The organism is Nonomuraea sp. NPDC050786, from assembly GCF_040654115.1.
Classification (GTDB): domain Bacteria; phylum Actinomycetota; class Actinomycetes; order Streptosporangiales; family Streptosporangiaceae; genus Nonomuraea.
In genome coordinates this window covers 1-111,836 of sequence record NZ_JBFAHJ010000019.1, presented here as the reverse complement: position 1 = coordinate 111,836, position 111,836 = coordinate 1, and the positions used below count along the sequence as shown (strand labels likewise).

General features: G+C 71.7%; 99 protein-coding genes and 2 pseudogenes (1 of these 101 running past the window's edge). 44 read left to right on the top strand and 57 right to left on the bottom strand.

Annotated elements, in window-relative coordinates; genetic code table 11:
* Window positions 1–461, top strand: partial view of a GNAT family N-acetyltransferase gene (locus AB0H84_RS30390; RefSeq protein WP_357611537.1) — the 3' portion only. 55 nt of this gene lie to the left of the window's left edge; 461 of the gene's 516 nt are visible here — the last part of the coding sequence; its start codon lies beyond the left edge, outside the window; it ends in the stop codon at window positions 459–461.
* A complete protein-coding gene (locus AB0H84_RS30385; protein ID WP_357611534.1) occupies window positions 458–1,048 on the top strand; it encodes a TetR/AcrR family transcriptional regulator in 591 nt (196 codons plus the stop codon). Before AB0H84_RS30390 ends, AB0H84_RS30385 begins: the two co-directional genes overlap by 4 nt.
* Here the strand turns inward: AB0H84_RS30385 and AB0H84_RS30380 are convergent.
* On the bottom strand, window positions 1,002–1,361 hold the full coding sequence (locus AB0H84_RS30380; protein ID WP_357611531.1) for a hypothetical protein: 360 nt from the start codon (window positions 1,359–1,361) through the stop codon (window positions 1,002–1,004). The two genes, AB0H84_RS30385 and AB0H84_RS30380, sit on opposite strands and share 47 nt — an antisense overlap.
* Before the next feature lie 151 nt (window positions 1,362–1,512).
* Between AB0H84_RS30380 and AB0H84_RS30375 the strand changes: the two genes are divergently transcribed.
* Window positions 1,513–2,904: a methyltransferase gene (locus AB0H84_RS30375; RefSeq protein WP_357611528.1), complete on the top strand. Its 1,392-nt coding sequence runs from the start codon at window positions 1,513–1,515 to the stop codon at window positions 2,902–2,904.
* 258 nt (window positions 2,905–3,162) lie between these two features.
* Here AB0H84_RS30375 and AB0H84_RS30370 read toward each other — a convergent pair whose 3' ends face one another.
* The 3 genes from AB0H84_RS30370 to AB0H84_RS30360 form a co-directional block, all read right to left on the bottom strand.
* Entirely contained in the window at window positions 3,163–6,192 is a 3,030-nt protein-coding gene (locus tag AB0H84_RS30370) for a BTAD domain-containing putative transcriptional regulator (RefSeq protein ID WP_357611526.1), read from the bottom strand.
* 254 nt (window positions 6,193–6,446) lie between these two features.
* A complete protein-coding gene (locus AB0H84_RS30365; RefSeq protein WP_357611524.1) occupies window positions 6,447–7,091 on the bottom strand; it encodes a GNAT family protein in 645 nt (214 codons plus the stop codon).
* A 141-nt stretch (window positions 7,092–7,232) separates the two neighbouring features.
* Window positions 7,233–8,519, bottom strand: a complete 1,287-nt coding sequence (locus AB0H84_RS30360) for a pyridoxal phosphate-dependent aminotransferase (protein WP_357611521.1) — start codon at window positions 8,517–8,519, stop codon at window positions 7,233–7,235.
* 79 nt (window positions 8,520–8,598) lie between these two features.
* On the opposite strand from AB0H84_RS30360, the gene AB0H84_RS30355 reads away from it, so the two are divergent.
* Genes AB0H84_RS30355 through AB0H84_RS30345 form a run of 3 tightly spaced genes read left to right on the top strand, consistent with a single transcriptional unit; the run spans window position 8,599 to window position 11,226 of the window.
* Window positions 8,599–9,558: a LysR family transcriptional regulator gene (locus AB0H84_RS30355; RefSeq protein WP_357611518.1), complete on the top strand. Its 960-nt coding sequence runs from the start codon at window positions 8,599–8,601 to the stop codon at window positions 9,556–9,558.
* Between the two features lie 14 nt (window positions 9,559–9,572).
* Window positions 9,573–10,244, top strand: a complete 672-nt coding sequence (locus tag AB0H84_RS30350) for a ribonuclease HII (protein ID WP_357611515.1) — start codon at window positions 9,573–9,575, stop codon at window positions 10,242–10,244.
* Between the two features lies 1 nt (window position 10,245).
* On the top strand, window positions 10,246–11,226 hold the full coding sequence (locus tag AB0H84_RS30345) for an LLM class flavin-dependent oxidoreductase (protein WP_357611512.1): 981 nt from the start codon (window positions 10,246–10,248) through the stop codon (window positions 11,224–11,226).
* Between the two features lie 33 nt (window positions 11,227–11,259).
* Here the strand turns inward: AB0H84_RS30345 and AB0H84_RS30340 are convergent, their stop codons facing one another.
* Both AB0H84_RS30340 and AB0H84_RS30335 read right to left on the bottom strand, forming a co-directional pair.
* The gene (locus tag AB0H84_RS30340) at window positions 11,260–11,646 is read right to left on the bottom strand and encodes an SCO5389 family protein (RefSeq protein WP_357611509.1); all 387 of its coding nucleotides are present in this window, start codon (window positions 11,644–11,646) and stop codon (window positions 11,260–11,262) included.
* A 78-nt stretch (window positions 11,647–11,724) separates the two neighbouring features.
* Entirely contained in the window at window positions 11,725–12,654 is a 930-nt protein-coding gene (locus AB0H84_RS30335; RefSeq protein WP_357611506.1) for an ATP-binding protein, read from the bottom strand.
* A 67-nt stretch (window positions 12,655–12,721) separates the two neighbouring features.
* On the opposite strand from AB0H84_RS30335, the gene AB0H84_RS30330 reads away from it, so the two are divergent.
* Window positions 12,722–13,195, top strand: coding sequence for a tetratricopeptide repeat protein (locus AB0H84_RS30330; RefSeq protein WP_357611503.1), 474 nt, complete (start codon window positions 12,722–12,724; stop codon window positions 13,193–13,195).
* Here the strand turns inward: AB0H84_RS30330 and AB0H84_RS30325 are convergent.
* On the bottom strand, window positions 13,192–14,550 hold the full coding sequence (locus tag AB0H84_RS30325) for an LCP family protein (protein WP_357611501.1): 1,359 nt from the start codon (window positions 14,548–14,550) through the stop codon (window positions 13,192–13,194). The two genes, AB0H84_RS30330 and AB0H84_RS30325, sit on opposite strands and share 4 nt — an antisense overlap.
* 127 nt (window positions 14,551–14,677) lie before the next feature.
* Here AB0H84_RS30325 and AB0H84_RS30320 point away from each other — a divergent pair, with 127 nt between their 5' ends.
* From AB0H84_RS30320 to AB0H84_RS30310, 3 genes are all read left to right on the top strand, one after another.
* Window positions 14,678–15,409, top strand: coding sequence for a class I SAM-dependent methyltransferase (locus AB0H84_RS30320; protein WP_357611498.1), 732 nt, complete (start codon window positions 14,678–14,680; stop codon window positions 15,407–15,409).
* Between the two features lie 102 nt (window positions 15,410–15,511).
* Entirely contained in the window at window positions 15,512–16,855 is a 1,344-nt protein-coding gene (locus AB0H84_RS30315; RefSeq protein ID WP_357611495.1) for an MFS transporter, read from the top strand.
* Between the two features lie 125 nt (window positions 16,856–16,980).
* Window positions 16,981–17,925: a serine hydrolase domain-containing protein gene (locus tag AB0H84_RS30310; protein WP_357611492.1), complete on the top strand. Its 945-nt coding sequence runs from the start codon at window positions 16,981–16,983 to the stop codon at window positions 17,923–17,925.
* Between the two features lie 3 nt (window positions 17,926–17,928).
* On the opposite strand, the gene AB0H84_RS30305 is transcribed toward AB0H84_RS30310, so the two are convergent.
* Window positions 17,929–18,882, bottom strand: a complete 954-nt coding sequence (locus tag AB0H84_RS30305) for a zinc-binding dehydrogenase (protein ID WP_357611489.1) — start codon at window positions 18,880–18,882, stop codon at window positions 17,929–17,931.
* 81 nt (window positions 18,883–18,963) lie between these two features.
* On the opposite strand from AB0H84_RS30305, the gene AB0H84_RS30300 reads away from it, so the two are divergent.
* A complete protein-coding gene (locus AB0H84_RS30300; protein WP_357611486.1) occupies window positions 18,964–19,560 on the top strand; it encodes a TetR/AcrR family transcriptional regulator in 597 nt (198 codons plus the stop codon).
* Here AB0H84_RS30300 and AB0H84_RS30295 read toward each other — a convergent pair.
* Complete coding sequence (locus AB0H84_RS30295) at window positions 19,541–20,410, bottom strand: LysR family transcriptional regulator (RefSeq protein WP_357611483.1); 870 nt, start codon at window positions 20,408–20,410, stop codon at window positions 19,541–19,543. The two genes, AB0H84_RS30300 and AB0H84_RS30295, sit on opposite strands and share 20 nt — an antisense overlap.
* Window positions 20,411–20,481: 71 nt before the next feature.
* Here AB0H84_RS30295 and AB0H84_RS30290 point away from each other — a divergent pair, with 71 nt between their 5' ends.
* Window positions 20,482–21,360 (top strand): 4-hydroxy-tetrahydrodipicolinate synthase, encoded by an 879-nt coding sequence (locus AB0H84_RS30290; RefSeq protein WP_357611480.1) that lies wholly within the window; start codon window positions 20,482–20,484, stop codon window positions 21,358–21,360.
* On the opposite strand, the gene AB0H84_RS30285 is transcribed toward AB0H84_RS30290, so the two are convergent.
* A complete protein-coding gene (locus AB0H84_RS30285; RefSeq protein ID WP_357611477.1) occupies window positions 21,322–22,467 on the bottom strand; it encodes an NAD(P)/FAD-dependent oxidoreductase in 1,146 nt (381 codons plus the stop codon). The genes AB0H84_RS30290 and AB0H84_RS30285 overlap by 39 nt on opposite strands.
* 50 nt (window positions 22,468–22,517) lie before the next feature.
* Between AB0H84_RS30285 and AB0H84_RS30280 the strand changes: the two genes are divergently transcribed.
* Entirely contained in the window at window positions 22,518–22,988 is a 471-nt protein-coding gene (locus AB0H84_RS30280) for a MarR family transcriptional regulator (protein ID WP_357611474.1), read from the top strand.
* Between the two features lie 47 nt (window positions 22,989–23,035).
* Here the strand turns inward: AB0H84_RS30280 and AB0H84_RS30275 are convergent, their stop codons facing one another.
* Genes AB0H84_RS30275 through AB0H84_RS30265 form a run of 3 tightly spaced genes read right to left on the bottom strand, consistent with a single transcriptional unit; the run spans window position 23,036 to window position 30,493 of the window.
* A complete protein-coding gene (locus tag AB0H84_RS30275; protein WP_357611471.1) occupies window positions 23,036–27,904 on the bottom strand; it encodes a DNA repair ATPase in 4,869 nt (1,622 codons plus the stop codon).
* Between the two features lies 1 nt (window position 27,905).
* Window positions 27,906–30,002, bottom strand: a complete 2,097-nt coding sequence (locus AB0H84_RS30270) for a flotillin family protein (protein ID WP_357611468.1) — start codon at window positions 30,000–30,002, stop codon at window positions 27,906–27,908.
* Window positions 30,002–30,493, bottom strand: coding sequence for a hypothetical protein (locus AB0H84_RS30265; protein ID WP_357611465.1), 492 nt, complete (start codon window positions 30,491–30,493; stop codon window positions 30,002–30,004). Before AB0H84_RS30265 ends, AB0H84_RS30270 begins: the two co-directional genes overlap by 1 nt.
* Before the next feature lie 195 nt (window positions 30,494–30,688).
* Between AB0H84_RS30265 and AB0H84_RS30260 the strand changes: the two genes are divergently transcribed.
* Complete coding sequence (locus tag AB0H84_RS30260; RefSeq protein ID WP_357611462.1) at window positions 30,689–31,612, top strand: NADP-dependent oxidoreductase; 924 nt, start codon at window positions 30,689–30,691, stop codon at window positions 31,610–31,612.
* Here the strand turns inward: AB0H84_RS30260 and AB0H84_RS30255 are convergent.
* Genes AB0H84_RS30255 through AB0H84_RS30245 form a run of 3 tightly spaced genes read right to left on the bottom strand, consistent with a single transcriptional unit; the run spans window position 31,602 to window position 33,969 of the window.
* Window positions 31,602–32,516, bottom strand: coding sequence for an aminoglycoside phosphotransferase family protein (locus AB0H84_RS30255; protein ID WP_357611459.1), 915 nt, complete (start codon window positions 32,514–32,516; stop codon window positions 31,602–31,604). The two genes, AB0H84_RS30260 and AB0H84_RS30255, sit on opposite strands and share 11 nt — an antisense overlap.
* Window positions 32,517–32,567: 51 nt before the next feature.
* Window positions 32,568–33,446: a 1,4-dihydroxy-2-naphthoyl-CoA synthase gene (locus AB0H84_RS30250; RefSeq protein WP_345000212.1), complete on the bottom strand. Its 879-nt coding sequence runs from the start codon at window positions 33,444–33,446 to the stop codon at window positions 32,568–32,570.
* 10 nt (window positions 33,447–33,456) lie between these two features.
* Window positions 33,457–33,969, bottom strand: coding sequence for a PadR family transcriptional regulator (locus AB0H84_RS30245; RefSeq protein WP_357611456.1), 513 nt, complete (start codon window positions 33,967–33,969; stop codon window positions 33,457–33,459).
* Window positions 33,970–34,045: 76 nt separating this feature from the next.
* Between AB0H84_RS30245 and AB0H84_RS30240 the strand changes: the two genes are divergently transcribed.
* Window positions 34,046–34,600: a hypothetical protein gene (locus AB0H84_RS30240; protein WP_357611453.1), complete on the top strand. Its 555-nt coding sequence runs from the start codon at window positions 34,046–34,048 to the stop codon at window positions 34,598–34,600.
* On the opposite strand, the gene AB0H84_RS30235 is transcribed toward AB0H84_RS30240, so the two are convergent.
* Window positions 34,593–34,925: a metalloregulator ArsR/SmtB family transcription factor gene (locus AB0H84_RS30235; RefSeq protein ID WP_090938046.1), complete on the bottom strand. Its 333-nt coding sequence runs from the start codon at window positions 34,923–34,925 to the stop codon at window positions 34,593–34,595. The two genes, AB0H84_RS30240 and AB0H84_RS30235, sit on opposite strands and share 8 nt — an antisense overlap.
* Before the next feature lie 87 nt (window positions 34,926–35,012).
* Here AB0H84_RS30235 and AB0H84_RS30230 point away from each other — a divergent pair.
* A pseudogene (locus tag AB0H84_RS30230) lies at window positions 35,013–35,114 on the top strand (DUF3073 family protein); the annotation flags it as partial.
* A 34-nt stretch (window positions 35,115–35,148) separates the two neighbouring features.
* Here the strand turns inward: AB0H84_RS30230 and AB0H84_RS30225 are convergent.
* The gene (locus tag AB0H84_RS30225; protein WP_357611450.1) at window positions 35,149–36,429 is read right to left on the bottom strand and encodes a cytochrome P450; all 1,281 of its coding nucleotides are present in this window, start codon (window positions 36,427–36,429) and stop codon (window positions 35,149–35,151) included.
* Between the two features lie 65 nt (window positions 36,430–36,494).
* Here AB0H84_RS30225 and AB0H84_RS30220 point away from each other — a divergent pair, with 65 nt between their 5' ends.
* Window positions 36,495–37,091 (top strand): TetR family transcriptional regulator C-terminal domain-containing protein, encoded by a 597-nt coding sequence (locus AB0H84_RS30220; RefSeq protein WP_357611447.1) that lies wholly within the window; start codon window positions 36,495–36,497, stop codon window positions 37,089–37,091.
* Between the two features lie 6 nt (window positions 37,092–37,097).
* Here the strand turns inward: AB0H84_RS30220 and AB0H84_RS30215 are convergent, their stop codons facing one another.
* The 6 genes from AB0H84_RS30215 to AB0H84_RS30190 form a co-directional block, all read right to left on the bottom strand.
* Window positions 37,098–38,504 (bottom strand): LCP family protein, encoded by a 1,407-nt coding sequence (locus AB0H84_RS30215; protein WP_357611444.1) that lies wholly within the window; start codon window positions 38,502–38,504, stop codon window positions 37,098–37,100.
* A 124-nt stretch (window positions 38,505–38,628) separates the two neighbouring features.
* On the bottom strand, window positions 38,629–38,895 hold the full coding sequence (locus AB0H84_RS30210; RefSeq protein ID WP_345000230.1) for a DUF6510 family protein: 267 nt from the start codon (window positions 38,893–38,895) through the stop codon (window positions 38,629–38,631).
* A gap of 16 nt (window positions 38,896–38,911) precedes the next feature.
* Window positions 38,912–39,643: a ferredoxin reductase gene (locus tag AB0H84_RS30205; protein ID WP_357611443.1), complete on the bottom strand. Its 732-nt coding sequence runs from the start codon at window positions 39,641–39,643 to the stop codon at window positions 38,912–38,914.
* A 1-nt stretch (window position 39,644) separates the two neighbouring features.
* A complete protein-coding gene (locus AB0H84_RS30200; protein ID WP_357611440.1) occupies window positions 39,645–40,244 on the bottom strand; it encodes a sulfite oxidase-like oxidoreductase in 600 nt (199 codons plus the stop codon).
* 26 nt (window positions 40,245–40,270) lie between these two features.
* A complete protein-coding gene (locus AB0H84_RS30195; protein ID WP_357611437.1) occupies window positions 40,271–40,930 on the bottom strand; it encodes a response regulator transcription factor in 660 nt (219 codons plus the stop codon).
* Window positions 40,927–42,102 (bottom strand): sensor histidine kinase, encoded by a 1,176-nt coding sequence (locus tag AB0H84_RS30190; protein ID WP_357611434.1) that lies wholly within the window; start codon window positions 42,100–42,102, stop codon window positions 40,927–40,929. The genes AB0H84_RS30195 and AB0H84_RS30190 overlap by 4 nt, the downstream gene beginning before the upstream one ends.
* Before the next feature lie 195 nt (window positions 42,103–42,297).
* Here AB0H84_RS30190 and AB0H84_RS30185 point away from each other — a divergent pair, with 195 nt between their 5' ends.
* From AB0H84_RS30185 to AB0H84_RS30170, 4 genes are read left to right on the top strand one after another with little or no spacing between them, the layout of a single operon-like run.
* Window positions 42,298–43,293, top strand: coding sequence for a carboxymuconolactone decarboxylase family protein (locus AB0H84_RS30185; protein WP_357611432.1), 996 nt, complete (start codon window positions 42,298–42,300; stop codon window positions 43,291–43,293).
* Entirely contained in the window at window positions 43,290–43,679 is a 390-nt protein-coding gene (locus AB0H84_RS30180) for a hypothetical protein (protein ID WP_357611429.1), read from the top strand. The genes AB0H84_RS30185 and AB0H84_RS30180 overlap by 4 nt, the downstream gene beginning before the upstream one ends.
* Window positions 43,676–45,124: a multicopper oxidase family protein gene (locus AB0H84_RS30175; protein WP_357611426.1), complete on the top strand. Its 1,449-nt coding sequence runs from the start codon at window positions 43,676–43,678 to the stop codon at window positions 45,122–45,124. The genes AB0H84_RS30180 and AB0H84_RS30175 overlap by 4 nt, the downstream gene beginning before the upstream one ends.
* 56 nt (window positions 45,125–45,180) lie before the next feature.
* Window positions 45,181–47,481, top strand: a complete 2,301-nt coding sequence (locus AB0H84_RS30170; RefSeq protein ID WP_357611423.1) for a xanthine dehydrogenase family protein molybdopterin-binding subunit — start codon at window positions 45,181–45,183, stop codon at window positions 47,479–47,481.
* A gap of 10 nt (window positions 47,482–47,491) precedes the next feature.
* Here the strand turns inward: AB0H84_RS30170 and AB0H84_RS30165 are convergent, their stop codons facing one another.
* Window positions 47,492–47,677 (bottom strand): hypothetical protein, encoded by a 186-nt coding sequence (locus tag AB0H84_RS30165; protein WP_357611421.1) that lies wholly within the window; start codon window positions 47,675–47,677, stop codon window positions 47,492–47,494.
* 203 nt (window positions 47,678–47,880) lie between these two features.
* Here AB0H84_RS30165 and AB0H84_RS30160 point away from each other — a divergent pair, with 203 nt between their 5' ends.
* The 3 genes from AB0H84_RS30160 (at window position 47,881) to AB0H84_RS30150 (ending at window position 51,360) form a co-directional block, all read left to right on the top strand.
* Window positions 47,881–48,348 (top strand): ATP-binding protein, encoded by a 468-nt coding sequence (locus AB0H84_RS30160; RefSeq protein ID WP_357611419.1) that lies wholly within the window; start codon window positions 47,881–47,883, stop codon window positions 48,346–48,348.
* Between the two features lie 121 nt (window positions 48,349–48,469).
* Window positions 48,470–49,804 (top strand): choice-of-anchor Q domain-containing protein, encoded by a 1,335-nt coding sequence (locus AB0H84_RS30155; RefSeq protein ID WP_357611416.1) that lies wholly within the window; start codon window positions 48,470–48,472, stop codon window positions 49,802–49,804.
* Window positions 49,805–49,872: 68 nt separating this feature from the next.
* A complete protein-coding gene (locus AB0H84_RS30150; protein WP_357611413.1) occupies window positions 49,873–51,360 on the top strand; it encodes a WGR domain-containing protein in 1,488 nt (495 codons plus the stop codon).
* A gap of 4 nt (window positions 51,361–51,364) precedes the next feature.
* Here AB0H84_RS30150 and AB0H84_RS30145 read toward each other — a convergent pair whose 3' ends face one another.
* Window positions 51,365–52,732 carry an MFS transporter gene (locus tag AB0H84_RS30145; RefSeq protein WP_357611410.1) on the bottom strand — a complete coding sequence of 456 codons (1,368 nt, stop codon included), beginning with the start codon at window positions 52,730–52,732 and terminating at the stop codon, window positions 51,365–51,367.
* An 85-nt stretch (window positions 52,733–52,817) separates the two neighbouring features.
* Between AB0H84_RS30145 and AB0H84_RS30140 the strand changes: the two genes are divergently transcribed.
* The 4 genes from AB0H84_RS30140 to AB0H84_RS30125 all read left to right on the top strand — a co-directional run bounded on the left by AB0H84_RS30140 (window position 52,818) and on the right by AB0H84_RS30125 (window position 57,324).
* Entirely contained in the window at window positions 52,818–53,798 is a 981-nt protein-coding gene (locus AB0H84_RS30140; protein WP_357611407.1) for an AsnC family transcriptional regulator, read from the top strand.
* 77 nt (window positions 53,799–53,875) lie between these two features.
* Window positions 53,876–54,877, top strand: a complete 1,002-nt coding sequence (locus AB0H84_RS30135; protein WP_357611404.1) for a hypothetical protein — start codon at window positions 53,876–53,878, stop codon at window positions 54,875–54,877.
* Window positions 54,864–55,106, top strand: a complete 243-nt coding sequence (locus AB0H84_RS30130) for a hypothetical protein (RefSeq protein ID WP_357611402.1) — start codon at window positions 54,864–54,866, stop codon at window positions 55,104–55,106. The genes AB0H84_RS30135 and AB0H84_RS30130 overlap by 14 nt, the downstream gene beginning before the upstream one ends.
* Before the next feature lie 7 nt (window positions 55,107–55,113).
* A complete protein-coding gene (locus tag AB0H84_RS30125) occupies window positions 55,114–57,324 on the top strand; it encodes a polysaccharide lyase 8 family protein (protein ID WP_357611399.1) in 2,211 nt (736 codons plus the stop codon).
* 3 nt (window positions 57,325–57,327) lie between these two features.
* On the opposite strand, the gene AB0H84_RS30120 is transcribed toward AB0H84_RS30125, so the two are convergent.
* From AB0H84_RS30120 to AB0H84_RS30090, 7 genes are all read right to left on the bottom strand, one after another.
* Window positions 57,328–58,482 carry a CU044_5270 family protein gene (locus AB0H84_RS30120; protein ID WP_357611397.1) on the bottom strand — a complete coding sequence of 385 codons (1,155 nt, stop codon included), beginning with the start codon at window positions 58,480–58,482 and terminating at the stop codon, window positions 57,328–57,330.
* 1 nt (window position 58,483) lies between these two features.
* The gene (locus AB0H84_RS30115) at window positions 58,484–58,996 is read right to left on the bottom strand and encodes a sigma-70 family RNA polymerase sigma factor (protein ID WP_357611395.1); all 513 of its coding nucleotides are present in this window, start codon (window positions 58,994–58,996) and stop codon (window positions 58,484–58,486) included.
* A gap of 139 nt (window positions 58,997–59,135) precedes the next feature.
* On the bottom strand, window positions 59,136–59,954 hold the full coding sequence (locus tag AB0H84_RS30110; protein ID WP_357611392.1) for a patatin-like phospholipase family protein: 819 nt from the start codon (window positions 59,952–59,954) through the stop codon (window positions 59,136–59,138).
* A gap of 63 nt (window positions 59,955–60,017) precedes the next feature.
* A complete protein-coding gene (locus tag AB0H84_RS30105) occupies window positions 60,018–60,818 on the bottom strand; it encodes an alpha/beta hydrolase (protein ID WP_357611389.1) in 801 nt (266 codons plus the stop codon).
* A gap of 63 nt (window positions 60,819–60,881) precedes the next feature.
* Window positions 60,882–61,586, bottom strand: coding sequence for a DUF4097 family beta strand repeat-containing protein (locus tag AB0H84_RS30100; protein WP_357611387.1), 705 nt, complete (start codon window positions 61,584–61,586; stop codon window positions 60,882–60,884).
* Between the two features lie 96 nt (window positions 61,587–61,682).
* On the bottom strand, window positions 61,683–62,096 hold the full coding sequence (locus AB0H84_RS30095; RefSeq protein WP_357611385.1) for a metalloregulator ArsR/SmtB family transcription factor: 414 nt from the start codon (window positions 62,094–62,096) through the stop codon (window positions 61,683–61,685).
* A gap of 28 nt (window positions 62,097–62,124) precedes the next feature.
* Entirely contained in the window at window positions 62,125–62,793 is a 669-nt protein-coding gene (locus tag AB0H84_RS30090) for a hypothetical protein (RefSeq protein WP_357611382.1), read from the bottom strand.
* Window positions 62,794–62,812: 19 nt separating this feature from the next.
* Here AB0H84_RS30090 and AB0H84_RS30085 point away from each other — a divergent pair, with 19 nt between their 5' ends.
* Window positions 62,813–63,442 (top strand): GNAT family N-acetyltransferase, encoded by a 630-nt coding sequence (locus AB0H84_RS30085; protein ID WP_357611380.1) that lies wholly within the window; start codon window positions 62,813–62,815, stop codon window positions 63,440–63,442.
* A 13-nt stretch (window positions 63,443–63,455) separates the two neighbouring features.
* Here AB0H84_RS30085 and AB0H84_RS30080 read toward each other — a convergent pair whose 3' ends face one another.
* Window positions 63,456–64,151: a transcriptional regulator gene (locus AB0H84_RS30080; RefSeq protein WP_357611378.1), complete on the bottom strand. Its 696-nt coding sequence runs from the start codon at window positions 64,149–64,151 to the stop codon at window positions 63,456–63,458.
* A 109-nt stretch (window positions 64,152–64,260) separates the two neighbouring features.
* Between AB0H84_RS30080 and AB0H84_RS30075 the strand changes: the two genes are divergently transcribed.
* Genes AB0H84_RS30075 through AB0H84_RS30065 form a run of 3 tightly spaced genes read left to right on the top strand, consistent with a single transcriptional unit; the run spans window position 64,261 to window position 65,538 of the window.
* Window positions 64,261–64,752, top strand: coding sequence for a DUF2231 domain-containing protein (locus AB0H84_RS30075; RefSeq protein WP_357611375.1), 492 nt, complete (start codon window positions 64,261–64,263; stop codon window positions 64,750–64,752).
* A 10-nt stretch (window positions 64,753–64,762) separates the two neighbouring features.
* On the top strand, window positions 64,763–65,179 hold the full coding sequence (locus AB0H84_RS30070; protein ID WP_357611372.1) for a hypothetical protein: 417 nt from the start codon (window positions 64,763–64,765) through the stop codon (window positions 65,177–65,179).
* 5 nt (window positions 65,180–65,184) lie between these two features.
* A complete protein-coding gene (locus AB0H84_RS30065; RefSeq protein WP_357611369.1) occupies window positions 65,185–65,538 on the top strand; it encodes an ArsC/Spx/MgsR family protein in 354 nt (117 codons plus the stop codon).
* A 28-nt stretch (window positions 65,539–65,566) separates the two neighbouring features.
* Here the strand turns inward: AB0H84_RS30065 and AB0H84_RS30060 are convergent, their stop codons facing one another.
* From AB0H84_RS30060 to AB0H84_RS30050, 3 genes are read right to left on the bottom strand one after another with little or no spacing between them, the layout of a single operon-like run.
* The gene (locus AB0H84_RS30060; RefSeq protein WP_357611367.1) at window positions 65,567–68,326 is read right to left on the bottom strand and encodes an AAA family ATPase; all 2,760 of its coding nucleotides are present in this window, start codon (window positions 68,324–68,326) and stop codon (window positions 65,567–65,569) included.
* Window positions 68,280–69,023, bottom strand: coding sequence for a cytochrome b/b6 domain-containing protein (locus AB0H84_RS30055; protein WP_357611364.1), 744 nt, complete (start codon window positions 69,021–69,023; stop codon window positions 68,280–68,282). Before AB0H84_RS30055 ends, AB0H84_RS30060 begins: the two co-directional genes overlap by 47 nt.
* Window positions 68,989–69,693 (bottom strand): molybdopterin-dependent oxidoreductase, encoded by a 705-nt coding sequence (locus AB0H84_RS30050; protein WP_357611361.1) that lies wholly within the window; start codon window positions 69,691–69,693, stop codon window positions 68,989–68,991. The genes AB0H84_RS30055 and AB0H84_RS30050 overlap by 35 nt, the downstream gene beginning before the upstream one ends.
* 150 nt (window positions 69,694–69,843) lie before the next feature.
* Between AB0H84_RS30050 and AB0H84_RS30045 the strand changes: the two genes are divergently transcribed.
* On the top strand, window positions 69,844–70,401 hold the full coding sequence (locus AB0H84_RS30045) for a CGNR zinc finger domain-containing protein (RefSeq protein WP_357611358.1): 558 nt from the start codon (window positions 69,844–69,846) through the stop codon (window positions 70,399–70,401).
* Complete coding sequence (locus AB0H84_RS30040; RefSeq protein WP_357611355.1) at window positions 70,329–71,120, top strand: helix-turn-helix transcriptional regulator; 792 nt, start codon at window positions 70,329–70,331, stop codon at window positions 71,118–71,120. Before AB0H84_RS30045 ends, AB0H84_RS30040 begins: the two co-directional genes overlap by 73 nt.
* On the opposite strand, the gene AB0H84_RS30035 is transcribed toward AB0H84_RS30040, so the two are convergent.
* Both AB0H84_RS30035 and AB0H84_RS30030 read right to left on the bottom strand, forming a co-directional pair.
* Complete coding sequence (locus AB0H84_RS30035; protein WP_357611353.1) at window positions 71,088–71,750, bottom strand: class I SAM-dependent methyltransferase; 663 nt, start codon at window positions 71,748–71,750, stop codon at window positions 71,088–71,090. The two genes, AB0H84_RS30040 and AB0H84_RS30035, sit on opposite strands and share 33 nt — an antisense overlap.
* Window positions 71,751–71,912: 162 nt before the next feature.
* Window positions 71,913–74,669, bottom strand: a complete 2,757-nt coding sequence (locus AB0H84_RS30030) for a LuxR C-terminal-related transcriptional regulator (protein WP_357611350.1) — start codon at window positions 74,667–74,669, stop codon at window positions 71,913–71,915.
* A 217-nt stretch (window positions 74,670–74,886) separates the two neighbouring features.
* On the opposite strand from AB0H84_RS30030, the gene AB0H84_RS30025 reads away from it, so the two are divergent.
* Entirely contained in the window at window positions 74,887–77,598 is a 2,712-nt protein-coding gene (locus AB0H84_RS30025) for an AAA family ATPase (protein WP_357611347.1), read from the top strand.
* A 29-nt stretch (window positions 77,599–77,627) separates the two neighbouring features.
* Here the strand turns inward: AB0H84_RS30025 and AB0H84_RS30020 are convergent, their stop codons facing one another.
* The 4 genes from AB0H84_RS30020 to AB0H84_RS30005 form a co-directional block, all read right to left on the bottom strand.
* Entirely contained in the window at window positions 77,628–78,104 is a 477-nt protein-coding gene (locus AB0H84_RS30020; protein ID WP_357611345.1) for a hypothetical protein, read from the bottom strand.
* Window positions 78,105–78,261: 157 nt separating this feature from the next.
* Window positions 78,262–79,536: a HAMP domain-containing sensor histidine kinase gene (locus AB0H84_RS30015; protein WP_357611343.1), complete on the bottom strand. Its 1,275-nt coding sequence runs from the start codon at window positions 79,534–79,536 to the stop codon at window positions 78,262–78,264.
* 1 nt (window position 79,537) lies between these two features.
* Window positions 79,538–80,251, bottom strand: coding sequence for a two-component system response regulator CseB (gene cseB, locus AB0H84_RS30010; protein ID WP_357611340.1), 714 nt, complete (start codon window positions 80,249–80,251; stop codon window positions 79,538–79,540).
* Between the two features lie 82 nt (window positions 80,252–80,333).
* On the bottom strand, window positions 80,334–81,029 hold the full coding sequence (locus AB0H84_RS30005; protein ID WP_357611337.1) for a BTAD domain-containing putative transcriptional regulator: 696 nt from the start codon (window positions 81,027–81,029) through the stop codon (window positions 80,334–80,336).
* Window positions 81,030–81,323: 294 nt separating this feature from the next.
* On the opposite strand from AB0H84_RS30005, the gene AB0H84_RS30000 reads away from it, so the two are divergent.
* Complete coding sequence (locus AB0H84_RS30000; RefSeq protein WP_357611334.1) at window positions 81,324–83,786, top strand: BTAD domain-containing putative transcriptional regulator; 2,463 nt, start codon at window positions 81,324–81,326, stop codon at window positions 83,784–83,786.
* Between the two features lie 10 nt (window positions 83,787–83,796).
* On the opposite strand, the gene AB0H84_RS29995 is transcribed toward AB0H84_RS30000, so the two are convergent.
* From AB0H84_RS29995 to AB0H84_RS29985, 3 genes are read right to left on the bottom strand one after another with little or no spacing between them, the layout of a single operon-like run.
* The gene (locus AB0H84_RS29995) at window positions 83,797–84,765 is read right to left on the bottom strand and encodes a lysylphosphatidylglycerol synthase domain-containing protein (RefSeq protein ID WP_357611331.1); all 969 of its coding nucleotides are present in this window, start codon (window positions 84,763–84,765) and stop codon (window positions 83,797–83,799) included.
* Window positions 84,762–85,844, bottom strand: a complete 1,083-nt coding sequence (locus AB0H84_RS29990; RefSeq protein ID WP_357611328.1) for a glycosyltransferase family A protein — start codon at window positions 85,842–85,844, stop codon at window positions 84,762–84,764. The genes AB0H84_RS29995 and AB0H84_RS29990 overlap by 4 nt, the downstream gene beginning before the upstream one ends.
* A 38-nt stretch (window positions 85,845–85,882) precedes the next feature.
* Window positions 85,883–87,106 carry an endonuclease/exonuclease/phosphatase family protein gene (locus tag AB0H84_RS29985; RefSeq protein ID WP_357611326.1) on the bottom strand — a complete coding sequence of 408 codons (1,224 nt, stop codon included), beginning with the start codon at window positions 87,104–87,106 and terminating at the stop codon, window positions 85,883–85,885.
* Window positions 87,107–87,271: 165 nt separating this feature from the next.
* On the opposite strand from AB0H84_RS29985, the gene AB0H84_RS29980 reads away from it, so the two are divergent.
* From AB0H84_RS29980 to AB0H84_RS29965, 4 genes are read left to right on the top strand one after another with little or no spacing between them, the layout of a single operon-like run.
* The gene (locus AB0H84_RS29980; protein WP_357611323.1) at window positions 87,272–88,279 is read left to right on the top strand and encodes a glycosyltransferase; all 1,008 of its coding nucleotides are present in this window, start codon (window positions 87,272–87,274) and stop codon (window positions 88,277–88,279) included.
* Window positions 88,280–88,303: 24 nt separating this feature from the next.
* On the top strand, window positions 88,304–89,323 hold the full coding sequence (locus AB0H84_RS29975; protein ID WP_357611321.1) for a glycosyltransferase family 2 protein: 1,020 nt from the start codon (window positions 88,304–88,306) through the stop codon (window positions 89,321–89,323).
* A 3-nt stretch (window positions 89,324–89,326) separates the two neighbouring features.
* Complete coding sequence (locus AB0H84_RS29970) at window positions 89,327–90,370, top strand: glycosyltransferase family 2 protein (RefSeq protein ID WP_357611318.1); 1,044 nt, start codon at window positions 89,327–89,329, stop codon at window positions 90,368–90,370.
* Window positions 90,367–91,557: an endonuclease/exonuclease/phosphatase family protein gene (locus AB0H84_RS29965; RefSeq protein WP_357611315.1), complete on the top strand. Its 1,191-nt coding sequence runs from the start codon at window positions 90,367–90,369 to the stop codon at window positions 91,555–91,557. The genes AB0H84_RS29970 and AB0H84_RS29965 overlap by 4 nt, the downstream gene beginning before the upstream one ends.
* Here the strand turns inward: AB0H84_RS29965 and AB0H84_RS29960 are convergent.
* From AB0H84_RS29960 to AB0H84_RS29935, 6 genes are all read right to left on the bottom strand, one after another.
* Complete coding sequence (locus AB0H84_RS29960; protein WP_357611312.1) at window positions 91,538–92,326, bottom strand: BTAD domain-containing putative transcriptional regulator; 789 nt, start codon at window positions 92,324–92,326, stop codon at window positions 91,538–91,540. The genes AB0H84_RS29965 and AB0H84_RS29960 overlap by 20 nt on opposite strands.
* A gap of 21 nt (window positions 92,327–92,347) precedes the next feature.
* Window positions 92,348–93,262 (bottom strand): UbiA prenyltransferase family protein, encoded by a 915-nt coding sequence (locus AB0H84_RS29955; RefSeq protein ID WP_357611309.1) that lies wholly within the window; start codon window positions 93,260–93,262, stop codon window positions 92,348–92,350.
* Window positions 93,263–93,356: 94 nt separating this feature from the next.
* Complete coding sequence (locus AB0H84_RS29950; protein ID WP_357611306.1) at window positions 93,357–94,397, bottom strand: NAD-dependent epimerase/dehydratase family protein; 1,041 nt, start codon at window positions 94,395–94,397, stop codon at window positions 93,357–93,359.
* Window positions 94,379–95,713 (bottom strand): aminotransferase class III-fold pyridoxal phosphate-dependent enzyme, encoded by a 1,335-nt coding sequence (locus AB0H84_RS29945; RefSeq protein ID WP_357611303.1) that lies wholly within the window; start codon window positions 95,711–95,713, stop codon window positions 94,379–94,381. The genes AB0H84_RS29950 and AB0H84_RS29945 overlap by 19 nt, the downstream gene beginning before the upstream one ends.
* Before the next feature lie 302 nt (window positions 95,714–96,015).
* Window positions 96,016–97,914, bottom strand: a complete 1,899-nt coding sequence (locus AB0H84_RS29940) for a transcriptional regulator (RefSeq protein ID WP_357611300.1) — start codon at window positions 97,912–97,914, stop codon at window positions 96,016–96,018.
* A gap of 493 nt (window positions 97,915–98,407) precedes the next feature.
* Window positions 98,408–99,856, bottom strand: a complete 1,449-nt coding sequence (locus AB0H84_RS29935; RefSeq protein WP_357611297.1) for a serine hydrolase domain-containing protein — start codon at window positions 99,854–99,856, stop codon at window positions 98,408–98,410.
* 181 nt (window positions 99,857–100,037) lie between these two features.
* On the opposite strand from AB0H84_RS29935, the gene AB0H84_RS29930 reads away from it, so the two are divergent.
* Window positions 100,038–100,940: a TAXI family TRAP transporter solute-binding subunit gene (locus tag AB0H84_RS29930; RefSeq protein ID WP_357611294.1), complete on the top strand. Its 903-nt coding sequence runs from the start codon at window positions 100,038–100,040 to the stop codon at window positions 100,938–100,940.
* Between the two features lie 17 nt (window positions 100,941–100,957).
* Here the strand turns inward: AB0H84_RS29930 and AB0H84_RS29925 are convergent, their stop codons facing one another.
* From AB0H84_RS29925 to AB0H84_RS29910, 4 genes are all read right to left on the bottom strand, one after another.
* Window positions 100,958–102,283, bottom strand: coding sequence for a HAMP domain-containing sensor histidine kinase (locus tag AB0H84_RS29925; RefSeq protein WP_357611291.1), 1,326 nt, complete (start codon window positions 102,281–102,283; stop codon window positions 100,958–100,960).
* On the bottom strand, window positions 102,280–102,942 hold the full coding sequence (locus AB0H84_RS29920) for a response regulator transcription factor (RefSeq protein WP_357611288.1): 663 nt from the start codon (window positions 102,940–102,942) through the stop codon (window positions 102,280–102,282). Before AB0H84_RS29920 ends, AB0H84_RS29925 begins: the two co-directional genes overlap by 4 nt.
* 8 nt (window positions 102,943–102,950) lie before the next feature.
* A complete protein-coding gene (locus tag AB0H84_RS29915; protein ID WP_357611789.1) occupies window positions 102,951–104,258 on the bottom strand; it encodes an MFS transporter in 1,308 nt (435 codons plus the stop codon).
* 191 nt (window positions 104,259–104,449) lie between these two features.
* Window positions 104,450–105,064 carry a TetR/AcrR family transcriptional regulator gene (locus AB0H84_RS29910; RefSeq protein ID WP_357611285.1) on the bottom strand — a complete coding sequence of 205 codons (615 nt, stop codon included), beginning with the start codon at window positions 105,062–105,064 and terminating at the stop codon, window positions 104,450–104,452.
* Window positions 105,065–105,169: 105 nt separating this feature from the next.
* Here AB0H84_RS29910 and AB0H84_RS29905 point away from each other — a divergent pair, with 105 nt between their 5' ends.
* Window positions 105,170–106,150, top strand: a complete 981-nt coding sequence (locus tag AB0H84_RS29905; protein WP_357611283.1) for an ATP-binding cassette domain-containing protein — start codon at window positions 105,170–105,172, stop codon at window positions 106,148–106,150.
* An 11-nt stretch (window positions 106,151–106,161) separates the two neighbouring features.
* Window positions 106,162–106,974: an ABC transporter permease gene (locus AB0H84_RS29900; RefSeq protein WP_357611280.1), complete on the top strand. Its 813-nt coding sequence runs from the start codon at window positions 106,162–106,164 to the stop codon at window positions 106,972–106,974.
* Window positions 106,975–107,024: 50 nt separating this feature from the next.
* Here the strand turns inward: AB0H84_RS29900 and AB0H84_RS29895 are convergent.
* Window positions 107,025–107,990: pseudogene (locus AB0H84_RS29895) on the bottom strand (cation:proton antiporter); the annotation flags it as partial.
* A 375-nt stretch (window positions 107,991–108,365) separates the two neighbouring features.
* Between AB0H84_RS29895 and AB0H84_RS29890 the strand changes: the two are divergent.
* Window positions 108,366–111,836: AMP-binding protein (locus AB0H84_RS29890; protein ID WP_357611277.1), on the top strand; the 3,471-nt coding region annotated here is incomplete at its 3' end.

The window sequence follows — 111,836 nt, the reverse complement described above, 5'->3', positions numbered from 1 at the left end:
GCTTCCTGGCCGGGCTGTCGCTGCACACGCAGACGCTCCGGTTCTTCACGGGCATCAGCACTCCGGCCCCCGCACTGGTGCGCGCGCTCCTCGCGATGGACGAGCGCCGCGACGCGCTCGTCGCCACCAGGGAAGACGGCGAGATCGTCGGCCACGCGATGAGCTTCAAGGGTGGCTACGCCGACGTCGAGATCGCTGTGGTCGTGGCCGACCGGTGGCAGGGGCAGGGGATCGGGCCCCGGCTGATCGACACGCTGCTGCTGCGGGCCTCCGTGCGGGGCGCGCGGACCGTGGGCATGGACGTGCTGGGCGAGAACCGGCGCGTGCTCAGGCTGGTCCGCAGGCTCTGGCCCGACGCCCGGATGACGGTCTGCTCCGGAACGGTGGAGGTGACCGCTATGATCGATACAGCCGGTCTATTTGCGGAACAAGGTTCTGTTGGCACACCATTGACAGCGTGAAGAGTGCCAAGAACGGACGCGACGGCCGGACCCGCATCATCGAGGGTGCCCTCCGCCGCTTCAGCCAGGACGGGGTGTCGGCCACCACGCTGGCCAGCCTCCGCGAGGAGAGCGGCGTCAGCGTCGGCAGCTTCTACCACCACTTCGCCAGCAAGGAGCACGTCTTCGGCGTGCTGTACGCCGAGATCCTCACCACGTACCAGGACGCCTTCCTCGCCGAGCTCGTCGGCCACCAGGAGGCCCGCGACGGCATCGAGGCCGTCGTGGCCTTCCACATGCGCTGGGCCGGCGAGCACCCGGAGAAGGCCCGGCTGCTGGTCAGCGAGCGGCCCCCGCGCAAGCACGAGCCGGGCGGCGCGGAGGTGGCCGAGGCCAGGCGCGCGTTCTTCCGCCAGGTGTCCGACTGGTGGCGGCCGCACATGAAGAACGGCCTGCTCCAGCCCGTCCATCCGACCATGTGCTACGTGCTGTGGCTGGGTCCGGCGCAGGAGATGTGCCGCCTGTGGTTCGCGGGCGCGCACACGCCCACGGAAGAGGAGATCAAAGGGCTGGGCGCCGCCGCCTGGCAGAGCCTCCGCCAGCAGTGAGGCGCACCGGCACGCCGACCGGCCGGAGCGGGGTGGAGACGTGCCAGCTCGCCCGGTCGAGCGAGATGTCCAGCCGCAGGTCGCCGCGGTGCCGGCGCAGGCCGGGCACGCGCACCCGGGCATGCACGTCGAACCGCCCTCGATGCGGATAGCCGAATCCCAGCTCGTCCGGAAGCACGCGGAGGTCGTCGCGGTTGCCGCAGTGCGGGCACGTCCAGGACACGAGGTCCAGGCCGCGGTTGTAGTCGGAGCAGGCGCTGAAGTATTCGTCGGGCCCGAACCGGGACTCGCAAGCCAAGCAGGGGATCAGCATGGTCCGCTCCTCGGGACGACGTGGTTACTTCCCTAGAGATACCGCTATCCGCTTGTCCGCCGCTTGCAGAACGCTTGGCCATTTGCGTAACAGTATGGGCACGTGGAGTGACAAGATCGGGCTCAGGCGTCCGCAGTGAAAAGATGGACCTGTGGAACGACTACGCCATCACCTCTTGGAGACCGGTTACACCATCGACGGCGTACGCGATCGGCTGGGCGGCGTGGCCGCCTCGGCGCTGGCCCGGGAGGAGCTGGTCCCGGCCCTGCGGGCGACCGCTGACGGCGATCCCCTGGCCACCTTGATCAGGTTGTGGTGGCTCGGCGTTCCGGTCCCGGCCGGCTCCGTCCCGCCGGAGGTCCTCGACTCCGGGCTGGTCAGCGCCGACGGCGACCAGGTGAGGGCGACCGTGCACCTCCAGCCCTGGGAGACCGGCGGCTACGTGGTCTCCGACCGCAAGGTGCGGCCCGGCGACCCGGCGCTCCGGCCCGACCACGTCGTCGGCACGGGCGGCGCCTCGGCCAACCTGGCCCAGCTCGTCACCCGCCGCCCGGTGGGCCGCGCGCTCGACCTGGGCACCGGGTGCGGGGTGCAGGTGCTGCACCTGGCGGGGCGGGCCGAGCAGATCGTGGCCACCGACGTCAACCCGCGGGCCGTGAAGCTGGCCAGGCTGAGCTGGGAGCTGTCCGGCGTCTCCGGCGTGGACGCGCGTACGGGGTCCATGTTCGAGCCGGTCGAGGACGAGCTCTTCGACCTGGTCGTGAGCAACCCGCCGTTCGTCATCGGGCCCACGGGCGAGCTGACCTATCGCGAGGCGGGCGGCGACGGCTTCTGCCGCGACCTCGTCCGCCGCACGCCCCGCCATCTCAACCCCGGCGGACAGGCCCACTTTCTGGCCAACTGGCTGCACGTCGAGGGCGAGGACTGGCGCGAGCGCGTGGGCGGCTGGCTGCGCGAGACCGGCTGCGACGCGTGGGTGGTCCAGCGTGACGTGCAGGACCCGGCCGAGTACGTCGAGCTCTGGCTCAGGGACGCCGCCGAGCAGGGCACCAAGGGCTACACCGAGCACTATGACCGCTGGCTGGCCTGGTTCGAGGAGCGCAAGGTCGAAGGCGTCGGGTTCGGCTGGATCACCATGCGCAACTCCGGCACGCTCGACCCGGTCGTACGCGTCGAGCACCTGGACCACCAGGTCGCGCTCCCGGTCGGCGACTACGTGGACTCCGTGATCGACGCCATCGCCGCCGCCCACCGGGCCAAGGAGCTGGGGAAGGCCCACCTGCGCACTGCCGACGGCCTGCTGGACGAGCGCATCGGACTGCCTGGCGCGGAGGACCCCATCCGCATCGTGCTGCGCCAGACGCAGGGTTTGCGCCGCAGCCGGGAGGTCGGCACGGTGGAGGCCGCGCTGGCCGGCGTGTGCGACGGCGAGCTGGCGCTCGGCCCGCTGCTCAACGTGATCGCCGAGCTGGTCGGCGACGGCGAGATCCCCGACGCCGACGCGGTCCGGCCCCTCATAGCCGAGGGTTATTTCCTGCTTTAATCCGCCGTTGATTCGACGTTGACGCCCAGCGTGGAGGCTCAGGACCAGGACACGGACCCCGGGGGGTTCGAGGGCCGTGTCCGGTCCGGCCGGTCGTCTGGTGTGAGGCGGCTGACCGCTACACGGAGCATCCGGATGACCGGGCCCCCTAGCGACGGGTGGCGGTCGAAGATGACCGGCCGGGCTGCATCACACTCGTGACGAAGGACAGCCTTGATCAACCATGTGTGGATGACACGACTGGACGACGAGCTGTACTCAGGACTCGACGACGGCGGGCTCGGTGACGGCGTCGGCCACGGGGATGGCGTCGATCAGGACCTTGAGGTCCCCGGCTTCGGGAGCGCCGAGCCGGGAGAAGATGTCGTAGGCCTGCCGTAGGCAGTCCAGGCTCCTCGTGGCGCTGCCCAGACCGTGCAGGGCCTTGCCGAGCACGGTGAGCGACAGCGCCTCGCCGTAGGGGTGGCCGATCTCGCGGGAGACCACCAGGGCCTGCTCGGCGTGGCGCACGGCGTCGGGGTAGCGCTCGGCGGCGATGAACGTCTCCGCCAGCCTGGAGCAGACCCGCTGCTCCCAGACCCGCTGCTTGCCGGCCCGGAAGAAGGCCAGGCACTCGGCGTGGTGGTGGACGGCCTCGGTGAGCCGGCCCACCCGGGACAGCACGATGCCGAGGTGGTAGCGGGCGCGGGCAGTGCCGGCGCCGCTGCCGATCTCGGTGAAGATGGCCAGGCCCCTCTCGGCCGCGGCGATCGCGTCCTCGGGACGGCCCAGGCCCAGATGGTCGCGGGCGGAGTAGCTGAGCACGAGCGCTTCGCCGGCCGGCACGGCGTTCTCCCGGTAGAACCGCTTCGCGGACTCGAACAGCTCGAGCGCCTCCGTGTGGCGGCGCTGCCTGCCGACGACGACGGCCAGGGCGTTGAGCACCTCGCCGGTGACGATCTGCTCGCCGCGGGCCGCGGAGAGCTCGTACACGATCCTGAAGTGCTCCTCGGCCTCCTTCAGCCGGTTGCCGGCGAACAGGACCCGGCCCAGCACGTACCGGACGCGCAGCTCGCTCGCCGCGTCGCCGAGCTCCCGCGCGGCGGCCAGCACGGCACGGGTGGCGTGGCCGAACTCGCGCGTGTGCGTGCCCGACTCCAGCAGCGGCTCCATCGCCAGCAGGAGGTCGGCGGCGGGCAGGAGCTGCTCGGCGGTGCGGGCCGCGGCGGCGGCCTGGTTGATGGTGGCGAAGAGCGAGTCGCCCTCGGAGATCAGCCAGGCCACGGCCTCTTCGGCGGTGCCGAAGGCGCGCCCGCTGCCGATCACCACGAGATTGCCGGGGATCATGCTGCCCTCGTAGGCCAGCCGATGCGCGGACCTGGCCGAGGCCAGGTAGAAGCCGAGCAGCCGGCGCAGCGCCAGCGTCTTGGCCTGGGGCCGCTCGCTCTTGTTCAGCTCGCGCCTGGCGAACAGCCTGAGCAGGTCGTGGAAGCGGTAGCGGCCCGGCGCGGGGGCCTCCAGGAGGCTCGCGTCCACCAGGGACTCCAGTACGGACTCCGCCTCGAACTCGCTCACCGCCAGCACGGCGGCCGCCGCGCCCGTGGAGACGTCGGGCCCGTTGAGCAGCGAGAGCAGGCGGAACGCGCGTGCCTGCGCCGGAGCCAGATGCCCGTAACCGAGCGCGAAAGTGGCCTCGACGGCCAGGTGGCCCACGCGGAGCTCGTCGAGGCGGCGCTGCTCGTCGGCCAGCCTGGGCGCCAGCGAGGAGATCGTCCAGGAGGGGCGCGCGGCCAGCCTGGAGGCCACGATCCGCACCGCCAGTGGGAGGAACCCGCAGGCCGCCACCACGTCCATGGCCGCGCCGTGCTCGGCCGACACGCGCTCCGCCCCGGCGACCGACGCGAACAGCGCCAGCGCCTCGCCCGGCTCCATCACGTCGAGATCGATCAGCCGGGCGGAGGGCAGATCGGCCAGCTTGCCGCGGCTCGTCACGATCGTCGCGCACCCGGCCGAGCCCGGCAGCAGCGGGCTGACCTGCTCGGCGTCGCGGGCGTTGTCCAGCAGGACGAGGATGCGGCGCTCGGCCAGGATCGACCGGTAGAGGGCGGAACGCTCCTGCAGCCCCGCGGGGATGACGTCCGGCGGGATGCCGAGTGCGCGCAGGAAGCCGCCGAGCGCCGACTCGGGCGCGGTCGGCTCGTCGGTGTAGCCGCGCAGGTCGGCGTAGAGCTGCCCGTCGGGATAGAGGTCACCGGCCAGGTGGGCGACGTGCACGGCGAGCGCGGTCTTGCCGACGCCGCCGATGCCGGAGATCGACACCAGCGGCACGCCCTCGGGTGACGACTGCGACGCGGACTGCCCGGACAGCAGCCTGCGCAGCCGTACGGCGAGCTCCTGGCGGCCGGTGAAGTCGCTGACCGCGGCGGGCAGCTGTGCGGGGCGCGGCAGCTGGGGCGCCGGCCGCGGCTCCTCGGCATCGGCGGGCTCCTCCTCGGCGGCGGCGGAGTCGGCCGGCGCGGGCGCGGCCAGCGTGGGGTCGGCGGCCAGGATGCGCTGGTGCAGCGCGGCCAGCTCGGGGCCCGGCTCGATGCCCAGCTCGTCGATCAGCGCCTCGCGCGTCTCCGTGAAGACGTGGAGGGCGTCGCCCTGCCGCCCGCACCGGTAGTAGGCCAGCATGAGCTGGGCGCGCAGCTTCTCGCGCAGCGGGTGGTCCGCGGTCAGCGCGATCAGCTCCGACACGATCTTGGCATGGTTGCCCAGCTCGAGGTCCACGTCCATGAGCGTCTCGACGACGCTGATGCGGCGCTCGATCAGCCGGTCGCGCTGGTGCTCGGCGTACGGGCCGACGGTGCCGGCCAGCGGCTCACCCTCGAACAGCGACAGCGCGGCCCGCAGGGCCTTGGCGGCCTCGGAGAGCCGGCCGGCCTTGCGCGCGCTCTCGGCCTCCCGGACCCCGCGTTCGAAGCGGACCAGGTCGAGCGAGCCGTCGGGCAGTCGCAGCGCGTAGCCCCTGCCGATGGACGTGAGCAGCTCCGGGCGGGACCGGGCGGGCCTGTCGGGCTCGAGCACCGTGCGGAGCCTGGAGACGTAGGTGCGCAGCGCGCCGAGGGCCCGCGGCGGCGCCTCCTCGCCCCACACCGCGTCGATCATCTCGTTGGGGGTGACCGCATGGCCCTCGCGCAGGAGCAGCATGCCGAGAATGGAACGCTGCAGGGGAGTGCCCAGATCGAGCTCCTGGCCGTCACGCCACGCGCGGACAGGACCGAGCACGGCGAACCTCAGCCCGCCCTCAACGCTCTGACCAGCCATGCCGTCTGTCTCCCCGCCAATGGATCGTTTTGTGACCAAATGATAGATCCAACTCGTTTGCCCACCTATATTCCGAACTGACCGGAAATGTGCTGTTGATCCGTCTTTGATCTGGTGTTGAACGCGCCCCTGGATGCTGAGGATCGGCCAGGCATGACTCACACCGCGGGGGCGTGTCATGTAGAGCAGCCGCAGGCAGGAAAAAATACGGCCCCGCCCAAAGTTTCTGGGGCGGGGCCGTGGTGGACGGGTTCTCAGGCTGCCTCGACCAGTCCGAGGCGCAGGGCCAGCCGCTCGCGCACGAGCGGCCATTCGGAGCTCAGGATCGAGTAGAACGCGGTATCTCGGACCGTGTTGTCGGCGCCTCGGCTATCCGCTCGCCGCACCCCGTCGAAGTGTGCGCCGAGGGCCTCGATGGCGGCCCGGGATCTGGTGTTGCGTACGTCTGCCTTGAGAGTGATGCGGTGGACGTTCCATGTCTCGAAGGCGTGCGAGAGCATCAGGAACTTGCTCTCGCGGTTGACACCCGTGCCCTGGGCGCTCGCGCCCAGCCAGGTGTAACCGATGTCCGCCACGGACGGGATCTCGCCCACCGCACCACGCGTACCCGGTGGCCAGGGCATGGGGCCCTGCCAGTACTCCAGGTGCATGAGACGGGTGGCACCGACCACGCGGTCGGTGTTCAGCCACCGGATGGCGAAGGGCAAACAGCGGCCCTCCGCCTGCTCAGCCATGGCGGCCTCCACATAGGAGACCATCTCGTCCCGGCCATCCGGGACACGAGTGAAGGCGTAAGTGGAGCGGTCTTCACTCGCCGCGGCGACGAGGTCGTCGATCACCGCGAGGCTGAGAGGTTCCAGGCGCACGGAGCGCCCGGACAAGGTGACAAGAGCGGGCATGTGCACATGATGAGGGGAACGAGGCGTGCACGTAACCATGCTCTCAGGAAGATCTTTTGCAGGTTTCTGCAGATAGGGTGTTTCTGCAGGTCAGGCGCCCCTTTTGGGGGACGGTAAACCGGCGCTTGGGGAAAGATTCGCCTAACTGTGACATGGCGTCGGCACGAACGCGGGATGCCGTTCACGCACGGCGCCGTGCCGCATGAGGGCCAGCCCCTTCAGGCCCGTCGACAGATGGTCCAGATTGTCGGCGATCCAGGGGAGTTGGAGGGGATCTTCGCTGTTCAGGGCGGTCAGTCGATCTTCGGGGGTGTCGCCGTAGAGCAGGCTCACCGCGACCCGTACCCTGGCCGCCGCCGGGTCGTCGCCGAAGGCGTGTCCCGGCAGGACGCCGATGCCGTGCTCCTCCAGCAGGATCTTGGTGATCTCGGCGGAGCCGCCGAGCCGCAGATGGCTCAGGTCGGGGTAGAGGTAGAAGCCGCCCTGAGGCGGGGCCGCGACGGCGCCGATCTCGGCGAACCTCTCGTGCACGGCCCTCGCGACCGCGCCGTGCAGCCTGCGACTGCGCGCGATGCGGTCGGTCAGCTCCGGGGGCTCGCCGAAGGCGTACGCCGCCGCCTCCTGCACGGGGGCCGCCGGGGCGGACCAGATCTCGCTGGCCACCGCGAGCAGGCTCCTGCGCAGCGCGTGGGCGCCCGCGGGCAGCCTGGCCACGCCGATCCGCCAGCCGCCCAGCGCCAGGCTCTTGCTCAGCCCGGTGGTGATGACCGTGCGCTCGGGCGCGAGGTCGGCAGGTGAGGTGTACGGCACGTCAGGGTCGTGGATGATGTCCCGGTAGATCTCGTCCGAGATGATCATCAGATCGAGCTCGCGGGCGATCTCCGCCAGGCGGCCGATGGTCTCCCGCCCGGCCAGGCGGCCCGTCGGGTTGTCGGGCAGCGTGACCAGCAGCGAGCTCACGGTCCTGCCCTGGGCCCTGGCGCGGCGCACCTCGGCGGCCACGAGGTCGGGGTCGGGCGCTCCGCCCTCTCCTGGTGGTGCGGGCACCAGGATGGGGCGCGAGCCCACCAGATCGGCCTGCGCGGCGTAGCTGACCCAGCTGGGCATGGGCAGGACGATGTCCCCGCCGATCGCCAGGAGCAGGCCGTACAGCAGCGACTTGCTGCCCGGCCCGCAGACGACCAGTTCGGGGTCGGTGATGAGCCCCCGTCGTGTCCAGTAGCCCGCCGCCGCCGTCCTGAGCTCGGACGCCCCCGCCACCGGCCCGTAGCCGTTGCGTTCTGATGCGGCGGCCAGCCTGTCGCGCAGCGCCGGGTGGACGGGCAGCCCTGCCTCGCCGAAGGCGAGGTGGAGCACGCGTTCCCCGGCGCGCCGTCTTCGGTCGATGTCTTCGTTTGCCGCCAAGGTGGCGGAGAGGGTAACGCTCATGTTTGTCACGTTCCCAGGGTGGTTGGATGAAGGCATCACGACAAGCGAGGCTTTTCGTGGGTAGGCATAAGGAAGACTGATGCTCGAATTGCGGCGTTTGGTGCTGATCTGCGAGTTTGCTCGCCGTGGCAGCATCGCTGCGGCTGCGGCCTCGCTCGGCTACAGTCCGTCAGCGGTTTCGCAGCAGCTCGTGGCGCTCGAACGCGAGACCGGCACGGCCCTCATCGACAGGACCGCGCGCAGCGCCGAGCTCACCGACGCGGGGCGGCGGCTGGTCGCGCACGCGGAGCGCATCCTGTCCATGGTCGAGGAGGCGGAGTCGGACCTGTCCGCCCACGCGGGGACGCCCGCGGGGCGGGTGGTGGTCACCGCCTTCCCGACCGCGGCGGTGGCGTTCGCGCCGGCGCTCGCGCGCTCGCTGCGCCGCCACACGGAGCTGACGCTCCGGCTGGGGCAGAGCAGGTCGGGGCGGGGCATGCGCGAGGTGCAGTCGGGGGAGGTGGACATCGCGCTCGTGGACGACTGGTACGGGCACGTGCGCGACAGCGAGAGCCTGCGGGTGTTCCCGCTGCTGCGCGACCCGATGGTGCTCGTGGTGCCGCGCAAGCACCGCCTCGCCGACCCCGGCGTGCCGCTGGACCTGCGGGAGCTGCGGGACGAGCCGTGGATGGCGACGCCCGACGGCGAGCCGTCGCGGCTGGCGGTGGACCGGCTCTTCGTGGACGTGGGCGGGGCCCGCCGCCCGCCGTGGGAGTTCGAGGGCCTGGGGACGATCCTCTCGCTCGTGGCCAAGGGGATCGGCATCGCGGCCGTGCCCGCGCTCGCGCTGGCGGCTGGGGTGCGGGGCCTGGCCGTACGCCAGTTCCCCGGCAACCCGGTGGGACGCGACGTGCACGCGGTCGCCCGCCGGTCCAGCGTCCACCGGCCCTCGGTGTCGGTGACGCTCCGAGCCATCCACGTGGCCGCCCGCTACCTCGCGGCCGACCTCGAACCGGTACGCGCCGCGGAACGCCGCCCACCGGAGGATGCCCTCGACTAGTACCGTTCAGGCTCATGGCGCCGACGTACGACATCGAGCACCTCCTGCTCTCCCAGCCGAGCATCCGGACGGTCGCGGGCATCGACGAGGTGGGCCGCGGCGCCTGGGCGGGGCCCGTCACGGTGTGCGCGGTCGTCACCGACCTGTCGGAGCCGCCGCCGGGGCTGACGGACTCCAAGCAGCTCTCGGCCGCCAGGCGCGGGCCGCTCGCGGGCGAGCTGGCGGCCTGGGCGATCGGCATCGGCTACGGCGAGGCCACCCACACGGAGATCGACGCGCTGGGCATGACGGAGGCCCTGCGCAGGGCGGCCCGCAGGGCGCTGGAGGCGCTGCCGGTACGCCCGGACGCGGTGATCCTCGACGGCAAGCACGACTACATCGGCCCGCCCTGGCCGGTGCGCCTGGAGGTCAAGGGGGACGCCGCGAGCATCTCGGTCGCGGCCGCGTCCGTCCTGGCGAAGGTCCGCCGCGACACGTACATGGGGACGATCGGCTGCGACGAGTACGGCTTCGCCGAGAACGCCGGCTACCCGTCGCCGCTGCACCAGGAGGCCCTCGCCCGGCTGGGGCCGACCGCCCATCACCGGCTCTCGTGGTCATACCTGGACGATCTGCCCCAGTGGCGGCACCTCAAGCACCATCGGGATCCGCTGGTGTGCGAGGGCCAGGAAACGCTGTTCGGCTGACATGCGGATCGGCGTCTTCGTCGTGGCGGCGGGATTTCCCGGCCGGGAGCCCGGCCACGTGCTGGCGGACTCCGTCGAGCTGATCGCGGCGGCGGAAGCGGCGGGGTTCGACGACGCGTGGATCGCCGAGCACCATTTCATGTCGTACGGCGTGTGTCCCTCCGCCGCCACCCTGGCGGCGGTCGCGCTCGGCCGGACCTCGCGGATCGGGCTCGGCACGGCCGTCAGCGTGCTGTCCACGCAGCATCCCGTGGCGCTGGCCGAGCAGGCGGCCATGCTGCATCACCTGTCCGGCGGGCGGTTCACGCTGGGCGTCGGCAGGGGCGGGCCGTGGGTGGACCTGGAGGTGTTCGGGACCGGGCTGGAGCGGTTCGAGCGGGGGTTCGGGGAGTCGCTCGACCTGCTGCTCGGCGCGCTCTCGGGCGGTCCCGTGGCCGCCGATGGGGAGTTCTTCCGCTTCAGGGAGGTCCAGGTGGTGCCCGGCGCGCGGATGCGGCCCGTGGTCGCGTGCACCTCCGAGGCGACCGTGCGGATCGCGGCGGAGCGGGGGCTGCCGATGCTGCTGGGGATGCACATCGGGGACGCGGAGAAGGCCGCGCTGGTCGCGGAGTACGGGGCGCGCGGCGGTACGGCCCGCGACCACCTCGCCGCCGGGGTCGCGTATGTCGCCGACTCCACGGCGGAGGCGGTACGCGAGATCAAGGAGTCATTGCCTCGGTGGCTGGAACCGGGGCTGGCCGGGTACGTGCCGGTGGACGGCCGGCCCAGACCTTCACGCCATATCCCGGAATATGTGGACTTGCTGAGCAGGATTCATCCCGTCGGGTCGGCCGAGCACTGCGCCGAGACGATCCTGCGTACCGCGGAGGTCACCGGGATCGAGCGGTTCATCCTGCTGGTGGAGGGGCTGGGGGAGCAGCGGCGGACGTTGGAGAACGTGCGGCGGTTCGGGGCCGAGGTGCTGCCGATGCTGCGCCGGTGACCCCCGACCGGAAGGTCACCGGCGCGCGGCGGGTCAGCAGTCCACCAGCTCCGGCTGCTGGTTGAGGATCTGAGCCCTCGCGGTGACGAAGTCGCTCAGGGCCTTGGTGGCCGCCGGGTCGAAGACGGCGACCCGGTGGCAGTTCTGGAAGGCCAGCCGGACCCCGTAGTGGCGCTCCAGCGCGCCGCGCATCGCGTCGCTGGCCAGGCAGCGCAGGAGCTGGCCGCGGGCCTCCTCGGACGGCGGTGGCACCTGGTTGTCGGCGAACTCTGCTCCCGTCTGCTCGCGCTGCTCGACCAGCTCGCTGATCAGCGACCACGCGTACGGGAGCGAGTCGCGGACGCACGCGAGGAATGCCGCGTCGTCCACGTCACCGGCTCTGGCCTGGTCGAGCAGATCGTTCGGAACGGTCAGCGACATGCTGTCTCCTCTCGAAAGGGATCAAATGTGACGCTATGCGGGGACACGTTCTTGCTCCAGATGGCTTGAGGGGGTCACTCAGGGGCCGTACACGAAATCCGGGTCTATCTGTGAGGCCAGGTCGAGGCCGGTCCGCTCGTTGCCCCACGCGCGGGCGTTGCGCAGGTGGAACTCCACGGTCTGCCGGCCGAAGCGCTCCCAGTCCTTCTCCTGCTCGTCGAGGGCCTTGTGCAGCACGGCCAGCGCGTCGACGTTGACCGGCTCCAGGTCGTCGAGGGTGAAGTGGCGGCCCTGCTCCATGGCGCGCACGGCGGCCGAGTGCTCCATCCAGGTGAGCAGGTCGTCACCTGTGTGCTCGCGCAGGAAGTCGACGTCGGACTGGCCGTGGACCTTGTTGCCGACCACGGCGAGCGCGACGCCGTACGAGGCGGCGTGGTCGCGGTACTGCCGGTAGACGCCCACGCCCTGCCTGGTCGGCTCGGCGACGAGGAACGTCAGGTCGAACCGGGTGAAGAGCCCGGAGGCGAAGGAGTCGGCGCCCGCGGTCATGTCGACGACGACGTACTCCCCCGGACCGTCGACCAGGTGGTTGAGCAGCAGCTCCACCGCGCCCACCTTCGAGTGGTAGCAGGCCACGCCCAGGTCGTCTTCGCTGAACGGGCCCGTGGCCAGCAGGCGCAGGCCCTCGGGGGTGGTCAGCGCGTACGGGTCGGCGGCCAGGTCGTCGAAGCTCAGCAGCCGGGAGCCGCGGCCGGGCGGGGTCGTCTTGAGCATGGCGTCGGCGGAGGGGATGAGCGGGTTGTCGCCGCGCAGCCGCTCCTTGATCTCGGTGAGGTGGGCCCCGAGCGGCTCCGGCTGCCGGTCGAGGCCGAGCACCATGGCCAGGTGCTGGTTGATGTCGGCGTCGATGGCCACCACCGGCCCGCCCTGCCTCGCCACGTGCCGGGCGAACAGCGCGGACATCGTCGTCTTGCCGCTGCCGCCCTTTCCGACGAACGCCACCCTCACGGCCCCTCCATGTGAGTATGAAAACCGTTTCCGTTTCAGGTCGGCACCATCATGCCACACTGCGTGCATGAGAGATGACGAATTGGCCAGGGGAGTGCGCCTCCGGGAGGAGGGCAAGCCGGAGGAGGCCAGGCAGGTGCTGGTCGAGCTGGCGCGCCGGCATCCGGACGACGCCGAGGTGGCCTACCAGACGGCCTGGGTGCACGACGTGCTCGGCCTGGAGGCCGAGGCGGTGCCGTACTACGAGAGGGCCCTGGCGGGCAAGGAGCTGAGTGATCGGCTGGGGGCCTACACCGGCTACGGCAGCACGTTGCGCGGGCTCGGGCGGTATGACCAGGCGTTGGAGACGTTCGTCAAGGCCCTGGAGGAGTTCCCCGGCGACGCGGCGTTGCGCACGTTCATGGCGATGACGCTCTACAACCTCGGCCGCTCCCGCGACGCGGTCTCGACGTTGCTCAAGGTGGTCGCCGAGTCGGGCCAGGTCGGCGGTTACCGGCGGGCCGTCGAGTACTACGCGGACAACCTGGATGAGACGTTCTAGGCGCAGGTCGCGTCGAGGTTGACCGGGCTGTCCAGGTCTGGGGTCCGTGCCGGGTGACCGGCCGCGGGGTGCTCCTCCAGGGCGTCGGCGACCTTGCGGCGGATCAGGGACCAGTCGGGATAGGCGGTGTTGATCAGCGGCGGCACGAAGCTGAGGCTGCGGACCTTCGCGGTCTTCACCTTCTGCGACAGGTCCACGACGGCCGGCAGCAGCTCCTGCGGGAGGTCGGTGGAGATGGCCCGCTTGGTGGCCGCGGCCAGCCGCTCGAAGCTGTTGAGCACGGTCATCGGCTGGGTCTGCTTGGCGACCGCGTTGAGCAGGCACTTCTGGCGGCCCATGCGGACATAGTCGTCGCTGTCGGTGCGCGAGCGGCCGTACCAGAGGGCCTCCTCGCCCGAGAGCCTGCGGGTGCCGGCCGGCAGCAGGCCCTCGCGGTACTTGCCGTACACGATGGGCTCCTTGACGGTGATCTTCACGCCTCCCATGGCGTCGATGATCTCCGCGAACCCCTTCATGTCCACGAGGGCGTAGTAGCCCACGTCGATGCCGAGGATGTTGCCGATCGTCTGCTTGAGCAGGGTCGAGCCGCGCTTGCCCTTGGGCACGCCCGGCACCATGTCCGGATTGTCCTCGGCGAACTGGTAGACCTCGTTGAGCAGGCCGGGGGTCTCCGGGCCGCTGCCGGTGAAGCCGAAGGGGAAGCGCGCCCTGGCCGGCCCGTCGGGGAACTCGATGCGCTGGAGGTTGCGCGGCAGCCCGAACAGGACGGTGGCGCCGGTCTCGGTGTCCACGCTGGCCACGGTCATGCTGTCGGTACGCACGCCGGGCCGGCTCGGCGCCGCGTCCCCGCCCAGGAGCAGGAAGTTGACCCGGCGGGCGCCGTTCCACGGGTCGTGTGCCATGACCGGAGTGCTGGCGGCGGGGGCGAACAGGGTGTTCACCACGTCTCGCGACACGTACGTGAGCCGGGCGGCGTACACGGTCGGGGCCAGGACCAGCGCGCACAGGGCGGCGGTCAGCGTCGTGGTCAGGAAGCGGCCCACGGTGTCCGCGCTCGGCGGGCGTACCAGGAGGAAGGACCAGACGATCACGCCGGTCCAGGCGAGCGCGACCACCACCAGCGCCACGGTGAGCCCGACGAGCCAGCGGGGCTGCACCGCGAGCGACAGCAGGTTGGCGCTGTACGCGGTGACCATGGTGAGGATGCCGGCGAGCATCACCACATAGCCGAACATGAGCGCCAGGCCCGTCTTGAGGCGTTCGGCGGCGAGGTGCGCCACACCCCACAGCAGAGCCGAGGCGAGCGTGAGTGCCATGCTCGCCCCCAGGCCGAATCCCCGCCGGTTCTCTGTCATGCCTGGTCAAACCCCCATCGTGCGCTTATCCAGGTCACCGTAGTAATGCGCTGTGCGGGAAAGACGGTAGGAAGGCGACGGGTTCGGTCAATTCCCCGTCAAGACCACCTTGAGATATAACGTGTTTATGCGCAAGCGACACGGTAGTTACGGATTTGACGCGCCCTGGCCGCTGGTCGGTCTGCTCTCAGGCGCGATCGTGCTGCTGGCCCTCGCGGTGATCTCCTTCTTGCTCGACATCCCCGTGGCCGGGATCGCGTTCCTGCTCGGCGGGCTCTACACGCTGGCCAGCGCGGCCAGCTACCTCTACACGACGCGCCGCGGGAAGTTCGTGGTCTGGGCCGAGGAGCTCAAGCTGCTGAAGGGTGACGAGCGGCTGCTCGACCTGGGTTGCGGCCGTGGCGCGGTGCTGCTGATGGCGGCGCAGCGGCTCGAGCGCGGCAGGGCGACCGGCATCGACCTCTGGCGCTCCAAGGACCAGTCAGGCAACGCCGAGTCGACGACCAGGACGAACGCTGAGGCCGAGGGCGTCTCCGACCGGGTCGAGCTGGTGACGGGCGACATGCGCGACCTGCCGTTCGGCGACGACACGTTCGACGTGATCGTCTCGAGCCTGGCCATCCACAACATCCCCGACGCCGAGGGGCGCGCCCAGGCCGTGCGCGAGGCGCACCGGGTGCTGCGGCCCGGCGGGCTGATGCTGATCGCCGACTTCCAGCACACGGACGCGTACGAGGACACGCTGCGCTCGCTCGACGTGGTTGACGTGCGGCGACGCGACGCGGGCTGGCGGTTCTGGTACGGCGGGCCGTGGTTCGGCACGTGCATCGTGGAAGCCAGGAAGCCTATCGAGCGATGAGCCGGGTAGCCACAGGAGCTTATGAGCGACGTGGAAACCGGTACCATAACCACAAAAGTGCCAGCGCGTCTCGATCGGCTTCCCTGGTCCCGCTGGCACTGGATGATCGTCGTAGGACTCGGCACCGTCTGGATACTCGACGGGCTCGAGGTCACCATCGTCGGCAACCTCTCCGCCCAGCTCGCCAAGCCGGGCAGCGGCATTGAGATCACCCAGGCGCAGGTCGCGGGCCTGGCCGCCGCGCTCTACGTCGCGGGGGCCTGCGTGGGGGCGCTGTTCTTCGGCTGGCTGACCGACAGGTTCGGCAGGAAGAAGCTCTTCCTCATCACGTTGATCGTCTACCTGGCGGCGACCCTGATGACCGCCTTCTCCTTTCACGCGTGGTGGTTCTTCCTGTTCAGGTTCATGACGGGGTTCGGGATCGGCGGCGAGTACGCGGCCATCAACTCCGCCATCGACGAGCTCATCCCTAGCCGCCATCGGGGGCGCATCGACATCATCATCAACGGCAGCTACTGGCTCGGCGCCGCCGGCGGGGCGCTGCTGACCGTGCCGCTGCTGAACGACCTGCCGGTGAACATCGGCTGGCGTATCGCGTTCGGCCTGGGCGTGGTGCTGGGCCTGGCGATCCTGCTGGTACGGCGGAACGTGCCGGAGAGCCCGCGCTGGCTGTTCATCCACGGCAAGGAGGAGAAGGCCGAGGAGATCGTCGGCGACATCGAGCGGCAGATCGGCGTGGACATGCCGGAGCCGCGGGAGTCGATCACCGTGCACCAGCGCAAGTCCATCGGGTTCGTCCGGATCGCGCACACCATGGTCGCGCTCTACCCCAAGCGCACGGTCCTGGGCCTGTCGCTCTTCATCGGTCAGGCGTTCCTCTACAACGCGATCACCTTCGGGTACGCGCAGATCCTGACCACCTTCTACAAGATCGACACGCACACCGGCTACTACTTCGCCGTGATCGCGGTCGGCAACTTCCTCGGCCCGCTGCTGCTCGGCCACCTCTTCGACACCGTGGGCCGGGTCCCGATGATCTCGGCCACGTACATCGGGTCCGGGCTGCTCCTGCTGGGCACCGCCTGGATGTTCAACCAGGGCATGCTGACCGCCGTCACGCTGACCGCGTGCTGGTCCGTGGTGCTCTTCGTGGCCTCGGCCGGGGCCAGTTCGGCGTACCTGACCGTCAGCGAGATCTTCCCGATGGAGACCAGGGCCCTCGCCATCGCGTTCTTCTTCGCGATCGGCACGGCCGCCGGCGGCATCGCCGGGCCGCTCGTCTTCGCCTCGCTGGTGGAGAGCGGGGTGCCCGGGGACACGGCGCTCGCGTTCTCCATCGGCGGCTTCGTGATGATCGCGGGAGGGCTGGTCGAGCTGCTGTTCGGGGTCAAGGCCGAACGCAAGAGTCTGGAGTCCATCGCGACGCCGCTCACCGCGGCGACATGAGGTCCGCCCTGTCGACGCCGACCGCTCCCCGTGGGAGCGTGCGCCGGCGGAGCTCGGTGGTTGAGCCTGACGCCGTGTGAGGCTGTATGCCTGGATGCGACTACTTCGGGAGGAACATCGTGGCAATGGCGGAACAGGTGGACGAGATCCTGCGTGCGGGCAAGGCTCCGTACTTCCACGGCCTCGTGGTGATGCGGGGCGGGGAGGTCGTCCTCGAGCGGTACGGCTCCGGGCCGGACTACCGGCTGAACGAGCCGCTGGGGCACGTCGAGTTCGGCCGGGACACGCTGCACGACCTCAGGTCCGTGTCCAAGAGCGTGGTGGCGCTGCTGTACGGCATCGCGCTCGGCGAGGGCCTGGTGCCGGAGCCGGGGGCGGGGCTGGTGGCCCAGTTCCCGGAATATCGGGACCTGGTGGCGGATCCCGCGCGGGCGCATCTCACCATCGAGCACGCGCTGACCATGACGCTCGGTCTCGAATGGAACGAGGACGCCCCTTACACCAGCCCCGACAACAGCGAGATCGCGATGGAGCTGGCGCCCGACAGGTACCGCTACGTGCTGGAGCGTCCGGTCATCGAGGAGGCGGGGAAGCGCTGGCTCTACTGCGGCGGGGCGAGCGCGGTGCTCGGCGGGATCATCGCGCGCGGGGCGGGCAGGCCGCTGGAGGAGTACGCCAGGACCGTGCTCTTCGAGCCCCTCGGGATCAGCACGTACGAGTGGTCCAAGGGCACGGACGGGACGGCGAGCGCGGCGGCCGGGCTGCGGCTGCGGCCGGTGGACCTGGCCGCCATCGGGCAGCTGGTGCTCGACGGCGGCCGGGACATCGTTCCCGGTGAGTGGCTCCAGGAGGCGCTGAGGCCGCGGGTGGTGATCGCCCAGGATTTCGAGTACGGCTACCAGTGGTACGTGGGCACCGGGGAGCGCCGCTGGGTCGAAGGCATCGGGAACGGCGGGCAGCGCCTGCTCGTCCGCTCAGAAGACGAGCTGGTCGTGGCGGTGACGGGCGGCGAGTACAACCAGGCTCAGGCGAGCGCGGAGGCCGTGCTCGAAGCGGTTTTGGACGCCTGACACTCAGGGGACCAGCAGGATCCGGCCCGTGACCGCGCGGCTCTCCAGGAGGCGGTGGGCCTCCGCCGCCTCCTCCAGTGGCAGCGTACGGTCGACGTAGGCCCGGCTCGTTCCGGCGGCGAGCCGGTCGAGGAGCGCCGGGAGGTGCGTGGCGAACACCTCCCCGGCCCATCCGGGGCCGCTGCAGGCGGTGACCGTCACCCCGCGCTCCATCAGGTCGGCGGCTGAGATGGCGGCGGGTTCCCCGCTCAGCAGCCCGTAGTAGAGCATCCGGCCGGTGCCTGGCGTGAGGTGGTCGAGCACCCGCCTGGCCACCGTGCCGCCGACGGACTCGAAGACCACGTCCACGTCCGGCAGCTCGCCGGGCCAGTCGGGCGAGCTGTGGTCGATGACCAGGTCCGCGCCCATGCGGGCGGCCCGGTCCCGCTTGGCGGCCGAGCCGGCGGTGGCGATCACCCGGCCGGCCCTGAACTCCTTGGCGTGCTCCACGAGGTAGGTGCCCACCGAGCCGGCGCCCGCCTCCACCAGTACGGTCTCTCCGCCCTCGAGGCCCGCCTTGTGCAGCAGGGCGAGCGCTATCGCGCCGGGCGCCGCCGCGGCCAGCGCGTCCACCGGGCTCAGGCCGTCCGGCACCGCGGCCGTCATGGCGGCCGGGAGCAGGGCGTACTCGGCGTACGACCCGAGCCCGCCGGTCACCCCCACGACCGTGCTGCCGAGCAGCTTGGTGTCCACTCCCTCTCCCACCTCGACCACCTCGCCGGCCGCCTCCGCGCCGATCACGGCGGGCAGCGGCAGCGGGAACGGCAGCGTGCCCGCCCGGATCTGCGTCTCGGCGTAGCTGACGCCGACGGCCTGCGTACGGACGAGGACCTGGCCCTCGCCCGGCGTCGGACGCGGCAGGTCGGCCACTTCGAGCCGCTCCGGGCCGCCCTTCTCGGACAGGACGATCGCGCGCATGCTTCTCTCCTTAATCTGAACCGATGGTCCAGTTAATATATGGACCGCTGGTCAACTTTGTCCATGGGGAAGAATGCCCGGATGGAACGTCGAGAGCGGGCCGACGCCGCGCGCAACAGGCAGGCCATCCTGCGGGCGGCCGAGGAGCTGCTGCGGCGGCACCCGCCCGAGCAGGTCTCCGTCGAGCGGGTCGCGGCCGCCGCCGGCGTGGGCAAGGGGACGGTCTTCCACCGGTTCGGGAGCCGTACGGGGCTCATGCTCGAGCTGATGAGCGAGCGGGCGCGGGAGTTGGAGCAGGACTTCACCGAAGGGCCGCCGCCGCTGGGGCCGGGCGCCGATCCCGCCGAGCGGCTGGTGGCGTTCTTCGCGGCGGTGGCGGAGCTGGCGGCACGCAACGGCAACCTCATGAGCGCCGTCGAGCACGCCATGGTCACCAGCAGGAGCCACGACGAGCAGTCCCGGATGGCCAACCCGATCTACCTGGCCTGGCACCGGCACGTGGCCGGGCTGATCGCCGAAGGGCGGCCCGACGTGGACGCCGAGCAGATCGCCCACATGCTGCTCGGCACGTTGCACATGGAGCCGATCGCGAGCCGGCTGCGGGCGGGGGAGCACGAGCGGCTGGCCGCCGCCTTCGCCGACCTGGTCGACGGGCTGCTCAGAGGGGGAGGTGGGTGATCGCCGCGTGGAAGGCGGCGATGGCCGCCCTGATCGCCGGGTGCTCGCCGTTCCCCCGCCTGAACGCCGCCAGCGTGCGGCGGCTCAACGGCAGGCGCGTGAGCGTGACTCCCTCGGGTGGGGCGATCGCCGCCAGACGGGGGACGAGCGCGACCCCCTGACCGGCGGCGACGAAGGCGAGCACGGTGTCGAAGTCGTCGATGTGGTGCCGTACGAGCGGCTCGAACCCGGCCGCCTGGCACGCCCTGATCGCCATGGTGTGGCAGAGGGTGCCCGGTCTGTCGGTGATCCACGCGTCGGCGCGGGCGTCGGCGATCGAGGCGCGGTCGGTGAGGTACATCGGCTCGCTGAACAGCGGCTCGGTCTCGATCGACGCGTCGGTCACCGGCGGCACGAAGTCGTACTCGTGCACGAGTGCCACGTCCAGCTCTCCCGCCCGCAGCGCCGCCGAGACGTCGGCGGGGTCGATCTCGGAGACCATCGGCACCAGGCCGGGATGCGCCCCGGTCAGGCCGACGAGGGCCGGGGGCAGGAGCACGCGGGTCGCCGTGGGGAACGCGCCGATCCGCAGCGGTCCCGAGGGTCCGCCGCGGGCGGCGGCGAGCGCCGCCGACGCGCGTTCGAGCTGCTCCAGCACGGCGTGCGCGTGCTCGACCAGGAGGTGGCCCGCGGGCGTCAACGTCACCGTGCGGCCCGTGCGCTCGAGCAGCGGCACGCCCGCCTCCCGCTCCAGGGCGCTGAGCTGCTGCGAGACCGCCGAAGGCGTGAACGTGACCGCCTCGGCGACGGCGGCGATGGTGCCACGCCTGGCGAGCTCGCGGAGCAGGTGGAGCTTTCGCGGGTCGAGCATAAGTTCAGCTTAATCTGAAGCCAAGAAATCCGCGCTGGACCTAATGTATCGATCCAGGGCAGGCTCGAAGCATGCTGAGAGGAATCCACGTACCGCTGGTCACCCCGTTCACCTCGTCGGGAGAGGTGGCCGTGGACGCGATCGAGAAGCTCGCCTTCCACATGCTCGACCAGGGCGCCGCCGGGCTGGTCGCGCTGGGGACGACGGGCGAGGTGGCCGCGCTCGACCCGGACGAGCGGGCGCGGGTGATCGAGACGTGCGCGCGGGTCTGCGCGGAGCGGCAGGCGCTGCTCACGGTGGGGGTGACGGGGAACGACACGCGCTCGACGGCCCGTGCCCTGAAGAGTCTCCCCGAGGGGGTCGGCGCCGCGCTGGTCACGGTGCCGTATTTCCTGCGGCCCGGGGAGCGCGGCGTGATCGCGCACTTCGAGGCGCTGGCGGAGGAGACGCCGGTGCCGCTGGTGATCTACCACATCCCGTACCGGACGGGGCAGGCGGTCAGCGGCGCGACGCTCCGGCGCCTCGGCGCCCACCCGATGATCGCGGGCACGAAGTACGCGGCGGGCGGGATCGACCAGGACGCGGTGGACCTGCTGGGCGACCTGCCCGAGGGGTTCGAGGTGGTGGGCGGCGACGACGCGTACATCTCGCCGCTGCTCGCGCTGGGGGCCGCGGGCGGGATCCTCGCCTCCGCGCATCTGGAGACCCGGAGCTTCGTCGAGCTGGTGGACGCCTGGCACGCGGGCGACGTGACCCGTGCGCGGGCGCTCGGGCACCGGCTGGCCCGGCTCTCCGCGGCGCTCTTCGCCGAGCCCAACCCCACCGTGATCAAGGGCGTGCTGCACGCCGAGGGCCTGATCCCGACCCCGGACGTACGGCTGCCGCTGGTTCCGGCCGGCGAGGAGGCGGTTTCACAGGCTCACCTGATAGCGGTACATCCAGGCGAGTGACTCCTGGCTCGCGCTCTTCTTCAGGAAGAGCGGCAGCATCAGGTCGCGGAAGACCCGGGTGACCGGGCCCGCGGCCTTGCTGTTGCTGATCGTCCTCGAGTACGCCACCACCCGCTCCGCCCTGGGTCGCCGCTCGGCCTCGAACCGCTCGAACGCCTCCGTGTGGCTCCCGCTGTCACGTAGGCACCTGGCCAGGACGACCGCGTCCTCGATGGCCAGCGAGGCGCCCTGGCCGGCGCTGGGGGAGGTGGCGTGCGCGGCGTCCCCGGTCAGCAGGACCCGGCCGCGGTGCCACACGGGCACGGTCGGCAGGTCGTGGATCGGCAGGGGCGGGTGGACGTCGCTGCGCCGGATGAGCTCGGCGGAGAAGTTCGCGTCGTCCTCGAACGCTCTGACCAGCACCGGCTTCCAGTCCTCCGGGACGTCCCCGAGCCGCCTGGGCACGTTCGCGAACCACCAGGTCTCGCCCGTCTCGGCCACTGTGTAACCGAAGAACGCGCGCTTGCCGAAGACCATGTTGTACACGCCCGGCTCGCCGGTGAAGCCGGCGTCCTCGACGATCCCGCCGCAGCTGTAGAGGCCGCTGTAGCTGGCGGCGGGGGCCTGTGGGTCGAGGATCGTGCGGGTGCGCGAGTGCACGCCGTCGCAGGCGATCAGCAGGTCGCCCGTCGCCTCCGTGCCGTCCTCGAACCTGGCCGTCACCCGGTCCGCGCTTTCGTCGTACGAAACCAGGCGCTTGCCGTACGTGACCTGGATGCCGCGCCGGGCGGCCTCGTCGCGCATGGCCCCGTAGAGGTCGGACCGCAGGACGGTGTGGCTTACCGTGCCGTCGTCGAGCCGCAGCCCGTTGGCCACGTCGCCCAGCCGCTTGCCAGAGCCGCTCCACATGACCATGCGCGGGGTGGGGATGGCGTGTGACAGGACCTTGTGGTGCGCGCCCAGCACACGGAGCGCGGCCAGGCCGTTGGAGGCGACGTTCAGGAACGAGCCCACGTCCTCCGCGCCCTGCCCGTACGCCTCGAAGATCTCGGCGTCCACACCCACCTCGCGCAGAGCCATCGCCGTGACGGGTCCAGCGATGCCGCAGCCTATGATAAGAGCCTTCATGGTGATAACCTTTCGTTCGGCCGAACGAAATATATGCGGAGGCTTTACTTATGTCCAGAGATATTTCGGAGCGTCGAAATAATTTGCTGGAAGCGCTCGCCATGGCGGGGCGCGACAGCAGCAACGCCGCCGTGATGTACCACACCGCCATGGGCGAGCGGCTGGGGCTCGGCATGACGGAGGAGAAGACGCTCGACCTGCTCCAACGCATGGGGCCGCTGACAGCGGGGGAGATCGGCCAGCATGCGGGGCTGGCGCCGGCCACCGTCAGCGGGCTGATCGACCGGCTGGAGTCGAAGTGGCTGGTGCGGCGGGTGCGGGACACGCGGGACCGGCGGCGGGTCATTGTGGAGATCAACCACGAGCGGCTGGCCGGGTTCGGCGAGCTGTTCGAACCGTTCGTGGCGGCGTTGGGGGAGCTGTACGAGCAGTACACGGACGAGGAGCTGGAGCTGATCCTCGACTACCTCACCCGCGCCACGGCCCTCCAACGCGCGGCCACCCGTGACCTGACGGCGTAGACCGGCACGGCACGGCCCGATGCGCGCGGCGCACCGGGTCGGTGGCCCTAGTGGTCGGTTTCGCGGATGGCCGTGCCGACCTCGCCCACGCGGTCGGCCAGCAGGCCGAGGGCGCCCACGGCCCGGGCCATCGGGTCGTCGTCGGCGCCGCCCAGGGCCTTGGCCTTGAGGTAGGCGGTCTTGATCTCCGCCCAGCGCTCGGCCTGGGCCGGGGTGAGCCGGCCGCGGAGCTCGGCCAGCTTGAGCAGGTTGGCCTCGGCGTCCGTGGTCAGGGTCTGGGCCTCGCCGAGGTAGTGGTCGTCGATCACCGCCTCCAGCTCGGCGTCGTTCATGGCGGGGACGATGTGCTCAGCCAGCTTGTTCATGTTCCGGTACGACCCCTGCAGCCGGTACGGAGGCTCGGTGCGGGCGGCGTCGGACTGCGCGGCCGAGGAGATGTAGGCCCGGTTGTTGGCCAGCACGACCTCCTGGACGCGCACCAGCTTGGCCAGCACGCTGAGGATCTGGTCCAGCTCCGGCTTGGTGTACGGGTGCCGGAGCCGGTCCGGCCTGACGGTGGTGTCGCCCTTGGCGAGGCGTACGAGGAGCTCGACGTCTTCGCGGTCGCGGCCGGAGAGCGGCGCGAGCACGGGGTTCGAGGTGAGGGCGTTGTCGATGTAGCTCAGCGCGAACAGCTCGTCCTTGCCCGAGAGGACGTCGCCCAGGTTCCACACGTCGGCGCGGTTGGCCAGCATGTCGGGGATGCGGAAGCGCCGCCCCGACTCGGTGTACGGGTTGCCCGCCATGCACACGGCGAACCGCTTGCCGCGCAGGTCATAGGTGCGGGTGCGGCCGTTCCAGACGCCTTCGATGCGGCGCTGGGCGTCGCACAGGGAGATGAACTTCTGCAGCAGCTCCGGTGAGGTGTGCTGGATGTCGTCGAGGTAGAGCAGCGTGTTGTTGCCCGCCTCCAGCGCGAACGAGATCTTCTCCACCTCCTGCCTCGCCGTCGCGTCGGGCGCGTCCGCCGGGTCCAGCGAGGTCACCTCGTGGCCCAGGGCGGGCCCGTTCACCTTGACGAACATCAGGCCGAGGCGGCTGGCGACGTACTCCATGAGGGTGGTCTTGCCGTAGCCGGGCGGCGAGATGAGCAGGAGGAGCCCCATCTGGTCGGTACGCTTGCCCGCGCCCGCCGCGCCGAGCTGCTTGGCCAGGTTGTCGCCGATCAGCGGCAGGTACACCTCGTCGAGGAGGCGGTTGCGGACGAACGCGCTCATGACCTTGGGCCGGTACTCGTCCAGGCGCAGGCGGCGCCGCTCGGCCTCGACCAGCTCGCTCCTGCGCCGCTGGTAGGCCCGGTACGCGGGGACCCGCTCCTGCCTGAACCGGCGCGTCCTGGGGAGGATCTCGTCCAGCCTGATGTCCAGCCGCCGGTCCTTGATGCGGGGATGCGCGCCCAGGAGCCCTTCCACGCTCTCCTGGACGGCGGCGCTGGAGTCCTGCCGGGGGAGGTCGCAGAGCTGCACGGCGATGGCCTCCGCCACCTCGGGGCCCTGGTGGTAGGCGGCCATCCAGGCGTGGGCCAGCTGCAGCCGCTCGGGGAGCGGCACGCTCTTCAGCTCCTCCTCGAACTCCCGCACCTTCGCCGGGCCCAGGGTGTGCCGGAACCCGTCGAGGAGCTCGCGCGCCGCCTTGCTCGTCACGAACCCGGACGGGGTGCCGCCGAGCTCCTCGACGAGATACTCACCCGCGAGCTCCGCTTCCGCGCCCTCTGCCGCCGACCCCGTTGCGCCGGGTGCCGCCGTACCCCATCCCGCCGACCCGGCAGCGCGGTCCGGCGTGCTCGTACGGAGGCCGGCCATGAAGCGCGCGATCAGCGCCCCCAGCTCGGCGGCCAGCGAGTCCAACGCGGGCGTGGGCCCGAAGACGGCGCGGGCGCGGGCCAGCGACACGGCCCGGGTGGTGAATGTTTTACGTGAAACCTCGTCCAACCCGAAGGTCCAGAACAGCTGGGCCGCCGCCCGTACCTCGGCCGGATACCGCAGCAGCCCCGCCCCCGACCGCAGCCGCACCAGCACGTCCAGGATGGCCACGGCGTCATGGTCGTGGACGCCCCGCTCGTACCCCTCGTCGTAGCGGGACTCCATGGCCTGCCGCACCACGTCCGGCAGGGCGGCCCCGGCCGGCAGGGAGTCCAGGAGCGAGGCCGCCAGGTGCTCGGCCCGGTAGACCTCAGGAGTCTCCGACACCAGCAGTTGGTCCCAGAAGGGCCGGGTGTCGGCGAAGGCGGCGGGCACGGGGGATCGGTAGTCGGTCCCCGTGATCGCGAAGGACATGGACCGGTCGTGCGGCACCAGCGTCAGGTCGATGGGCTGGGTGTTGACGGCGAAGCGGTGGCGGCCGAGCCGCAGCGTCTCCCCGCCGTCGGAGAAGAGGTCGAGCCGGTCCCGGAGGGCCCGCAGAGCCTCCTGCTGGGCGGACTTGACGCGCCCGTCCAGCTCCTCGGCCCGTACGGCGTCCCCGAGCGAACGGAGCTCCGCGGCGGCCGAGCGGGCCTTGGCCACCATCGGGTCCGTCGCGAAGTACGTGTTGACCTCGTCCAGCGAGCCGAGGGAGCCGAGGCGGCGCGTGATGCCGCCCAGAATGCGCTCGGCCGAGGCGAACACCCGGTCGGCACGCCGGGCCAGGTCGTCGAGCTGGGACTGCTTGCGGGCCGAGAACGCCTCGTAGACGTCGTCCCGCTTGGCCGACAGCTGCGCCGCGAAGTCGTCGAACTCGCCGAAGCGCGACTCCAGGGTCTCCAGCTGCAGCATCAGCCGCCCGAGCTGATCGTCGCAGGCGGCCGGGGTGTCCGCCATGGCCAGCGCGCCGGTGACGGCCTGCCCGAGCAGCGCGAACTCGGCGGCGAACGCGGCCCGCCCCTCCGCCCCGAGCAGCTCACGCCGGCGTCCGTCCAGGAGGGCGCGCGCCCGGTTCACCCCGCCGAGGACCTCGGCGATCCGGCCCAGGATGGACGTGCGTACGGTGGCGTCGGCGATCTCCAGGGAGCCGACGACCTCCGTCACCACCTCCAGCCCCTCCGCCTGCGCGGCCAGCCGGTCCGCGACGGGGGCGGCCTCCGCGACCGTCGCGATCGCGGAGGCGGAGGCGGCGAGCTCCTCGACGGCCGCGTGATAGGCGGTGAACGCCTCCGCGCCCTGCAGGAACGCGACCGCCCGCTTCCCGGCCGACGCGAGCTCCTCCGTCACGGACGAGGACAGCGCGTCCATGGCGGCCAGGTCGATGTATCGGGTCTCGCGCAAGGTCACCAGGCGGCCCTGGGCCCGGCGGAGCGTGGCCAGCATGGTGACCCAGGCGTCCGCGGTGACCGGATTGTCGGCGCGCGCCTGGCGTACCAGATGGGTGGTCTCCTCCGAGGCCGCGGCGAGCGCGCCGGCGGCCTGGCGGGTGAGCTGCTCGACGTTCTCGTACTCGTCCAGCACCTGCTCGGCCGTGGCCCGCACGTCGGCGAGCGGCTCGCGCAGGCCCTGCTCACCGAGCCAGTGGTAGGAGTCGAACGCCCGCGTGCAGGCCGCGATCAGTCCTTCGAACGTCCCCGTCGAGGGCGCCATCTCCTCGATCATCCGGGACACGGACAGGCAGTCGGAGATGCCGCGCACCAGCTCGGCGTTGCCGATGCGCTCCAGCGGGCCGGTCCCGGCGGGCTGGGCGGCGGCGTAGGTGTCGGAGACGTACGGCGTTTGCCAGACCTGCATAGGGTGGACCCGGGTGGGCTCGTCGGAGGTCGCGCGGAACACCACCATCGTGCCGTCGTCGAAGAGCGAGTAGCCGTGGCAGACGATGGGGTTGGCGACCTCCTTCCTGATCACGTTGTACGGCAGCAGCAGGGAGCGCCCGTCGCCCCTGGCGTGGAAGACGTACAGGACGTCCTCGCCGTTGGGCGAGCGGACCACCCGCTCGAACTCCAGGTCCGTCACGTCGGTGTCGAACGTCTTGCTGACCCCGGTCGCCAGGTAGTAGCCGCCGGGGAAGATCAGCCCCTGGTCCTCGGGCAGCCGCTGGCACGCCTGCCCGATGCCGTCGAGCCTGATCACGGCCTTGGTGCGGAGGTTGAAGACCAGGTGGCGCCGGTCGGTCTCCTTGTACGGCCTGATCCGCATGAGGATGAGCGGCCCGACCCTGGCGTACTCGACGTCGGCGTCCGCCAGGCTCTGCAGCGGCTCGGCGACCGGTTCGGCGTAGATGCCGGCGCCGGTCTCCGTGTTGTTCTCGATCTTGATGGTGAGGTCGCCGCCGACCGTCTCGACGAACACCTCGTCCTCGATCGAGATGTGCGGGTGCCGGCCGAGGACGTGGTCGTCGCGCGTGGTCGGCGTCCACTCGAAGTCGTGGGACGGGGGGAAGACGTGGTCCCGCTCCCCCCGGTTGTCCAAATATTTCGGGACCCCGCCGTTGCCGACCGCCCACCGCAGCACCCGCAGGTCCGCCGGACCCGTCTGGAACACCGCCAGCAGCTTGCCCTCGACCCGCCTGAGCTGCTGCAGCCGGGTCTCCTTGTAGTACCGGTACAGCTCGGCGAAGTCCTTCCTGAACGCCGGATCGTCCAGCGTCTCCAGCCTGCCGGCGTCGAACCTGAACGCGTCGCCGTCCCTGGAGAACCGGTGCACGGCGAACACGTCCGCCACCGCCGTCTCCGGCTTGAGCCCGATGAACACGTTGTAGCCGAAGAGCATCACGTCGCCCAGGGAGACGATGTCCCTGGGGACGCAGTTGTTCTCCGTACGGATCCGCTCGGTGCCCAGCAGGCGCAGCTCCGCGCCGCCGAAGACCTCCAGCCGCTCGCCGTTGAGCCGCTCGGCCGCCGCCGTCAGGGCCTTGGCCTGGGCCTGGAGCCGGTTCCTGAGGACCTCGTACGTCCCCGCCTCCAGCTCGCCCACGTCAGCCCTTCACCCCGGCCAGCGCGGCCACCGGGGAGTCGGCCACGCCCAGCCTGCGGGCCGTCTCCAGCAGCTCGCCGAGCGCCGTCGCCTGCGGGCCGCCGTCCTGGATGAGCCGCAGGAGCAGGGCGGAGACGGTCAGGTTCTTGATGTCCTCGGTGCGCACGCCGCCGATCACGTTCGCCAGGTCGGCCGCCAGGCTCGCCGAGCCGTTGACGTACGGCGAGACGAGCGCCCCGGCGACCTGGGAGTGGTCCACGAAGCCGTCGACCACCTTGCCCGCGGTGATGGACCCGACCACCTTGTCGAAGAACATCGTGTCGCCGCCGACGATGTCGATGTTCGCCTTGGCCAGCCCCGCGGCCAGCACGCTCGCCTGCGACTCGGCCACCTGCCGCGAGACGTCGATGTGCTTGAGCCTGATCTCCTTGTCGGCCTCCAGACGCAGGCGGTACTCCTCGTGCTCCCTGCTGGCCTCGTCCAGCGCCGCCATCGCGGCCGCCTTCGCCGTGAGGCCCTCGGCCTCGGCCTTCAGCTTCTCGCCCACCGCGGCCGCGCCGGCCAGCGCCATGGCCTGCTCGCCCTCGGCCTGTGCCTTGATCCGGTCGCCCTCGACCAGGGCCATGGCCTTGGCGCCCTCGGCCTCGGCGGCCAGCTTCTCCTTCAGCACCAGCGCCTCCGCGCGGCCCACCTTCTCGATGGCCTCGGCGTCGCGCTCCTTGACCTGCACCTGCGCCAGCCCCGCCGCGGCCGACTCGGCCTGGACGCCCTCGGCCAGCCGGATCTTGGCCCGGGCCTCCAGCTCGGCGGCCTGCTGCCTGGCCTCGGCGAGCACCAGCTCCTCGCGCGCCCTGAACTTGGACGCGGCCTCGGCGGCCTCGGCCGCCTTGATGTCCTTGACCAGGTTCTCCTGGGCCTCGGCCTCGGCGGCGATGATCACGGTCTGGCGGGTGCGCTCGGCCTCCTCGACCACGCGCAGCCGCTTGATGCTCTCCTCCTGCTCGGCCACGGTCTTGTCGACCGCGATGCGCTCGCGGATGACCTCGGCGATCGAGCGCTTCTCGGTCTCGACCTCCTTGTCCTTGGCGATGCGCGACAGCTCGGTCTCCCGCTCGCGGGCGATGACCTCCAGCAGGCGGTCCTTCTCGATCCGCTCGGACTCGATCGCGATCACGCGCTCGCGGTTCTTCTCGGCGACCGCCACCTCGCGGGCGCGGTTCTCGTTCTGCACGCCGAGCTGCTCGTCCGCCTTGATGTTCGCGCTCTGGGCGCGCAGCCGCTCCTCGGCCTGCACGCGGGCGATCTCGGCCTCCTCGCGGGCCTTGACGGTCTCGATCTCCCGCCGCTGCTTGAGCTCGGCGTCGGCCTGGCGGCGCTGCAGCTCCAGGATGGCCTCGCGGGCGTCGACGTTCTGGCGGGTGATCTCCTTCTCCTCGTTGCGCTGGAACTCGTTCGTCCGCACGTGCTCGATCGCCGTCAGCTCAGTGATCTTGCGGATGCCCTGGGCGTCGAGGATGTTGCTCTTGTCGAGCTGCAGCAGCGAGGTCTGCTCGAGGTAGTCGATGGCGGCGTCCTCGAGGCTGTAGCCGTTCAGGTCGGTGCCGATGAGCCGGACGATCTCGTCCCTGAACTCGTCGCGCTTGGTGTAGAGGTCCACGAAGTCGAGCTGCTTGCCGGCGGTCTTGAGCGCCTCGGAGAACTTCGCGTTGAACAGCTCCTGCAGCGTCGTCTCGTCGCTGGCCCTGGCGGTGCCGATGGCCTGGGCGACCTTGATGACGTCCTCGGCGGTCTTGTTCACGCGGACGAAGAACGTGATCTTGATGTCGGCCCGGATGTTGTCCCGGCAGATCAGGCCCTCCCGGCCGGTCCGCTCGATCTCGATGGTCTTGACCGAGATGTCCATGATCTCGGCCTTGTGGACGACGGGCAGGACCACGGCGCCGGTGAACGTCACGTCCACCTTGTTGACTTTGGAGACGATCAGCGCCTTGCCCTGCTCCACCTTGCGGAAAAGGCGGCCGATGACGGCGAGCAGGCCAATCACGATGACCAGGATGACGGCAAGAAATACGCCGAATCCTGTGGAGATGACGTCCATCAGTGCTCACTTTCGTAGGGCATGACCCAGAAGAATTCGCCGTCTTTGTCGTATTCGAAGATGAGGGCGCTGTCGCCGCGGGCCAGCCGGTCCCGGCCGGTCGTACGTACCTGCACGACCGCCGAGGAGCCGTCGGCGGCGGTGACCTCGGCCTGGCCGAAGTCGGGCGTGGCCGCGCCGGTGCGGATCACGCACATCTGCCCGACGAAGTCGCCGCGTGAGTGCCGATCCCCGTCAGGGAACAGCCGGCGCAGCGGAACCAGCAGGCCACGGGTGGCGAACCAGGCCCCGGCCAGTGCGGCGAAAGGGACGGCGAACAGCAGGCCGCCACTCGCCACCACCACGCTGCCGATCAGGCAGAGCAGCCAGGCCAGTGCGATCAACAGCGAGAGCGCGATCCCGGCGGGGACTCCCCCGAGGCCCAGCCAGGCGGCGTCGTCCTCCAGCTCGAACAGCCCGGTGATCACGGTCAGCCAATAACCGACGACCACCACGAGAAGGAAAGTGAAAATGACAGTCGGAAAGCTCAGTACGGTCGCTAAGAACTCGGTCATCCCGCCTCGGTTTGCGATCCCCCGTTGACGTCCTGACGGACTCTATACAGATAAAGCGCGACTAAAGAGGAAAGTTCCCGGTAAGTCTGGCGAGTTGACCTCAACTTCGGTTGAGGTTGCATGCTGGCGCTCATGACGGAAGTGATGAGAGCGGCCGCCTTCGCCGAGCCGGGCGGCCCGGAGGTGCTGAAGGTGATGGAGCTGCCCGCGCCGCAGGCGGGCCTGGGAGAGGTGCGCGTGCGGGTGCGGGCGGCCGGCGTGCAGCCGTTCGACACGGCCGTACGGGCGGGGTGGCTGCCGCCGTACATACCCTCGATGCCCTACCCGCGCATTCCCGGCAACGAGTTCGCGGGCGTGGTGGACCAGGTGGGCGAGGGGGTCGCCGGGGTGTCGGTGGGCGACGAGGTGCTCGGCTTCTCGGCCCTGCGCTCCTACGCCGAGTACGTCGTGGTCCCAGGGGCGAACGTGGCGCCCAAGCCGGCCGAGGTGCCCTGGGCGGTGGCCGGCGGGCTGACCTCGGGCGTGCAGACCGCCGAGCTGGCGATCAACGGGCTCGGCCTGGCGGAGGGCGAGACGCTGCTCGTGCACGGCGCGGCCGGGTCCGTGGGCACGGCCGCGGTGCAGATCGCCCGGCGGCGCGGGGCCACCGTGATCGGCACGGCCCGCGAGGTCAACCACGACTACCTGCGCGACCTCGGCGCCGTGCCGGTGGCCTACGGCGAAGGGCTGGCGGACCGGGTGCGCGCGCTCGCCCCCGGCGGCGTGGACGCGGTGCTGGACGGGGCCGGAGGCCACGCGCTGGAGGTCTCGCTGGAGCTGGTCGAGGAGCGCGACCGGATCGTCACCCTGGTCGAGCACGGGAAGGCGGCCGAGCTGGGCGTCCGGGTCGTCCAGGGCGAGCGCTCCGCCGAGCGGCTCGGGCGCTACGCCGCCCTGATCGCGGAGGGGGCCTTCAGGTTCGCGGTGCGGAGGACGTACCGGCTGGAGGAGGCCGCGGAGGCGCACAGGGAGATCGAGACCGGCCACGGCCGGGGGAAGATCGTCCTCACGATCTGACGTTCACGGCCTCGGCGATGGCGAGGTCGATCTCCTTGAGCTCGCTCTCGCCGTCCTCCACGTCCCACAGGGCGTTCTGCAGGATGCGGCCGAGCGTCCATCCGGCGGCCCGCTGGGGATCGAGGCCGAGCCGGTCCACCATGAAGTCGAAGCGCCGCAGCACCCCGCGCGTCACGTCGCCGGTCGCGAGAACGGCCTCCCAGCGGTTGTGCAGGGCCGGCCAGAGGTCGAAGCACGGGTCGCCCGCCAGCGGCTTGGGGTCGATGCTCAGCCACGGCTCGCGGTCGGCGGCCAGCACGTTGTCGTAGTGCAGGTCCCAGTGGAGCAGCCGGTCGCCGGGCTCGGAGACGAGCTCTGCGACCGCCGAGGCGCACCGCCTCATCCAGTGGCGGTCCCGCTCTCGGGGCAGGCTCTTCAGGGCCTGCTCCACGTCGTCCAGCATGGCCTGCGCGATGTCGCCCAACCGGCGCAGCCCCTCCGGGGCCGGATAGGCGACCAGGCGGGCCAGCAGCTCGGTCAGGATGCCCAGCGCCTCCATGTCGTCCGGCACGCTCGACAGCGACCGGTCCGCCTCCAGCCGCTCGAGCAGCAGGGTGCCGGTGCCGGGGTCGGAGTCGAGCAGGAGCACCGAGCCGTCGCCCGCCCAGGCACGCAGCCCGTGGACCTCGGTGGCGTTCTCGTCATTGACGGGCTGGAGCTTGAGCGCGGCCTTCGTCCCGTCCTCGCGTACGACGGGCAGCACCAGGGAGACCACGCCGTGCCTGGGCTCCCCGTCGAGCCGCAGCCCCCACTCCTCCAGGTAACGCTCGCCCAGCGCGGGCAGCCCGGCGGACCACTCGCGCCCGGCCTCCCCGTCGTACTTCACATGCGACTCGGTCAACGCCGCCGGCACCTTGATCCTCATGCCCCCAGTCTGCCCGGAGCCGTGGGCCAGGCGCCGCCCGTTATCCGGCCGTCAGAAGTGCCAGGGGAACGGCGACCAGTCGGGCTCGCGCTTCTCCAGGAACGAGTCGCGCCCCTCGGCCGCCTCCTCCGTCATGTAGGCCAGCCGCGTCGCCTCTCCCGCGAACACCTGCTGCCCGACCAGCCCGTCGTCGATCGCGTTGAAGGCGAACTTGAGCATCCGCTGCGCCGTCGGCGACTTGCCGTTGATCTTGCGGGCCCACTCCAGGGCGGTCCGCTCCAGCTCCTCGTGCGGGACCACGGCGTTGACCATGCCCATGCGGTGGGCGTCGGCCGCCGTGTAAGTGTCGCCGAGGAAGAAGATCTCGCGGGCGAACTTCTGCCCGACCTGCCGCGCCAGATAGGCCGAGCCGAAGCCGCCGTCGAAGCTGGCCACGTCGGCGTCGGTCTGCTTGAAGCGGGCGTGCTCGGCGCTGGCCAGTGTGAGATCCGCCACGACGTGCAGGCTGTGGCCGCCGCCCGCGGCCCAGCCGGGCACCACGCAGATCACGATCTTGGGCATGAACCGGATGAGCCGCTGCACCTCCAGGATGTGCAGGCGGCCGGTCGCGGCCGTGCCGTCGGCGTACTGGTAGCCGTCCTTGCCCCTGATGCGCTGGTCGCCGCCCGAGCAGAAGGCCCAGCCGCCGTCCTTGGGCGAGGGGCCGTTGCCGGTGAGCAGCACGCAGCCCACGTCCGTCGTCTGCCGGGCGTGGTCGAGCGCCCGGTAGAGCTCGTCGACGGTCTGCGGGCGGAACGCGTTGCGTACCTCCGGCCGGTTGAACGCGATCCGCACCGTGCCCTGGTCGACCGCCCGGTGGTAGGTGATGTCGGTGAAGTCGAATCCCTCGACCGCCTGCCACGCCTTGGGATCGAACAGCTCGGAGACCATGGGCCAGAGCCTAACGGATCTGGCCTTCGGCCCATTCGGCCCACTCCACTTGGGCTCTGCCCAGGCGGAGGCCGTACTCGAGGGTCATCCGCCCGTACTGCGAGAGGTTGTCGTGGCGGTTCTCGAGGAACTCGCGGATGCCCTCCAGGTGCTCCAGCTGCTTGCGGACCCGGTCGGCCTGGTGGCCGAGGTACGCGCGAGCCTGCTCGGGCGAGACCTGGGCCAGGAAGAACACGCGGAGCAGCATGTCGCTGCGCAGGACCCTGGTCGGCTCGACCTCGGTGATCCAGCGGCGGAGCTCGGCCAGGCCCTCCTCGGTGATCGCGTACTCCTTGCGGCCGCGCGGCCCCTCGGCCGACACGTCCACGAGGCCCGCGTCGGCCAGTTTGCCCAGCTCCGCATAGAGCTGGCTCTGCGTGGCGGGCCACACGTTCGACAGGGAGATGTCGAACATCTTCAGCAGGTCGTATCCGCTCGCGGGTCCCTCGGAGAGCAGTCCCAGTACGGCATGTCGAAGGCTCATATTCCTATGTTGACATATCGCCGGAGGAAGTTCTACCTTCGACATGTCACAAATGGAACGTGAAGGGACACCCGCCATGCCCGGTCTGATTGGCTTCCTCCCCTGGATCGTCTACGCGGTCATCGCCACCAGCGACGAGTGGCGCTCGGGCGCCATCACCGGCCTGGTCATCGCCCTCGTCCTGGTCGTCCGCGACCGCTGGGCGGGCAAGGCCTGGGACGAGATGGTGATCGAGAGCAGCGCGGCGGTCTTCTTCGCCTGCCTCACGGTGCTCTCGCTGGTGGACCCGCACTCACCGCTCACGCCGTACGGGCCCGCGCTGGTCAACGTCTGGCTGGCCGGCACCGCCTGGGGCTCGCTGGCCCTCCGCAAGCCGTTCACGCTGGGCATCGCGCGCACGATGACGTCGCAGGAGGTCTGGGAGACCCCGCAGTTCTACCGCGCGAACGCGATCATCACCACGGTCTGGGCGGCAGCCTTCACCGTCGCCGCGGTCTCCCTGACGCTCGTGCTCAACGCCGCACCTCACGCGACGACGCTGGTCATCGCCATCAAGGTGCTCACGTTCGCCGTGCCCGCCGTCTTCACCGCCTGGTACCCCAAGCACGTGCGGCGGGCGCTCGCTAAGTGACCTCCGCTCGCAGCTCGGCGAGCAGCTCACCCTGATCGGCGAGCATGTCGGTGAGGATGCGACGGGCAGCCCCGAGCAGATCGGCCAGCTCGGGGGTGGCCAGCGTGTAGACGACGGTGCTGCCCTCGCGGATCGCGCTCACGATCCCGGCCCTGCGCAGGACCGCGAGCTGCTGGGAGAGGCTCGAGGCCTCGATGTCGATCTGGGCCAGCAGATCCCTGACGGGGAGCGGCCCTTCCTGGAGTAGCTCCAACACTCGGATGCGAGCGGGGTGGCCGAGCGTTCGGAAGAAGTCGGCCTTGGCCTGGTGGACCTCCACGTGCATATAGCCCAGACTAATCCAGCGCAGTTGCATAATTCTTCAAGTCGTAACGTTGTTGGATAGCATGACAGCGGGGACTAGGGAGTAGCCATGGGCCGAGGAAGAGCCAAGGCGAAGCAGACGAAGGTCGCTCGCCAGCTGAAGTACACCAACCACCACATCGACTACGACCGGCTTCGCGAGGAGCTCGGCGCCGACACGCGGGGGGCTGAGGAGATCTACCCGGCTAGCTCGTCCGAGCAGGAGTCCGAGCGCGCGCAGTGACGCGGGTCAGCTTCGCGGGTGCGAGAGTGACATTCTTCAGCCGCCTGGCCTCCGGTGCCTGATCGGGCGCCGTGAGCTCCAGGCGGTGCAGCACCTCGCGGATGATGACGCGCATCTCCAGCAGCGCCAGTTGGGCGCCGACGCAGAAGCGCCGGCCGCCGCCGAACGGCATCCAGGCCCGGTTCTGAGCCCGGTTCTGGGGACCGTCCAGGAAGCGCTCCGGGCGGAACTCGTCGGGCTCGGGGAAGGCGGCCGGGTCGCGGTGCACGAGCGGGATGTACGGTCCGGCGTACCATCCCGCCGGGATCTCGTACCCGCCCAGTTCGAGCGGGGCGTCGAGCAGTCTCGGCGCCTCATAGACGACGGGCCTGACCCGCAGCACCTCCTTGACCACCGCGTCGAGGTAGGCCTCGTCGTCCGGCAGCCGTTCGAGGACCTCCGGCATGCGCAGGAGGCGCTCGAACGCCCAGGCCAGGCCGGTGGCGGTGGTCTCGTGCCCGGCGACGAGCATGGTGATCAGCTCGTCGCGGATCTCCTGGTCGCCCAGGTCGGTGTCCAGCAGGCGGCCGAGCACGTCGGCGCCTCCCGGCGCGGCCCGGCGGCGGCGGATCTCGTCGAACAGGATCGCGTCCACCTCGGCCCGCAGCCGCGCGAACCGGGCGTGGGGCCAGTACGGCAGTCCGCGGAACCTGTCCGGGAGCATGACGACCGGCATGGAGCCGCCGGTCTCGATCAGGTCTGGAAGCAGCGCGCGTAGCCGGCCGATGCGCCCGGTGTCCTGAATGCCGAAGATGAGCCGGATGATGATCTCCAGCGTGATGTCCTGCATGCGTTCCCGCAGCGCGAACGGCCTGTCCAGGGGCCAGGTCGCGATCTTCTCGGCGGCGATGGCCGCGATGTCGTCACGGTAGCCCGCGACCTGCTTGGCGCGGAGCGGCGGGTTGAGCAGCTTGCGGTGCCGCCACCACGGGTCGCCGTCCAGGGTGAGCACGGAGTGCGCGCCCACCATGTGCTCCAGGAAGTCGCGCCGCGCCTCACCCGCGCGCCCGCCGCCCTGGTCGGTCCGGTAGACCTGCTCGGCGAGCTCCCCGGTGGTCACGTAGACCTCCGGCGCGAAGCCGGTGTAGCGCACGGTGAAGATCGGGCCGTACTTGCGCTGAAAGCTCTCCAGCATGCCGGGCGCGTCGCGCATGAACCACGCGGTCTGCACCACTGAGGGGAGTCTCGGTCCTGGAGGGATCATCTTCGCGCCTCCTCGTAGATGTACGTACGTCATAGACATTTGTATACATCAGTAGCATGGATCGCGTGGCACGAACAGAGGCCGGTGGATACCGGGAGAGATTGCTGGCGGGAGCGGTGGCCTGCCTGCAGGAGAAGGGCTACGCCCGCACGACGGCCCGCGACCTGGTCGCCGCCTCAGGCACCAACCTGGCCTCCATCGGCTACCACTTCGGCAGCAAGGACGCGCTGCTCCACGAGGCCATCGCCGGCTTCTTCGACCAGTGGATCGCCCGGGTGGAGCGGTCGATGTTCGCCACGGAGGCGACCAGCCCCAGGGAGATGCTGGAGCGGGCCATGACGGAGCTGGTCGACGCCTTCGAGGAGCTGCGGCCGCAGCTCACGGTCTTCGTCGAGTCCTATCCGGCGGCGCTCCGCGAGGCCGCGCTGCGGGAGAAACTGGCCGACTCGTACGCGCGCTGCCGCGAAGTGGGCGCCGACATGGTGCGCCGGGCGGTCGCGCAGCTGGGCGTCGAGCTGCCGATGGCGCCTGAGGTCATCGTGTCGGTGCTGGTGGCCATCACGGACGGGCTGCTGCTGCAGTGGCTGCTCGACCCGGCCGCCACGCCGGACGCCCACCAGGTCGTGGACGCCCTCGCCGCGCTCTCGATGCTCTTCGCGTAGCCGTGATCAGGTGGCGCAGGTGTCGTGGGTGGCGTCGAAGCCCTTGAGGGCTTCCGTGTCGTCGGCGCGCAGGGGCTTCAGGCCCTTCCAGTCGTCGCCGATCACCAGCACCAGCCGGTTGGTCCGCGCCCCCTCGACCTTGCGGGTGACCGCCGAGAGCAGGTCGCCGGTGAGCGTGGGCACGCGGGTCTCGCCGTTGGGCCCGTACAGGACGGTGGTCTTGGGCTGCGGCTTGCGGGCCGAGTCGCCGATCTTGGAGATGTGGTAGCCGCGCTGCTCCAGAAAGGCCGCCACCTGGGTGCCGAGGCCGCTGCGCCAGGTGCCGTTGCGGAGCTCGATCTGGATCTTCGTACGGCCCACCTTGGCCTGCCCGCCCTTGACGCCCTGGACGCTCTCGTCCTTGGCCACGATCTGGAAGAGCCGGCCCGCCTGCGGCTGCACCCACTCGACCCGCCCCGGCTGGGTGAGCGAGTAGTGCCACGGCGTGGTGATGAAGCGGATGTGGCCGGCGTCGAGGCCCTGGAGGCTGGTCGCGAGGTCCTTCATGACGCCGAAGGTCAGGCCGCGATCGGTGGTCACCGCCTTGGTGCCCGCGTCCAGGATGCCGAGCAGCTTGGCCGGGTCGGTGAGCGTCTCGCCGCTCATCGCCTTCTTGACCATCGACGCGATGAACATCTGCTGCCGCTGGATGCGCCCGATGTCGGAGCCGTCGCCCATGCTGTAGCGGGCGCGTACGTAGCCGAGCGCCTGCTCGCCGTTGAGCGTCTGCCGCCCGGCGGGCAGGTGCAGCAGGGCCTTCTTGTCGTTCACCGGCTCGGGCAGGCAGACCTCGACGCCGCCGACGGCGTTCACCATGCTCTTGAAGCCGGTGAAGTCGACCTTCACGAAGTGGTCGATGCGGATGTGGGTGAGCGACTCGATCGTCTTCCAGGTGCAGGCGATGCCGCCGGAGTTGAACGACTCGTTGATCATGCCGAGGTGCGGCCGCTGGCCCGGCAGGGTGCCGGTGGCGCGGCAGGCGGGCAGCTGGACGAGCGAGTCGCGCGGGAAGCTGACGACCATCGCGCCGTCGCGCTTGGACGACACGTGGACCAGCATGATCGTGTCGGTGCGCTCGCCCGCGATGTGGTGGCCGTACTTGGCGTTCTTGCCGTCGCGCTGGTCGGAGCCGACGACCAGGACGTTCATGGCGGTGCCCGCGACCTTGGGCGGCCGGGTCGCGCCGAGGTCGTCGTCGGTGACGTCGATGTGCTTGACGTTGCCGTTCAGCTTCGCCAGGACGCCCACGGCGACGCCCGCGACCAGGAGGACGACGGTCACGGTGACCGCGATCGCCCAGCGCAGCCAGCGGCGGCGACGCCGGGGTGGCGCACTCGGCTCGGAAGGGGGCGCGTCGACAAGCCCGCTGCTCACGTGACTCCAGAGGGACGGAGGCCGAGGGCCGCCGCCCATGGCCAAGAGCCTCGCCGTACAGATCTCGGCCGGTTGAACGTGCCCGAGTGTACCCACCTGGGCACACCCGTACGGAGAAACGTCGTCAGTCGGGCAGGTTAACGCGGAGCGACACCGTGCCGCGCAGGTCGAGCCAGGCCGTGCCGGGGCCGCGTACCAGCCTCAGGATCACCTCGTCGCAGCCGGGGCAGCGGGCCACCAGGCCGGGGTCCGGGCCGTACACGCGGAGCGAGGCGACCGGGCCCGTCAGGCCGCAGCCGGCGCAGCGGCCGGTGGCGGCGGTGACGTCCACGGCGAAGATCTCGCCGAGCGGGCCGGCCAGCGCGTTGCCGTCGAGGTGCTCTGCGGTCATGTCAGTCCCCACAATGTCAGCCGCCCCCGGTGGGGCCGAAACGTTCAGTTCGGATGCGCTCGGGGGCGTGGCCCAGCGCGACCAGCAGGTCGGCCGCCGCCTCCACGAACCCGGTCGGCCCGCACACGTAGCAGTCGGGCTCGAAGGTCGCGGGCCAGCCGCCTTCGGCCAGGTCGTCCAGCAGGAGCCGCCCCGCCGGGCGGGTCGCGCCGGCAGGCGCGGACCTCGTGTAGAGGTAGGTGACGTCGAGCCCGGGGTCGGGGCGGCGCAGCTCCTCGGCGTAGAAGCGGCGGTCCTGGTCGCGCAGCGAGTAGATCAGCCGGAACGGCACCCGGCTGCCCGCCTGCCTGCGTGCCCTGATCATCGCCATCAGCGGCACGATGCCGGACCCGCCGGCCACCAGCAGCACCGGCGCCTTGCTCTCCGGCCGCCAGACGAACCAGCCGCCCACCGGGCCGCGGATCTCGACCTGGTCGCCGACCTCGATCACCTCGGTCAGGTACGGCGACACCTCGCCGTCGGGGAAGTTCTCCACGGTCAGCTCGACGAGGTCGCCGTCGGCGGGCGCGGCCAGCGAGTAGCTGCGCTGCGCGGTGTAGCCATCGTCGGCCGTCAGCCGCACGTCCACGTGCTGCCCGGGCAGGTGTCCCGGCCAGCCGGGCACCCGGAAGCGCAGCGTGCGCGCGGTCCCGCTCTCGTCGGCGATCGCGGCGAGCTCGGCCGGCCGCCAGGCCAGGCGCGGCGGCACGTCAGTCGCCCTCGTAGCGCTGCTCGCGCCACGGGTCGCCGTAGTTGTGGTAGCCCGCCGTCTCCCAGAAGCCGGGCCACTCCTCGTTGAGCAGGCGGATGCCGCGTACCCACTTGGCCGACTTCCAGAAGTACAGGTGCGGCACGATCAGCCGGGCCGGGCCGCCGTGCCGGGGCTCCAGGTCCTCGCCGTCGAAGCGGTGGACGAGCCACGCCTTGCCGTCGAGCAGGTCCTCCAGCGGCAGGTTGGTGGTGTAGCCGCCGTACGAGTGGACCAGCGCGTACTCGGCGGCGGTCTCGACGTCCTCGAAGAGCACGTCCAGCGAGACACCCTCCCAGGTGGTGTCCAGCTTGGACCACTTGGTCACGCAGTGGATGTCGACCGTGGGCGTCTCCATGGGCAGCGCCTGGAACTCCTCCCACGACCACCGGTGCGTCTGCTCCGCCTCCGTGTCGACGGTGAACTCCCACCGGTCGAGCGGCACCCGCGGCGTCGGCCCCGCGGACAGCACGGGGAAGTCGTCCACCAGGTATTGTCCGGGCGGCAGCCGGTCGCTGTCGGGTCTGCGCCGCCCGTGGAAGCCGCGCGAAATGATGCTCACGCGCTCATTCCACCACACGCCTCCCGTCAGCCCCTACGCGGAGTGACCAGGCCCGATTCGTACGCGAAGACCACCAGCTGCGCGCGGTCGCGTGCCCCCAGCTTGGTCATCGCCCTGCTGACGTGTGTCTTCGCGGTGGTCGGGCTGATCACCATGTGGGCGGCGATCTCGTCGTTGGACATGCCGCGGGCGACCAGGGCGGTCACCTCGCGTTCGCGGTTGGTGAGCACGTCGAGGCCCTGCGGTTCCGGTGACGGGCGGCGGGCCACGTACTCGCCGATCAGGCGGCGGGTGATGGCGGGCGAGAGCAGCGCGTCGCCGCGGGCCGCGACTCTGACGCCCTGCAGCAGGTCGGCGGGCTCGGTGTCCTTGACCAGGAACCCGCCCGCGCCCGCCCTGAGCGCGTCGAAGACGTACTCGTCGAGGCCGTAGTTGGTGAGGATCACGACGTGGACCTCGCTCAGCCGCTCGTCGGCCGCGATGCGCCTGGTCGCCTCGATGCCGTCCATCACCGGCATCTGCACGTCGATGAGCGCCACGTCCGGCAGGTGCTCGAGGGCGAGCGCGACGGCCTGCTCGCCGTTGGCGGCCTCGGCCACGACCTCGATGTCCTCCTCGGCCTCCAGCAGCGCGCGGAAGCCGCCGCGGATGAGTGCCTGGTCGTCCACGAGCAGTACGCGGATCACGCCGGTTCCTCCAAGGGCAGCTCCGCGCGTACGGTGAAGCCGCCCTCGGGGCGGGGCTCGGCCCGCAGCCGCCCGCCGAGCGCGGTGACGCGCTCGCGCATGCCGAGCAGGCCCACGCCGGGCACGGGCGGCGCGTCCCCGCACGCCAGGCCGTCGTCGTCCACCTGCACGACCAGCTCCTCACCGCCGTAGTCGATGCGCACCGAGGCCGCCGCGCCGCCCGCGTGCCTGGAGACGTTGGTGAGGGCCTCCTGCACGATCCGGTACGCGGCCCGGTCCACCTCGGGCGGCAGCTCCCGGCGTACCCCCGAGATCGTCACCGTGGCGGGCAGCCCGGTCGAACGGGCCCGCTCCACCAGGTCGTCGAGCCGGTCGAGGCCGCTGGCCCGCCACTCGTCGCCCCCGCCCTCGTGAGAGCCCTCGCCCTCTTGAGGGCCGGCGTCGCGCAGCACCTCCAGCGTGGCGCGTAGCTCACGCATGGCGTCGCCGCTGGCCTCCTGGATGGCCAGCAGCGCGCCGGGCACCTCCTCGCCGCGCTTGCGCGCCAGGTGGACGGCCACGCCCGCCTGCACCTTGATGATCGAGATGCTGTGGGTCAGCGAGTCGTGCAGCTCCCTGGCGATCCTGAGCCGCTCCTCGCCCGCGCGGCGGCGCGCGACCTCCTCGCGGGTGCGCTCGGCCTCGACGGCCCGCTGCTCGGCCTGCTCCACGTACGCCTGCCGGTGCCGCGCGACCGTCGCCGTCACGCCCGCGGTCAGGAACCAGCCGACGAGCAGCACCGTCTGCTGGACGACGTCCTTGAGGTCCTGCCCCTCGGCGTTGGCCAGGTTCGCCGTCAGGCCGGAGCCCAGGAACGCCGCTGCCGCCAGCGCCGGCGCGAGCCGGTGGCCGGCCCGTACCGACCCGAAGATCGCCACCAGAACGGGGAACATGGCGGGCGGCCCCGGCTGGGCGTGCACCGAGTAGACGAGCATGCAGACGGTGCTGACCAGCAGCGCCACCAGGGGCGCCCGCCGCCAGGCGACCACGGCGAGCGAGCCGGCGAGTACGGCGGCGAGGTCGAGGGCGCCCGCCTTCGGGGTGACCAGCACGGTAACCGAGAGCATGACGGCCACGACGGCGGCGAGCGCGCCGTCCAGGGCGAGCGGCCGCCATTCGCTCCGAAAGGTCATTCCTGCACATTAGAGCCTCTACCCGGACACGGTCCTCGGCGGCCGGGCGTAATTCGGCACTACTCCCGGCGAAGTAGGCCGCATGACTCTGCGCCCGGGGCGGTAGGCGGAGGAGCCTCCTCGGGGCCGACGACCTGGCGCCGGGAGAAGACCACGATGTCCGGCTATGGAGACGATTCACGAGAAGGGCCGGTAATGGCCGGCCAGTTCCGCTACGTCACCCCGGTCGAGCCGCAGGCCGCGACCGGACGGGTGGCCCAGGTCTACACGCAGCTCGCCGACGACTTCCGCATGGCACGCATGCCTGTCTTCCTGACCCTGTCGCCCGCCGCGGAGGTGCTCGCCGTGACGTGGGCCATGCTGCGCGAGTCGCTGCTGGCCGGGGGCGAGTCCAGAACCGCCAGGGAGGTCGTGGCGCTGGGCGTGTCGATGGCAAACCGCTGCCCGTTCTGCGTGGCCGCGCACACGACCCTGCTGCACGCGACCGGCGACCACCGGCTGGCCGAGACCATCGCCGCCGGCGGCACGCCCGACGATCCCCGGCACGCCGAACTGCTGGCCTGGGCCGGGTCGCGGCGGCCGACGCCGGAGATCGGGCCGCAGCTCATCGGCACGGCGCTCACCTTCCACTTCGTCAACCGCATCGCCTCGGCGCTGCTCACCGAGAACCTGCTCCCGGGCAACCTCCAGAAGTCGCGCCTGGTCAGGAGCGTGGGCGGCCGGGCGATGGCGCGCGCCGTGCGCACGCGGCTGCCGTCGGGCGCGAGCCTGCCGCTGGTCGCGGACCTGCCCGCGCTGCCGGAGCCCGCCTGGGGCGCGGGCACGTCCGTGGGCGCCGCCTACGCCGCGCTCGGGGCCGTGGCGGGGAGCGGCGGCGAACTGCTCGGGGAGTCCGCGCGGGCCGCCGTGAGCGACACGGTCGCGGCCTGGGACGGGGAGCACCCGCCGATGGGCGGCGCCTGGCTGGACGGGCCGCTCGCGGACGTGCCCGCCGGGGAGCGGCCCGGTGCCCGGCTGGCCCTGCTCGTCGCGCTCGCGCCGTACCGGGTGACCGACGCCGACGTGGCCGCCTGGCGCGGCTCCAGGACGGACGAGGAGCTGGTACGGCTCTGCGCCTTCGGCGCCGCCTCGGCCATGGCACGCATGGAGACCCTCATCACCGCCTCAGCACTCACAGGAGATCGATCATGACCGCGCAAGACACTCTTGCCGTCCGGCCCGTGACCTGGCCCATGTGGGCGCTCAAGGTCGTGGCGCCCCTGCACGCCGTCGCGCTGCTGTTCCAGGCGGTGGCGGCGGGCCTGCTGCTCTCCACGCCCGGCGGCCGGTCGCTGCACGCGGCCACGGCCGTCGCCCTGCTCGTCATAGGGGTCGTCCATGTCGTCGCGGCGGTCCTGGTCCGCTGGCCCGGCGGCGGGAAGAGCAAGTTCATCCTTCCGGCGGTGATCCTCCTGGTGGCCACGGTGGTGCAGGCGATTCTCGGCGTCGCCGGGCTGAAGGTCCTGCACGTGCCGTTGGGGGTGCTGATGTTCCACGGGGGCGTCGAGCAGTTCAACCGGGTCATGTCGCGGTCATGACCCCCACACGACGTGACGTGCTGCGGCTGCTGGGACTGGGCGCGGTGGCGGTGGCCGGGGCGCCCGGCTGCTCGCTGCTCGCCGGAACCCCGCAGCCGCAACTCCTGACCAGCCGGGCGCCGCTGCCCAAGCCGTACGCGGTGCCGCTGCCGGTCCCGGAGGTGGCCAGGCCGGTGCGCAGCGCGGGCGGGGCCGACTTCTACGAGCTGACCGAGCGGGCGGCCGAGGTGGAGGTGCTGCCCGGCCTGCGTACCCGCGTATGGGGGTACGGGGGCACGTTCCCCGGCCCGACCATCGAGGCACGCAGCGGGCGGCGAACCGTCGTCAAGCTCGTCAACCAGCTCAGCGAGCCGACCGTCCTGCACCTGCACGGCGGGCACACCCCGCCGGAGTCCGACGGCTTCCCCACCGACCTGGTGGCGCCGGGGGCCTCCCGCGAGTACGTCTTCCCGCTGGAGCAGCGGGCCGCCACGCTCTGGTACCACGACCATCGCATGGACTACACGGGCCCGCAGGTCTGGCGCGGCCTGGCCGGGATGTTCCTGGTCCGGGACGCCGAGGAGGAGGCGCTGCCGCTGCCCGCCGGTGAGCGCGACCTGCCGCTGCTGATCTGCGACCGGTCGTTCGAGGCCGACGGGACGATGCTGTATCCGGGGCTGGAGGGGCGGCCCGGGGTCCGGGAGGCGTACATGGGGGGCGTGCTCGGGGACGTGATCCTGGTCAACGGGGCGCCCTGGCCGGAGCTGCGGGTCTCCAGGGCGCGGTACCGGCTGCGGCTGTGCAACGCCTCCAACGCCCGGGCGTACGAGCTGGCGACGGGCGGGCCGATGATCCAGATCGGCACCGACGGCGGGCTGCTGGCCCAGCCGCGCACGGTGCGGCAGCTCCGGCTGGCACCCGGCGAGCGGGCCGACGTGGTGATCGACTTCTCCGCGTACCGGCTGGGTCAGTACGTCGAGCTGCGGAACCTGGCGGGGGAGGGCGCGCAGGGCAAGGTCATGCGGTTCGCCGTGGACCGGGACGAGACCGACGAGTCATCGGTGCCGGCGTGGCTGTCCACGGTCGAGCCGCTCGACCCCGGCAGGGCGAAGGTGACGCGGGACTTCGAGTTCAGCAACGGGGGCATGGGCTGGCTGATCAACGGCAAGCCGTTCGACCCGAAGCGGATGGAGGCCAGGCCCCGGCTGGGCGACATCGAGGTCTGGCGGCTGACCAGCGACGTCGCCCACCCGGTCCACCTGCACCTCGACCACTTCCAGGTGCTGTCGGTCAACGGCGAGCGCCCGAAGGGGCCGCCCGAGTGGAAGGACACCGTCGAGCTGCGCGACGCGCAGACCGTCGAGATCGTCACGCGGTTCACCGACTATCGCGGGCGGTACGTCCTGCACTGCCACAACCTGGAGCACGAGGACATGGCGATGATGGCGGCCTTCGAGGTCGTCTGAGGGCGGTGTCGTGATGGTCCTCGACAGGTCGGCGGGGGGCGCTCAGTATCGGGACCATGGGTGAGCCTTATGTCGGCGCCAGGACGCCGCGACGTGAAGACGCCAGGCTGTTGACCGGAAAAGGCAGGTACGTCGGTGCGGTCCGGCTGCCCGGCACGGTCCACGCGTACGTGGTGCGCAGCCCCATCGCCCACGGGCGGCTGGCCGGCTGCGACGCCAAGGCGGCCTGGGCGGTCGAGGGCGTGCTCGACGTCATCACCCCGGCGGACGCCGCCGGCCTGAGCCTGCCCTGCGTGAGCCTGGCCCCCGGCCAGCGCATGACGTCGTTCCCGGTGCTGGACGACGCCATCAGGTACGTGGGCCAGCCCCTCGCCGTCGTCGTCGCCCGCACGCCGGAGGCGGCCAGGGACGCCGCCGAGCTCGTCGATCTCTCGCTGGACGAGCTGCCCGCGGCGGTCGGGACGGAACGGGCGATGGAGGAGGGGGCGCCGCTGCTGTACCCCGAGTGGGGCACGAACGTGCTCACCGACTTCACGATGGGCGACGAGGACTGGGCCTCCTACGCCGAGCAGGCCGCGCACGTGGTGGAGATGACCTTCACGATGGGGCGGGTCTCGCCGTACCCCTTGGAGCCGCGCGGCGTGGTGGCCTCGTACGCCGACGGGGAGCTGACCGTGCACATCTCCTCGCAGGCGCCGCACCACGTGCGCGAGCACCTGGCGGACGCGCTGGGGCTCTCCCACGACCGGGTACGCGTGATCAGCGGCGACACGGGCGGCGGGTTCGGCGCCAAGGAGCACGTCTATCCCGACGAGGCCCTCATCTGCCTGGCCGCGATGCGCCTGGGCCGGCCGGTGAGCTGGTCGGAGTCGCCGGGCGACCGGCTGTTCGCCACGCTGCCGGCGCGGGCGGCCGCGCACCGGGCACGGCTGGCGCTCGCCGAGGACGGGCGCTTCCTGGCGCTGTACGCCGACGTGGTCGGTGACGTGGGCGCCCATCCCTCCAACGTCGGAATCTCGACCTTCGCGGTGACGGCCACGCTGCTGCCCGGACCGTACCGGTTCGACCGGGTGGCGGTACGCGTGCGCGGCGTCGTCACGAACACCACGCCGACCGGCTCCTACCGGGGCTTCGGCCAGCCGGAGGCGACTCTGACCAGGGAGCGGCTGATCGACGAGGCGGCACGCAGGCTGGGGATCGACCGGATCGAGCTGCGGCTGCGCAACATGCTGCGGCCCGACGAGCTGCCGTACACCACGCGCGTCTACCAGCGCTACGACTCCGGCGACTACCCGCTTGCCCTGCGGACCCTCCGCGACCTGGCCACGCCCGTCGAGAAGGCCGACGGCCGCAGGCGCGGCATCGGCTACTCCTGCCATGTGGAGAGCACCGGCATGGGCCCCTCGATGGACCTCAAGGCCACCGCGATCCAGGCGGGCGGCTACGAGACGGTGGTCCTGCGGATGGAGCAGGACGCGTCCGTGGTCGTGTCGTCCGGGGTGGTCTCGATCGGGCAGGGCATCGAGACGGCGCTGGCCCAGCTGGCGGCCGACCGGGTGGGGGTGCCGATCGAGCGGGTCCGGGTGGTGCTGGGGGACACGGCGACCACGCCGTACTCGTCGGTCGGGGCGATCGCGAGCCGCTCGCTGGCGGTCGGGGGCGGGGCGCTCACCCGGGCCGCCGACCGGCTCCGCGGCAAGCTCGTGGCCCTGGCCGCACACCGGCTGGAGGCCTCGCCCGACGACCTGGAGATCGCCGACGGGTCCGTACGGGTGAAGGGCGACCCTGCGGCGTCGGTCACCCTGCGGGAGCTCGCCACGTCGGCGTGGCGTGGCTGGGACCTCCCGGACGGTGCCGCGCCCGGCCTGGAGGAACGGGTCAGCTACGACCCGGCCGGCTACACGTTCGCCTACGGCGCGCATGCGGCCGCCGTGGCCGTGGACCCGGAGACCGGGGCCGTCGAGGTGGAGCGCTACTGGGTCGTCAACGACGCGGGCGTGCTGGTCAACCCGGCCGTGGTGGAGGGCCAGCTCCGCGGCGGAGTGGCACAGAGCATCGGCATGGCGCTGACCGAGGAGATCGTCTACACCCCCGAGGGCCAGCCCATCACCGACTACCTGCTGCCGACGACCCGCGAGGTGCCGGAGATCGAGGTCGTGATGCTGGAGACCCCCTCGCCGATCACCCCCGGCGGCATGAAGGGCGTCGGGGAGGCAGGCACGATCGGCCCACCGGCCGCCATCGCCAACGCGGTCGCCGCCGCCCTCCCGGAGATCGCCGACCGGATCACCGGTGTCCCGCTGACCCCGTCCCGCCTCTGGTCCCTGCTCGCGGACGCGCCCGCACCGCCCCGCTGAGGGCGCCTGCTCAGGTGAGGTCCTTCAACTCCTTGCCCGCCTCCGCCAGCGCCTGCTCCAGCGCCTTCATCCCGGCGGGCTTGGGCTTCGGAGGCGGCTCCCCACGCCGGCCTCGCCGGCGGGCCGCGTCGGGGGCCGGCTGGTCGGGGGCCGGCTGGGTGTCGTCCTTGCGCGTGTTCTCTTCAGCACTGCTCATGGCACTGCCCATACCCGTCGTTTCGGGCGGCGGATAAAAAGAATTGCGATTTCTCGCCGAAGATTCGACCCGAAAGCCTTCTTCGTGCGTACACGTTTCGACAGCCGTGTACGTCAACCCATAGGCAGGTCCTCTTGTTGAGCGAAACGCGTATTCGCTGCCCCTCGGTCCTGGAAGCCCGGCAAGGACAGGAAAGAGATGCCATGACCATGCTGCGATCAGCTCGTCGGAGCCGGCTGCAGTACGCCTGGCCGCTGCGCGACGACGCCCGGACGGTAGGTCAGGCAAGAGCGATCATCCGCGATGAATTATCGGAACTCTCCCTTTGCCCGGATCTCGTTGACGACGCCGTCCTCATGGTGAGCGAGCTGATCACCAATGCCTTCCTGTACGGCGACGGCCCGTACGAACTGGCCCTGCACATCGACGCCAGGGAGATCATGTGCGTGGTCGTGGACAGCGGTCCGCTGCTGCCGCAGCAGTCGCCGCCGGACGTGGGGGCCGAGCACGGGCGGGGGCTGCGGATCGTCGCCAGGCTCTCCGAAGGCTTCTACGGCTGCCACCCTCAGCGCTACGTCACGCACCCTGACCTGGTCGGCAAGGCGACCTGGTTCGCGCTGCCGCGGAGCGGGGCGGCCGGGAACGTGGTGCCGCTGAGGGCGGGGACGTAAAGGGGCGGGAATAAATGTCAGGAAAAATCGGGACTTTCGGACAAGAGCCGGTTAAGGTGTCAGCCGCAGGCTGGGGATGATCTTCGTCGAGGACGGAGCCCCGGCCAGTTCTGGAGGCTGAATGTCAGGCTGGAACCTGCGGACCGGCGCGACGGCGGCGGCGCTCACGCTCGCCGCCACCACCCTCGCCACGACAGTGGCCACGGGCACCGCATCGGCGGCCGTCGCCGCCCACTACGTGGACTCCGTCAACGGCAACGACTCCGCCGACGGCACCACGGAGGCCACCGCGTGGAGGACTCTCACCAAGGCGTCGACGGCGAACCTGGCCCCCGGCTCCAAACTGCTGCTGAAGCGCGGCAGCATGTGGAAGGGGCAGCAGCTCAGTATCACCGAATCGGGCATCACGGTCGACGCGTACGGCACGAGCACCGCCAGGCCGATCGTCGCCGGGCACTCCGAGGCCTGCGTGGACCTGGGGGGCTCCGAGAACCAGGTCTACAACCTGCAGATCGGCCTGCCCCAGGACGACGGCCGCTGCCAGTGGGCCGGCGTCAAGGTGAGGGGCAACGACAACGTCGTCGAGCGCAACTACATCACCGGCGCCGCGGCCGGCGTCTACATCGCGCCCAAGGCCCTCAACACCGCGGTGACGGCCAACGACTTCGTGGACAACAACTACATGAGCAAGAACACCGAGGAGCCGGGCAACGACGACTCGGGCGCGTTCGCGATCCTCGTTCAGGGCGACAGCTCCAACATCGGCTGGAACGAGATCCGCGGCTCGATCGCGCCCAGCTACGACTACGGGCTGGACGGCGCGGCCGTGGAGATCTTCCTCGGCTCCGACAACTACATCCACCACAACATCGCGGTCGACAACGAGACCTTCACCGAGCTCGGCACCAGCAGGGAGGTCAACCCGGACGGCAGCCCCGCCGACCCGGACGGCACCTCGGGCAACGTCTTCGAGTACAACGTGATCACCGGCCCCAAGACCGGCGCGGCCCTGGTGACCCGCGGCCCGCAGGAGCCCGGCCAGAACCCCGACCCGAACGGGCCGGTGTTCGGCACCGTCTTCCGCAACAACACCGTGTACCTGACCCAAGCCGAGTCCCAGGGCGTGGTCTGCGACGCCGGCTGCACCAACGCCCACCTGTCGATGTCGCAGAACATCATCCAGGCCGTGTGGAAGACCGCCTACGGCCCGAACGTGACCGACAGTCACCACAACGTGTTCTTCGGCGCCCGCCAGCACCAGATGGGCGGCACGAACAACGTCACGGCCGACCCGCGGTTCAACCTCACCAACACCCAGCACCCGCTGAGCCTGCGTGCCGGCAGCCCGGCCATCGACCTCGGCATCAAGAAGTTCAATGACATGGACGTGACCGGCCGGGCGATCGACGGCAGCGACGGCGCCGTCGACGCCGGGGCGTACGAGTACGACAAGTAGAACCTGCGATTTGTCGCCGCCGTCCTCTACTCTCCCGATCAGTTGATCAAGACGGGAGAAGTACGGACATGACCTACCTGGAGTTGTCAGAGGACGGCGGCGGATCGCACAAGTTCTACGAGGTGACCGTGGCGGGCACCAGCGTCACCATCACCTACGGGCGCATCGGCGAGACCGGACAGACCAAGGTCACCAACTTCCCCACCGAGGCCAAGGCGCAGGCCGCGGCGGCCAAGAAGATCAGTGAGAAGACCCGCAAGGGGTACGCGCCGGCGGTGCGCGGAGTGCGCGGGGCGCGCGGGCGCCGCGCCGTCACCCGCAGGACCATCCGCCCCACGGCCCATCCCACGCCCGTCCATCCCACGGGCGCCCATCCCCGTACCGTCCCCACCGCCCGCCCGACCGTCCAGCGGGCCCCGGTCCTGTGGCGCTTCGACAGCGGGGCGTCGGCGTTCGGCATCTTCGTGGACGGCGAGCGCTGCTGGGTCGGCAACCAGCGCGGCGACGTCTACACCGTCACCCACTCCGGCACCGTGACCGGCCGCTTCCGGCTCCCGGACGGCGTCAAGTGCATCGTGGCCGACGACTTCTGGATCTACGCGGGCTGCGACGACGGCTGTGTGTACGACCTGACCGGCAAGGCCCCGAGGGCCGCGTACGAGATCGCCGAGGACGTGGACATCTACTGGCTCGACATCCACGACGGCATGCTCGGCGTCTCGGACCGGGCCGGCGGGGTCACCATGATCGACTACGAGGACGAGTTCCAGTGGTCGCGCACGGGCAGCGCCGACTCCGCCTGGATGGTCAGGTGCGACGACGACTCCGTCTACCACGGGCACTCGAAGGGTGTCGCCCGCTACGACGCGGAGGACGGCACGCCCATCTGGCAGACGTCCCTCAGCGAGCAGGTGCTGTTCGGCTGGCAGGAGGCGCACTCCGTCTACGCGGGCACCGCCCGCGGCTCCGTGGGCAGCGTGATCCGCCTGGCCAAGGGCGACGGCCGGATCGAGGCCGTCTACCGGTGCGACGGCTCCGTCTACTCCTGCGCCACCTCGCCGGGCGGCCGCCACGTCTTCGCGGGCGACAACGACTCGTCGGTCTACTGCTTCGACGCCTCGGGCGAGCGGCTGTGGAAGCTCGACACCGGTTGCGGCTCCGCGTTCTCCATGCAGTTCCTGGACGACCGCCTCTACATCGTCACCACCGAGGGCACGCTGGCCTGCATCGACGCGAGCGAGGCGGCCATCGCCGCGGCCCGCTCGGGCAGCGTGCCGCAGCCGCTGGACGTCAAGGCGGCGGCCTCGCTGCAGGCGGTCGAGCCGTCGGTCACGCTGGAGACCACCACCGACGCGGGCGACGGCGTGGTGGTGGAGTGCTTCCAGGAGGGCCAGCGGCTGCGGATCCGCGTGATCAGCCCCGGCTACGAGTCCTGGAACGTGCAGTTCCCCAAGGACATCCGCGAGCCGGGAGCCCGCTACCTCGTCGAAGGCCTGCGCTCGGCCGGGCGCGGCGGGTTCTACCGCGCGTACGGGGAGATCCGGCGGCTGGTCTGAGACCTCAGCCGCGTCTGCCCGGCCGGACCACCACCAGCACCAGCAGGCCCGCGACCAGTCCCGTGGCGGCGCTCGCCCGGTAGACGTCGTTCAGCGCCGCGTACGGGGCCGGGCCGCCCTGGTACAGGATGCCGAGCACGGCGATGCCGAGCGCGTAGCCGAGCTGCCTGACCGTGTTGACCGTGCCCGCGGCCATCCCCGCGCGCTGCGGCGGCACGTACAGCATGACAGCGGAGTTGAGCGGCGGGAGGGCCAGCCCCACGCCGAGGCCCGTCACGACCAGTCCCGGCGCCAGAGCGGTCCAGGTCGAGTGCTGGTCGAGCAGGCCCTGGAGAAACGCGCCCGCGCCGATCAGCAGCAGCCCGCAGCCGATCGCGGCGCGGGCGGGCAGCCGGGGGAACAGGCGCGAGACGGCCACCGAGACCACGAGGGAGGTGGCGGCCATCGGCGTCAGCGCCAGCCCCGCGTCCACCGGGCCGAGCCGGAGGACCCCCTGCAGCCAGATCGAGGTGAAGGCCAGGCAGGCGAACGCGGCCGGCATCAGCAGCATGGCCCCCGCCATGATCCCGCTGTACGACTGGTCGGCGAAGAGTCGCAGGTCCAGCATGGGGTGGGCGCTGCGCGTCTCGATGACGACGAAGGCCGCGAGCGCCAGTGCCGCCCCGATCAGCGGCACGAGCGTCTGCGCCGCCGTCCAGCCGTGCTGCCCGGCCTCGATGAGCCCGTACGTGAGGGCGCCCGCGGCGACCGTGAACGTGACCATGCCCGGCCAGTCCAGCCGGCCCTTGCCGGGCAGGCGCGACTCCTCGACCGTGCGCAGGGTGAGCCAGCCGGCGACCAGGCTGATGGGCAGGTTCACCAGGAAGATGGCCCGCCAGTGCAGGTGCTCGGTGAGCAGGCCGCCGAGCACGGGGGCGACGGCCGCGGCGGCGCCGTTGACGCCGCCCCACACGCCGAACGCGATGCCGCGCTGCCTGCCGCTGTAGGTGGCGCTGAGGACCGCGAGGGTCGTGGCCATCATGGCGGCCCCGCCCGCGCCCTGGACCACGCGCGCCGCCAGCAGCACGCCGCCGCTGGGGGCCAGGCCGCAGGCCAGGGAGGCCAGCGCGAACACGGCCAGCGACCCCAGGAAGACCCTGCGCCGCCCGGCGTGGTCGGCGAAGGAGCCGGCGGCGAGCAGCAGGGCGGCCAGGGCCAGCGCGTAGCCGTCCAGTAACCACTGGATGCCGGTGAACGTCATGCCGAGATCGGCGGTGATGTGGGGCAGGGCGACCATGACGATGGTCACGTCGACGAGAAGCATGAAGGCGCCGAGACAGGCGGCCACCAGGGGCCACCAACTGGTCGTCGTCGCCTCGGAGGTCTGGGTCATGGCGTCTACGTTCGGGCCTGCCCGCAGATATTCGCCAGTGAATGCAGGGATCTTGGCACTTTTCCGTGCGGGATAGCCTGTGGTGGTGGAAATCATCGAGCTGGACGAGGTCGACCGGGGGCTGCTGCTCGCGTTGCGGGTGGACGGGCGGGCCTCGTTCAGTCACATCGGAGAGGTGCTCGGCGTGTCCGACCAGCGGGTGGCGCGCCGCTACCGCAGGCTGCGCGCCAGCGGCATGGTCCGGGTGGTCGGCGTCGTGGACGGGCGGCGGGTCGGATACGAGTCATGGGCGATCAGGCTGCGGTGCACGCCTGACGCGGCGGTCTCGATCGCCGAGGCGCTGGGACGGCGCCCTGACACGTTCTGGGTGCACCTGCTGTCCGGCGGCACCGAGATCTCCTGCACCACGATCCAGCGCACGGCGAAGGAGCGCCAGTCGCTGCTGCTGGGCAGGCTGGCGCGGACGGATCGCGTGCTGTCGGTCGCGGCGCACCGGAGCATCCACATGTTCGCCGGAGGCTGGGCCGGCTGGATGGGGATGGCCGGGCTGTCGCCCGAGCAGGAGGCCGCGCTGAAGGCGGGACGCGGGTCCGCCCGTCATGGCGAGGAGGAGCCGATCACTCCTGGGCCCGACGACGACGCGCTGCTGGAGGCGCTGTCGCGGGACGGCCGGGCGGGCTACGCGGAGCTGGCGGCGGCGACAGGCTGGTCGGAGTCGACGGTCAGGCGCCGCCTGGAGCAGCTCTGCGCGGCGGGCTCGATCTTCTTCCACCTCGACGTGCTCCCCGCGCTGCTGGGCAAGCGGGTGGAGGCACAGCTGTGGATGTCGGTGCCGCCGGCCGAGCTGGACGCGACCGGCCGGGCGCTGGCCGGGCATCCGGAGGTGGCGTTCGTGGGCGCGACGACGGGTCCCGCCAACCTCATCGCCAACGTCATATGCGACGACGACGCGGCGTTCTACCGCTACCTGACCGAGAGCCTGGGCGCGCTGCCCGCGATCGGGCACATCGAGACCGCGCCGATCATCAGGACCATCAAGCGGTTCGGGGCCGTGCACCCCCTCTGACGGTGAGGCAGGCCCTACCGCGAGGTGGGAGGCGCGCAGGCTGGGGAGCGACCGCGCAGATCCGTAAATTTCACCGCATGAGTACTCCCATGAGGACGAAGCTGCCGGCCCTCGCCTGCGCCGGGCTCGTCCTGGCCACCGCGATCTCCCCGGCCGCGCTGGCGGCGACGGGAGCGGCACCTCGGTCCCAGGCCGTGACGATCGACGACAGGGGCTCGATCGTCTCCGCCGACCTGCTGGCGCGCTTATCGGCCGAGCAGGTCGCCGCCTATCTGACCAGGGCCAAGTCCCCGGTGCCCGCCCGGCCGCAGGGCGCCGACCTGTACGCCGTCGTCTACCGCACCACCGCCGTGGACGGGGCCCCCACCACGGCGAGCGGCATCGTCGCGCTGCCCGCCCGGTCCAGGAAGAACCTGTGGACGGTCAGCTACGAGCACGGCACCCTGGCCACCAAGGCCGACGCCGGATCGGTCTCCGACGGCGACGGGCGGGCGGTGCCGCTGCTGTTCGCCGCCGCGGGATTCGCCGGAGTGGCACCCGACTACCTGGGGCTCGGCAAGGGGCCCGGCTTCCACCCGTACATGGACTCGGCCACTGAGGTCTCGGCCACGGCGGACCTGCTGCGGGCCGCCGGGGAACTGGCGGGCAGGAAGGGACGGACGCTGAGCGGTGATCTGCTGGTCACCGGCTTCTCACAGGGCGGCCAGGCCGCCATGGCGCTCGGAAAGTCGCTGCGTGACGACTCGACGTTCAGGCTGCGCGCGGTCGCGGCGACCTCGGGGCCGTACGACGCGCGGAACGCGGAGATGCCCGCGCTGCTCGACGGCCGGCTCGAGCCGCACATCGCCGCCTACTACCTGGCCTACTGGACCGTCTCGATGAACCGCCTGCACCACCTCTACGACGCGCCGTCGGAGGTGTTCCGCGACCCCCGTGTCGAGAAGCTGTTCGACGGGCGACACAGCTTCGACGAGATCGTGGCCGGGCTGCCCGCCTCGCCGCGCAAGCTGGCCACCGCCGCCTACCTGGAGCGTCTCGCACCCCTCCGGCGCGCTGGTGAAGGCGATGGAGTCCAGTGACGGCACCTGCTCGGGCTGGCGCCCCGGCGTGCCGGTCCGGCTGTTCGCCAGCCGCGTCGATCGGGAGGTGGCCGTCGCCAACTCCCGCCACTGCCTGCGCGACCTGCGGGCGAGCGGCGTCGGGGCGTCGCTGACCTACCTCGGCGACGTGGACCACATGACCTCACCGCGCCGCTCGCTGCCGAAGGTGTTCGACTGGTTCACGAGCCTGCGCGGAGCAGGCCGATAATCGAGGCGTGCACCGGCCAACCAGGCGCTCGTTCCTGCGGCTCGGCGGGGTGACCGCGGCAGGGGCGCTCGGCGCGCTGCTGCCTGCCGAGGCGGCCCACACGCCCGACGACTCGTTCATCCGATTACGCCGCCGCTGGCGGGAGGTCACGGCAGGGGCAGGCTACGACGCGGCCGTGGAGCCGTACCGGACCTGGCTGGCCCAGCTGGGCAGGAGGGCCGCCCGCTGTCGCGACACCATGGCCCCCGGCCGCGCCTCGCTCTGGCCGGACCAGGCGTTCCCGTCCTTCGTGGCGACGCCGCGGCGGCTGCGTGACATGGCGCACGCGTACGTGCTGGAGGGCACCGGCCTGGCCGGCGAGCCGGGCCTGGCGGCGGCCGTCGTGGCAGGCGTGGACCACTACCGGCGGCACGTGTACGCGGCGGGCGCCGACCCGGTGGGCAACTGGTGGCACTGGCAGATCGGCGTGCCGAAGGCGCTGCTCGACACGGCCGTGCTGGTCGATCTGCCCGAACCGCAGAGCGCGGCGCTGCGGGAGGCGGTCGACCACTTCGTCCCGGAGCGCCGGCTCGACGGCTACAGCGGCACCAGCACCGGGGCCAACCGCGTGGACCTGTGCGTGGTGATGCTGCTGCGGGCCATGCTCGGATCCGACCACGACAGGGCCGCGCTGGCGGTCTCCGCGCTCGCGCCGGTGTTCCGGCTCGTCCGGGAGGGCGACGGGTTTTACCGGGACGGGTCGTTCATCCAGCACACGTACGTGCCTTACCAGGGGGCCTACGGGGTGACGCTGCTGTCGGGGCTGGCCACGCTCTTCGCGGTGCTCAGGGACTCGCCCTGGGAGGTCGCCGATCAGAACGTCTTCGACATGGTCGAGCGGTCGTTCGCCCCCTTCGTCCTGGACGGCGCCTGCATGGACCTGGTCCGCGGCAGGGGCGTCGGCAGGAGGCCGTTCGGCGACCACGAGAAGGGGCGGGAGATCGCCGCGGCGATCCTGCTGCTGGGGGAGGGCGCCTCGGCCGCCGAGCGGGCCCGCTGGCACGCCATGGTCAAGGGCTGGGCGGCGCGCGACACGTACCGGCCGATGCTGGAGCATCCCGAGCCCGCGTTCCACGCCCGGCTGGCCGCGATCATGAACGACGACACCGTCCCCGCGGCGCCGGAGCCCGCCGGGCACCGGCTGCTGCCGATGAGCGCCAGGGCCGTGCACCGCCGGCCGGGCTGGTGCGCGGCGCTCAGCATGGCCTCGGCCAGGATCGGCCACTACGAGCACGGCAACGGCGAGAACCCGCGCGGCTGGCACACCGGCTCGGGAATGCTCTACTGGTGGGCCGGGGGCCATGGCGACCAGTACTCCGACTCCTTCTGGCCCACGGTGGACCCCTACCGGCTGCCCGGCACGACCGTCTCCACGCGCAGGCTGCCCGACGGCGCGGGTGCGGCCTGGGGCGACACGTGCCCGCCGGGGCGCTGGGTCGGCGGGGCGACCGACGGCACGTACGCGACCGTCGGCCAGCATCTGAACGGGCTGGAGAGCACGCTGGAGGCGTTCAAGTCCTGGTTCTTCCTCGACGACGCGATCGTGTGCCTGGGGGCGGGCATCACCGCGGCGGACGGCGTGCCCGTCGAGACGGTCGTGGACAACCGCAGGACCGGCGCTGCTCTGACGGTCGAGGAGGGCTGGGCCCACCTGGACGGCCACGGCGGCTACGTCGTCCGCCGGCCGTTCCGCACGCTGCGCGAGCGGCGCACCGGCGGCGGCGTGACCCGCGACTACGTGACGCTCTGGCTCGACCACGGCGTGGACCCCCGCTCGGCCGGATACGTCTACCTGCTCCTGCCCGGCGCGAGCCGGGAGGAGACCCGCCGCAGGGCCGCCGGCACCGGGAGGGTGCGCGTCCTCGCCAACACCGCCCGCGTCCAGGCCGTCCACGTGCCCGCGCTGGGGATCACCGCGGCCAACTTCTGGCAGGCCGGGAGCGCCGGCGGGCTGACGGCCTCCGCCCCCTGCGCGGTGCTGGTGCGCGAAGGCGGAGGCACGGCCACGGTGAGCGTGTCGGATCCCCGGTGCGACCTCGACGAGCTGGCCGTGACGTGGGCGCGGCCGGTCGCCGGGCTGATCGGCGGCGACGCCCGCCTGACCGGCTCCACGCTCACGTTCGGCGGGCTGACCGGTCAGGAGGGCGCCTCGAGGACCGTCACCGTGCGGCTCGGCTGAGCCTCACCCCTTCGGCCGCTGGTCGGACGAGTCGCTCCAGCCGAGCTGCTCCAGCGCCACCCGCAGCAGCGGCTGCCCCTTCTCCACGACCTCGTACTGCAGCAGCTCGGCCGTGTCGCCGTCGATGATCAGCCGGAAGTCGATGCCGTCGGCCGAGGGCGCGGACAGGGCGACCCCTGTGCGCCCCAGCGCGTCCGAGGACTCTCCCTGCGACGTGATGCCCGGCTGGTCGGCCAGGATCTTGAAGAGCGCGGACCGGGTGCCCGGCCTGATCGGCGCGGTCATCAGGTCCACTCCGGTCTGCCACAGGTAGGCGGGCTTGCCGACCTGTGCCGTGTTCGGGCTGCGCTTCCAGAGCGCGTCCAGCTCCCGGCGCAGCCCGGCTTCGCCGGTGGGCAGGTCGCGGACGTTCTGCAGGGTCAGGCTGGGGTTGTCGATGGACAGGATCCGGTCGGTGCTGTCGGCCGTCGCCCGGGTCTTGGGATCCCCCAGCTCGGGCGAGCCCGCCGCCCGCCAGGCCGCCTCGTCCTGGGGCGAGCCGAACGTGACCCGCGCGTCCTGGTTGCTCACCGAGCGACCTTGCCCGCCCTTCTCCATGGCCCGCCACGTCTCGCGGGTGTCGGCCGCGTACGCCGTGTACGAGAGCTCGGACGTCTTCAGCTCCTTGATCTTCCGTTCGAACTCCTTCTTGGCCGCGGCGAGCCGTTCGGGATCGCCCTTGAGGTCCCGCTCGGCCTTCGCCTGCTCCGCGGTCAGGGCCTTGATCTGGGCCAGGTACTCGCCCGGCACGTTGTGCACCTTCTGGAAGGTGCGCTCGCGGACGTACCAGTAGCGGCCGGACCCGACCGGCTCCCGCATCGCGGTCGTGGCCGCCGCCAGCAGGAACGAGCGGGCGTTGACCGGCTGGGCGACGACCCGCTGCTGGGGGGCCTTCGGAGGTGCGGCGCTCTCGCCGGAGACGGCCACCACGGTGGCGGCCGCGGCGAGCCCCGCCGCCAGGGTCCCCGCCACCAGCAGGAACGGCCGCCGCAAGCGACGCGATGGCCGGGGCGTGGCGAAGGCGCGGGCCAGGTCGGCCGAGCGGCGCCGCCGGTAGGCGTCCTCGGTGAGCTCGTCGAGCTTCGCCGGCCTGAGCTCGGCGAACATGCGGTCGGTCATCTCATCCTCCCCATCGGGTGCTGCGGACCTCGAGGCGAAGCGCCTGGTTCAGGCGTTTGCGGGCGCGGTGCAGCCTGACGTTGTACGTGCGGACCGAACACCCCATGACGGCGGCCGCCTGCTCGGGCGGCAGGCCGTACCAGGTGGCGAACACCATCGCCTCCACGTCCTGCTCCGGCAGGCCCGACAGCGCGGCCAGGGCCGTCTCCCTGTCGATGACGTGCTCGGCGACGTCCCCGCCCACCTGATCCCCGCTGAGCGCGGCTATCCGATCGACCAGCGCCTGGCGCCGGTGGTGCGAGTCGCGCTGCTTGGCCAGCAGGTTCCTGGCCACGCCGAGCAGCCAGGGCAGCGGCGGCTCGGGCAGCTGGTCGAGCCGCCGCCAGGCCACGAGGAACGTCTCGCTGGAGACGTCCTCGGCCGTGTCGCGCTCGGCCCGCAGCAGGGCATAGCCCAGCACGCTCCGGTAATGCCGGTCGTAGAGCTCGGTGAATCGTTCTTCGGGATCGTCCACATCCAGTAGTCCCTCCGAACGCCCCCGGATTACCGCGTCACGCCGGATTTCCTCCCGTGGCCTTGGCCGGCTCTCCGATGGTTCATCGACGCCTGTCTGCGGTCACGCGCCGACCGTAGGACCTCCCGCCACGGGAGGTTCAAGCCCAGAGGGCCGCGATGCGGGAGGCGACGGCTCGGCCCTGGGCGTAACCCGCCTTGCCGCCGGGCGTGCGGACCTCCGGGTCGAGCGGGTCGGTGCCGAACGCGGCCAGCGAGTCCGCGTCCGGCTCGATCACCTCGACCCTGCCGTCCAGCTCGGCCCAGGCCGGCTCGCCGACGTCGGCCATCGGCGCCAGCACCAGCACCCGGTCGAACCCGGCCGCGAGGTCGGCGTTGGTGCTCGAACGCACGCCGCCGTCCATGTACCGGACCCCGTCGATGGTCACGCACGGCCATACGCCGGGCACCGCGCAGCTGGCCGCCACCGCGTCGACCAGCCCCACCCCGGACCCGGGAGCGAACAGCGTGGGCTCGCCGCTGACCGCCTCCACCGCCACGATCACCAGGTCCCGCTCCGGCCACTCGTGCACCGGGAGCCGGCCCTCGATCACCTCTCGCCGCCTGGCCTCGCTGATCGTGTCGGCGGCGAGCGCCAGCGCGCCGATCTTCCGTCGTACCTCGGCCGGGTCGGGCGTGCTCTCGTAGATCTCCTGGAGCTTCACCCACAGCTCGTCGATCCGTACCCCGCTGGGCAGCTCGAGCGTCAGCCGCGCGGGGTCGATCTGCCGCTCGAGCAGGGTGGGGAGCGGCACGCCGCTGGTGATCTGGGCGGCCACCGCCGAGCCCGCCGACGTGCCGACGACGCGATCGGCGCCCGTCACGTCCACGCCGCCGTCGGCGAGCGCCGCGAGCACGCCCGTCATCCACGCGATCCCGGCGACCCCGCCGCCACCCAGCACCAGTGCCCGCTTGCTCATCAGCCCTCCCAGGAGATCCATCTTTCCCAACTCCCGGGTCACGGGCTCTCTTCCCGAGAGGGCTCAGCCGCTCAGCACCTTCCGCAGGACCTCCGCGAACTCCTCCGGGTGGCCGATGAAGCCGCCGTGGTCGCCGGGGAAAACCGCAGGGGTGGTGCCGAGCAGCCCGGCCAGCGCCTCGGAGGTCCGGTACGGGCTCGTCCCGCCCGATTCGGCGCCGACGCCCACCACGATGCGGCCAGGGGCGGCCTTCAGCGCGGCGATGTCGGGCACGTAGCGGGTCGTGCCGCGGATCTCGTGGGCGAAGAAGCGCCTGCTGTCGGCCGCCATCTGCTCCGACGGCTCCACGGGAGGCCCCTGGGTGGCGCCGGTGAACCCGGCCTGGGCCATGAACGTGGCGAAGGCGGCGTCCATGCCCTCCCGGTGGAAGGTCTCGACGATGTCGTCGACCGCGGCGCGCTGCTCGGCCGCGTCGGGAAGGAGCTCAAGGAGGGGCGCCTCGTGGGCGACGAGCGTACGGACCCGCTGAGGGTGGCGGGCCACGAGAGCCAGCCCGGTCACCGCGCCGCCGCTGCTGCCGAAGACGTCCGCGGAGTCGGCGCCCAGGGCGTCCATGAGCGCGGCCACGTCGTCGGCGCGCAGCTCGGGGGTGGAGTCCTGCGCGGGGTCGTCGAGCACGCTGCCCGAGATGCCCCGCGGGTCGTGCGTCACCACGGTGTAGTGCTCCGCCAGCGCCTCGGCCAGCGGCGCGAAGAACGCCGCGGCCATCGGCGAGCCCATCACCAGCAGCGGCGTCGCGCCCGAGCCGCGTACCTCGTAGTGCAGGCGCCCGCCCGCGATGTCGAGCGTGTGCGTGGTCGTCATGGCTCCTCCAGTGGTCCACTGTCGGGAGTATGACCCGCGCCCGCGGGGAAAGTCATCGCGCCGTCAGCGGTCGACGACCGCCAGGTCGCCGGAGTCACTGGTCAGCCGGATCTGCCGGGCCGCCGAGGGGTCGGTGGCCGCCGTGATGCGCTTGCCACCCGAGTCGGTCTTCGCGACGACGTTGTACGGCCCCTGCGGCACGTGGATCGCTATGTTGCCGGAGTCCGAGGAGGTCACGACCTTGTCGGGCTGTCCGCCGAAGGCCAGGTCGACATCGCCCGAGTCGGTCCCCGCCTCCACCTGCCTGGCCGCCAGACCGTCGGCCTCGATCGCCCCGGAGTCGGTGCGGGCCTTGAGCTCGCCGGACAGTCCCTTCAGCGTCAGGTCCCCGGAGTCGGAGCGGACATCGACGCGGAGCCCCTTGGGCACCTCCACCTTGTAGCTCACCTCACAGCTGCTGGCGGCGCTGCCCAGCCCCCAGGTGTTGGCGCACTTGAAGGCCAGCGCCAGCGTGTCGCCCTCGACCTCGTGACTGGTCTCCGGCTTGGTCTTGCGCCAGCTGAGCTGCTCGGTCACCCGGATGCCCGTGCGGTCCGACTCCACCACCTCGACGGTGCCGGCGTCGGCCTCCACCCGCACTCCCGCGACCTTGTCGGTCACGTCGTACGACGCGCTCTCCGAGTCAAGCGGGCCGCCGAGGCCGCACCCGGTCAACAGCGCGGCGAGGCCGACAATCCCCGCGAGCATGCCCGCTCTCTTCATCCCCATGACCCCCAAGTCTGGGTCATCCGGGCGTACCCGGGCGTCGGGGAATCCCCTGAAGTGACCCTGAGAGCATCCTCAGGGTCACCACTCCAACGGCCGTCAGGCGTTCCCGTCGCGTTCGGGATGGACGGCCTCGGTGTGCTCGGTGTGGGCGAGCGCCAGGTCGAGCAGCATCCGTACGTGCGGGTCGGCCAGCCGGTAGTACGCCATCCGCCCGGTGCGCCTGGCGACGACGATGCGGTGGGCGCGCAGCAGCCGCAGGGCGTGGGAGACGGCGGACTCGCTCTGCCCGGTCACGGCGGCCAGGTCGCACACGCACAGCTCGCCGTCCAGGAGCGCCACCAGCAGCCGCAACCGGTTCGGATCGGACAGCAGTCCGAAGACGTCGGCGGTGTCGGCCAGATCACCGGCCGACGGCATTCGCTCGCACACGGCGGTGACCCGCTCGGCGTCGACCACGCGCACGGCGCAGCCGTCCACCGACACGACGCGCTCACCTGAAGAGCTGTTCATATGACTCTCCTGCCCCCGAGGTGATCGATCATTCGTCGCCGGCGTCGCGGGCGTCGAGCAGGTCCAGGTAGCCCTGCACGGCCTCCCACAGGTGATGCTCGGGATACCGGCTCAGGCTGCGATGCCGCCTGCGCCACTGGCGGTCCCAGTACGAGTCGCGTACGGCCCGCAGATGCTCCAGTGCGGCCTCCAGCTCCCCTGCGGCCGGTGCGCGCTCCTGGGGCTGGGGCGCCGTCCCGCGCAGCAGGTCGAAGCGGCGCTCGGCGAGCGCGTCGAGCACCCCCTTGTCCGGGCCGTCGAGAGACCAGAACCGGACCGGCTCATGGATGCGGTGGTTCGGCACGGGGTCCTGATGGGAGCGCCACCAGTACGCTATCCCGCCCTGGTCCAGCCGCAGGAAGTCGACCAGCCACGCGGTGCCCGGCGGATGCGTGCCCCAGCTCACCTCCTCCGGCGGGAGGTTCAGCACCAGGACGATCTCGAGGTGATCGATCGGGTCGGCTCCGGACAGCAGGTCGCCGAAGACGTGGGCCTCGCGCAGGAACGGCTGGTCGGCCGGCACCCGCCGGGTCTGCTCGCACGCCTGGGCGAGCTGCCGCAGCCGCTCCACCGCTCGCCGGTATCGCATGACTCCGCCGCCCTCCCCGCGCTGGACTCGGGACCAGCGTACGAGCTCGCCCTTGAGAAGCGGGTCCACGGGTGGCTACCGTTCCTCGGTGACCTCCCTGCGTGATGTCCTCACCGCCGCGGCCGCCGGGCAGCCACCCCGGCCGGGGGCCGGGCCCACCATCGTGCCGCAGCCGTCGGCGCGTGACGCGGGAGTGATCGCCTTCACCGCCCACAGCGTGATCTTCGCCGATCTCGACGAGGACTGGATCCGGTCCCGGCTCCCCGACGGCGACCTGTCGGCGCCGCTCAACCCGCCGTTCCTCAGAGAGCTGGAAGAGCGTCTGGGGCGCCGGGTCGGCGGCATCGACCTGCTCGCCCTTGCCGCCCCCTGCGCCGGTCGCCCGCCGATCGAGCTGGTCGAGGTCACGGACGCGGCCCATCCACGCGTCGAACGTGCCCGCCGCCACCGCGACGACGTACGCGTCTGGACGTGCTCCGGAGGGCTTCTGGTCATCGGGCGGGGCGTGGCCGGGCGATGGGAGGTCGCGATCGAGGTGGATCCCGGCGACCGGGGACGCGGGCTGGGCCGGACCCTCGCCCGCGCGGCCCGGCAGCTCACCGCGGACCCGCTCTGGGCCCAGATCGCCCCGGGCAACGCCGCGAGCGTGCGGGCCTTCCTCGCCGCGGGCTACGTCCCGATCGGCGCCGAAGCGCTCCTCGTCCCACCGCCGGCATGACCGGGGCCGGGCCCTACTCGTCCAGGGGGCGCGTCAGGCGGACGCAGCACTCCCCGGGCCGGGGGTCCAGGACCGCTTCGACGCCGGTCGCCTGGAGCCCGTCGAGGTAGCCCGCCAGGAAGCCGTGGTTCATGCCGCAGACCAGGTCGGGGGCCTTGGCGGCGAGCGGGTGGAACGGGCAGTTGCGCAGGCGGATGTCCGTGGGGCCGGTCCGGTAGGGCTCGAAGCCGTGCTGTTCGAGCAGGTGCTGGCAGAAGGTCAGGGCGCGCTCCGCGCCGAGCCTGCCCGGGCGGGACCGGTCGCGCTCGTCGCTGCCCAGGCGGTGCCCGCGCTGCCGGGCGGTCCTGATCGCCGCCTCACCGCCTGTCTCGCCCTCGCGCTGGGTCAGGACGGCGTCCAGGAAGAGGTCGGCGAGGAACGCGTGCCGGCGCTCCGGGATGGTGACCCGGATCTCGGCGTCGCCGGGAAGGTAGACCTTGGGCCGGCGGCCCACCTTGCGCACGCCCTCCGGAGCCGCGTAGTCGGCGCGCAGCAGCCCCGCCGCGACCAGCTTGTCCAGGTGGAACGCGGCCAGCTTGCGGGAGATGCCCACGCTGGCGGCGGCCTCGTCGCGGGTGACGGCACGGCCTGCCCGGCGGACGAAGTCGAACATCTCCCGGCGCGACTCCTCGCCCAGGACGCTGACGATCGCGACGTCGTTGGTGGTCACCCAGTCAAAATACCTCCAAAATCCACGGGCGATAACCGCTGGCTTGACGGCTCCGCACGAATAAGACCAACATTGATTAGCGAAACTCCGCTGGAGAGGGACAGTTGTCGTGGATGCTGCCAAGAAGCCGGTGAGCCCGGCGTTGGCCGGACCGTACGGGCACCCGTACCACCCGATCCTGGTCACCGTGCCCATCGGGGCCTGGGTGTCCAGCCTGGTGTTCGATATCGCCGCCCAGCTCGTACGCGATCCGGCCTCCCTGGTTCAGGGGGCGCGCTGGTTGATCGCCATCGGGGTGGTCGGCGCCGTGGCCGCGGCGTGCGTGGGCGCGCTCGACCTGTTCGCCATCCCCACCGGCACCCCTGCCTTCCGGACCGCCGTGCTCCACATGGGCCTGAACCTGCTGGTGACTCTCGCCTACGCCGCCAACTTCCTGTGGCGCTCCGATGACCGGCTGGAGCCGGGGATGCTCGCACTTAACGCCGCCAGCCTGGTCGTCCTCGCCGTGGCTGGGTATCTGGGCGGCAAGCTCGCCTTCCGTTACGGCGTCCGCGTGGTCGACGAGGACGCCCAGGCCGAAGGTTTCCGTCAAACGAAGTAAGAGGTGTTCCATGGAAATCGCCGCACTCGTCACGTGGGTCATCACCGCGCTGGGGGGCTTCTACATGCTCGCCGGCTGGCTGTCCCGGGGCGGCGCCAAGCAGGGGAGCGGCAGCCGCCTGCCGGTCCCGGTCATCTTCGGCCACTTCGCACTGGCCGCCGTCGGCCTCGTGGTGTGGATCGCCTACCTGATCACCGACAGCCACGCCCTGGCCTGGACCGCGCTGATCCTGCTGGTGCCGGTGGCCGCGCTCGGCTTCGCGATGCTGGCCCGCTGGCTCCCGACCCGGCGCGTACGCGCCACGGTCCCCGCAGGCCAGCAGTCGGCCCCGGCCGAGAGCAACTTCCCGGTGCCGGTGGTCGTGGCCCATGGCGTGCTCGCCGTCGTGACCGTGGTCCTGGTGCTGCTCACGGCCATCGCAGGCTGAGCCCGGTGGAGATCTGGATCAACCCCGCCTGCTCCAAGTGCCGGTCGGCGCTGTCGCTGCTGGACGGCGAGCAGGCGGAGTACACGGTGCGCCGTTACCTGGAAGACCCGCCGAGCGTCCTGGAGCTGGAGGAGGTGCTGCGGCGGCTGCGACTGGAGCCGTGGGACATCACCAGGCTCGGCGAGCCGGTCGCGGCCGAGCTGGGACTGGCAGAGTGGCCACGCGACCACGCCGACCGGGGCCGATGGATCCAGGCGCTGGCCGCGCACCCGATCCTCATCCAGCGTCCGATCATCACGGTCGACGACGACACAGCCGTCGTCGCCCGCTCACGCGAGGCCGTCCTCGGCGTCGTCTGACAGCCGGCCAGGCCCGGTGGCTCGCCGATCAAGGGCTCGCCAGCCGCCGGGCCAGCGCCACCCGGGAGCGCACGTCGTACTTGCTGAAGATGCGCGCCACGTGCGTCTCCACCGTCTTCTGGCTGACCTGGAGCCGCTCGGCCACCTCCCGGTTGGTCAGCCCCTGGCTGACGAGCTCGGCCACCTGGCGCTCCCGCGCCGTCAGCGTCGTCTCCCGCGCCGCCTGCCGCGGACCCCGGGCGGCGAGCCGGCGCTCCACCCGGGCCAGCTGGCCGGCGAGCCAGTCGGCCCCCGACTCCTTGTACGCGGCCTTGGCCCGGCCGATCTCGTCGTGGCACGACGCCACGTCCCCCATGCGGCTGTGGACGGTGGCGAGAAACTGATGGGCCAGGCCGCGTTCGACGACCGCGCCGCTCTCGGCGAACCGCTCGGTGGCGATCTGCGCGGCGGCCACGGCTCCGGCCAGGTCGTCCCGGCCGCTCAGCGCTCGGGCGCGGGCGTCGTACGCGATGCCGAGCTGGTACGGAAGGTCCCCGGCGGCCTCGACCGCGGCGGCCGACCGGGCGAGCGCGGCGCCGACGTCGCCGTCCGCCCCGGCCCTGATCGACTGCACGGCCAGGCGCTCCACGTCGGTGTCGCGGGTGAGGACCGACGGCAGCGGGTACCCGGGCTCGGCGCGGCCGGCCAGGCGGACCTGGGCCACGGCCACGTACGCCATCGCCTGCCACCACGCCGACCCGGGACGGTCGGCGGCGAGCCGGTCGGCGAGCGCCATGGCCGGCTGGACGCCGTCGCGCCACAGCACCGGCAGCAGCATGACGCATCGGGCCATGGCCAGCGTCTCGCTGCTCCGGATGTACTCCGAGGCCGCGGCGGCGTGCTCCGCGATCTCGATGGCCTCCGTCAGCCGCCCGGCCCTGGCCTTCAGCTGGGCCTGGCTGATCAGCAGGTACGGCATCGCGTAGCTGCGGCCGGACATCGTCGCCAGATCGATGCCCCTGGCCAGATGGCGTTCAGCGGCCGTGGGCCGCTGGAGGCAGATCTCGCTCCAGGACAGCGGCGCGACCAGCTCCACGTGCGGCACCAGCGTGGTGTCCGAGGCGCTGTCCATCAGCCACCCGGCCCGCTTGCTGTGCGCCCGCGCCGCCGCGAGGTCGCCGTCCTGCAGGCAGGCCAGGGCCTGGATGGCGTACGCCGCCGCGCCGAGCTCCGGATCGGCCGCCCACGACACCAGCCCCAGGGCTTCGCGCGCATGCAGCCGCGCCCCCTCGGGATCGGCCCGCAGCATCGCCACGGCGGCCAGCTCGAGCAGGAGCTGCGCGCGTACCCGCCGGTCCTGGCCCGCGCGGCGGATCTGCGCGCTCACCAGGGCCCGCGCCTCGTCCAGCCGGCCGAGCATGCGCGAGACCACGGAGGAGAACGCCACCGCCACCGAGGCCACCTCGTGCGGCAGGTGGATGACCTCGTGGAGGAGGCGCCGGCTCTCCGCCAGCGAGCCCATCACGCCGGTGCCCCGCGCCAGCCCGGTGAGCAGCTGGCCCCGATAGGGCACGAGGTCGTCGCGTTCGGGCAGCACGCGCAGGGCCTCGCGGAGCAGCCGCACTGCGGTGGCCGGCGCCGAGTTCAGGTACGCGATGCCGGCGTCGCCGAGCGTCCTGGCCGCCCGCTCGTCCCCGGGCTCCGCGCACCGCTCGGTGTGGTGGGCCAGCAGCGCCAGCGAACCGTCGGTGCGGCGCAGGTAGTCGGCCACCCGGGCATGGGCCGCGACCCGCCAGCCCGCCCCGGACGTGTCGTACGCGGCGGCGCGTACCAGGGGATGGCGGAACGCGAACCGCGCGCCCGCCAGCGTGCCGAGACCCTGACGGCACAGCTCGTCCACGGCGCTCGCGGCGGCCGGGGCGTCGAGCTCGGCGACGTGGGAGATGACGACGAGCGAGGCGAGCTCCCCGGCGACCGCCGCCGCGTGGGCCGCCCGCCGGGCGACCGGGGAGAGCCGGTCCAGCTCCCGCCGCAGCACCGCCAGCAGCGTCTGCTCCAGGGCGAGCGTCGCCCCCGGGCGGCCGTCGGCCAGCTCCGCCAGCGTCGTGTCGCCGGCATCGAGCAGCGCGCGCAGGAAGAGCGGGTTGCCGCCGCTCACCCGGTACATCAGCCGCCGGCGGCCCGCGTCCACGCCGGGCGGCACCAGCGCCGCCGCCGCGTCCTCGTCGAGCGGGCCCAGGCTCAGCCTGATCACCCGCGGATCCTGCCGGGCCACGGCGTCGTACACCGCCGGCGGGATCATGCTCGACCGGCAGGCGATCGCCAGCAGTAACCCGGCGGCCGGCGGGCGGCGCAGCAGGAACTCGGTCAGCTCCAGCGACGGCGCGTCCGCCCAGTGCAGGTCGTCGAGCGCCAGCACGGCGCCGTGGCCGTCGGCCACGTGGGCCAGGAGCGCTCGGATGCCGCGATAGGTGTGATAGCGATCCAGCTGGTCGGCCTCGCCCGCGGATAACAGGGTGCGCAGCGCCGCCTCCGCCAGAGTGCCCGGGGCGGCGTCGGAGAGCCGGGTGAAGGCGTCCACGTACATGCCGAACGGGACGAGCCGCTCGAACTCGGTCGCGCCGCCGGCGAGCACGGTGCGCCCGGCCGCCTGTGCGTGGTCGACCAGATACTCCAGCAGCCGGGTCTTGCCCACGCCCGGCTCGCCGTCGATGAGGACGAGGCGGTTGCCGTCGGCGATCGCCGCCTCGATCCTGGACATCTCACCAGCCCGCCCCACGAGCTCGGGCCACACCCTCGCCTCGGCCATCGCGTCCTCCGGTCACATCTGGGAGCCGGCCAGGACCAGTCCGATGATCGTACGGATCTCCGCCGATGTCCACGGAGCCCGCTACCCACCTGGAGTGATGCGTCTTCGCCCAGTCCAGTCGCACGAACCCGGTACGCATCCCGCGCCGCGCCTCCGGGTCCCGGTACGCCATCCGGACGTGCCCGAGCACGACGACGGCGATCGCCACGGCCGTCAGGTCGTGCACGAAGATCGCGCTCGTCCGGGAGATCGCCGGCAGCACCCCGGTGAACCACATCAGCAGCCCGGTGAACGTCATGACCGGCACGGCCCCGGAGATCCAGCCGGCGTAGATCTTCTGCCCGGCGTTGAACTTGCCGGCCGGGCGCGGGTCCGGCGCGCGCCTGCCTACCGCGCGCAGCCACTGCCGGTCGTACGGCGCCAGCCGGTTGAGCCTGCGCAGGTCGGCGCGGAACGCCCGCGAGGCGAGACCGAGGAGGACCGGCGCGGGCAGCAGCAGCCCCGACCATTCGTGGACGACGACCACCAGGTGGCGGCGGCCGACCAGCTGGGCCAGCGGCGGGAAGTACAGGCAGGCCGCCGCCCCGACGCAGAGCAGCATGAGCCCGGCCGTGGCCCGGTGGACCAGGCGCTCGGCCCGGCTGAAGCGCCGCAGCAAGGGCTCAGGCCGCCTGGTCGAGCCAGCCGTCGACGTCATAGCCGTACTCCTCCCAATAACCCGGGACGACCTGGTCGGTGACGGTGATGCCGGACAGCCACTTGGCGGACTTGTAGAAGTACATGGGAGCGACGTAGAGCCGTACGGGGCCGCCGTGGTCGTGGGTGATCGGCGCGTCCAGCATGTCCAGGGCCACCAGCACGTCGGGGCGGCGGGCCTGCTCGATCGTCAGGCTCTCGCTGTAGACGCCGTCGAAGCAGGTGAAGCGGATCGCCTTGCCCTCGGGTCGCACCCCTGCCAGGTCGAGGAGGTGCGAGAGCAGCACCCCCGCGAAGGGCGTGTGCGGGACCCGCCAGCCGTCGGTGCACCGCACGTCACCCACCACCCTGGTCTGCGGCAACGCGCGCAACGCGTCGAGCGTGTACGTCGCGGGGCGGTCCACGAGACCGTCGACTGTCAGCTCATAGTTGGTCCTGTCCTTGTGCGGTACCGAGGCCGCGACGCTGAAATAGCGGAAGCCGCCCGGGTTGGGTAGGAGCCCGCTCAGTCCGGTGGGATCGTTCTGCGAGGCGGAGCCGAGGACCTTCTCCCAAGCGCCCTGCACGTAGGGCGCCGCGACCAGGCCGGCGGCGCCCGCGGCCAGCATCGAGAGCATCATCCGCCGGCCGATGGGCGGGCCGCTGTCGGTTCCCTTTCGTGAATCAGTCACACCGCGATTCGAGCAGCCGGAACTCCCGGCAGCGCGCGACGACGGGGGTCTGTAAGACTTCCGTCAGGTTTGCATACGTAACCGGTTCAACAGGTGACGGTCGGTGTCGGACGTTTGCATCGATCCTCAGTCACCTGCCAAACTGGTGACGTGAAGCACGTGTTTCTGTGCGGCAATCCCGCGCTCGACCTCGCCTGCACGCTCCGTGCGCGCCGCACGGACCGCTTCGAGACGCTCGACGCCCCCGACCGGCTTGACGCCTGGTACGTGGAGTCCGGCCTCGTCGATGCCGTCTCCCCCTGCCAGGAGGCGGATCTGGCCCAGGCGGTGGCGGTACGCGAGGCCATCTACGTGCTGGTCACCGCCCGGCTCGCCGGTGACGGATACGACGGTGACGCGCTCGCCCTGGTCAACGAGACCGCGCGCAAGCCCCCGGCGGCGCCCCAGCTCACGGCCGAGGGCCGGTGGGTCGAGGCGACCCCGGCGCAGGCGCTCTCCACCGTGGCCCGGCACGCCGTCGAGCTGCTCAGCGGGCCCGAGGTGCCGCTGATGAAGGAGTGCGCCAATCCCGAGTGCACCAAGATCTTCATCGACCGGTCGCGGGGCGGGCGCCGGGAGTGGTGCGGCATGGAGTCGTGCGGCAACAAGATCAAGGCGGCGGCGTACCGGGCGCGCAAGAAGGAGGCCCAGGCGGCCGGCGCGCGGTGATGGCGGGCGGGTCTCAGGCAACGGTGGTAAAGCGCTTCGTCATCGGTGACGGGTACGCGTCGTACTGGGGGCCCTCCACGGACAACGTTCAGCACCGTCACGCCGCCTTCCAGGTGACCGTCGCCGTGGAGGGCGAAGTGGTCGTGACGGATGAGTCGGGAGCGGTTCGTCGCGGCGTGGCGCTGATCGTCCCTCCCATGGTGCGCCATCGCATGTCTGCCGCTCCGTACCTGCGTACATGGTTCATCGAACCGCAGTGTTCGTTCGCGGCCGGGCTGCGTGAACGCTGTGGCGCCGGGATCACCGCGGCCGCCGATCTGTACGGGCTCCGCGACGAGGACATCCGGTTCGCCGGTGCGCCAGAGCCGTCACGCACGCCCGACCCGCGGCTGATGGCGGCCATGGAGGCGCTGGCCCGCCGGGACATCCAGGTCACCGAGGCGGCCGCGCAGGCCGGGCTGTCCCCGCAGCGCCTGCGTGCGCTGGCCAGGCGGCAGCTCGGTATGCCGCTCGCGCGGTGGCGCATCTGGCAGCGCCTGACGCGCGCGGCCCTGGCGCTGATCGAGGGGCAGTCGATCGCCGAGGCGGCGGTCGCGGGCGGCTTCGCCGATCAGGCGCATTTCAACCGGCAGTTGCGCGAGATGATGGGGCTCACGCCGGCGACCGTACTGCCGATGTTGCGCTCGTCAGCCTCGCGAAGCGACGTAGACGGAGATTGAGCCGGTCGCCGTGGGCACGACCTCTGCCTCGCGTACGCCGCCGAACCCGGCCTCGCTCATCAGCCTGGGCAGCACGCCGTCCGCGTTGGGCTGAGTGTCGCGCACCCCGTCGGCCAGTTGCACGGTACGGAACGCCAGCCGCATCAGCGTGCTCCGCTGCAGGCCGTAATCGGCGATCACGAGCTTGCCGCCCGGCCGCAGTACGTCGTGCATCGAGGCGAGGATCGACCGCTTCATCGGGAGCGGGCACTGGTGGAGGACGAGGCTCGACACCGCCGTGTCGGCCGAGCCCGGCGCCAGGAGCCCGGTCAGCGCGTCGCCCATGCCGAGCAGCCACTGCGGGGCCGTCGCGTCGCCTCCGCCGGCGCCGACCTTACGCCGCGCCAGCGCCAGTGTTTCCGGGTCGGGGTCGATGCCGATGATCCGTGCCCGCGGTTCGAGGCGGTGGAGCAGCACCGCCAGTGAGCCGGTGCCGCAGCCGACGTCCACGACCGTGTCGTCGGGACGCGGCGCCACGTACATGGCCACCAGGCTGCGCCACAGCCGCTCGCGCGTCAGGGCGACCACCGGGTCGTACAGGCGGGTGAGTCCCAGGCGGCCCAGGGCCGGGGTGAAGGTTCGTTGAGACATGTACGCAGTCTCGATCGCGCGGTGCTCCGCGGTCTTGAACAGAACGCTCGGACTTCGAGGGGCCTTATGGTCCCCCGGCCGCCGTCGTCGAGCGGCTGCGGCAGGCCCTGCTCTCCGGCAATCCGGCAGGCCGGTGGGAACAGGAGCCGGCGACCGAGGTGATCATTGGCCGCCGGCCCTCCCCAGCGCGTCGCGCAGCGCGGCACGCGAGGTGACGCCCAGTTTCGGGAAGACGCGGTAGAGGTGGGAGCTGACGGTGCGCGGTGACAGGTGCATGCGCTCGCCGATCTCCTTGTTCGTCAGCCCGCTCGCGGCCAGCTCGGCGATGCGGCGTTCCTGCCAGGTCAGCGCGGTCAGGTACGACAGCGAGGCCCGTGCGGGCGCCCCCGAGGCGCGCAGCTCGGCCTGGGCGCGTTCGGCCCAGCCGGTGGCGCCGAGCCGGGCGAAGGACTCGGCGGCGCGGGCCAGGACGGGCCGTGCGGCCTTGGGCCCCTGGGTGTGCCTGAGCCGGACGCCGTGGGCCAGGCGGATGCGCGCCAGCTCGAACGGGAAGCCGTCCGCGGCAGGGTGGGCCTCGGCCAGGGCGTACATGTCCTCGGCCGCCTTGTCGTCGTCGGCCGTCATCGCCAGGGCGCCGTACGTGATGAGGGCCAGCCGGGGGGAGACGCCGGAAAGGCCGGCGTCGGAGGCGGCCTGGGCGTGGCGGCGGGCCTGCTCCAGGCGCCCGGTGCGGATGGCGGCCTCGACCAGGTCGAGCAGCGTGCGCGCGGCCTGATGGGCGCAGCGCTCGAACGATCCCGGCGGCGTGATGCCGATGGCGTACAGGTAGGCGGCTTCGTAGTCGCCCTCGCTGAGGGCCGCCGCCGTGCCGATGGCGTCGGCGATCTGGGTCAGGAAGCCCATGCCGCGCGGGCGGGCCCACGCGTCCAGGACGGCCTGCAGTTCCCGGGCCCGTTCGGCCTGGCCGCGCATGGCCGCCAGGAGCCCCAGGTAGGCGCGGGTGTGGTAGGCGAACAGCGCGTTCCCGTGGGACGTGGTCAGCTCCAGCGCGCGCTGTCCCGTCCGTTCGGCGTCGTCCCACTCGCCGGCGGCCAGCTGGTCGAGCATGATCAGGAGCAGCATGGTCATGCCGGTGGCCACGGCGCCGGTCTCCACCTCGCGGTCGACGGCCCGCTGCAGGTAGGGGCGGTACCGGCTCAGCGTGTCGACGTGGTAGGCGGCGACGGCCAGGCGTGAGACGTCCCACGGGTCCAGCTCCGAGACGCCGGCGAAGGCGTGCTCGACGCGCTCGTGCACGCCCGCGCCGTGACGCACGACGTCGCTCCACGCGTCGCGGTAGATCGCCGAGCGGGTGTCGATCCGCTGCCCCAGAGAGTCCATGAGCTGCCCGGTGCGCTCCCACAGTGCGGCGTCGCCGGCGTACTGGCTGATGGCCAGCAGCACGTTCACCAGCCGGTCGAGCGCCTCGGCGGGCTCGGGCCCGCCGTCCTCCCGCAGGCTCTCGATCGCCGCCGCGACCTGGCGATGCGCGGAGCGTACGTCGCCGTCCTCGTACAGGGCCACGTAGGCGGAGGTGACGACCGTGGCGGGGGACTCGCTCGCGCCCGGCGGCAGGTCCGAGCGGAGGAGTTGCTGCGCGTGGTCGAGGAGCGCGGCATGGCCGGCGATGAAGGCGGCGTCGCCGAGCCGCCTGGAGCGGTCGGCGGCGGTCTCGCTCAGCTCCGCCGCGCGGGTCAGCCAGGCCACGGCCGCCACCGCGCCGCCGCGCCGGGTCGCCGAGTCGGCCGCCGCCTCCAGGGCGGCCGCCACCTCCTCGTCGGGGTCCACGATCGAGGCCGCCAGGTGGCGGGCGCGCCGCTCGACGTCGTTGCGGTGCACCCGCGCGAGCTCGGCGTGTGCCGCGCGGCGCTGGTTCGGGGTGGCCAGCTGAACGACGGTGGCGCGGATCAGCGGGTGCCGGAAGACGAGGTCGCCGGTGGCGGAGTCGGTGTCCAGGAGGCCCGCCGCGACCGCTTCGTCGGCCTCGCGCATGCGGTAGCGGGCGCTGGAGGCGCGGTTGCCGCCCGGCCCTGCCCCTACGCCGTCGAGGGCGCCGCGCAGCAGTTCCTCGCGTACGGGACCGGGCAGGCGTTCGATGCGGATGCCGTAGACGTGCTGCAGACGGCGCGACAGCGGGATGTTGCCGAACCCGAGGAGCTCTTCGGCCGTACGGCCGGTGTGGCCGCCGTTCAGGTAGGCGGGCAGCTCCAGCAGCGCCAGCGGGTTGCCCATGGCGTGCTCCAGGACGATGCGGCGGGTCTGCGGGTCGAGCCCTGGGTGCCGCAGGTCCAGCAGCTGCCCGGCGGCCTCCTCCGGCAGTGCCGCCACGGGCAGCTCGGGCAGCGCGGCCGTGTCGAACCGCGAGGCGACGTCGGACCGTACGGCGATGAGCAGCTTCACGGAGCTGCCGGTGAGCCGGCGCCCCACGAACCCGCACACCTCGGCGCTGGAGGTGTCCATCCACTGGCCGTCGTCGAGCAGCAGGAGCAGCGGTCGCACCGCCGCCGCCGAGGACAGCAGGTCGAGTACGGCGATGCCCAGCGACATGACCGACGGCGCCTTGCCCGCGCGCAGCCCGAAGACCACGTCGAAGACGGCACGGTGGCCCTCGTCGAGCCCGGACGCCTGGGCCAGCAGCGGGTACAGCAGCTGGTGCAGGCCGGCGAAGGGCAGCTCCGCCTCCGCCTCGACCCCGGCGGCGCGGATCACCCGGTGGTTCTCCGGGGCCGCGAGGCCGGCCACGTGGTCGAGCAGGGCGCTCTTGCCGACCCCGGTCTCGCCCCTGAGGATGAGGGCCTGCCCCTCGGCGGCCGACACGAACGCGGACAGCTCCTCCCGGACGCCATCCCGGCCCACCATCGTCGAGACGAGCGACTCCACGCTTGCCTCACTCCTTCAGGGCAGTGGTCATGGGTCTCCTTCATGTACGGTGCGGCCGGGGCAGGCCCGGCCTCAGGCAGGCCGCTCCGATGCGACCCTAGGCGCCGCCTGCATGCGAACGGTTGACGACGCGTATACATGGACATGCCAGGGCAGTGCTGCTCAGCACGGGGCAGCGTGGACAGCCGAGGACACCGACGGGCAGGAGCGCCACACCATGCCGCTGTTCGGGCGGGAAGCCGAGCTGAAGGTCCTGGCCGGGCTCATCGACGGACCGGCCGACCGCAGCGGCGTTCTCATCCACGGGGAGGCCGGCATCGGCAAGTCCGCGCTCGTGGCGGAGGCCGTCTCCGCGGCGTCGGCCGCGGGCCTGCACGTGCTGATGACCACCGGCGTGGAGGCCGAGCAGAACCTCGCCTACGCCGGGTTGCACCAACTGCTGTACCCGGTCCGGGCCGGAGTTGACGCGCTGCCGGCCCCGCAGCGTGACGCCCTGCGCGGCGCCCTGGGTCTCGCCGACACCACCGGACCCAGCGCGTACCTCGTCGGCCTGGCCACGCTGAGCCTGCTGGCCGAGGCGGCCGCCGCCCGGCCGCTGCTGGTCGTCGCCGAGGACGTGCACTGGCTCGACCGCGCCAGCGCCGACGTCCTCGCCTTCGTGGCGCGCCGGATCGAGTCCGAGCCCATCGGCATGATCGCGACGCTCCGGGAGGGCGAGCGCTCGCCCCTGCAGGCCGCCGGACTGTCCCCGATGCCCGTCGACCGGCTCTCCGACGAGGTCGCCGCCGAGCTCCTGGACTCGAGCGCGCCCGGCCTCACCCCAGAGGTCCGGGCGCGGCTGCTGGAGGAGGCCGCGGGGAACCCGCTGGCGCTGACCGAACTGTCGGCGGCCATGGGAGACCCCGGTGGACCAGGTCCTGTGCTGCCGCTGACCGAGCGTCTTGAGCGCGCGTTCACCGCCCGGGCCGTCGCCCTGCCGGCGCCCGCTCGCACCGCCCTGCTGGTCGCGGCGCTCAACCAGAGCGATTCTGTCTCGGAGACGCTCGCGGCCACGGGCCTGATCCTGGGTTCGGCGGCCGAGCTGGAGACCCTCGCACCGGCCGTCGAGGCCCGGCTGATCGAGCTGGCCATCGGCACGGTGCGCTTCCGCCATCCCCTGATGCGATCGGCCATCCCGGCCGCGTCGACGATCGCCGAGCGCCGGCAGGCCCACCTGGCCCTCGCGAAGACGCTGTACGAGCACCCGGACCGGCGGGCGTGGCACCAGGCCGCCGCGACGTCGGGAGCCGACGAGGCGGTGGCGGCCGAGCTGGACCGCGCGGCCGACCGGGCCCGGCACCGGGGCGGGGTCGCCGCCGCGATCGCGGCGCTGGAGCAGGCGGCCCGGCTGAGCGAAGGGCAGGACAGGAAGGCGCTGAGGCTGCTGCGAGCGGCCGAGCTCGCGGTCGAATCCGGCAGCCGCGACACGGCCGAGCGCCTGGTACGCGACGCGCAGGCTCTCGAACTCTCGCCGCGCCGGCGTGCCACCGCCGCCTGGTTGCTCAGCGGCTTCGAGGACGGGGTGCGCGAGGATGTCTCCCGCGTGCCGGAGCTGGCCGAGCTGGCCGCGTCGGTGGCCGCCGACGGGCAGGTGGAGCCGGCTGTCCGGATTCTGCTGGGCGCCGCCATGCGCTGCTTCTGGTCCGAACCGGGCCCCGCCGCCCGCCGCTCGCTGCTGGACGTGGCCGACCGGCTGCCCGTTCCCGCCGGCGATCCGCGCATGGTCGCGATCGCCGCGTACGTCGCGCCGTTCGAGCGGGGCCACACCGTGATCGACGAGCTGCGCAGGCTGGCCGGAGCCGCCGGCGCGAACCCGGAGGTCGATCGCTACCTGGGCAGCGCGGCGCTGCAGGTCGGCGCGTTCGACCTGGCCGCCCGCTTCTCGGCGGCGGCCGCGCCCGGCCTGCGTGCCCAGGGCCGGCTCGGGCTGCTGCCCCGCGCGCTGGCCGTTCAGGCGTGGAGCCGGGCCCGGCTCGGCGACCTGGCCACGGCCGTGCCGGTCGCGGCGGAGGCCGCCGCGTTCGCCCGGGAGAGCGGCCAGCCGTTCATGTACGGGCTGGCCACGGCCGCCCAGGCGGAGATCGCCGCGCTGAGAGGCGACCACGGGCCGGCCCGGGCGCTCGCCGACGAGGCCGAACGGGTGGCGCTGCCCGCCGGGGCCCGGCCCGTCCTGGCCACCGTCCAGCTCGCGCGCGGGCTCGCGGCCCTGAGCGAGGGGCGCTTCGACGACGCGTTCGCCGCCCTGAGCCGGATGCTCGACCCCGCGGACCCCGCCTACCAGCTGGCCCTGCGCGCGTACTGCCTCGCGGAGCTCACCGAGGCCGCCGTGCGGGCCGGGCGGACCGACGCCATGCGGGACATCGTGCGCGACCTGGAGCCGGCGGCCTCGTCCACGCCGTCACCGGCGCTGCACATCGGGTTGCGTTACGCGCGCGCCGTGCTCGCCCCGAACGAGGAGGCGGAGGAGCGGTTCACGGCCGCGCTGCGCGCCGACCTGACCGGGTGGCCCGCCGAACGCGGACGCCTCCATCTGGCGTTCGGCGAATGGCTGCGGCGGCAGCGCCGGGCCGTCGAATCCCGGACGCACCTGCGTACGGCCAGGGAGACCTTCGACGCGCTCGGCATGGCCGCGTGGGGCGAACGCGCCCGGCAGGAGCTGCGCGGCGCCGGCGAGTCGAGCCCGAACCGGGGCGCGGACGCGCGGGAGAAGCTCACACCGCACGAGCTGAACATCGCGCAGCTGGCGGCCGAGGGGCTGACGAACCGGGAGATCGGGCAGCGGCTCTACCTCTCCCACCGCACCGTCGGCACCCACCTGCACCGGATCTTCCCCAAGCTGGGGGTGAGCTCCCGGGCCGAGCTCGCGCGGATGCTCAAGACCCTGACATAGCGGCGTGGTCAGGGCCGCTTACTTGCGCGTCATCGGCTGAGGCACGTCGTCAGACCGTCCTCCGAGACGCCTTCGGGCACCTCGATCTGGGGCGCCTGACCGGCGCCGGGGTCCTTGACCCGGTATCCGTGGTCGCGGAGGCACTGGAGCTGCTTGAGCTTCCGCTCCTCCGCGCCGGGCTTGGCGGGCCGGCCGTCGGAGGCCGCCGGCGGCTTGCCGATCTGCTTGAGGCAGGCGTCCTCCGCCACCTCGTACGCGTCCTGCCGGTCACCGAAGTCGATCTTGCCGGGCTCCTTCGGCAGCTCGAAGCCCTTGTCGCTCAGGCACGACCGGAACTTGAGCTCCCACTCGGTGTACTTCTGGCCGGCCGGGTCGGCGGAGGCCGGCGGGTTCTTCACGGCGCCGCTCGATGCGGCCGCGCTGCCGCAACCGGCCAGCAGGCCCGCGAGGCAGGCGAAGGCCGCGAGCGCGACGCCAGTACGAGGAACGTGGAGTGTGCGGGGCATGGCTCTCCTTCGTGGCGGTGATCGGGCGGGGGCGGGTGCTCCCGTCCCGAGAGGTCGGTACGCCGCAGCGGCGCACATCAGCCACGATGCGCGGTTCAGGCCTTCACCCGGTCGCGGTGGCGTATCCCCGGCCGCTCGGCCGCGCATCAGTTGTGTATCAGCGCTCCGGCCACCACGCGTCGGCGTCGCTCCGCAGGCGGAGCGTGGCCATCGCGCCGCCGTCCGGGGCGTTGGCGAAGGCGAGATCGGCACCGATCACCCCTGCCTGCCCGGCGGCGATGGCCAGGCCCAGGCCATGGCCGTGGCCGCGCTCGGCCCCACCCGTGCGGAACCGTTGCGGTCCCTCTGCCAGCAGCCCGTCCGGGAATCCGGAGCCGTGGTCGCGTACGACGACCGTCGTGCCGTCCACGGTGACCTCGACCGGAGCGCGCCCGTGGCGGTGGGCGTTGGTGACCAGGTTCGTGATGATCCGGTCGAGGCGGCGCGGATCGGTGTCGACGACCGGCTCACCGGTCACCGTCAGCCGGACCTGTAGCTTCGTCCGGGCCACGGACTCCTCGACGACCCGGCCCAGCGGGACCGGACGGCGGTCGGCCCGCTCCGCGCCCGCGTCCAGCCGGGATATCTCCAGCAGGTCCTCCACCAGCGCCCGCAGCACCCGCACCCGGTCACGTACGAGGTCGGTGGCTTCGCCCGGCGGCAGCAGCTCCGCCGAGACGACCAGTCCCATCAGCGGGGTGCGCAACTCGTGGGCCACGTCGGCGGTGAAGCGCTGCTCGCTGAGCAGCCGGTCTCGCAGGCTGTCGGCCATCGAGTCGATGGTGGCCGAGATCTCGGTGATCTCGTCGCCGCCTCGGCCGCCCATCATGCTCCTGGCCTCCAGATCGCCGTCCGCGATCCGCCGCGCGGTGCGGGCCACCCGCCTCAGCCGCCGGTTGGGCGCCTCGGCGGCCAGCGCGGCCAGAGGGACGACGACCGCGAGCACGGCCAGCGACGCCTTCACGATGTTCCGGTCCAGGGCCCGCAGGCCGCGGATCTCCGAGCCCATGTCGACCCGCACAGCCAGCACCTGGCCGTCGATCAGCTGGGCCGCCCACATCCAGGGAATGTCCGGACGGCGGTCGTCGTACCAGGTGCTGAACCGGCCTGTGCTCCTGGCCCGCTGGAGCAGCGCGGGCGGGGCCCCGGCGGACTGCGGCGCGTCGGCCGGTGCGGCACCCGTACGCCGGTAGCCGTCCACCACGGCCAGCAGCGCGCTGAAAGCCCGATCCCTGCCCAGGCTCATGGAACTGTCGAAGGTGCGCTGGTGGACCAGCACCCCGACGGCCAGCGCGACCGCGCAGCACGCCAGGGCCACGAGCGCGGCGATCTTCCAGCGCAGCGATCTCCAGTTGAGCGGCCCACGTGCCGCCCCGGCGATGGCCTGTCCCACTTCAGCGCCGCAGCTTGTAACCGAAGCCGCGCACCGTCTCGATCCGGTCGGCGCCGATCTTCTTGCGCAGCCGCTGCACACACAGGTCGACGACGCGGCTGTCCCCGTCCCAGCCGTAATCCCAGACGTTGCGCAGCAGTGTCTGCCGGTCCAGCACGATCCCCGGATTCGCCGCGAACTCCAGCAGCAGGCGCAGCTCGGTGGGAGCGAGCGCGACCGGCTCACCGGCGCGGCGCACCACCAGGCCCTGGGGATCGACGGTCAGGTCCCCGAAGACCAGGTCGCCGGCGCCGCCGTCGGCCGGCCCCGGCCCCGGCCCCGGGGCCTGGCCGGGGCTCGGGGCGAAGGAGGCGCGGCGCAGCAGGGAACGGATCCTGGCCACCAGCACGGAGGTGTCGACCGGCTTGACGACGTAGTCGTCGGCCCCCGCCTCCAGCCCCGACACCACGTCCAGGGCGTCGCCACGTGCGGACATCATCAGGATCGGCACCAGGCTCCACTCCCTGACCTGCCGGCACAGCCCGATGCCGTCCAGCCCCGGCAGCATCACGTCCAGCAGGAGCACGTCGTGCCGCTGCTCCCGGAACAGTTCGAGACCGGTCAGGCCGTCGCCGGCGGTGCTCACGTGATAGCCGTAGCGCTCCAGCACCATCCCGACCGACCTGCGGATCACCTCGTCGTCCTCGACGAGGAGTACGGTCACCGAAGCCGACATTGCCCCCCAAAAAAGCTGGCGTACAGCGACAAAGCGTTACAAGGATGCACTCCGCGGGCATCCGCCACACATCGGCCAGGTATCAGCCAGGAATCAACGGCCCGGGTGCGGCGCCGGCCGTCGTCCTGATCCGGGCGTACATCCGGCGCAGGCCGGGACCGGGCTCCAGGCCCAGATCGTCGTCCAGCAGCCGGGTGATCCGCCGGTAGGCCGACAGGGCCTCCTCGCGGCGGCCGTCGATGTCGAGGGCCCACATCAGCAGCTCCCACAACCGCTCGCGATAGGGCTCCGCCGCCGTCGCGAGCGCCAGTTCGGCGCTCGCCTCGCCACAGTCGCCCTGTTCGATGTCGAGCGCCCAGCGCTCCTCCACGGCCGACGCGCGCAGCTGCTCGAGCCAGGCGCGGCGGCCCGCGAAGAAGGCTCCGCCCAATCCGTCGAGCGCAGGTCCACGCCACAGCGCCAGCGCGCCGCGCAGCAGCCGGGAGGCCTCCGCGAGCTCTCCTCGCTCGCGGGCCGCCCGGGCGGCGGCAGTGGCCTGCCGGAACACCGTCACATCGACTGCCTCAGGGGCCACGACCAGCTGGTAGCCGCCGCCCGCCGACCTGATCCCGGCCCCGACGCCCGGCGCGGCGCCGTCGGCCAGTATCCGGCGCAGGCGGGAGACGTAGGTGCGGGTGCTCACGACGGCGCTGCGCGGCGCCTCGCTACCCCACAGCGCGGCCACGATCTCGTCGAGCGGGACCTGACGCCCCTCGCTCAGCAGCAGCACGGCCAGCACCCCACGCTGCTGCGGAGAGCCGGTCCCCAGCTCCTTCCCGCGGCTCCAGACCCTTGTCGGACCCAGTAAGCCAAAGCTCAGCCCAGCCATCGAGGCTCCCCCCTCCCGCGTAGCGCGGCCGTCAACGACGCACTGACAGACCCTACTGACGCCGCGTCGAGCCTGATGACGCATGGCCCGGCTCGTCAGAAATCGGTAATTTCTCCGTCAGCCGCGCCCGACCCCTGGGTGACGTACACAGACAGCGTCACGTGACGCTCGCGAAGGCGACGCGGGCGAAATTACCGTTCCGGCGTGGTCTCGGCTCCGTGCAGGTTCACCGTCCTTGGACCGCCGGGCCTCACGTGCGGTGACACCCGGCTGGATCTCGGCACGCCGCAGCAGCAGGCCGTCCTCATGCTGCTGCTGGCCAACAGCGGCAGTTACGTGCGGATGGACGAGCTGGTCGACGGCCTGTGGGGCGAGCACGCGCCGGCCAGCGGCGGAGCCGTCATCCGGACCTACATCTCCCGCATCCGGCGGCTGCTGTCCGAACACGGACCGGGCTCGGCGATCACCTCCCAGGCCGGGGGCTACATGCTCGACCCGTCGCTGTTCGAGCTGGACGCTACCGAGTTCGCCGAGATGGTGGAGGCCGCCAGGCAGGAGCGCGCGGGCGGGCACATCCCGGCGGCCGCCAAGCTGCTGGAGCAGGCGCTCGCCCTCTGGACGGGCACGGCGCTGGCAGGGGTCCCGGGCGAGGCCGCCGAACGCGAGCGGTTCCGGCTGGAACGACTGAAGCTGATCGCCACCCAGGAGTTGCTGCGGCTCCGCCTGGAGCTGGGGGAGCACGCCGAGGTGGTGGCCGAGGTCCCGCTGCTCATCGAGCTGCACCGGCTCGAGGAGCCGTTGTACGAGATCTACCTCCTCGCCCTCTACCGCAGCGGCAGGCGGGCGGAGGCGCTCGAGGTCTACCGGACGGCCTACGACCTGCTGGGCAAGGAGCTGGGCGTCAGCCCCGGGCCGCGGCTGCAGGAGATCCACGACAGGATCCTGCGGGCCGACGCGGATCTCGACGGCGAGTTCGCCCCTGCCCCATGGGCCGAGCGCCCCGCCGCTCACTCGCGTACACGCCCTCCCGACCGGCAGTTCGTCGGCAGGGACGCCGAACGCGCCGCCTTCCAGGACCTGCTGAAGAAGGGCCGTGGCGAACGCCCGGAGCTCCTCTTCGTCCGCGGACCCGCCGGCATCGGCAAGTCGACGCTGCTGCGCAGGCTCGCCGACGACGCCGCTGCCGCGGGCCGGCGGGTATGGCACCTCCACGGCTCGGCGCCCGCGGAGGCGCGCGAACGCCTCGAGCGATTCGCGGAGGAGCTCTCCGGCGTGCCCGGCCCGGTGCTCCTCATCGACTCCTTCGAGGAGCTGGGAGAGCTCGAACGGTGGCTGCGCGAGGAGTATCTGCGGCAGCTGCCCGGCGGCGCGATCACCGTGGTGGCGGGCCGGACCGGGCCGAGTGCCGCCTGGCTCACCGACCCGGTCTGGTCCGGGGCGATCGTGATCAGGCGCCTCGACGCCCTCACCGCCGCGGAGTCCGCCGCGCTGGTCGAAGCCCGCGGCGTCGACCCCGCCCTCCGGAGGTCCATCGTGGACTTCGCGGCCGGCAACCCCTTCGCCCTGTCGCTCGCCGCGGAGGTCGGCAGGAGCATGTCGGCCACGGGACAGCCGTCGCGCCGTGACGCCGTACGCGACGTCGTCGACAACGTGCTCGCCCGCCTGGCCGGCAGCGTGCCGACGGACCTGCACCGGTGGGCGCTGCACGTGTGCGCGCACGCCCGCCACACCACCGAGGACCTCCTCCACGCCGTGCTGCCGGACGGCCGGGCCGCGGAGCTGTTCGACTGGCTCCGGGCGCAACCGTATGTCGAGACCGCCGCCCACGGCCTGGACGTCAACGGCGTGCTGCGCGAAGCCCTCGACCACCACCTGCGGTGGCGGGACCCCGTCGGCTACGAGCGGATGCACCGGCGGATCCGCCATTACGTCATGGACGTGCTCCTGCGCGAGGCCCGCGACCCGCACGCGAGCGTGGCGGCCGTGCGGACGCTCGGCCATCTGCGCCGGCGCGGCGGGGTCATGCCCCGGTACGTCTCGCGGGCGGGCGAGGAGGACCTGCGGTCCTCCATGGTGACCCCCGCCGGCCACGACGAGCTCGTGACCATGGCGCGCGAGAGCCACGGCGAGCCGGCGGCGGCGTCCGTACGGTTCTGGCTGGGCCGCCAGCCGGGAGCGTTCTCCCTGCTCCGGTGCCGCGAGAGCAACCGCCTGCGCGCGTTCATGAGCTGGCTGACCCTGCGCACGCCGGAGCCTGCGGCGCTGGAGGCCGACCCGGTCGTGGCGGAGATCTGGCAGGACGTGAGCCGGCGCGTGGCGGTGCCCCCAGGGGCGCACGTCGCGGTCGCGCGGCATCTGGTCCGCCCGGACGTCGAGGCCATGCCGTCTCCCGTCACGGACGTGTTCCAGGCGCGGATGATGCGCGGCTGGCTGCACGAACCGGGGCTGGCGGCCTCGTACGTGGTCGTCCCGGACGGGGGGTCGTGGCGGCCGTTGATGGAGTATCTGGGCCATGACGAGGTGGAGGGCGTGCGCGCGGACCGTCCGTACGCGATCTTCGGTCACGACTGGCTGGCGGACCCGCCGGCGGAATGGCGGGACCGCCACCTGGACGAGGAGCTGTGGGCGGAACGGCACCTGAGCCTGTTCCGCCGCCAGGAGGCATGAGCCCGCCACCTCACTGCTGCTCGCCCAAGGCCGTCCGTCCGCGGCGGATGAGGTACTCGGCGGTCGCGAGGGCGGCCGCGCCGAGCAGGACCTCGCTGATGGTGGAGATCAGGCGGCTGGCCAGGGCCACCGCCGCGGCGGCCGGGGCGGGCAGCACCACGGTCAGCGCGGCCGTCAGCACCGCCTCGCGGACGCCGATGCCGTCGGGGATGAACACGCTCGCGATGCCGATCGTCGTGGCGAGCGTGAACGCGCCGACGCACAGCGCCAGGGAGCGTGACGGGGACGCCCCCATCGCGATGGCCAGGGGCCACAGGTGCAGTCCGGTGACCACCCACGACAGGCTCTGCCAGGCGACCGCGAGCCGTACTCCCCGGACCGACGCGGCCTTGGCCGCCGCAGGGCGGCGCAGCAGCCGCAGCAGCAGCCCGGAGCCCTGGTTGACGATCTGCGGGCGCACCAGGACGAGCAGGACCAGCACGGCGGCCCCGGCCAGCCAGACCGCCCGGGCCCCCAGCATCTGCACGCCCGCGAGCAGCCCGACCGTGAACCCGCTCAGCAGCACCAGGCTCATGACGAGCGCCGCCACGCTGATCAGCCTGCCGAAGGTGACGCCGTTGGCCGTGGCCACCTTCGTGACGGCGAACATGCCGGGCACCCGTCCTGGCAGGTACTTGGAGAGGAAGCCGACGAAGAAGATCCGTACCACCCGCGGCTCGCTGACAGGGGGACCGGTCTCCAGCAGCACGACGCGCCAGGCGAGGAAGCCGAACGCCAGTCCCGCCATGCTCGCCAGCAGCGCGCCGCCCAGCAGGAGGCTGATCTGCCCGGCGTCGCGCCGGGTGAACAGGACCGCGACCACGCCCCAGTCCAGCCGGGAGAGCGTCAGCGCGATCGCGCCCACGACGGCGAGGGCGAACGCGGCGACCAGCGCCCGCTTCAGCGGGGGCGGCAGCCGGGGAAGCTTGATCGCTCTCACTCGCGCGTCCCGGCCGACGGCACGGGGGACAGGCCGGGCCTGACCGGTTCGCCCTGCCGGCGGCCCAGCTCGTAGGCGACACGCAGCAGCCCCACGCAGGCGCCGAGGAAGAAGGCCGTGTGGAAGCAGAGCTGCATCCAGCTCACCCACAGCGCGAAACGGACGCCTCGATACCGGCGGGCGAACCCGATGAACCGGCGGTTCATCCCGAGGAACACCCCGAGCGTCGCCGCCGGCACGGCCAGCAGCCAGGGGCTGACGAGCGCGAGCGGCAGGGTGAGGAAGGTGGCCGTCGCCGAAGCGGAGGAGACCCTTGGTGGTTTGCGACGTTTGTGCTGCCCTGTCCCGATCATGTTGAGCTGGAAGCCCACCTTGCCCTCATCGCGCAGCCGCCGCGCCCTGACCATGATCACCGGCAGCGTGGTGGACCGGACGAACCGCTCCGCCAGACACCCCCAGAACCGGTCCTCGTCGTCGGCCCTGGTGACCACGGAGGTGGTCACCACCAGCCGGTAGCGGGCCGGGACGCGCGTGCCGAACTCGAAGTCCTCGCCGTCGCGCAGCCGCTCGTCCAGCCGTCCCGTCTCCTCGAAGACGTGGCGCGGGATCAGGGTGCACGACAGGAACGTCGCCGTGGTCTGGCTGCGCTCGTAGTGCTCGCACAGCACCCGGTAGCGTTCGACCGGGCCGTCGTCGTACAGCGGCTCGGCGTCGTAGATGCCCTGCACCATGCCGCACTCCGGCGTCTCCCGGTACGCCTTGACCGCGTTGTGGATCGCATCCGGCGCGAGCGCCGTGTCGGAGTCGACGAAGAAGAGCAGCGGAGCCGAACTGCTCGCCACCCCGAGGTTGCGGGCCCCCGCCGGCCCCTGGTTGCGCGGCGACTCGACGATCGTGCAGGGGAACTCCCGCGCTATCTCGAGCGAGCCGTCGGTGCTGACGTCGTCGACGACGATGACCTCGGCCGGGCGGTAGGTCTGCGCGTACACCGACTCCAGGCAGGCCCGCAGGGTCTTCCTCTTGTTGTAGTTCGGCACGATGACCGCGACATCACCACGCCAGGCGATCTCGTCAGGCATGTCGGTTCCCTTCGTCGATCAGGTCTGGCCCGCGCCGGTCAGGACACCGACATGACCATGCGCTGGGCCCGATGGTCGGACAACCCCTCGGAGCCGGGCAGCTCGTACCTGTGCACCGTCACGTCGGGGGTGGTGTACAGCCAGTCGATCCGCCACAGCTCGGCGGTCCCGGCCAGGTAGGTCGCCGGATAGAGGGACGAGAGCGCGGGCGTCCGGTCCACCAGCCGCTCGGGGAGCAGGCGGCGGATGCCCATCGCCGGGGAGGTGTTGAAGTCGCCGGCGAGCACCGCGGGATTCGGGTTGGCCGCGATGTCCGCGCTGATGGCCCGGTAACTCGCCTCCCGCCGGAGGGTCCGGCTGAAGTTGATGTCGCGGGACTCGGCGCTGTACAGCCGCCATTCGAGCGGGGGCTGGGAGATCTGCGCGTCGTAGAAGGAGACGACCTTGCCGTTCACGTCGATGTCGGTGCGCAGCGTCTCGACCGTGTAGCCCTCCTGCCAGTCCCGCAGCGCCTCGGGGATGGGCTTCTGGTCGGCCGGCAGCCACGGGCGCATGTCCAGGCCGCGGTGCGCGACGATCGGGAAGCGCGAGAGCGTGATCTGCTCGCCGGACACCGCGATGTGGTAGCCGGGGAACTCGCGGCGCAGCTCCGCCAGCTTGTCGATGCGCATCGCCAGGTCGGCCGTCCAGCGCTGCGAGCGCATGTCACCCGCCCGGGTGTCCACGTACAGGTACTCCATCAGCAGGTAGACGTCGGCGTTCAGCTTGTGCAGGTAGGCGTAGAACCCGGGCGAATACCGGTCGCCCTCGGCGGTGCGCCAGTCCTGGTCCCAGAACTCGGTGTTCCAGGCGGCCACGGTGATGGCTCCAGAGGGTGCCGGGGGCGGCGTGTACCAGAGGGTGGCGTAGTTGACCCCACTCCGCCCGGCGCCCAGCACCGCGGTGACCAGCAGCAGTGACATGATCCGCCAGCGGACCGGTCGGGCCAGCGGCGCCACGGCCATCAGCAGCGCGGGGACCACCAGGAACAGCAGCGGCGGGATCAGCTCGAGCGGCGCCCACAGGGAGGTGCGCCCGCTCGCCAGCAGGTGGCAGAGCACGAAGAGCAGCCACGCCACCGAGGCGGTCACGACCAGCTTGGTGCCCCAGCACCAGCGCCGCCGCGGGCGGACGAAACGCCGGACGCGCGTCGCCCAGTCCGTCTCGGGCTGGGGCGGCGCGGTGGTGAGCTGTTCCTCGATCGCTGCGTCCCGATCGCTCATCAACACCATCCTCGGTGGGTGTGCCGGCATCGAACGTACTCAGGAGTCCTTGTCGCATCCTTGTCAGCGACCGTCGCCAGAAGGGCGCGACAAGAATGGGACAAGCCGCCGTGTCTAGCGTGAACCGAACATTCGGAAAACGAGCTCTAGCTGATGGAGCACATCATGAGTCCGGAGCACCCGCTAGTCTCGGTCATCATCCCCAGCTACAACCGGTCCGACGTGTTACGACTCTGCCTGGATGCGGTGAAAGAGCAGACCTATCCGCACATCGAGGTCATCGTGGTGGATGACTGCGGCACCGAGGACGCGGCGCTGGTGGCCGCGTCGAAGGGCGCCAAGGTGGTGCGCACCCGGGTCAACGGCGGCCCGACCCCCGCACGCAACCTCGGCGCCGAGCACGCCACAGGGGAGATCCTCTTCTTTCTCGACGCCGACATCGCCCTCGACCCGGACGCCGTGGAGAACGCGGTGCGGATCCTGGGGTCCAACCCGGAGATCGGCGCCCTGGGCGGCATCCTGCGGCCCGAGTCGCTGATGTCCCAGAGCCTGGCCGCCCAGTATCGCGCCGTGCAGATGCACCGGTGGTGGATGCCGGCCCACCGGCCGACCCTGGAGCTGCACGCGGCCGTGCTCGCCGTCCCGGCCAAGGTGTTCGCCGAGGTCGGCCCCTTCGATCCGCGGCTGCGCGAGACCGTCTCCTCCGACTACCGCATCCGCGTGACGCGCTCCTACGGCGTGAAGCTGAGCGACGCGATACGCGGCCGCAAGGACCACGACGCCACCCTGCGGACGATCCTGCGCAAGGTGTACCGCCGCGCGCGGATCAGCGCGATGGACTGGCGCAAGGGAGAGACGCCAGGAGACTCCGTGCCCCGCGCGATCGGCGGCGTCCTGCTGCTCGCCGCGGTCCCGGCGCTCGCCCTGCCCATGGTGGCGGGCCGCCGCGGCGCACTCGTCCCGGCGGCGCTCGTCGCCGCCGCCATAGCCCTGGACGCCGAGACCCACCGCTTCGCCTACGCCCAGCGGGGCGTGCCGTTCGGCGTCTACTTCTCCGGCGTCCACCTCGCCGTCACCTTCACCGGCGCCCTCGGCGGAGCGATGGGCGTCCTGCGCCGTTTCGTGCTCTCCCGCCTGGAGAGTCCCGCCCCGATCTTCACGGCCCAGGACTGACCCGATGCGGCAAGGGGGACTCCGATGACGACGCAGGCACGGCCACTGGTCTCGGTCATCGTGCCGAACTACAACTACGCCCGCACGCTCGGCCTGTGCCTGAGCGCGCTGGAGCGGCAGACGTACCCGCACATCGAGGTGATCGTCGTCGACGACCGCAGCACCGACGACTCGGTGGAGATCGCCCACCGGCACGGGGTGCGGGTCGTGGTCACCGACACCAACATCGGCGCCCCGGCGGCGCGCAACCTGGGCGTCGAGCACGCGCGCGGCGAGGTGCTGTTCTTCCTCGACTCGGACCTGGCGCTGGCCGAGGACGTGGTCGAGTACGCGGTGGACCTGCTCACCTCGGACCCCACCCTCGGGGTGGTGTGCGGGACCTACGACCCGGAGCCGCTGATCCCCGACAGCCTCGTGGAGCGGTACCGCAGCCTCCAGCTGCACTACTGGATCTCCGGTGACGAGGGCGACATCACCACGATCTACTCCGCGCTGTTCGCCATGCGGGCGGAGGTCTTCCGCGAGGTGGGCCCGCTCAACCCGGCGCTGCGGCACAGCGAGAACGCCGAGTACGGCCACCGCGTCACGCAGCGGTACCGCATCGTGCTGGACAACCGGATCAGGGGCAGGCACGACCACGACGACCGGCTCGGCGTGGTGCTGTCGAAGTTCTTCCACCGCGCGCGCCTGCACATCCCGCTGTACCTGCGCCGGCCGGACTTCAACGGCGGCCCGACCAACAGCAGCCGCGGCTGGGGCTCGCTCGCCGCCCTGTTCGCCGTCCTCACCGCGCCGCTGCCGGTGGTGCTCGGCCTCGCCTGGCTGGTCGCGCCGGTCGCGCTGCTGGCCGGCTCGATCGCGGCGGACCTCGGCATGTACCGCTTCGTCCGGCGTTATGCCGGCATCTGGTTCACCCTCTACTTCACCGCGATCCACTTCCTGGTGAACGTCACCGTCGCGGTGGCGGTGTTCGCCGGCGCCGCCCAGTGCCTGCTGTCCAGCCGGTTCAGGCACACGTACGACATCCCGGCCCTGGAGGCGTGAGCGATGAGCGAGCAAGCGCCCCTGGTGTCGGCGATCGTGCCCAACTACAACTACGCCGCCTCGCTGGACCTGTGCCTGCGCGCGATGCAGGAGCAGACCTACCGGCCGATCGAACTGATCGTCGTGGACGACGGCAGCACCGACGATTCGGTCGAGGTCGCGCGGCGGCTCGGCGTGCGGGTCGTCCACACCGGACAGAACATGGGGGTGGCCGGCGCGCGGAATCTCGGGGTCGCGCACGCGCGAGGTGAGATCCTGGTGTTCGTGGACTCCGACGTGGCCCCCTACCCCGACGCCGTCGAGGTGGCGGTGGCCATGCTCGACGCCGATCCGGGGCTCGGAGCGGTGTGCAGCATCCACGACCCCGAGCCGCTGATCCGCGACAGCCTCGTCGAGGAGTACCGCGCGCTGCAGTACCACTACTGGACGGCCAGCTCCGAGGGGCCCATCTCGTTCCTGTTCCCGGCGATGATGGCGATGCCGCGCCGCGTGTTCGACGACATCGGGCCGTTCAACACGCGGCTGCGCGAGACCGAGGAGGTCGACTACGGCCACCGCCTCACCCAGCGGTACGGGATGGTGCTCACGACCGCGGTGCGCTCGCGGCACGACCACGACGACAAGCTCTTCAAGCTGCTGCGCAAGCTGTACCGGCGCGGCGGCGCCCGGGTGCCGCTGTACGCGCGGCGGCGGCGCTTCGCCCGCGGGTTCGAGACCTCCAACCGGGCCGGCGGCAGCCTCGCCGCCCTCGCGGCGGTGGCCGCGCTCCCGGTGGCGGTGCTCCTCGGCCCAGCCGGCGCCGCGCTGCCGGCCCTCGCCCTGGCCGTGTCGCTCCTGGCCGACCTCGGCATGTACCGCTTCGTGCTGCGCAGGCGCGGCCCGCTCTTCCTGCTCTATTTCGGCGCGGTGCACTTCCTGGTGAACGTCACCATCGCGGCGGGGGTGGCGGCCGGGGTCGCGCGGTGGCTGTGCTCGGCGAGGTTCCGCCGGCTCTACGACGCCGACCTCACCATGCGCCCCTCAGCCGCGGGGGAGGCCGCCACGTGACGGCTCCCCTGCGGGCGCTCTTCGGGCCGGCGCGGCCGCCGCAGACGGCGGCGCGTCCCGCCGGTTCCCGGGGCGCCTCCCGGGCCCGCCGGAGGATCCCGCTGGTGATGTGGGCGGCGGTCGCCTGGCTGGTGTTCGTGGGGCTGCACCGCGCCCTGTCCGGCCGGGTGTGGTGGTGGCAGCTCCCCGAGCTCGTGCCCCCGCTGGCGTTCGCGGCCGTGCCCGTCCTGCTGCTCGCGGCGGCACTGGCGGCGCGCCGCAGGCGCGGGACGGCCGTCGTGGTGGCGCTGGTGTCACTGACGCTGGGCGGGGGCGCGAGCGGGCTCAACCTCGCCGCGCTGTGGCACCGCGCCGCCCCGGCCCCGCCGGACGCGATCAAGGTGTTCTCCTGGAACACCTGGTACTGGGACCAGCGGGCGGAGGGCGGGCAGCCGATGCCCCCGCCCACCGGCACACCGCCGCGGGACGTCGCCGACTTCTACCGCTACCTGCGGGCCCAGGACGCCGACGTGCTCCTGCTGCAGGAGTACGTCTACTTCAGCGCCGCCTCCCGGCCGATCCGCGTGAACGACCTGGACAGGCTGCGCCGGGAGTTCCCCGGCTATCACATCGCCACGGCGAGCGAGATGGTGACGCTGTCGCGCTTTCCCATCGTCCTGGAGCGCGGCCTCGACCTGCGCCCGTGGGCGGAGGACGGCTCGGACACGCCCGTGCCGCCCGGCTCCGACTGGCCCGGCTTCTACACCGTGAAGACGCTCCGCACGGACGTGCGCGTCGGGAGCAGCACGTTCTCGTTCTACAACGCCCACATCAACTCGCCCGTCGACCCCTCCTCGACCGGCCTCGACCCGCGCCGCCTCACCCGGACGGAGCACGAGGCGCGCAAGGCCAACCTCCGCGCGCTCGCGGCCGACATCCAGGCGAACCCGCTGCCGGCCGTCCTCGCCGGCGACTTCAACGCCTCGCCGGCGATGGGCATCCTGCGCCTGTTGCCGGGGCGGATGGCCGACGCCACCCCGGCGCTCGGGTCGCTCTACCCGGCCACCTGGGACGACCGGTGGCCCTGGTGGCGGATCGACTGGGCGTTCACCACTCCTGAGATCACCGTCCACGATTACCGGCTGGTCCGCTCGAACGGCCTGTCGGACCACAGCGGGCAGCGGCTGGTCATCTCGCTGAACCGGTGACCTGGGCGTACAGCAGCTCACGCGCGCCGGCCCGCCGCAGCGGCTCCCTGTTGCCGTCCAGGATCCTGAGATGCAGCGCACGCAGCTCCGGCCCCGGCTCGATGCCGAGGTGGTCGGCGAGGTAACCGCGCAGGTGGGCGTAGAGGGCCACCGCCTCCGCGGTGCGGCCGAGCGCGCACAGGCCGCGCATCAGCACGCTCGCCAGCGGCTCGGCGAGCGGGTGGCGGGGCACCAGCGGGGTGAGCTCGGTGACCACCGTGTCGGGGCGGCCCAGGCGCATCTGCGCCTGGGCCCAGGTGACGACGGCGCCGACGAACTGCTGCTCGATGCTGTACCGCATGCGGGCGGCCCAGCCCCCCGGGATGCCGGTGAGCGGCGCGCCGCGCCACAGCTCCATCGCCTCGGAGAGCAGCCGGGTACGGGCGGAGTCGTCGCAGGCGCGGGCCTCCGCCTGCTTGGCCAGCCGGCGGAACCGGTAGGCGTCCACCCGCTCGGGATCGACCTCCAGCACGTAACCGCCGCCACGGCGCTCTATGCAGATCCCCGTCACGGTCAGCGCCTGCCGCAGGCGGGCGATGTGGGCGTACAGCGAGTCGGTCGCCCGGTCCGGCGGATCGTCCCAGACACGCTCGAGCAGCGTGCGCAGTGACACCGGGCGGTCGGCGTCGATCGCCAGGGCGGCCAGCACCGCGCGTCGCTGGGGTGGTCCCAGGGGAACGTAGCGGTCACCGAAGGTCACCTCGACCGGTCCCAGTAAGCGGACGTCCATCGCCTTCCTTCCGTATCGTTCTCACAACGTGACACCGGCCGCCAGGGACGGGTGGTGGACGAGCACGAGCGTCACACCCAGGGTGGCGGCCCACAACATGGAGTTCGCGACCATGCCGCGGTCGCGCAGCAGGATGCGGACCGGGTCGTCGCCCTCGTTCTCCACCAGCTGGATCTGCAGGTACCGGAAGAGGGCGAAGAGCGCGAACGGAGTGGACAGCATCATCGCCGTCTGGCCGTGCTGAGGGCCGAACGGCCCTTCGTCACGCAGGTACATCAGGCCCGAGACCAGGGCGAGCACGGCGGCGATCTGCAGCAGCCAGTTGGTCAGCTCCATCGAGTAGCCGCGGAGCGCCGGCCGGTGGACGGCCCCGGTCTCCAGCAGTTCCCTGCGACGCTTGCCGAGGAGCAGCAGCAGGGACATCGAGAACACCGTGATCAGCAGCCAGGCGGGCACCCGGCCGCCGGTCACCTCATACCCCTGCACGACGCGGAGGACGAAGCCGGCCGCCACCGTGCCCACGTCGACCAGCGGAATGTGCTTGAGGAAGCGGCTGTAGGCGATGTTGAGCGCGAGGTACACCAGCAACGGCCAGTACGACGCCGGCGTCCGGGCGACGATGGCCGCGAGCAGCGCCAGCAGGACGGCGCAGCAGGCGCCCGCGGTCACCACCCCCACGCGGCCGGCCGCGATGGGGCGGTTGCGCTTGACGGGATGGTGGCGGTCGCGGTGCCGGTCCACGATGTCGTTGCCGATGTAGACGGCGGCGGAGGCGAGCATGAACGCCACCGTGGCCGAGATGATGCCGACCACCTCGGTCAGGCTGTAGGAGGGGGCGCCGATGAGCGCCACGGGCACGAGAAGGATCGCCTTGGCCGCGTGGGACGGGCGGATCAGGCCGGCGAGGTCCGCGATCAGGCGCGTCCGGGTCTGCACGGCCCGGTCCGGCGCCTTTTCCGGACGCTGCGGGCTTTCTGGAACGTCTGGGACGTCTGCCGATTCGGCGAGGTGCATGCTTTACCCCGATAGCTCAGAAGAAGACCTTCGCCAGTGACAGTGCGCCCTGCCGCCACGCGTCGCGGCTCGTCTGGCCGGCGCCGCGCGGTGAGCCGGCCGCGCGGTTCTCCCGCCACCATGCGTACGTGCGCAGGATCGCGTCCTTGTTGGACAGGCGTGGACGGAAGCCGAGCCGTTCACGGGCCTTGTCGATGCTGACGTAGGAGTCGTCGAGCAGCTTGCGCGCCAGCCGCCCGTACACCGGGGACAGCCGGGTGCGCTCCAGCAGCCGGAGCCCGGTCAGTGCCGGGCCGGCGGGCAGCGAGACGACCCGCTTGCCGTGGCCGGCCGCGTCGAGCACCGCCTGGAAGTCCTCGCGCAGCGTGCCGAACTCGGCGGCCGCCAGGTTGTAGGTGTCGTTCGCGACGCCGGCGGGCGCGTCGAGGACGCCGACCACGGCGTCCACCAGGTCCTCGATCGCGAACATCTGGATGCGCTTGTCCCCGCGCCCGAGTACCGGGAAGTTGCGGCCCTCCTCGGCCCACTCGAAGAGCATCGCGAACAGCCCCATGCGGCCCGGTCCGAGGAAGGTCTTGGGACGCAGGATGGGCACGCACATGCCGCCGGCCCGGTACTCCTCGGCCAGCTCCTCCGCCCTGGCCTTGGCCCTGGTGTAGGGGTCGACCGGCTCGCGCGGATGGTCCTCCGGCGTGGGCACGAGCTTCGGCAGGCCGTACACGGCGGTGGAGGAGATGTGGACCACCCGCTCCACGCCGGCCAGGCGCCCGGCCTCCAGGACGGTGCGGGTGCCTCCGACGATCAGGTCGTGGATCTGCTCCGCCGGGTAGCTCGGCAGCGCGCCCGCGCAGTGGACGACCGCGGCCGCCCCGGTCATGGCCTCGGTCATCAGCGGCAGGTCGCGCACATCGCCGACCCGGTGCCGCGCCGCCAGCAGCGGGTCGGCCGCCGGGCGCAGGTCCACCCCGAGCACGTCGTGGCCGTCGAGCACGAGCCGGCGGGCCAGGTTGCCGCCGAGCATCCCGGCGCTGCCGGTGACTACGATCCGGTGGTCCATCGCGACCCCACCTTCTCTCGTACGAACCGGCCGAGCAGCCGCGGCAGGCCCTTGGCCAGCGTCTTGTCCAGGCTGTCCAGGAAGTATTCGACGTCCTCGGGCGCGATGGCGAGGGTCGGCGCGACGACGAGCGGGTTGTCGGCGTTCGGGCTGTAGTAGGAGACGATCCCGTGCTCGCGGTAGAGCTCGGCGATGACCGAGAGCGTGATCAGCTTGGTGCGGAACTGCGGGTCGCCGGAGAAACCGGGCGCGAGCTTGGCGGCCAGGTCGAGCACCTTGGGGCCGCCGACGAGGAACACGCCCCACAGCGCGCCCACTCCGCTCACCCGTCCGACCACGTCGGGGTGGCGCTTCTGGATGTTCTCCAGGCCGGGCCGCAGGATGCGCTCGACCTGCCGCGCCCGCGCGGGGTAGTCGTCCTCGACGACGATGTTGACGGCCTCGATGGCGGTGACGGTCTCCTCGCCGAATCCGTAGTAGGTGGTGCTGTGCAGGATGACGTCGGAGAGCCGGTCGTACGCCTTGCGGAAGACGGGCTCGCGGGCCGTGTACCCGGCGATCGACGCCTTGCCGCCGCCGAGCGACTTGGAGTACACGAGGATGTCGGGCAGCAGGTCGGGGTAGCGCATGAAGTAGAAGAGGCTGCCCGTCTTGCCCCATCCCGTGTAGACCTCGTCGAAGATCAGCATGATGTCGTTCGCGTCGCAGAGCCGGCGCAGCTCGTACAGGTCGGCCTCCGACCAGCAGCGCATGCTGGACGCGCTGAACGGCTCCGCCATGATCGCGTAGACGTCGCACTTCCCGTCGGGGGTGCGCGCCTTCTCGACGGCCTCGCGGACGGCCGCGACGTCGCCGTAGGGATACACGACGATGCCGGGAAGGCCGGGGAAGCGGAAGGCGTTCTCGGCCGATCCGGTCAGGCTCCCCGCGCCCAGGGTCTTGCCGTGGAAGCTGATGTCGGAGCGCAGGATGGTGTTGCGGCGCCCCTCGTGATACTTGTACGCCATCTTGACGGCGCCCTCGTTCGCCTCCGCCCCCGAATTCGGGAAGTAGGAGATGTTCAGGTCGCCCGGCAGCAGCTCGGCGATGTTGTGGCTCAGCGCGGCCACGTACGGCGAGAAGAACGCCTTGTGCACCTCCATGCGCCGCCGCTCGGCGAAGCGGCGGCGAGCCTCGAGAATGCGGGGGTGGTTGTGGCCGTGGTTGAGCACGCCGACACCGCCGGTGACGTCGAGGACCTTGCGTCCGTCACGCGTCCGGATCCAGGCGCCCTCGGCGTGCTCGACGAGTTCGCGGCCGAAACCGAAAGAGGTCATGAGATTGACCTGACTGCGGCTGACATACCTTCTGTACAGGTCCTGGACCTGTTTCACAGTGAAACTTTCACACTCGTCGACGCCGATCAGCTCAGACACGTCCGTCCATCCCTTACGTGTTCGTATGAATTTCGCTGGTAAGGGCCTTCTCCCGGAGGGTGAGAAAGGAGACACATGTCGTCGATATTGTCGAATGTGGCTATACCTCGGACCATACAAAGCTGTGTAGGTCGGCGGAGGCGAGACGGCGGAGAAGAAAAAAGCGGCCGGAACGCGGCACGCCAAGGATTACCAGTAAGATCTCACGGTAAATACGGATGATTTCCCGTGTTCGGGGGGTGGCCCGCCGGATTCAGCCGCTCGCGGTCGCGCAGCCGGCCGGCCGCGCCGGGCATCGCCCGCCCCGCGGCCGGCGCCTGGTCCTCCTCGGTGTCCTCCTCCCGGGCCCGCTCGCGGGCGAACAGCCGGAGCAGGTCGTGCATGCGGTATCCGTCGTGGTCGCCTGCCTCCAGGAGCTGGGCGTCGGCCAGGCGGTCCAGCAGGTCGGCGGTACGCGACTCGGGGCGGTCGCCCAGGGCCGCGGCGGCCGCGACGCTGATGGCGGCGTCGCCGTGCAGGCTGAGCAGCCGGAACATCCGGGAGGACTCGGCGTCCAGGCTCCGGTAGCTCATCATGAAGCACGCCCGTACGGCCTGGTCGTCGGCCTGGAGCTCGGACAGGCGGTGCTCCTCGACCGCCAGACGGTCGGCCAGGGCGCGCAGCGACAGTCCCGGCCGGGCGACCAGCCGGGCGCCGGCGATCCTGATCGCCAGTGGCAGGCCGCCGCACAGCCGCGCGATCGCATGCGCCGCCCGCCGGTCGGCGGCGGCGCGCTCCTCCCCGATCAGGCGGTCGAGCAGCGCGGAGGTCTCCTCCTCGGCCATGACGCCGAGGCGGAAGTGCGAAACGGCGTCCAGTGAGGTCAGCATCCTGCGCGTGGTGACCAGCACGCGGCAGGTGGGGCTCGCGGGCAGGAGCGGGCGCACCTGCGCGGCGTCGCGGGCGTTGTCGAGCAGGAGCAGCAGGTGCCTGCCGTTGGTCAGCGATCGGAACCGCGCCGCCGCCTCGTCCACGTCGAGCCGCCCGGCCGTGTCGTCGCCGAGGGAGCGCAGCAGGCGGGCCAGGACATCGGCCGGCTTCAGCGGCGCGACGTCGGGCGTGGAGCCGTGCAGGTCCACGTAGAGCCGCCCGTCCGGGAACCGGTGCGCGACCTGGTGGGCGACGTGCACGGCCAGCGCGGACTTGCCGATCCCCGCCGGCCCCGTGATCGCCGAGATGGCGTTCGCGCGCGGGCCCGCTGAGGTCAGCGCCGTCTGCAGGCGCGCGATCTCGGTGGCCCGGCCGGTGAAGGTGGAGGCGTCCATGGGCAGCTCGGCCGGGGCGAAGGCCCTCCGGACGGCGCGCGCCCGTGGGGGCGCCAGGGTGGGGTCGTCGGCGAGGATCCGCCGGTGCATGCGGTTCAGGTCCGGGCCGGGGTCGATGCCGAGCTCGGCGGCCAGCGTCTCCCGCGCGCCCTGATAGACGGCCAGGGCGTCGGCCCGGTGGCCGGAGCGGTACAGAGCCAGCATGAGCTGCGCCAGGAGCCGCTCGTTCAGCGGGTCCCTGCGGGTCAGCGCCTCCAGGTCGGCGAGCATCTCGCGGTGCTGGCCGAGCGCCAGCCGTGCCTCCAGCGAGGCGTTCACGACGGTCGCCTTCAGCCGCTCCAGCCGCGCCGCCTCGCCGCGCAGCGGCGCCGGCAGGGGCAGCCCTTCCAGGACGGACTCGGCGCGCCACAGGCCGAGAGCCCGGGTCAGCCGTTCGAGCGCCACGTCGTGGCGTCCCTCGGCCAGCGCCTGCTGACCCTGCGCGGCGAGGTCCTCGAACAACGTGACGTCGATCTCGCCGGGCGCGACCCGCAGCACGTACCCGTTGGAGCCCGCCTCGATGCGGGACGGGACGCCGAGCACCTTGCGCAGTGCGGAGATGTAGGTGTAGAGGTTCGACTCCGCGGTGGCGGGGGCCCGCTCGCCCCACAGCCAGTCGAGCATCCGCTGGCTCGGGATCGCCTTGCCCGTGTTGAGCAGCAGGGCGGCCAGCAGCACCCGCTGTTTTCGGCGCCCGAGCGCGATCGGCTTCCCATGAGAGGTACGGACCTCGATCGGCCCGAGGATCTTGAAATGCATGCGACACCCCTGTAGCGCCCGGCGTTCACCAAACAGGAACCGTACAAATGCACATGGATCTCGATTGCCGCCAATGATCGGCGGAAGCGACCTTCAGGGGGTACTCACTCGAACGGAATAAGAAGATTACGCACCTCGAATACCTGGCGCCGCCCCCTCGGGGTGGGCGGTACCGGCTCCCTGAAACGACGGCTTTCCGCATCGATATGGGCGACAGGAAATCATTCGGTGTCAAGGAGTCAACGGCCGCTCGGGTCCGTATCCGGTCAGTGCGGTGTGATTCACCGCACGGACTTGGAACGGTCAAAATTCCCCAGCGTCACGACTCATTCTTCTTCGGTGACAGTCCTGCGTGTCTCCCTCCGGCGTCGTCACAGGGAAAGCGCTTAATCCATCATTCAGTTCGTCCCGCCCGGCCTTACGGATGAAGGACGTTCTCCGGACAGCGCTCCGTGACACGCGGCCAGGGGAGATGACAGAGGCGCTTCGGTTCCTACGCGAGCAGGACGGCGAGTCCCAGCAGCGCGGGAACGGCGATCCGCACCCACGACCGCGCCCCGCGGGGCGCGAACGGCACCCCACGCCAGCGCAGGACGGAGGCCAGCAGCAGACCGGCGCCCAGGGCCCACACCGCCGGCGGGATGATCGACCACACACCCGCGACCCAGGCGAGGACCAGCGAGAACACGCCCCAGAGCGCCTTGGCGACACCGGCCGTCAGCTCGTAGGGGCGATGCCCCCACCACGCCTCCAGCCCGGGGCTGAACGTCAGCACGAGGGTGATGGCCAGCATGAGGAAGGGCGGCGAGTCCTCGCGGTCGGAGCTGTCGGCGCCCAGCAGCCGCAGGGCCACCGGCTCGACGTCGGCGTCGGTGTTGCCGAGGACGACCGCCGCGCGCCCGGTGGCGCGGTCGAAGCCGACGAAGCTCCGAAAACCGCCGGTCCCGCCGTTGTGCCAGGTGACGGTCGAGCGGCCGAAGACGGTGGTGAACCAGCCGTAGCCGATCCGCTGCTTGGCCGTGTCGGTGAAGCGCGGCTCGGACGCGGTCGCGCCCGGTGCGGTCCCCTTCCTGACGGCGTCCACGAGGGTCGCGAGATCGCGGGCGGTGGACCAGACGCCGACGCCGGCCGGGAGGTAGCCGTCGCCGCGCCAGGGGTCCATCGCCATGCCGTTGGCCTTGCTGCCGTGGGCCCGGTTGGCGGGCAGCGGGGCGTCGGAGGGGAGCGCCGCGGTGGACGACATGCCGAGGGGGCGCAGGATCCGGGTGCGCAGCAGCTCCTCATAGGGCATGTTCTGGGACTTGGCGAGTGCGAGACCGAGCACGGCCATGCCGATGTTGGAGTAGGAGACCTTGCCCCTCTCGGACAGCGACGAGCCTGCCGCTTCGGCCAGGACGTCGTCCGGCCCGTCGCCGGCGTACGGGTCCACCCCGGTGAGGTTGGACAGGTAGCTGAGCGCCAGCAGCTTCGGCGTGAGCGGCACGCGTGGCAGTCCGGCACGGTGCGAGGCCAGCTCCGCGAGCGTGACGTCGCCGATCTCCGCCTGTCCGAACCCGGCATCGGGCAGCAGCTCGCGCACCTTCGTGTCGGCCGGCAGCTTCAGGTCGGCCAGCAGCATGCCGGTCATGGCCTTGGTCACGGAGCCGATCTCGAAGGGCGTGCTCGCCGTCACGGGTGCGGAGTCCGGCCCGCCGGTGACCCCGACGCCCGCCAGCCGGACCGCGCCCTTGTCGATGAGCGCCACCGCGAGCCCTCGATAGGCGCCGCCGTCCGCGGCCTGCCGGACCGCGCGGGCCAGCTCCGCGTCGCCGGTGGTCTCCGGCCCGAGCGACGGGGTCCGGGGCGAGACGAGCAGGGCCAGCGCGCTCGCCGCGATCACGGTGGCCAGAGCCCACCACTTGCCGGCGATCGCCGACTTGCGCGGAACCCGTGAGGTCAGCATGGGACAAGCCCGGCTCGGATGCGCGCCGACGGACTGGTCACCTGAATAGTGGCCATCATTCGCGGGGGTCTCCTCGGCCGACATGTCATTCTGCCCCGAGCCTACCCGGCGTTCTCCGGTTCATGTCGGCGACATTTCCTGGGCCCTGGCGAAACGCCGGCCGGCGTGCCAGCCTTATGACGTGTCATTATCCCGCCGAGCATTTGTAACGCTGAGTTTGCTCGGGACGGCAGGGTGCGTGGGCGGGCCACCGAATACGCACCGGCTGAGGTTGGTGACAGGGACGGCGGGCGGACTGTACGAGACATTGGGAAACCGGTTCGCCGCCGAACTCACCCGTAACGGATTACCGACCTCGCCGATCCCGAGCCCGGGCAGCATCGAGAACCTGACCAGCCTCGCCGAGAACCGGGCCGACCTCGGGCTCGCCCTGGCAGACAGCGCCGACTTCTTCGTGCGCGAGCAGCACCGCCAGGTCTCGGCCGTGGCCAGGATGTACATGAACTACGTGCATCTGGTCGTCATGGTCTCCTCGCCCATCACCACCGCGCGCGACCTGTCGGGCAAGCGGGTCTCCGTCGGGCTCGAGGGCTCCGGGACCCACCTCACCGCGCTCAGGGTGCTGCAGGTCCTGCACCTGAAGGTCACTGAGAGCCCCCTGGGCCTGGACGAATCGCTCGACGCCCTGGAGTCGGGGGCGATCGACGGGCTGTTCTGGTCGGGCGGCGTTCCCACCCCCGCCTTGACCACCCGCCCCCACCTGCGCCTGGTGCCCCTGGACGACGTGGTCGTCCTGCTGCGCCGGAGGTACGGCTCCATCTACGAGCTGGCCCTGGTGCCCACCGGCGTGTACGGCGCGGCGCAGCCGGTCCAGACCGTGGGCACGCCGAGCTACCTGGTCAGCCGCCTCGGGCTGCCGGCGGACGTCGTCTTCGACGTGACCAGGGTCCTGTTCGAGAGCCGCGACAAGCTGGGCGCGCCGAACGCGCCGGGCATGGTCCTCGACAAGCGGTACGCGATCGACACCGGAGCGGTGCCGCTGCACGAGGGCGCCGCTCGCTACTACCGCTCCGACTACGGCTGAGTGAGTCACTGGCTCCGCTACGACTGGGAGAACTCCACGATCAGGCCGTGCGGCTCGGCGGGCGACAGCCGCAGCGTGCCGCCGCTCAACCGGGCCAGCTCCGCGGCGATCGCCAGCCCGAGCCCGCTGCCCGGGACGTTGACGTGCTCCGGCGATCGCCAGAACCGGCCCAGCGCCTCCTCGCATTCCTTGGCGGTGAGCCCCGGCCCGTCGTCCTGGATGCGGAGCGTGCTGTCGGTCAGCGTCACCCACACGTGGCCGCCCGCCGGGACGAACTTGTGCGCGTTGTCCAGCGCGATGTCGGCGATCCTGATGATGACCTCGGGTCCCGTCCGGGACGCGGGCAGGTCGGCGATGAGGCTGATCTCCTCGGCCGCGTACACCTCGCGCCACGTCCTCAGCCGGGAGGCGAGCTGGGCGGCCACGTCGATCTTCTGGGCCACGCCGACCGCCTCGGTCCTGGCCAGCGCCAGCAGGTCGTCAACGAGCTGCGTCAGCCGCGACGCCTCGGCGAGCGCTTCGTCGTACTCCTCTCTGCCCGCCGGCTCCAGGTACGGTTCAAGATTCTCGATCCGCAGGATCAGCCCGGTCAGCGGGGTACGCAGCTCGTGCGAGGCGTCGGCCACGAACGCCCGCTGCCGCTCCATCGCGGTGGCGACCGCGCAAGCCATCGAGTTGAAGCGTTCCTGCAGCTCACGCAGTTCAGAAGGGCCGGTTTCCAGCACGGCGCGCGCGGTGAGCCGGCCCTCGGCGATCGCTTGCGTCATCCGGTCGAGCTCGATCACCGGGCGCATGATCCACCGGGTGAGCCGTCTGGCGGCCAGCACGCCGTACCCGAGCAAGATGAGCGCGGCCAGGGCGAGGATGCCCCACACCACGCCCACGTCATGCATGGCCTGCCTGGCGGGGGCCCGCAGGAGCACGACGCCGGACAACTGGGAGCCGCCGCCGACCGGTTCGGCGACGAGCACGGTGCTCGGGCCGAAGGGGGTGATGGAGGGCAGGCTCTCGGTGATCCTCCCGGACAGGGCTATCCTGACCGCCTCGCGGTCATCGGCGTTCATGGCGCCGGCCCTGGCCAGGACGTTACTCTCGCGGTCGAGGACCTCGACGGCGGCGCCGTACAGGTCGGCGTAGCGGCTGACCTCCTCGATCAGGACCGTTCGGTCGTTCTGGCGGATGGCGGAGTCGGCCAGCTCGGTGATGCGGTGGGTGTCGGCCCGCCGGTCAAGGAGGAGCCGGTTGGTGCGGTGGGTGGAGTAGGCGAGCCCGAGCGGCACAGCCAGCGACGCGATCATGAGAACGATCAGGGTCGTGTAGGTACCGACCAGCCTGTTTCTCACGGCACGCCCAGGCGGTACCCGGTACCACGCAGCGTCTCCACAAGCTCGGGGCGGCCGGTCTTGGCGCGCAGGCCCGCCACGTGCACGTCGAGTGAGCGCGAGGCCGACAGGAACGGGTCGCCCCACACCTCGTCGAGGATCTCTTCGCGGCTGCGCACCACGCCGGGCTGGCGGGCCAGCACCGCCAGCACCTCGAACTCCCGCCGGGTGAGCGAGATCGGCTCGCCTGCCACGCTCACCCGCCGGGCGGCCAGGTCGATGCGTACGTCGCCGACCTCGACCACCTGGTCGCCCGGCGGCAGCGGGCGGGTGCCGCGCCGGACGACCGCTTCCATGCGGGCCAGCAACTCGGCGGTGCGGAACGGTTTGACCAGATAATCGTCGGCTCCGCCGCGCAGGCCGCGCAGGACGTCGCGCTCCCCCGCGCGGGCGGTGAGCACGATGACCGGGACGGCCGACACACGGCGCAGCCGCCGCAGGACCTCCATGCCGTCTACGTCTGGCAGGCCCAGGTCCAGGAGGACGAAGTCGCTTTCACCCGCGAGCCGGAGACTGCCGGCGGCACGGGCAACGCGTTGGACGACGTTGCCGTGCCGTTGAAGTGCGCTGGTCAGCGCGGCGGCTAACCGATCATCGTCTTCTACGAGGAGAACACGCACGAATTCAGTTAAGCACGAGCCGCAAATTCCTTTGAGGCTTTTTCCTGACGCGAGAGCGGCACGTCGCGCGTTTCCCGCATCGTGAGATAGACGAGCAGGGAGACCGCCGCGCAGCCGGCCACGTACCAGTAGAAACCGGACTCCATGCCCTTGTCCTTGAACCACAGGCCCACGTATTCGGCGGTGCCGCCGAACAGGGCGTTGGCGATCGCGTACGGCAGCGCCACCCCGAGCGCGCGGATGTGGGTGGGGAACAGTTCGGCCTTCACCACCGCGTTGATGGAGGTGTAGCCGGTGATGATGAGCAGCCCGGCGAGGGTGAGCAGGAAAGCCTGGACGAAGCCTGAGACGTGCGACAGGGCGGTCATCAACGGCACCGTGCCCACGGTGGAGCCGATGCCGAAGGTGATCAGCAGCGGGCGGCGGCCGATGCGGTCGGACAGGGCTCCGGCCAGCGGCTGCAGGCACATGAAGACGAACAACGCGGAGAAGCTCACCAGGGAGGCGGTCTCCTTGGCCAGGCCGGCGGTGTTGACCAGGTACTTGGTCATGTAGGTGGTGTAGGTGTAGTACGCCACGGTGCCGCCCATCGTCAGGGCGATGACCAGCAGCGCCGCCTTCTTGTGCTGGAGCAGCCCCTTGACCGTGCCGCGTTCGTGCCTGACTCCGACCTCCTCCTCCTCGCCGTACGCCTCGGTCTCCGCCAGGCTGCGGCGCAGGAAGAGCACCACGGCCGCGCCCAGCGCGCCGACGATGAACGGGATGCGCCAGCCGTAGGACTTCAGCGCCTCCTCCGACAGCGAGTTCTGGAGGATGATCTGCAGGCCGAGGCCGACGAGTTGGCCGGCTGTCATGGAGACGTACTGGAAGCTGGAGGCGAAGCCGCGCCGGCCGCGCGGGGTGACCTCGGTCAGGTACGTGGCGCTGGCCGAGTACTCGCCGCCGACCGAGAGCCCCTGGAGCAGGCGGGCCAACAGGAGCACGACCGCGCCGAAGTAGCCGACGGAGTCGTACGTGGGCGCGATGGCGATGAGCAGGGCGCTGCCCGACATCAGGGTGACGGTGAGCGTGAGCGCCGCCTTGCGGCCGTTCCGGTCGGCGAAACGGCCGAGCAGCCAGCCGCCGACGGGCCGCATGAAGAAGCCCACCGCGAAAATGCCGGCGGTGTTGAGCAGCTGCGCAGTGGTATTTCCCTTGGGGAAGAAGGACGCCGCGAAGTACACGGCGAAGCTACTGTAGACAAACCAGTCATACCATTCGACCAGGTTTCCGATAGAGCCGCCGATTACGGCCTTCCACGGCGTCGTACGTGCCACTGTGCGCAAAGTGAACCTCCTGGGGGCTCGAGGGGAGATCGAGATTCCCCGGAGGTTTTAGCCCTGGGCAAGAGGTGAGAACCCAGATCTAACATACCTTTAACGCTCGTCGGCTCGCCGCGTGGAATGTAGCCATCCGCCCTGGCCGAATGCGCTACCAGAACGGCGATACCGCCATTTCGGTCGTGCTCCTAGCGTGAGGAGTCGACCGGGGCGAGGAGCCCTCCAGTGATGAGCTTCCATACCGCTTCCGCGGCCGTGGCGGGCGAGAGCTTCTCGAGGATGATGTCCTCGCGCAGGCTCCCCAGCACCTTGATGATGATCCGCGCGTGCAGCTCCGGGTCGATGTCGGGACGGAAGGCGCCATGAGTCACCCCGCCCCGCAGGATCTCCACGAGAGGCGCCTGCAGCCGCTCCACGTGCTCGCGGAAGGACGACAGGGCCGCGGCGGACAGGTCGGCCTGGTCGATGGTGGACCAGCTCAGCCGGTGCCGTTGCCCGGCGAACAGGTCGAGCTGGGTGTCGACGTAGCCGCGCAGGCGCTGCAGGGGGTCCCCGGTCTGCTCGCAGATCGCCTCCAGCCGGCGGCTGCACTCCTTGACCTCACGTTCGACGTGGGCGAGCAGAGCGTGCTCGATGCTCGGGAAGTACTTGTAGACCGTGGCGCGTCCCACGCCGGCCCGCTGGGCGAGCGCGGACATGGAGGACTTGACGGCGCCCTGCTCTGCCACGAGATCGATCGCGGCGTCGATGATCCGCTCCCGGTAGCGGGAGCGGTGCTCGTCGAGCGCGTCGTCCCAATCCATCCCCATCATCCCCCAATGCAGTGTGTATTGACACTAGTCAAAGTGTCTACGAGAATTGCCGACGATCCCAGACAAGCGAATGCCCAGGCTCAAGGAGAGTTTGGCATGGTTGCCTCACAATTAACCCATTCTGGTGAGCACACGGCCATACGCTGTGAGGGCCTGAAACGGCGGTTCGGCTCGACCTGGGCCGTCGCGGGCGTCCACCTCACCGTACCCGCCGGACAGATCTACGCCTTCCTCGGTCCCAACGGCGCCGGGAAGTCGACCACCGTCAGGATGTTGTGCACGCTGCTCGCTCCCACGGAGGGCCGGGCGGTCGTGGGCGGCCACGACGTGGTGGCGGACCCGCTCCAGGTGCGCCTGCGCATCGGCGTGGCGCTGCAGTCGACGGCGCTCGACGACACCCAGACCGGCCTCGAGTCGTTGTGGTGCCAGGGCCGCTTCTACGGCATGCGCAGGCAGGAGATCGCCCGCCGCGTGGCCGAGTTGCGCGACCTGATCGCCCTGGACGACGCGCTGGACAGGCGCGTGAACACCTACTCCGGCGGTATGCGCCGCCGCCTGGACCTGGCCATGGCCCTGGTCCACAATCCGGAGATCGTCTTTCTCGACGAGCCGACCACCGGCCTCGACCCGGTGAGCAGGATGCGGCTGTGGGAAGAGGTGCGGCGGCTCAACCGCGAGCACGGCACCACCATCTTCCTCACCACCCAGTACCTGGAGGAGGCCGACCAGCTCGCCGACCGCATCGGCATCATCGACCAGGGCGTCATCGTCGCCGACGGCACCGCCGAGGAGCTGAAGAGCGGAGTGGGCCAGGACCTTGTCGTGGCCCAGGTCAGCGGGGACCTCGCGGCCGCGCACCGGGCGCTGGCCGACGAGCCGCTGACGCGTTTCGTCGAGGTGCTCGACAACGAGATCAGCGTCAGCGTGGACGACGGGCCGGCGGCGCTGAGCGTCGTCGCGCTCACCCTGGCCAAGGTCCCGGACGTGGACGTCCACGCGATCACCCTGCGCCGGCCCACGCTCGACGACGTCTTCCTGTCCTTCACCGGGCATCACATGCCCGCGCAGCAGGTTTGAAAGGGAGAGCCATGACGGAGACCGCGGTGGCGGGGCGCCACCCGAACGAACTGCTCGCGCGTCCCGCGGGCTTCACGCGGGACCTGGCCAGCGTGGCCGCGCGCTCACTGCGCCAGGTCCGCAGGACCCCGGAGAACCTGGTGCAGCCGGTGGTCATCTCGCTGTTCTTCTTCCTCATCTTCGTCGGCGCGCTGGAAGGGGTGGCGCGGGCCGGCGGCATGACCGACTTCCGCGCCTTCCAGCTCCCGGTGGCCACCATCTTCGCCGTAACCGGCGTCACCAGGGCGCCCGCGCTGGTCAGCGACATCACGTCCGGTTACTTCGACCGCATGCTGGTCACGCCGACCAACCGGCTGGCCATGCTGCTCGGGCTGATGGTCTCCGACCTGGTGGTCGCGGTGCTGCTGACGTTCCCGGTGCTGATCGTGGGCTTCATCACCGGCGTGCGGTTCGTCACCGGGCCGCTGGGGCTGGTGGCGTTCGTGCTGACGGCGGCGCTGTGGGGGCTGGTCTACGCGGGGTTCTCGTACGCGATCGCCCTGCGGACGGGCAACGCGACCGTGGTCGCCCAGAGCACGATGCTCTTCTTCCCCTTCGTCTTCCTGACCAGCTCCCTGATGCCGGAGGAGCAGCTCAGCGGCTGGCTGTCGGCGGTGTCGACCGTCAACCCCGTCACCTACCTGCTGCAGGCGCTGCGCTCCTACATCTCGGGAGGCTGGGACGCGGGGGCTGCCCTGAGCGGGCTGGGCGCGATCGCCGTGGTCGGGCTCGTGGCCATCCCGCTCGCCCTGGCGGCGCTGCGGGGGCGTACCTCCAGGTCGTGAGGCGGTGCACCGTGATCGGCAGCGCCGCGCCACAGGCGCAGCAGCGGCCCGGCCATGAGCGTGGTGGCCAGCGCCATCACCACCATGGCGGTGAACATGCGGCTGTCCACGACCCTCATGGACAGGCCCACGTTCAGGATGACGAGCTCGGTGAGGCCCCGCGCGTTCAGCAGCACGCCGAGCGTGGCCGCCTCCCGGGCCGGCATCCCGGTGAGGCGGGCCGCCCCGCCCGCGCCGGCGAACTTGCCGATGCACGCCACCGCGGTCGCCCCGACCACCATGACGAACCCCTGTGCGCCCAGACCGGGCAGGTCCACCGACAGGCCGGTCACCATGAAGAAGATCGGCAGCAGCGGCTTGCCGCACGCGTCGATGAGCTTGGGTGCCTCCGGCGCCAGGGCCTCGATACGGTCGCGCGGCAGGATCGCGCCGAAGGCGAACGCGCCGAAGATCGCATGCAGACCGATCGCCTCGGTGGCCCAGGCGCACAGCAGCAGCCCGACGATCAGCAGCGCGTGCACCCCGGCGGGGCTGACCGGCCGATGCCGGCCCGGCGCCAGCAGCGTGGCCAGCCCCGGCCGTACGACATAGCACAGCACCAGCGTCAACGCCGCCACCGCGACCAGCGTCAGCGCGAGCGGGCCAGGGCCGGTGGCGCTGGAGATCAGCACCAGCCCGGCCAGCAGGCACCAGGCGATCACGTCCTGCATGGCCGCGCAGTCCAGCGCCATGTTCCCCACCCGCTCGCGCTGCAGCCCTCGCTCGACCACGATCCGTGCCAGCACGGGGAACGCGGTGATGGACATGGCCACGCCCAGGAACAGCACCGACGGCAGCATCCGCCCGTCCCGCAGTTGCGGCTTGTCGAACCACGGGTACAGCAGGGCCGCCATCCCCGCCCCCAGCGCGAACGGCAGCGCCACCGACCCGGCGCAGACCGCCGTGATCTGCCTCTTGGCCTGCTTGAGGTGCGCGAAGTCCAACCGGTACCCGACCCCGAACATGAACAGCACCAGCCCGAACTGAGCGCGATCGCCCCGAGCACGCTGCTGCTGGGCGCGCTCGGCGAAGCGGCACCCATCGACATGACCATGCGCTCTCCACCCTTCGACTGCGTGTTCGTCCCGCCCCCTCGATCAGCACGGGGCCACCGGCGTCACGCTAGGTGGGGCGGCCTTCGCCGGGCGATCCTCGGCCGCCCGCTCCGATCGGCGCGGCCGATCGGGTAGACCGAGCGCCGCACATCCCTCCACCCCTGCCTTGACCTGCCGAAACTCCCTGTTACCTCGCCAATGGGCATGCCCGTTGAGCCACCCCACGTGGCCTTACCCGCCCGGCGGAAGCGGCCAAATATGGCAGGCGACAACACAGGTGGAAGGTGAGGTACGGGGATGTCCTACGCCGATGTCGCTCCGCGGACGGAGTTCGCCACGATCGTGGACCTGCTGCGGGACAATGCCCAGCGCGACCCCGGTCGCCTCGCCGTCCGGTTCGTCTCGCGTGCGCAGGGCGCCGGGGGCTCGCTGAGCCGCGGCGCGCTCGACGCGTACGCCCTCGCCTACGCCGCCCGCCTGGCCGAGGTGACCACGCGCGGTGACCGGGTGCTCGTGCTGGTCCCGCCCGGGCTGGACTACGTGGCGGCGATCTTCGGCTGCTTCTACGCCGGAGTGTGCGCCGTGCCGTTCCCCGGGCCGGAACCCGGGTACCCCGCCGATCTGAAGTCGGCCGCCTTCACCGGCCCCGGCCGGGACGCGGGCGTCGCGGCGATCGTGGTCGCCGCCGAGCATCTGGAGTCGCTGCGCGAGCTGTGGAGGGCCGCCGGGGGCCGCCCGGTCGCCTGGATCGTCGCAGAGACCGTGGCGCCTGCGGACGGCGACGGCTGGACGCCCGGCCGCGTGGACGGCTTCGACCTGGCGCTGCTGCAGTACACCTCCGGCTCGACCGGCGATCCCAAGGGCGTCATGGTCTCCCACGCCAACCTCATGGCGGAGCTGACCACCTTCCGCGCCGGCACGCGGATGCCCGACGGCGCCAACACCGTCTCCTGGATTCCCGTGCACCACGCGCTCGGCCTGGCAGGGCATCTCCTGCTGGCTCAGCTCACCGGCGGCTTGGCCGTGTTCATGCCGCCGCAGGACGTCGTCGGCCGGCCGCTCACCTGGCTGCGGGAGATCTCCCAGGTGGACGGGCCCGTGCTGAGCGCAGCCCCCAACTTCATGTACGAGCGCTGCGTCACCGCGTTCGACCCGGCCGAGTGCGAAGGGCTGGACCTCAGCGGCTGGCGCTGCGCGATCAGCGGCGCGGAACGCATCCGCCCGGACACGGTCGAGCGGTTCTGCCGCACCTACGAGGGCTACGGATTCTCCCGGTCGGCCATGTTCACCGTCTTCGGGCTCACCGAGACGATGCTGATGGTCAGCGGCGGCTACGGGATCCGCACGTTCGAGGTCGACGCCGCCGAACTGGAGCAGGGCACCGCCTGCGTCCCACCCGAGCCCAGGTCTGGGCTGCGTGTCCAGGCGTTCACCGGCGTGGGCCGGCCCGCCCCCGGTGTCCGCATGGCCGTCACCGACCCTCGTACGCGGGCCGAGTTGCCGGAGAACCAGGTCGGCGAGGTGTGGGTCAGAGGGCCGGTGGTGACGCGCGGCTACTGGCGGCGTACGGAGGCCACCCAAGAGACCTTCCACGCCTACCACGACACCGGCGAGGGCCCCTTCCTGCGCACCGGCGACCTGGGGTTCGTCCGCGACGGCCAGCTCGTGATCTGCGGCCGGCTGAAGGAACTGATCATCATCCGCGGGCGCAACATCCATCCCCAGGACGTCGAGGCCGCCAGCCAGGGCACCTCCCCCGAGCTGGCGTCCGCTCCCGCCGCGGCCTTCGCCGTGGACGACGGCGAGGAGGAGCGGCTGGTCATCGTGCAGGCGCTGCCGGAGGGCGTCACCATCGAGCCCGCGTGGGTCTCCGAGCGCATCCGTCGCGCCGTCGCCCGCGCCCACGAGGTCGAACCGTCCGACATCGTGCTGGTCCGCCCGTCCGACATCCCCGTCACCGGCACCGGCAAGATCCGCCGCGGTGAGGTGCGCCGCCGCTACCTGGACGGCGAGCTGCGCCGCATCACCGCCTCCGCCGACCGCGACGCCCCCACGCTCAGGGTCACCGCCAAGGCCCGCATCCGGAGCCACGTGGCCGCCGCCCTGCTGGTCGAGGAGGACCGGCTGCCCGGCGACGAGTCCCTGGCCGCCCTCGGCGTGGACTCGCTGCGCGCCCTCGAACTGCACGCCGCGCTCGAACGCGACTTCCGCGTCGAGATCCCGCTGCGTGAGTTCCTGACTGCCACCATCGACGCGCTCGCCGCCCGCGTCTCCGACACCGTTGAGGAGAACATCCTGCGGCAGGCTCCCGTCCAGGAAGCCGTCGAGGAGACCGGCGCCGACGACCGCAACGTGCCCTTCCCGCTCACCGACCTGCAACGCGCCTACCTGGTCGGACGTAGCGGTCCCTACGAGCTCAGCGGCGTGTCCACCCACTACTACGCCGAGTTCGAACAGTCGGACACCGACGTCGACCGCCTGATCGGCGCGCTGCGCCTGCTGGTCGAGCGGCACGAGATGCTGCGCGCCGTCGTCTCCGCGCACGGCGTGCAGTGGGTGCTGCCCCGGCTCGCCACGCTCCCCGTCCGCCACATGGACCTGACGGACGACCCGGCCGTCGACGACCGGCTCGCCGCGCTCCGAGAGGAGATGTCGCACAAGGTCATGCCCCTTGACGACGGCCCGCTGTGGGAGGTCGTCGTGAGCCGCCTGCCCGGCGACCGTGTCCGCGTGCACGTGGGCATCGACCTGCTGATCGCCGACGTGCGCAGCCTGCAGATCCTCTTCCACGAGTGGGGGGTGCTATACCAGGACGAGCACGCGGAGCTGCCGCCCGCTGAGGTCGGTTTCCGCGACTGCGTGCTCGCGATGGAGCGGGCCAAGCAAGGCCAGGCGTACGAACGGGCCCGCGCGTACTGGACGCAGCGGCTCGACACCCTGCCGGCCGGGCCCGAGCTGCCCGTCCTCCCGCCGGCCGCCCGCGAGGACCGGCCCCGCTTCACCCGTCGGCCCGGCTCGCTCGACGCCGCTCGATGGAGCCAGGTCAGGGAGCGGGCGGCCGAGCACGGGGTGACGCCGTCGGCGGTGCTGCTGGCCGCGTACGCGGTGGTCGTGGGCGCCTGGAGCCGTACGGGGCGGTTCACCCTCAACCTGCCGCTGTTCAACCGCCGCGACCTGCACCCCCACGTCAACGCCGTCATCGGTGACTTCACCTCCGTCACGCTCCTGGAGGTCGACCTGACCCGCGGCGACACCTTCGCCGAGCTGGCCGCGCGCCTGCAGCGGCAGCTCTGGCAGGACCTGGAGCACCGCGAGTACAGCGGCGTGGAGGTCCTGCGCGAGCTGGCCCGCCGGCGCCGCGGCTCCACTCAGGCCCTTGCCCCCGTGGTCTTCGCCAGCGCCCGCGACCAGGGCCCCGACCGCATCGGCCACCTGCCCCACGAGTGGCTGGGCGAGACCGTGTACGCCATCTCGCAGACGCCGCAGGTGTGGCTCGACAACCAGGTCTACGAGAAGGACGGCGAACTGCTCTTCCACTGGGATCACGTGGAGGCGTTGTTCCCGGTGGGTGTGGTGGAGGAGATGTTTGAGGGTTTTTGCGGGGTGTTGTCGGGTTTGGTGGAGGTGGATGCGTGGCGGGTGTTGCCGTCGGTGGTTTCGGAGGGGCAGCGGAGGGTTGTGGCGTCGGTGAATGCCACGGATGGGCCGGTGCCGGAGGGGTTGTTGCAGGACGGGATTGTGGAGTGGGCGTTGCGGGAGCCGGGCCGG

Excerpts from the sequence above, each read along its gene's own strand:
- AB0H84_RS30380 (WP_357611531.1), bottom strand. The coding sequence starts at position 1,361 with ATGCTGATCCCCTGCTTGGCTTGCGAGTCCCGGTTCGGGCCCGACGAA.
- AB0H84_RS30370 (WP_357611526.1), bottom strand. The coding sequence starts at position 6,192 with ATGGCTGGTCAGAGCGTTGAGGGCGGGCTGAGGTTCGCCGTGCTCGGT.
- AB0H84_RS30365 (WP_357611524.1), bottom strand. The coding sequence starts at position 7,091 with ATGCCCGCTCTTGTCACCTTGTCCGGGCGCTCCGTGCGCCTGGAACCT.
- AB0H84_RS30360 (WP_357611521.1), bottom strand. The coding sequence starts at position 8,519 with ATGAGCGTTACCCTCTCCGCCACCTTGGCGGCAAACGAAGACATCGAC.
- AB0H84_RS30355 (WP_357611518.1), top strand. The coding sequence starts at position 8,599 with ATGCTCGAATTGCGGCGTTTGGTGCTGATCTGCGAGTTTGCTCGCCGT.
- AB0H84_RS30350 (WP_357611515.1), top strand. The coding sequence starts at position 9,573 with ATGGCGCCGACGTACGACATCGAGCACCTCCTGCTCTCCCAGCCGAGC.
- AB0H84_RS30345 (WP_357611512.1), top strand. The coding sequence starts at position 10,246 with ATGCGGATCGGCGTCTTCGTCGTGGCGGCGGGATTTCCCGGCCGGGAG.
- AB0H84_RS30340 (WP_357611509.1), bottom strand. The coding sequence starts at position 11,646 with ATGTCGCTGACCGTTCCGAACGATCTGCTCGACCAGGCCAGAGCCGGT.
- AB0H84_RS30330 (WP_357611503.1), top strand. The coding sequence starts at position 12,722 with ATGAGAGATGACGAATTGGCCAGGGGAGTGCGCCTCCGGGAGGAGGGC.
- AB0H84_RS30325 (WP_357611501.1), bottom strand. The coding sequence starts at position 14,550 with ATGACAGAGAACCGGCGGGGATTCGGCCTGGGGGCGAGCATGGCACTC.
- AB0H84_RS30320 (WP_357611498.1), top strand. The coding sequence starts at position 14,678 with ATGCGCAAGCGACACGGTAGTTACGGATTTGACGCGCCCTGGCCGCTG.
- AB0H84_RS30315 (WP_357611495.1), top strand. The coding sequence starts at position 15,512 with ATGATCGTCGTAGGACTCGGCACCGTCTGGATACTCGACGGGCTCGAG.
- AB0H84_RS30310 (WP_357611492.1), top strand. The coding sequence starts at position 16,981 with ATGGCGGAACAGGTGGACGAGATCCTGCGTGCGGGCAAGGCTCCGTAC.
- AB0H84_RS30305 (WP_357611489.1), bottom strand. The coding sequence starts at position 18,882 with ATGCGCGCGATCGTCCTGTCCGAGAAGGGCGGCCCGGAGCGGCTCGAA.
- AB0H84_RS30300 (WP_357611486.1), top strand. The coding sequence starts at position 18,964 with ATGGAACGTCGAGAGCGGGCCGACGCCGCGCGCAACAGGCAGGCCATC.
- AB0H84_RS30295 (WP_357611483.1), bottom strand. The coding sequence starts at position 20,410 with ATGCTCGACCCGCGAAAGCTCCACCTGCTCCGCGAGCTCGCCAGGCGT.
- AB0H84_RS30290 (WP_357611480.1), top strand. The coding sequence starts at position 20,482 with ATGCTGAGAGGAATCCACGTACCGCTGGTCACCCCGTTCACCTCGTCG.
- AB0H84_RS30285 (WP_357611477.1), bottom strand. The coding sequence starts at position 22,467 with ATGAAGGCTCTTATCATAGGCTGCGGCATCGCTGGACCCGTCACGGCG.
- AB0H84_RS30280 (WP_357611474.1), top strand. The coding sequence starts at position 22,518 with ATGTCCAGAGATATTTCGGAGCGTCGAAATAATTTGCTGGAAGCGCTC.
- AB0H84_RS30270 (WP_357611468.1), bottom strand. The coding sequence starts at position 30,002 with ATGGACGTCATCTCCACAGGATTCGGCGTATTTCTTGCCGTCATCCTG.
- AB0H84_RS30260 (WP_357611462.1), top strand. The coding sequence starts at position 30,689 with ATGACGGAAGTGATGAGAGCGGCCGCCTTCGCCGAGCCGGGCGGCCCG.
- AB0H84_RS30255 (WP_357611459.1), bottom strand. The coding sequence starts at position 32,516 with ATGAGGATCAAGGTGCCGGCGGCGTTGACCGAGTCGCATGTGAAGTAC.
- AB0H84_RS30250 (WP_345000212.1), bottom strand. The coding sequence starts at position 33,446 with ATGGTCTCCGAGCTGTTCGATCCCAAGGCGTGGCAGGCGGTCGAGGGA.
- AB0H84_RS30245 (WP_357611456.1), bottom strand. The coding sequence starts at position 33,969 with ATGAGCCTTCGACATGCCGTACTGGGACTGCTCTCCGAGGGACCCGCG.
- AB0H84_RS30240 (WP_357611453.1), top strand. The coding sequence starts at position 34,046 with ATGCCCGGTCTGATTGGCTTCCTCCCCTGGATCGTCTACGCGGTCATC.
- AB0H84_RS30235 (WP_090938046.1), bottom strand. The coding sequence starts at position 34,925 with ATGCACGTGGAGGTCCACCAGGCCAAGGCCGACTTCTTCCGAACGCTC.
- AB0H84_RS30225 (WP_357611450.1), bottom strand. The coding sequence starts at position 36,429 with ATGATCCCTCCAGGACCGAGACTCCCCTCAGTGGTGCAGACCGCGTGG.
- AB0H84_RS30210 (WP_345000230.1), bottom strand. The coding sequence starts at position 38,895 with ATGACCGCAGAGCACCTCGACGGCAACGCGCTGGCCGGCCCGCTCGGC.
- AB0H84_RS30190 (WP_357611434.1), bottom strand. The coding sequence starts at position 42,102 with ATGACCTTTCGGAGCGAATGGCGGCCGCTCGCCCTGGACGGCGCGCTC.
- AB0H84_RS30185 (WP_357611432.1), top strand. The coding sequence starts at position 42,298 with ATGGCCGGCCAGTTCCGCTACGTCACCCCGGTCGAGCCGCAGGCCGCG.
- AB0H84_RS30180 (WP_357611429.1), top strand. The coding sequence starts at position 43,290 with ATGACCGCGCAAGACACTCTTGCCGTCCGGCCCGTGACCTGGCCCATG.
- AB0H84_RS30175 (WP_357611426.1), top strand. The coding sequence starts at position 43,676 with ATGACCCCCACACGACGTGACGTGCTGCGGCTGCTGGGACTGGGCGCG.
- AB0H84_RS30170 (WP_357611423.1), top strand. The coding sequence starts at position 45,181 with ATGGGTGAGCCTTATGTCGGCGCCAGGACGCCGCGACGTGAAGACGCC.
- AB0H84_RS30165 (WP_357611421.1), bottom strand. The coding sequence starts at position 47,677 with ATGAGCAGTGCTGAAGAGAACACGCGCAAGGACGACACCCAGCCGGCC.
- AB0H84_RS30160 (WP_357611419.1), top strand. The coding sequence starts at position 47,881 with ATGACCATGCTGCGATCAGCTCGTCGGAGCCGGCTGCAGTACGCCTGG.
- AB0H84_RS30155 (WP_357611416.1), top strand. The coding sequence starts at position 48,470 with ATGTCAGGCTGGAACCTGCGGACCGGCGCGACGGCGGCGGCGCTCACG.
- AB0H84_RS30150 (WP_357611413.1), top strand. The coding sequence starts at position 49,873 with ATGACCTACCTGGAGTTGTCAGAGGACGGCGGCGGATCGCACAAGTTC.
- AB0H84_RS30145 (WP_357611410.1), bottom strand. The coding sequence starts at position 52,732 with ATGACCCAGACCTCCGAGGCGACGACGACCAGTTGGTGGCCCCTGGTG.
- AB0H84_RS30135 (WP_357611404.1), top strand. The coding sequence starts at position 53,876 with ATGAGTACTCCCATGAGGACGAAGCTGCCGGCCCTCGCCTGCGCCGGG.
- AB0H84_RS30130 (WP_357611402.1), top strand. The coding sequence starts at position 54,864 with ATGGAGTCCAGTGACGGCACCTGCTCGGGCTGGCGCCCCGGCGTGCCG.
- AB0H84_RS30120 (WP_357611397.1), bottom strand. The coding sequence starts at position 58,482 with ATGACCGACCGCATGTTCGCCGAGCTCAGGCCGGCGAAGCTCGACGAG.
- AB0H84_RS30110 (WP_357611392.1), bottom strand. The coding sequence starts at position 59,954 with ATGAGCAAGCGGGCACTGGTGCTGGGTGGCGGCGGGGTCGCCGGGATC.
- AB0H84_RS30105 (WP_357611389.1), bottom strand. The coding sequence starts at position 60,818 with ATGACGACCACGCACACGCTCGACATCGCGGGCGGGCGCCTGCACTAC.
- AB0H84_RS30100 (WP_357611387.1), bottom strand. The coding sequence starts at position 61,586 with ATGGGGATGAAGAGAGCGGGCATGCTCGCGGGGATTGTCGGCCTCGCC.
- AB0H84_RS30095 (WP_357611385.1), bottom strand. The coding sequence starts at position 62,096 with ATGAACAGCTCTTCAGGTGAGCGCGTCGTGTCGGTGGACGGCTGCGCC.
- AB0H84_RS30070 (WP_357611372.1), top strand. The coding sequence starts at position 64,763 with ATGGAAATCGCCGCACTCGTCACGTGGGTCATCACCGCGCTGGGGGGC.
- AB0H84_RS30060 (WP_357611367.1), bottom strand. The coding sequence starts at position 68,326 with ATGGCCGAGGCGAGGGTGTGGCCCGAGCTCGTGGGGCGGGCTGGTGAG.
- AB0H84_RS30055 (WP_357611364.1), bottom strand. The coding sequence starts at position 69,023 with ATGACGTCGACGGCTGGCTCGACCAGGCGGCCTGAGCCCTTGCTGCGG.
- AB0H84_RS30035 (WP_357611353.1), bottom strand. The coding sequence starts at position 71,750 with ATGTCTCAACGAACCTTCACCCCGGCCCTGGGCCGCCTGGGACTCACC.
- AB0H84_RS30025 (WP_357611347.1), top strand. The coding sequence starts at position 74,887 with ATGCCGCTGTTCGGGCGGGAAGCCGAGCTGAAGGTCCTGGCCGGGCTC.
- AB0H84_RS30020 (WP_357611345.1), bottom strand. The coding sequence starts at position 78,104 with ATGCCCCGCACACTCCACGTTCCTCGTACTGGCGTCGCGCTCGCGGCC.
- cseB (WP_357611340.1), bottom strand. The coding sequence starts at position 80,251 with ATGTCGGCTTCGGTGACCGTACTCCTCGTCGAGGACGACGAGGTGATC.
- AB0H84_RS29990 (WP_357611328.1), bottom strand. The coding sequence starts at position 85,844 with ATGCCTGACGAGATCGCCTGGCGTGGTGATGTCGCGGTCATCGTGCCG.
- AB0H84_RS29985 (WP_357611326.1), bottom strand. The coding sequence starts at position 87,106 with ATGAGCGATCGGGACGCAGCGATCGAGGAACAGCTCACCACCGCGCCG.
- AB0H84_RS29980 (WP_357611323.1), top strand. The coding sequence starts at position 87,272 with ATGAGTCCGGAGCACCCGCTAGTCTCGGTCATCATCCCCAGCTACAAC.
- AB0H84_RS29975 (WP_357611321.1), top strand. The coding sequence starts at position 88,304 with ATGACGACGCAGGCACGGCCACTGGTCTCGGTCATCGTGCCGAACTAC.
- AB0H84_RS29970 (WP_357611318.1), top strand. The coding sequence starts at position 89,327 with ATGAGCGAGCAAGCGCCCCTGGTGTCGGCGATCGTGCCCAACTACAAC.
- AB0H84_RS29960 (WP_357611312.1), bottom strand. The coding sequence starts at position 92,326 with ATGGACGTCCGCTTACTGGGACCGGTCGAGGTGACCTTCGGTGACCGC.
- AB0H84_RS29950 (WP_357611306.1), bottom strand. The coding sequence starts at position 94,397 with ATGGACCACCGGATCGTAGTCACCGGCAGCGCCGGGATGCTCGGCGGC.
- AB0H84_RS29945 (WP_357611303.1), bottom strand. The coding sequence starts at position 95,713 with ATGACCTCTTTCGGTTTCGGCCGCGAACTCGTCGAGCACGCCGAGGGC.
- AB0H84_RS29940 (WP_357611300.1), bottom strand. The coding sequence starts at position 97,914 with ATGCATTTCAAGATCCTCGGGCCGATCGAGGTCCGTACCTCTCATGGG.
- AB0H84_RS29935 (WP_357611297.1), bottom strand. The coding sequence starts at position 99,856 with ATGCTGACCTCACGGGTTCCGCGCAAGTCGGCGATCGCCGGCAAGTGG.
- AB0H84_RS29910 (WP_357611285.1), bottom strand. The coding sequence starts at position 105,064 with ATGGATTGGGACGACGCGCTCGACGAGCACCGCTCCCGCTACCGGGAG.
- AB0H84_RS29905 (WP_357611283.1), top strand. The coding sequence starts at position 105,170 with ATGGTTGCCTCACAATTAACCCATTCTGGTGAGCACACGGCCATACGC.
- AB0H84_RS29900 (WP_357611280.1), top strand. The coding sequence starts at position 106,162 with ATGACGGAGACCGCGGTGGCGGGGCGCCACCCGAACGAACTGCTCGCG.